Origin of the sequence: Streptomyces crystallinus (assembly GCF_039521265.1) — a bacterium.
Classification (GTDB): domain Bacteria; phylum Actinomycetota; class Actinomycetes; order Streptomycetales; family Streptomycetaceae; genus Streptomyces; species Streptomyces crystallinus.
In genome coordinates this window covers 57,232-154,402 of record NZ_BAAACA010000043.1, presented here as the reverse complement: position 1 = coordinate 154,402, position 97,171 = coordinate 57,232, and the positions used below count along the sequence as shown (strand labels likewise).

86 protein-coding genes (1 of these 86 cut by a window edge) are annotated in these 97,171 nt (G+C 71.2%); 49 read left to right on the top strand and 37 right to left on the bottom strand.

Features of this window, described 5'->3' with window-relative positions; genetic code table 11:
- The first annotated feature begins 87 nt into the window (after positions 1-87).
- The 8 genes from ABD236_RS29700 (at position 88) to ABD236_RS29665 (ending at position 7,157) form a co-directional block, all read left to right on the top strand.
- Entirely contained in the window at positions 88-732 is a 645-nt protein-coding gene (locus ABD236_RS29700) for an HAD family hydrolase (protein ID WP_344078933.1), read from the top strand.
- A gap of 58 nt (positions 733-790) precedes the next feature.
- Positions 791-2,005: an MFS transporter gene (locus ABD236_RS29695; protein WP_344078931.1), complete on the top strand. Its 1,215-nt coding sequence runs from the start codon at positions 791-793 to the stop codon at positions 2,003-2,005.
- Entirely contained in the window at positions 1,974-3,137 is a 1,164-nt protein-coding gene (locus ABD236_RS29690; RefSeq protein ID WP_344078929.1) for an acetoin utilization protein AcuC, read from the top strand. Before ABD236_RS29695 ends, ABD236_RS29690 begins: the two co-directional genes overlap by 32 nt.
- Positions 3,138-3,399: 262 nt before the next feature.
- Positions 3,400-4,215 (top strand): phosphatase, encoded by an 816-nt coding sequence (locus ABD236_RS29685; RefSeq protein WP_344078927.1) that lies wholly within the window; start codon positions 3,400-3,402, stop codon positions 4,213-4,215.
- 128 nt (positions 4,216-4,343) lie between these two features.
- The gene (locus ABD236_RS29680) at positions 4,344-4,553 is read left to right on the top strand and encodes a helix-turn-helix domain-containing protein (RefSeq protein ID WP_344078925.1); all 210 of its coding nucleotides are present in this window, start codon (positions 4,344-4,346) and stop codon (positions 4,551-4,553) included.
- A gap of 109 nt (positions 4,554-4,662) precedes the next feature.
- A complete protein-coding gene (locus tag ABD236_RS29675; RefSeq protein ID WP_003948845.1) occupies positions 4,663-4,761 on the top strand; it encodes a 30S ribosomal protein bS22 in 99 nt (32 codons plus the stop codon).
- Between the two features lie 228 nt (positions 4,762-4,989).
- Complete coding sequence (locus tag ABD236_RS29670; protein WP_344078923.1) at positions 4,990-6,072, top strand: NAD-dependent epimerase/dehydratase family protein; 1,083 nt, start codon at positions 4,990-4,992, stop codon at positions 6,070-6,072.
- Positions 6,073-6,086: 14 nt separating this feature from the next.
- Positions 6,087-7,157 carry a lysophospholipid acyltransferase family protein gene (locus ABD236_RS29665; protein WP_344078921.1) on the top strand — a complete coding sequence of 357 codons (1,071 nt, stop codon included), beginning with the start codon at positions 6,087-6,089 and terminating at the stop codon, positions 7,155-7,157.
- A gap of 77 nt (positions 7,158-7,234) precedes the next feature.
- Here ABD236_RS29665 and ABD236_RS29660 read toward each other — a convergent pair whose 3' ends face one another.
- The 3 genes from ABD236_RS29660 to ABD236_RS29650 all read right to left on the bottom strand — a co-directional run bounded on the left by ABD236_RS29660 (position 7,235) and on the right by ABD236_RS29650 (position 11,066).
- Complete coding sequence (locus tag ABD236_RS29660) at positions 7,235-8,422, bottom strand: DUF5667 domain-containing protein (RefSeq protein WP_344078919.1); 1,188 nt, start codon at positions 8,420-8,422, stop codon at positions 7,235-7,237.
- A 283-nt stretch (positions 8,423-8,705) separates the two neighbouring features.
- On the bottom strand, positions 8,706-9,494 hold the full coding sequence (locus ABD236_RS29655) for an ECF subfamily RNA polymerase sigma factor, BldN family (protein WP_344078917.1): 789 nt from the start codon (positions 9,492-9,494) through the stop codon (positions 8,706-8,708).
- A gap of 594 nt (positions 9,495-10,088) precedes the next feature.
- A complete protein-coding gene (locus ABD236_RS29650) occupies positions 10,089-11,066 on the bottom strand; it encodes an HAD family hydrolase (RefSeq protein ID WP_344078915.1) in 978 nt (325 codons plus the stop codon).
- Between the two features lie 115 nt (positions 11,067-11,181).
- Here ABD236_RS29650 and ABD236_RS29645 point away from each other — a divergent pair, with 115 nt between their 5' ends.
- The 7 genes from ABD236_RS29645 (at position 11,182) to ABD236_RS29615 (ending at position 18,988) form a co-directional block, all read left to right on the top strand.
- Complete coding sequence (locus tag ABD236_RS29645; protein WP_344078913.1) at positions 11,182-11,472, top strand: glutaredoxin family protein; 291 nt, start codon at positions 11,182-11,184, stop codon at positions 11,470-11,472.
- Positions 11,473-11,814: 342 nt separating this feature from the next.
- A complete protein-coding gene (locus tag ABD236_RS29640) occupies positions 11,815-12,597 on the top strand; it encodes a redox-sensing transcriptional repressor Rex (protein ID WP_344078911.1) in 783 nt (260 codons plus the stop codon).
- Positions 12,594-14,186 (top strand): glutamyl-tRNA reductase, encoded by a 1,593-nt coding sequence (locus tag ABD236_RS29635; RefSeq protein ID WP_344078909.1) that lies wholly within the window; start codon positions 12,594-12,596, stop codon positions 14,184-14,186. The genes ABD236_RS29640 and ABD236_RS29635 overlap by 4 nt, the downstream gene beginning before the upstream one ends.
- Positions 14,183-15,157 (top strand): hydroxymethylbilane synthase, encoded by a 975-nt coding sequence (hemC, locus tag ABD236_RS29630; protein WP_344078906.1) that lies wholly within the window; start codon positions 14,183-14,185, stop codon positions 15,155-15,157. The genes ABD236_RS29635 and hemC overlap by 4 nt, the downstream gene beginning before the upstream one ends.
- On the top strand, positions 15,154-16,815 hold the full coding sequence (locus ABD236_RS29625; RefSeq protein WP_344078904.1) for a bifunctional uroporphyrinogen-III C-methyltransferase/uroporphyrinogen-III synthase: 1,662 nt from the start codon (positions 15,154-15,156) through the stop codon (positions 16,813-16,815). Before hemC ends, ABD236_RS29625 begins: the two co-directional genes overlap by 4 nt.
- Positions 16,816-17,010: 195 nt before the next feature.
- Complete coding sequence (hemB, locus tag ABD236_RS29620; RefSeq protein ID WP_344078902.1) at positions 17,011-17,997, top strand: porphobilinogen synthase; 987 nt, start codon at positions 17,011-17,013, stop codon at positions 17,995-17,997.
- A 13-nt stretch (positions 17,998-18,010) separates the two neighbouring features.
- Positions 18,011-18,988, top strand: a complete 978-nt coding sequence (locus tag ABD236_RS29615) for a molybdopterin-dependent oxidoreductase (RefSeq protein WP_344078900.1) — start codon at positions 18,011-18,013, stop codon at positions 18,986-18,988.
- On the opposite strand, the gene ABD236_RS29610 is transcribed toward ABD236_RS29615, so the two are convergent.
- The gene (locus ABD236_RS29610; RefSeq protein WP_344078898.1) at positions 18,957-19,862 is read right to left on the bottom strand and encodes a hypothetical protein; all 906 of its coding nucleotides are present in this window, start codon (positions 19,860-19,862) and stop codon (positions 18,957-18,959) included. The two genes, ABD236_RS29615 and ABD236_RS29610, sit on opposite strands and share 32 nt — an antisense overlap.
- A 162-nt stretch (positions 19,863-20,024) precedes the next feature.
- Between ABD236_RS29610 and ABD236_RS29605 the strand changes: the two genes are divergently transcribed.
- Positions 20,025-21,218 carry an aminotransferase-like domain-containing protein gene (locus ABD236_RS29605; protein WP_344078896.1) on the top strand — a complete coding sequence of 398 codons (1,194 nt, stop codon included), beginning with the start codon at positions 20,025-20,027 and terminating at the stop codon, positions 21,216-21,218.
- Positions 21,219-21,227: 9 nt separating this feature from the next.
- On the opposite strand, the gene ABD236_RS29600 is transcribed toward ABD236_RS29605, so the two are convergent.
- On the bottom strand, positions 21,228-21,995 hold the full coding sequence (locus tag ABD236_RS29600; protein WP_344078894.1) for a DUF4232 domain-containing protein: 768 nt from the start codon (positions 21,993-21,995) through the stop codon (positions 21,228-21,230).
- Between the two features lie 347 nt (positions 21,996-22,342).
- Here ABD236_RS29600 and ABD236_RS29595 point away from each other — a divergent pair, with 347 nt between their 5' ends.
- The gene (locus tag ABD236_RS29595; RefSeq protein ID WP_344078892.1) at positions 22,343-23,755 is read left to right on the top strand and encodes a helix-turn-helix domain-containing protein; all 1,413 of its coding nucleotides are present in this window, start codon (positions 22,343-22,345) and stop codon (positions 23,753-23,755) included.
- A gap of 22 nt (positions 23,756-23,777) precedes the next feature.
- On the opposite strand, the gene argS is transcribed toward ABD236_RS29595, so the two are convergent.
- Positions 23,778-25,538 carry an arginine--tRNA ligase gene (gene argS, locus ABD236_RS29590; protein WP_344078889.1) on the bottom strand — a complete coding sequence of 587 codons (1,761 nt, stop codon included), beginning with the start codon at positions 25,536-25,538 and terminating at the stop codon, positions 23,778-23,780.
- A 179-nt stretch (positions 25,539-25,717) separates the two neighbouring features.
- Here argS and lysS point away from each other — a divergent pair, with 179 nt between their 5' ends.
- Positions 25,718-27,460, top strand: coding sequence for a lysine--tRNA ligase (lysS, locus tag ABD236_RS29585; protein WP_344078887.1), 1,743 nt, complete (start codon positions 25,718-25,720; stop codon positions 27,458-27,460).
- A gap of 258 nt (positions 27,461-27,718) precedes the next feature.
- Here lysS and ABD236_RS29580 read toward each other — a convergent pair whose 3' ends face one another.
- The 3 genes from ABD236_RS29580 to ABD236_RS29570 form a co-directional block, all read right to left on the bottom strand.
- Positions 27,719-28,987 (bottom strand): DUF2637 domain-containing protein, encoded by a 1,269-nt coding sequence (locus ABD236_RS29580; protein WP_344078885.1) that lies wholly within the window; start codon positions 28,985-28,987, stop codon positions 27,719-27,721.
- A gap of 120 nt (positions 28,988-29,107) precedes the next feature.
- Positions 29,108-29,857 carry a DUF3558 family protein gene (locus tag ABD236_RS29575; RefSeq protein ID WP_344078883.1) on the bottom strand — a complete coding sequence of 250 codons (750 nt, stop codon included), beginning with the start codon at positions 29,855-29,857 and terminating at the stop codon, positions 29,108-29,110.
- Between the two features lie 77 nt (positions 29,858-29,934).
- Entirely contained in the window at positions 29,935-30,819 is an 885-nt protein-coding gene (locus ABD236_RS29570) for a DUF3558 domain-containing protein (RefSeq protein ID WP_344078881.1), read from the bottom strand.
- A gap of 245 nt (positions 30,820-31,064) precedes the next feature.
- Here ABD236_RS29570 and ABD236_RS29565 point away from each other — a divergent pair, with 245 nt between their 5' ends.
- Positions 31,065-32,258, top strand: a complete 1,194-nt coding sequence (locus tag ABD236_RS29565; RefSeq protein WP_344078879.1) for an RtcB family protein — start codon at positions 31,065-31,067, stop codon at positions 32,256-32,258.
- 44 nt (positions 32,259-32,302) lie between these two features.
- On the opposite strand, the gene ABD236_RS29560 is transcribed toward ABD236_RS29565, so the two are convergent.
- The 3 genes from ABD236_RS29560 to ABD236_RS29550 form a co-directional block, all read right to left on the bottom strand.
- The gene (locus tag ABD236_RS29560) at positions 32,303-33,112 is read right to left on the bottom strand and encodes a hypothetical protein (RefSeq protein ID WP_344078877.1); all 810 of its coding nucleotides are present in this window, start codon (positions 33,110-33,112) and stop codon (positions 32,303-32,305) included.
- Positions 33,113-33,243: 131 nt separating this feature from the next.
- Positions 33,244-34,008, bottom strand: a complete 765-nt coding sequence (locus ABD236_RS29555; protein ID WP_344078875.1) for an SDR family NAD(P)-dependent oxidoreductase — start codon at positions 34,006-34,008, stop codon at positions 33,244-33,246.
- A 91-nt stretch (positions 34,009-34,099) separates the two neighbouring features.
- Positions 34,100-34,435 carry a YnfA family protein gene (locus ABD236_RS29550; protein ID WP_344078873.1) on the bottom strand — a complete coding sequence of 112 codons (336 nt, stop codon included), beginning with the start codon at positions 34,433-34,435 and terminating at the stop codon, positions 34,100-34,102.
- Between the two features lie 409 nt (positions 34,436-34,844).
- Between ABD236_RS29550 and ABD236_RS29545 the strand changes: the two genes are divergently transcribed.
- Positions 34,845-35,270 (top strand): hypothetical protein, encoded by a 426-nt coding sequence (locus tag ABD236_RS29545; RefSeq protein WP_344078871.1) that lies wholly within the window; start codon positions 34,845-34,847, stop codon positions 35,268-35,270.
- 26 nt (positions 35,271-35,296) lie between these two features.
- On the opposite strand, the gene ABD236_RS29540 is transcribed toward ABD236_RS29545, so the two are convergent.
- Positions 35,297-36,928 carry an FAD-dependent oxidoreductase gene (locus ABD236_RS29540; protein WP_344078869.1) on the bottom strand — a complete coding sequence of 544 codons (1,632 nt, stop codon included), beginning with the start codon at positions 36,926-36,928 and terminating at the stop codon, positions 35,297-35,299.
- Positions 36,929-37,029: 101 nt separating this feature from the next.
- Between ABD236_RS29540 and ABD236_RS29535 the strand changes: the two genes are divergently transcribed.
- Together ABD236_RS29535 and ABD236_RS29530 are read left to right on the top strand one after the other, a co-directional pair.
- Entirely contained in the window at positions 37,030-37,608 is a 579-nt protein-coding gene (locus ABD236_RS29535; RefSeq protein ID WP_344078867.1) for a TetR/AcrR family transcriptional regulator, read from the top strand.
- Between the two features lie 91 nt (positions 37,609-37,699).
- Entirely contained in the window at positions 37,700-38,179 is a 480-nt protein-coding gene (locus tag ABD236_RS29530) for a MarR family winged helix-turn-helix transcriptional regulator (RefSeq protein WP_344078864.1), read from the top strand.
- 54 nt (positions 38,180-38,233) lie between these two features.
- On the opposite strand, the gene ABD236_RS29525 is transcribed toward ABD236_RS29530, so the two are convergent.
- Positions 38,234-38,980, bottom strand: coding sequence for a Mut7-C RNAse domain-containing protein (locus ABD236_RS29525; RefSeq protein ID WP_344078862.1), 747 nt, complete (start codon positions 38,978-38,980; stop codon positions 38,234-38,236).
- A 240-nt stretch (positions 38,981-39,220) separates the two neighbouring features.
- Positions 39,221-40,009, bottom strand: a complete 789-nt coding sequence (locus ABD236_RS29520; protein WP_344078860.1) for a phosphodiesterase — start codon at positions 40,007-40,009, stop codon at positions 39,221-39,223.
- A 235-nt stretch (positions 40,010-40,244) separates the two neighbouring features.
- Here ABD236_RS29520 and ABD236_RS29515 point away from each other — a divergent pair, with 235 nt between their 5' ends.
- On the top strand, positions 40,245-40,676 hold the full coding sequence (locus ABD236_RS29515; RefSeq protein ID WP_344078858.1) for a GNAT family N-acetyltransferase: 432 nt from the start codon (positions 40,245-40,247) through the stop codon (positions 40,674-40,676).
- A gap of 16 nt (positions 40,677-40,692) precedes the next feature.
- Here the strand turns inward: ABD236_RS29515 and ABD236_RS29510 are convergent, their stop codons facing one another.
- From ABD236_RS29510 to ABD236_RS29485, 6 genes are all read right to left on the bottom strand, one after another.
- The gene (locus ABD236_RS29510) at positions 40,693-41,214 is read right to left on the bottom strand and encodes a GNAT family N-acetyltransferase (RefSeq protein WP_344078856.1); all 522 of its coding nucleotides are present in this window, start codon (positions 41,212-41,214) and stop codon (positions 40,693-40,695) included.
- Positions 41,215-41,708: 494 nt separating this feature from the next.
- The gene (gene mgtA, locus ABD236_RS29505; RefSeq protein WP_344078854.1) at positions 41,709-44,465 is read right to left on the bottom strand and encodes a magnesium-translocating P-type ATPase; all 2,757 of its coding nucleotides are present in this window, start codon (positions 44,463-44,465) and stop codon (positions 41,709-41,711) included.
- Positions 44,449-44,832, bottom strand: a complete 384-nt coding sequence (locus ABD236_RS29500) for an ArsR/SmtB family transcription factor (protein WP_425543986.1) — start codon at positions 44,830-44,832, stop codon at positions 44,449-44,451. The genes mgtA and ABD236_RS29500 overlap by 17 nt, the downstream gene beginning before the upstream one ends.
- 253 nt (positions 44,833-45,085) lie before the next feature.
- A complete protein-coding gene (locus ABD236_RS29495; protein WP_344078851.1) occupies positions 45,086-47,119 on the bottom strand; it encodes an ABC transporter permease in 2,034 nt (677 codons plus the stop codon).
- Positions 47,120-47,192: 73 nt separating this feature from the next.
- Complete coding sequence (gene modA / locus ABD236_RS29490; RefSeq protein ID WP_344078849.1) at positions 47,193-47,996, bottom strand: molybdate ABC transporter substrate-binding protein; 804 nt, start codon at positions 47,994-47,996, stop codon at positions 47,193-47,195.
- 180 nt (positions 47,997-48,176) lie between these two features.
- A complete protein-coding gene (locus ABD236_RS29485; protein WP_190093134.1) occupies positions 48,177-48,572 on the bottom strand; it encodes a TOBE domain-containing protein in 396 nt (131 codons plus the stop codon).
- A gap of 275 nt (positions 48,573-48,847) precedes the next feature.
- On the opposite strand from ABD236_RS29485, the gene ABD236_RS29480 reads away from it, so the two are divergent.
- On the top strand, positions 48,848-51,505 hold the full coding sequence (locus ABD236_RS29480; protein WP_344078842.1) for a DNRLRE domain-containing protein: 2,658 nt from the start codon (positions 48,848-48,850) through the stop codon (positions 51,503-51,505).
- Entirely contained in the window at positions 51,502-51,738 is a 237-nt protein-coding gene (locus ABD236_RS29475; protein WP_344078840.1) for a hypothetical protein, read from the top strand. The genes ABD236_RS29480 and ABD236_RS29475 overlap by 4 nt, the downstream gene beginning before the upstream one ends.
- An 81-nt stretch (positions 51,739-51,819) precedes the next feature.
- Here ABD236_RS29475 and ABD236_RS29470 read toward each other — a convergent pair whose 3' ends face one another.
- The 5 genes from ABD236_RS29470 to ABD236_RS29450 form a co-directional block, all read right to left on the bottom strand.
- Positions 51,820-52,323, bottom strand: coding sequence for an NUDIX domain-containing protein (locus ABD236_RS29470; RefSeq protein ID WP_344078838.1), 504 nt, complete (start codon positions 52,321-52,323; stop codon positions 51,820-51,822).
- Positions 52,320-53,582 (bottom strand): helix-turn-helix domain-containing protein, encoded by a 1,263-nt coding sequence (locus ABD236_RS29465; RefSeq protein WP_344078836.1) that lies wholly within the window; start codon positions 53,580-53,582, stop codon positions 52,320-52,322. Before ABD236_RS29465 ends, ABD236_RS29470 begins: the two co-directional genes overlap by 4 nt.
- Before the next feature lie 45 nt (positions 53,583-53,627).
- On the bottom strand, positions 53,628-54,797 hold the full coding sequence (locus tag ABD236_RS29460) for a helix-turn-helix domain-containing protein (RefSeq protein ID WP_344078834.1): 1,170 nt from the start codon (positions 54,795-54,797) through the stop codon (positions 53,628-53,630).
- The gene (locus ABD236_RS29455; protein ID WP_344078832.1) at positions 54,784-55,593 is read right to left on the bottom strand and encodes a hypothetical protein; all 810 of its coding nucleotides are present in this window, start codon (positions 55,591-55,593) and stop codon (positions 54,784-54,786) included. The genes ABD236_RS29460 and ABD236_RS29455 overlap by 14 nt, the downstream gene beginning before the upstream one ends.
- 466 nt (positions 55,594-56,059) lie before the next feature.
- Entirely contained in the window at positions 56,060-56,641 is a 582-nt protein-coding gene (locus tag ABD236_RS29450) for a hypothetical protein (protein WP_079125728.1), read from the bottom strand.
- A gap of 150 nt (positions 56,642-56,791) precedes the next feature.
- Between ABD236_RS29450 and hemL the strand changes: the two genes are divergently transcribed.
- The 8 genes from hemL (at position 56,792) to ABD236_RS29410 (ending at position 65,266) form a co-directional block, all read left to right on the top strand.
- Positions 56,792-58,105 carry a glutamate-1-semialdehyde 2,1-aminomutase gene (gene hemL, locus ABD236_RS29445; protein ID WP_344078830.1) on the top strand — a complete coding sequence of 438 codons (1,314 nt, stop codon included), beginning with the start codon at positions 56,792-56,794 and terminating at the stop codon, positions 58,103-58,105.
- On the top strand, positions 58,102-58,794 hold the full coding sequence (locus tag ABD236_RS29440; protein WP_344078828.1) for a histidine phosphatase family protein: 693 nt from the start codon (positions 58,102-58,104) through the stop codon (positions 58,792-58,794). The genes hemL and ABD236_RS29440 overlap by 4 nt, the downstream gene beginning before the upstream one ends.
- Before the next feature lie 313 nt (positions 58,795-59,107).
- Complete coding sequence (locus ABD236_RS29435; protein WP_344078826.1) at positions 59,108-60,349, top strand: polysaccharide deacetylase family protein; 1,242 nt, start codon at positions 59,108-59,110, stop codon at positions 60,347-60,349.
- Between the two features lie 101 nt (positions 60,350-60,450).
- Positions 60,451-61,059 (top strand): TlpA family protein disulfide reductase, encoded by a 609-nt coding sequence (locus ABD236_RS29430; protein WP_344078824.1) that lies wholly within the window; start codon positions 60,451-60,453, stop codon positions 61,057-61,059.
- 31 nt (positions 61,060-61,090) lie between these two features.
- Positions 61,091-61,864 carry a cytochrome c biogenesis CcdA family protein gene (locus tag ABD236_RS29425; RefSeq protein WP_344078946.1) on the top strand — a complete coding sequence of 258 codons (774 nt, stop codon included), beginning with the start codon at positions 61,091-61,093 and terminating at the stop codon, positions 61,862-61,864.
- A 2-nt stretch (positions 61,865-61,866) separates the two neighbouring features.
- Positions 61,867-63,621 (top strand): cytochrome c biogenesis protein ResB, encoded by a 1,755-nt coding sequence (gene resB / locus ABD236_RS29420; protein WP_344078823.1) that lies wholly within the window; start codon positions 61,867-61,869, stop codon positions 63,619-63,621.
- Positions 63,618-64,709 carry a c-type cytochrome biogenesis protein CcsB gene (gene ccsB, locus ABD236_RS29415; RefSeq protein ID WP_344078821.1) on the top strand — a complete coding sequence of 364 codons (1,092 nt, stop codon included), beginning with the start codon at positions 63,618-63,620 and terminating at the stop codon, positions 64,707-64,709. The genes resB and ccsB overlap by 4 nt, the downstream gene beginning before the upstream one ends.
- Before the next feature lie 56 nt (positions 64,710-64,765).
- Positions 64,766-65,266, top strand: a complete 501-nt coding sequence (locus ABD236_RS29410) for an SRPBCC domain-containing protein (RefSeq protein WP_344078819.1) — start codon at positions 64,766-64,768, stop codon at positions 65,264-65,266.
- A 159-nt stretch (positions 65,267-65,425) separates the two neighbouring features.
- Here ABD236_RS29410 and ABD236_RS29405 read toward each other — a convergent pair whose 3' ends face one another.
- Positions 65,426-65,707, bottom strand: a complete 282-nt coding sequence (locus ABD236_RS29405) for a PLD nuclease N-terminal domain-containing protein (RefSeq protein WP_344078817.1) — start codon at positions 65,705-65,707, stop codon at positions 65,426-65,428.
- Between the two features lie 89 nt (positions 65,708-65,796).
- Here ABD236_RS29405 and ABD236_RS29400 point away from each other — a divergent pair, with 89 nt between their 5' ends.
- Genes ABD236_RS29400 through ABD236_RS29390 form a run of 3 tightly spaced genes read left to right on the top strand, consistent with a single transcriptional unit; the run spans position 65,797 to position 68,905 of the window.
- On the top strand, positions 65,797-67,248 hold the full coding sequence (locus ABD236_RS29400; protein WP_344078815.1) for a menaquinone biosynthesis decarboxylase: 1,452 nt from the start codon (positions 65,797-65,799) through the stop codon (positions 67,246-67,248).
- Positions 67,248-68,150, top strand: a complete 903-nt coding sequence (gene mqnP / locus ABD236_RS29395) for a menaquinone biosynthesis prenyltransferase MqnP (RefSeq protein WP_344078812.1) — start codon at positions 67,248-67,250, stop codon at positions 68,148-68,150. The genes ABD236_RS29400 and mqnP overlap by 1 nt, the downstream gene beginning before the upstream one ends.
- A 47-nt stretch (positions 68,151-68,197) precedes the next feature.
- Positions 68,198-68,905, top strand: a complete 708-nt coding sequence (locus ABD236_RS29390) for a UbiX family flavin prenyltransferase (RefSeq protein ID WP_344078810.1) — start codon at positions 68,198-68,200, stop codon at positions 68,903-68,905.
- Here the strand turns inward: ABD236_RS29390 and ABD236_RS29385 are convergent.
- Positions 68,902-69,027 (bottom strand): hypothetical protein, encoded by a 126-nt coding sequence (locus ABD236_RS29385; protein WP_344078951.1) that lies wholly within the window; start codon positions 69,025-69,027, stop codon positions 68,902-68,904. The two genes, ABD236_RS29390 and ABD236_RS29385, sit on opposite strands and share 4 nt — an antisense overlap.
- Positions 69,028-69,171: 144 nt before the next feature.
- Between ABD236_RS29385 and ABD236_RS29380 the strand changes: the two genes are divergently transcribed.
- The 5 genes from ABD236_RS29380 to ABD236_RS29360 all read left to right on the top strand — a co-directional run bounded on the left by ABD236_RS29380 (position 69,172) and on the right by ABD236_RS29360 (position 72,447).
- Complete coding sequence (locus ABD236_RS29380) at positions 69,172-69,621, top strand: Lrp/AsnC family transcriptional regulator (RefSeq protein WP_067160265.1); 450 nt, start codon at positions 69,172-69,174, stop codon at positions 69,619-69,621.
- Between the two features lie 54 nt (positions 69,622-69,675).
- Positions 69,676-70,854: an aminofutalosine synthase MqnE gene (gene mqnE, locus ABD236_RS29375; protein WP_344078806.1), complete on the top strand. Its 1,179-nt coding sequence runs from the start codon at positions 69,676-69,678 to the stop codon at positions 70,852-70,854.
- 5 nt (positions 70,855-70,859) lie between these two features.
- Complete coding sequence (locus ABD236_RS29370) at positions 70,860-71,384, top strand: GNAT family N-acetyltransferase (protein ID WP_344078804.1); 525 nt, start codon at positions 70,860-70,862, stop codon at positions 71,382-71,384.
- 61 nt (positions 71,385-71,445) lie between these two features.
- A complete protein-coding gene (locus ABD236_RS29365) occupies positions 71,446-71,742 on the top strand; it encodes a DUF4229 domain-containing protein (protein WP_344078802.1) in 297 nt (98 codons plus the stop codon).
- Positions 71,743-71,799: 57 nt separating this feature from the next.
- On the top strand, positions 71,800-72,447 hold the full coding sequence (locus tag ABD236_RS29360) for a TetR/AcrR family transcriptional regulator (RefSeq protein ID WP_344078800.1): 648 nt from the start codon (positions 71,800-71,802) through the stop codon (positions 72,445-72,447).
- Between the two features lie 90 nt (positions 72,448-72,537).
- Here ABD236_RS29360 and ABD236_RS29355 read toward each other — a convergent pair whose 3' ends face one another.
- Entirely contained in the window at positions 72,538-72,726 is a 189-nt protein-coding gene (locus tag ABD236_RS29355; RefSeq protein WP_344078798.1) for a hypothetical protein, read from the bottom strand.
- Positions 72,727-72,739: 13 nt separating this feature from the next.
- Positions 72,740-73,930, bottom strand: a complete 1,191-nt coding sequence (locus ABD236_RS29350; protein WP_344078796.1) for a glycosyltransferase family 2 protein — start codon at positions 73,928-73,930, stop codon at positions 72,740-72,742.
- 395 nt (positions 73,931-74,325) lie between these two features.
- On the opposite strand from ABD236_RS29350, the gene ABD236_RS29345 reads away from it, so the two are divergent.
- Positions 74,326-75,744, top strand: coding sequence for a cellulose binding domain-containing protein (locus ABD236_RS29345; protein ID WP_425543987.1), 1,419 nt, complete (start codon positions 74,326-74,328; stop codon positions 75,742-75,744).
- Between the two features lie 67 nt (positions 75,745-75,811).
- On the opposite strand, the gene ABD236_RS29340 is transcribed toward ABD236_RS29345, so the two are convergent.
- Entirely contained in the window at positions 75,812-79,216 is a 3,405-nt protein-coding gene (locus tag ABD236_RS29340; protein WP_344078791.1) for a ricin-type beta-trefoil lectin domain protein, read from the bottom strand.
- Between the two features lie 480 nt (positions 79,217-79,696).
- Between ABD236_RS29340 and ABD236_RS29335 the strand changes: the two genes are divergently transcribed.
- The 3 genes from ABD236_RS29335 to ABD236_RS29325 all read left to right on the top strand — a co-directional run bounded on the left by ABD236_RS29335 (position 79,697) and on the right by ABD236_RS29325 (position 87,402).
- The gene (locus tag ABD236_RS29335) at positions 79,697-86,290 is read left to right on the top strand and encodes an RHS repeat domain-containing protein (protein WP_344078789.1); all 6,594 of its coding nucleotides are present in this window, start codon (positions 79,697-79,699) and stop codon (positions 86,288-86,290) included.
- Positions 86,287-86,649 (top strand): hypothetical protein, encoded by a 363-nt coding sequence (locus ABD236_RS29330; RefSeq protein WP_344078787.1) that lies wholly within the window; start codon positions 86,287-86,289, stop codon positions 86,647-86,649. The genes ABD236_RS29335 and ABD236_RS29330 overlap by 4 nt, the downstream gene beginning before the upstream one ends.
- Positions 86,650-86,964: 315 nt before the next feature.
- Positions 86,965-87,402 (top strand): RICIN domain-containing protein, encoded by a 438-nt coding sequence (locus ABD236_RS29325; protein ID WP_344078785.1) that lies wholly within the window; start codon positions 86,965-86,967, stop codon positions 87,400-87,402.
- 54 nt (positions 87,403-87,456) lie between these two features.
- Here the strand turns inward: ABD236_RS29325 and ABD236_RS29320 are convergent, their stop codons facing one another.
- Together ABD236_RS29320 and ABD236_RS29315 are read right to left on the bottom strand one after the other, a co-directional pair.
- Complete coding sequence (locus ABD236_RS29320; RefSeq protein ID WP_344078782.1) at positions 87,457-87,684, bottom strand: DUF397 domain-containing protein; 228 nt, start codon at positions 87,682-87,684, stop codon at positions 87,457-87,459.
- Positions 87,681-88,514 carry a helix-turn-helix domain-containing protein gene (locus tag ABD236_RS29315; protein ID WP_344078779.1) on the bottom strand — a complete coding sequence of 278 codons (834 nt, stop codon included), beginning with the start codon at positions 88,512-88,514 and terminating at the stop codon, positions 87,681-87,683. The genes ABD236_RS29320 and ABD236_RS29315 overlap by 4 nt, the downstream gene beginning before the upstream one ends.
- A 122-nt stretch (positions 88,515-88,636) precedes the next feature.
- Between ABD236_RS29315 and ABD236_RS29310 the strand changes: the two genes are divergently transcribed.
- On the top strand, positions 88,637-89,047 hold the full coding sequence (locus ABD236_RS29310; protein WP_344078777.1) for an ATP-binding protein: 411 nt from the start codon (positions 88,637-88,639) through the stop codon (positions 89,045-89,047).
- On the opposite strand, the gene ABD236_RS29305 is transcribed toward ABD236_RS29310, so the two are convergent.
- Both ABD236_RS29305 and ABD236_RS29300 read right to left on the bottom strand, forming a co-directional pair.
- Complete coding sequence (locus ABD236_RS29305) at positions 89,044-90,207, bottom strand: lipase family protein (RefSeq protein WP_344078775.1); 1,164 nt, start codon at positions 90,205-90,207, stop codon at positions 89,044-89,046. The genes ABD236_RS29310 and ABD236_RS29305 overlap by 4 nt on opposite strands.
- A 91-nt stretch (positions 90,208-90,298) precedes the next feature.
- Positions 90,299-91,306, bottom strand: coding sequence for an AraC family transcriptional regulator (locus ABD236_RS29300; protein WP_344078773.1), 1,008 nt, complete (start codon positions 91,304-91,306; stop codon positions 90,299-90,301).
- Between the two features lie 95 nt (positions 91,307-91,401).
- Here ABD236_RS29300 and ABD236_RS29295 point away from each other — a divergent pair, with 95 nt between their 5' ends.
- Complete coding sequence (locus ABD236_RS29295; RefSeq protein WP_344078771.1) at positions 91,402-93,147, top strand: AMP-dependent synthetase/ligase; 1,746 nt, start codon at positions 91,402-91,404, stop codon at positions 93,145-93,147.
- Positions 93,148-93,246: 99 nt separating this feature from the next.
- On the opposite strand, the gene ABD236_RS29290 is transcribed toward ABD236_RS29295, so the two are convergent.
- Positions 93,247-93,450 (bottom strand): cold-shock protein, encoded by a 204-nt coding sequence (locus ABD236_RS29290; protein ID WP_003967102.1) that lies wholly within the window; start codon positions 93,448-93,450, stop codon positions 93,247-93,249.
- Between the two features lie 261 nt (positions 93,451-93,711).
- Between ABD236_RS29290 and ABD236_RS29285 the strand changes: the two genes are divergently transcribed.
- A complete protein-coding gene (locus ABD236_RS29285) occupies positions 93,712-94,560 on the top strand; it encodes a menaquinone biosynthetic enzyme MqnA/MqnD family protein (RefSeq protein WP_344078768.1) in 849 nt (282 codons plus the stop codon).
- Between the two features lie 30 nt (positions 94,561-94,590).
- Here ABD236_RS29285 and ABD236_RS29280 read toward each other — a convergent pair whose 3' ends face one another.
- On the bottom strand, positions 94,591-95,646 hold the full coding sequence (locus tag ABD236_RS29280; protein WP_344078766.1) for an alpha/beta hydrolase: 1,056 nt from the start codon (positions 95,644-95,646) through the stop codon (positions 94,591-94,593).
- Between the two features lie 202 nt (positions 95,647-95,848).
- Between ABD236_RS29280 and ABD236_RS29275 the strand changes: the two genes are divergently transcribed.
- A protein-coding gene (locus tag ABD236_RS29275) for a serine/threonine-protein kinase (protein WP_344078764.1) crosses the window boundary here: on the top strand, positions 95,849-97,171 show its 5' portion. Its footprint extends 423 nt past the window's final position; the window shows 1,323 of its 1,746 coding nt (coding positions 1-1,323); the start codon lies at positions 95,849-95,851; its stop codon lies off the right edge, out of view.

The window sequence follows — 97,171 nt, the reverse complement described above, 5'->3', positions numbered from 1 at the left end:
ACGCCGCCGAACAAATTTTGAGAAAAGCCCCGTACCGGGAAACCGGTACGGGGCTTTTCTGCGTTTACCGACGTTTAGGGTCGATGTATGCGCTATGACCTCATCATCTTCGACAACGACGGTGTGCTCGTCGACAGCGAGCCCCTCTCGAACACCATCCTCGCGGGCTACCTCACCGACCTCGGTTTCCCAACCTCGTACGAGGACTCCATCCGCGACTACATGGGCTCCGCCATGCACCGCATCCACGAGCTGATCGGGGAGCGGACCGGGCAGTCGCTGCCGGCCGACTTCGACGACGTCTTCCACTCCCGTGTCTTCACCGCCTTCGAGCGGGAGCTCCAGCCGGTGCCCGGGGCCGTCGACGTACTCGCGAAGCTGGTGGCGGACGGTGTGCCGTACTGTGTCGCCTCCTCCGGCAGCCATGAGCGGATTCGGGTGGGGCACCGGAAGACCGGGCTGGACGAGTGGTTCGAGGAGGAGTGGGTGTTCTCCTCGCAGGACGTCGGGCGCGGGAAGCCGGCGCCGGATCTCTTCCTGTACGCCGCCGAGCGCATGGGCGTCGCGCCGGAGCGGTGTGCCGTCGTGGAGGACAGCCCGCTCGGGGTGCAGGCCGCGCGGGCCGCGGGGATGGACGTCTACGGCTTCACCGCGATGACGCCCGAGGAGCGGCTCCAGGGCGCCACCGCCCTCTTCTCGGACATGGCACAGCTGCCCGAACTGCTCATGTGATTCATCTACCCAGGAGTAGGGCTCGGCCCTAGGCTGTGCGGCCATGACGGACGCGGCCATGAGTGACCCCCGCCTGCGGCACGGCCGGGCGGCTCTCACCTTCAGTTTCTTCGTGCAAGGCGTGGCCTTCGCGCTCCTGGTGACACGTATCCCGGCGGTCCAGGACCGGTACGGGATATCCGACGGTCTGCTTCCGGCCTTTCTCGCCGGGGTGCCGATCCTGGCAGGTGTCGGGAGCGTGGCCACCGAGCACCTGGTGAAGCGGGTCGCGCCGAGCGTCGCCCTGCGGTGGGTGCAGCCCCTCGTCATGCTGGCGCTGCTCGGGGTCGCCGCAGGGGACCGGCTGGGGCAGGCAGCGGTCTCGTTCGCGATGTTCGGGCTGGCCATCGGCGGGCTCGACGCGTCCATGAACATGCTGGGGGTCAGCCTTCAGCACGCGTACGGCCGCAGCATCATCCTGGGCTTCCACGCCTCCTTCAGCCTCGGCGGGATCGTCGGCTCCTCGCTGGCGTGGTCCGGTGCGCACTGGCATCTGTCGCTGTTGACCCTGTACCTGCCGGTCGTGGTCGTCCTGGTGCCGCTGTGTCTGGTGGGAAGCCGGTGGTACGTGGACGCGCCGCGCGGCGGGCAGCAGGTGCCCACCGAGGCGGCCCTCACGGGTGACGAGCGCCGGCCCGTCGTCTTTCGGCTGCTGCTGCCCCTCTGCCTCGTCATGGCCTTCGCCTACATCGGCGAGTCGACCGTCGCGAACTGGAGCGCGAAGTACCTCCAGGACGTCCTCGGCAGCTCCGAGCAGCTCTCCACGGTCCCGTACAACGTCTATGTGGTCTCGGCGCTGCTCGGGCGGACCGTCGGGGACCGGGTGGTGCGGCGGTTCGGGCCGGTCACGGTGGTGCGGGCCGGCAGCGTCCTGGCGGGCGCCGGGTTCGCGATCCTCGCGGTGGCACCGGGGCCGTGGGTGGGGATGCTCGGGCTGCCGCTGCTCGGGTTCGGGCTGTGTGTGATCGTGCCGCAGACGTTCGCGGCGGCCGGACGGCTCTTCCCGGGCTCCTCCGACGGCGCCATCGCGCGGATCAACATCTTCAACTACGTGGGGTACCTGGTCGGGGCGCCGCTCGTCGGTGGGCTCGGTGAGGCGTGGACCTATCGCGGCGCGATGCTGGTGCCGATGGTGCTGGTTCTGCTGACGCTCCTGTACGCCCCGTCGTTCGGCGCCGAGGGCGCCCGATACGGTGGCGGGCATGAGCGGCCGCACACTGTTGATGTGGGATGACGCCGTCACGGCGTACGACTTCGGACCGAGCCATCCGATGGATCCGGTACGGCTCTCGCTGACCATGGGGTTGGTGCGGGCGTACGGGCTGGACAGGGCGGTCGAGGTGGTCGCCGCGCCGGCGGCGGGGGACTCGACGCTGCGGCTGGTCCACCGCGAGGACTATGTGGCGGCCGTACGCGCCGCCTCGGCGGATCCGGGGGCCGCGGACCAGGCGTACGGCCTGGGGACCGTGGACGATCCCGCGTTCGCCGGGATGCACGAGGCGTCGGCGCTGATCGCGGGGCAGTCCGTGGGGGCGGCCGAGGCGGTGTGGCGCGGGGACGCGGCGCACGCGGTGAACTTCACGGGCGGGCTGCACCACGCGATGCCGGGCGGGGCGGCGGGGTTCTGCGTCTACAACGACGCGGCGCTGGCGATCGCGCGGCTCCTGGAGCTGGGGGCGGAGCGGGTCGCGTACGTGGATGTGGACGTGCACCACGGGGACGGGGTGCAGGCGGCCTTCTGGGACGACCCCCGGGTGCTGACCATCTCGCTCCACGAGCATCCCCGGCTGCTGTTCCCCGGGACGGGGTGGCCGGAGGAGACGGGGGCGGACGGGACGGCCGTGAACGTGGCCCTGCCGGCCGGGACGGGGGACGCGGGGTGGCTGCGGGCCTTCCACTCCGTGGTGCCGGAGCTGCTGGCCGAGTTCCGTCCCCAGGTGCTGGTGTCGCAGCACGGAGCGGACACGCACTTCGAGGATCCGCTGGCGCATCTGGCGGTGTCGCTCGACGCGCAGCGGGCCGTCCAGGAGGCGTGTCATGCGCTGGCGCACGAGCATGTGGCCGGGGGGAAGTGGGTCGCGCTGGGGGGCGGGGGGTACGCGGTGGTGGATGTGGTGCCGCGGTCGTGGACGCATCTGGTGGGGGTGGCGGGGCATGCGCCCGTCGACCCGTCGTCGGTCGTGCCGTCCTCGTGGCGGGATGAAGTCTATGCGCGTACGCGGCAGTTGGGGCCGGGGCGGATGACGGACGGGCGGGAGGTGTCGTGGGCTGACTGGGAGTCGGGTTATGACCCCGCGGACCGGCTGGATCAGGCGGTGTTGGCTACGCGGCGGGCCGTATATCCGTTGCGAGGGCTTTTGCCGTAGGGGTTCCTCCCCGCCCCGCCCCTTCCCGAAAGCTCTCCGGCGAGCGGCCGGTTTTTGTCTGCGGACCGTGCTGGGTTGCTCGCGCAGTTCCCCGCGCCCCCAACTGCCCAGGGGCGCGGGGTCCGCAGCCGAAGCAGTAGGCCGCTCGCCGGAGAGCTTTCGGGAAGGGGCGGGGTGGGGGAGACGGGGCCCGTTACGCCAACTGTGCGGTCTCCGGCCCGATTCCGCCCCCCGGGCCCCCCACTGCGGCAGCATCGACCCCGTGTTGAGCACCGGGGCGCTGCGGGCGCATCTGTTGGCTGCGCGGTTGGCCGGGCCTGTGGCCACCTCGCGGGAGGAGAGTCTGCGCAGCTACCGGCTGTTCGCGGCCCGCGACCCGCGCGTCACGCTCGGGCTCGACCCCGAATGGGGCTGGGGCGAGCGGGACTTGCTGCGGCTGATGGCGGACAAGTGCGGGGTGAGCCCGGACCCGGCGCATGTGTCGGGTCCGGATGTCATCGATCCGGAGCGGACGTTGGCGGGGCTGGACGCGCTGGCCGCGCGCATCCGGGCCGTCGCCGCGCGGCGCGGAGCCGTACTCTTCGGAACCGGACATCCGCACCGGCTGCTCGCCTTCTACGCCGCCCTCGCGGACGCTTTGTCGGCGGCCGGATGTGATGTCCTCACCCCGGCGCAGGGGCGATGTGTCGACATAACGACCCGGTTCGGGGTACGCACGTACAACCTTGACTACGTACGAGGAGTCGCGTTGGTGCGGGAGCCCGGCGCACGGGGTGCCGGGAGTGAGACCGGCGCGCACACCCATTCCCCACTGCCGGTTCGGGTGGCTCTGGGCGCCTGTGCGACCCTTCGCGGGCGGCTGCCGGATCTGGTCGTGGGAGATCACGGATGGGTCTGCGGAGCAGGTCAGCTGGGTATCGAGGCGGTCGGCCTGGCCGATACGGACGATCCCGCGCTGTTCGTCGGAGAGGCCGAGGGGCGCGTGTCCGTAGCCGTTCCGCTTGATGACGCTGTGCGGTCTGATTACTACCGGCCGCTTACTCGCTATGTACTCAATCGAGCGTGTCTGTCACAGTAGGCGGCCGTTCGCAGCTCCTCTTCCCCACTCGCACCACCCGCCCCTAGTCTGGGGAGTGAGCGCACAGCGACGAAGAGTCACCGGAGGGGAAGCCGGTGCGCGTCGGGTGCGGAAGGTACAGGTGGGTCATGGCTGCTGATCAGAGGCCTCTGAACGAGGTCGTGTTCCTGACCGTGGCGGAAGTCGCCGCGGTGATGCGCGTGTCGAAGATGACCGTGTACCGCTTGGTACACAGCGGTCATCTGCCGGCGATCCGGGTGGGAAGGTCCTTCCGGGTCCCCGAGCAGGCGGTGCAGGAGTACCTCCGAGAGTCCTTCGTGGGGGTGGAGACAGCCTGACGGAGCCCTCGGTTACGACCTCTGCGCTCGGGCGGGTAGGCTAGCCCCTCGTAGGTCGTGTGGGCCCAGACGCCCCGCACCGAGTGAAGAGAAGTGAGCGAGGGTAGTCGTGGGCTCTGTTATCAAGAAGCGGCGCAAGCGGATGGCTAAGAAGAAGCACCGCAAGCTGCTCAAGCGCACCCGCGTTCAGCGTCGCAACAAGAAGTAAGCGACAGCTGTACGTGACTCGCAGCCCTTCCGCCGTCCTGGTGGGAGGGCTGCGGTGCGTGTACCGGCCGCATATCCCGTATGCCCTTTCGAGGGCCCGGGAGTGCGGCCGGCACGTTTTTCGGGGCCGTTTTATCGGCCACCGGCGAGGACGCGGTCGCCATCGGTCGGCATTCAGCCGCTACCGTGGCGGCCAGGGTGCAACTCAGGCCAGAGGAAGGCGCTGATCTTGGGGAAGGTCGTGCTCGTCACCGGAGTGGCCCGGCAGCTCGGGGGCCGTCTCGTGCGGCGCATCCAGCGTGACCCGGAGGTGGACCGGGTGATCGGTGTGGACGCCGTGCCGCCGGGCCACCATCTGGGCGGAGCCGATTTCGTACGGGCGGACATACGCCAGCCCGCCATCGCCCGGGTGCTCGCCGAGCACGCCGTGGACACCGTCGTGCACATGGACGTGACGGGTACGCCGCTGGGGGCGGGCGGGCGGACGTCGGTGAAGGAGACCAACGTCATCGGCACCATGCAGCTGCTCGGCGCCTGCCAGAAGTCGCCGTCGGTGCGGCGGCTCGTGGTGAAGTCGAGCACCAGCGTGTACGGGTCGGCGCCGCGCGATCCGGCCGTCTTCACCGAGACGACCCCGCCGAAGTCGCTGCCGAGCGGCGGCTTCGCGAAGGACGCCGTCGAGGTCGAGGGGTATGTGCGCGGCTTCGCACGGCGCCGGCCCGATGTGGCGGTGTGTGTGCTGCGGTTCGCCAACATCCTGGGGCCGGGCGCGGACTCGCCGCTCGCCGAGTACTTCTCGCTGCCGGTGCTGCCGACCGTGTTCGGCTACGACCCCCGGCTCCAGTTCGTCCACGAGGACGACGTCATCGACGTGCTGCGCATCGCCTCGCACGAGCCGAGGCGCGGAACGCTCAACAGCGGCACCTTCAACGTGGCCGGGGAGGGCGTGCTGCTGCTCTCGCAGTGCTCGCGGCGCCTGGGCCGGCCGACCGTGCCGGTGCTGCTGCCCGCCGTGCGGTGGGTGGGTACGGCGTTGCGGTCGGTGGGGGTGAGCGACTTCTCGCCGGAGCAGATCAGGCTGCTCACCCACGGCCGGGTGGTGAGCACCGCGCAGATGCGGGAGACACTGGGCTTCGAGCCGAAGTACTCGACGGCGGAGGCGTTCGCCGACTTCGCGCGCAGCCGGGGCCCCGGTCTGCTGCCGCCGGACGCCCTGGCGAGGGCCGTGGACGGGGTGGCAGCGCTGCCGTTGCGGCCCTTCTCCGGGGCCGCCGCGGCCCCTTCCCCCTTGTCCACTCCCGGCGCGGAATGAGGAGATCGACCACGATGGCGGACGCCAAGGTCATTCCGTTCGACGACGACCGCTCGCGCGGCGGTGCGCAGCGCCCGGCCCGGCGCCGCTCCGGCGGGCGGCGGGGGGCGGCCCCGGAGGCAGCTCCCGCCGCGGTGAGCGCCCTGCCGGGCCAGCAGAGCGGCTCCCCGGACCCGGAGGGCGGCGGGAGCCCGCAGGAGCCCGCTGACGCCGCCGCCGAGCAGCGGGGCGCCCCCGGCGGGGACGGCGGCTGGGACCGCAGGATCGCGGGCGGGCTCGCCTTCCTGCGGCGGCGGCTCACCGGTGACTACGAGGTCGACGAGTTCGGTTACGACGAGGAGCTCACCGACCAGGTCCTGATGTCCCTGCTCCGCCCGTTCTACGAGAAGTACTTCCGGGTGGAGGTGAAGGGCGTCGAGAACATCCCGGCCGAGGGCGGGGCGCTGGTCGTCGCCAACCACTCCGGGACGCTGCCGCTGGACGGGCTGATGATGCAGGTGGCGGTGCACGACCACCATCCGGCGGGGCGGCATCTGCGGCTGCTCGCGGCGGACCTGGTGTTCATGCTGCCGGTCGTCAACGAGCTGGCCCGCAAGGCCGGGCACACGCTGGCCTGCGCCGAGGACGCCCAGGCGCTGCTCGAGCGCGGTGAGGTCGTCGGGGTGATGCCGGAGGGCTTCAAGGGCATCGGCAAGCCGTTCAGCGAGCGGTACAAGCTCCAGCGGTTCGGGCGGGGCGGGTTCGTGTCGACCGCGCTGCGGGCCGGGACGCCGATCGTGCCGTGCTCGATCGTCGGGGCCGAGGAGATCTACCCGATGATCGGCAACTCCAGGACGCTGGCGCGGCTGCTCGGGATCCCCTACTTCCCGATCACGCCCACGTTCCCGTGGCTGGGGCCGGCCGGGCTGGTGCCGCTGCCGACGAAGTGGACGATCCAGTTCGGCGAGCCGATCGCGACCGACGGGTATCCGCCGGAGGCGGCGGAGGACCCGATGCTGATGTTCAACCTGACGGACCAGGTGCGGGAGCAGATCCAGCACACGCTGTACAAGCTGCTGGTGCAGCGGCGGTCGGTGTTCTTCTAGCGGCGGTCCTGCCGCAACGGCTTACGGGTGTGGGGCGCGCCTCTTGCGAGGGCGCCCCACACCTGTGTCCGGCGGAGCTACTTCGCGTCCTCGCCCTCGATGCCGAGGCCCGGGAGCAGGCCCGGCAGCAGCGGGGGCAGGGTGACGTCCGGGACCGGTGGCTTGGCCGGGGTGGTGCTGGAGGCCGGCGGGGCCTCCTTCGACGGCGGGTCGAGGAGGCCGCCGGTGTTGCCGCCGAGCAGGCCCTCGTTCGGCTTGCTGCCCGGGGTGGCGGGCTGCTGCGACTTGGTGCCGCCGCCGCTCGCGGTGCCGTGCGCCGGGGACGAGGGGGTGGCCGGGGCGGGGCGGGCCGTGTGGCTCGTCTCGCTCTGGTGCGATGTCTCCGTACGCCCATGGGTCTTCGTCTTGGGCGCGGGGAGCATCGAGCGCAGCGGCGCGACCTCTTCGTCTATGGCGGCGAAGACGGAGGTGACCTTGTCGCCGACGTCGGAGAGCTGGGCGGGGAGCTTGCCGCGCAGCTTGCTCCAGCTCTCGCGGTGCGCCGAGGCGAACGACGACAGGGCGGCGATGGGGCCGAGGGAGCCGTCCTTGGCATAGGCGGCGTGCAGCAGGCGGTGGCCTTCGGTCACGTCGTGCTGCATCCCGCTGAGCGCGCGGCGGACCTCGCTCAGCTGCTCGTGGTCGAGGTCGCCGGCGCGGCCCCGCTCCATCAGCCGACGGGCCTCGCTGAGCCGGGTGGAGGCCTGGTCGAGGTAGATCCGGCCGCGGTCGGCGTCGTCGTCCGCCAGGTTGAGCTTGAGGTCCTCCATCCCGCGCTTCAGCCCGTAGAGCGAGTCACCGGGGAGGGCGTCGGAGCTGGCAGCGGCCACGCCGCTGAACGCGCCCGCGGCCACACCGATGCTGAGGCCGCCCGCGGCGATGCCCTTCGACCAGCGGGAGCGGGGGCGCAATTTCCGGAGCGGGGCCGCCCGGTGGGCGCCCTTGCCGGTCCGCTGCTCGGGCATCCGAGGGTCGGTGGCGTCACCCGAAGCGAACATCTGCTCCATGGCGGCGACGAGCAGCGCCCGCTGCTCCACCTTCACCTGCGGGTCCAGCTCCGGTTTCGGCAGCTCGCCGAGGACGGTCGCCAGGGTCAACAGGTCGGCTTCCGCCGCCGGTTCGGCCCGGGCGGCCGGGGTGGCAGGTGGCTGCTGGGCCGCCGAGGCTTCTTCCAGGGCCTGGGCGAAGGCGTTCGCCCGCCGGTGCGCCGATACGTTCGCGATCACTGGCGGCACCTCCTCTCGTCATCACGGTCGACTCCCCAAGGGGCCTGGAAGGTTGCACGCCTTGAGCACTTCCACACGATCGAGTGAGCGGTCGTGAACATGGCGTGACCACAGGGAGCCTGCATCCGGCACAACGACGGACGCGGCACTTGGGTTACGGACGAAGGATGATCGGACCACAGCGTGATCAGGGCACCACTGAGCGCTCACCGTAGGTGAGTTGAGAGCCCGGCGCGCGGGCGGCCGCGCCCCGCGTGCGCGGGGAGCGGCCCGGGGGACGCCGTCAGCGGGCGTCTTCGGGCAGGAGTCGGGCGAGGGTGCGTACGGCGCGGTACTGGAGGGTCTTGATGGCGCCCTCGTTCTTGCCCATGACCCGGGCGGTCTCGGCGACCGAGAGGCCCTGGAGGAAGCGCAGGGTGACGCACTCCTGCTGCTGCGGGTTGAGTTTCCGTACGGCTTCGAGGAGGGCCGCGTTGGAGAGGGACTCCAGGACGGAGTCCTCGGGCGAGCGCTCCACCTCGTTGGCGTCGAGCATTTCGCCGGTGGTCACTTCCAGTCGGAAACGGCTCGACTTGAAGTGGTCGGCGACCAGGTTGCGCGCGATCGTGACCAGCCAGGCGCCGAAGTCGCGGCCCTGCCAGGTGAAGGTGGAGATCCTGCGCAGCGCGCGCAGAAAGGTCTCGCTGGTGAGGTCCTCGGCGGTGGCCTTGCCGCCGACGCGGTAGTAGATGTACCGGTACACGGTGTCGCTGTACTGGTCGTACAGCCGCCCGAAGGCCTCGGCCTCGCCCGCCTGGGCGCGCTCGACGAGGTCCATCATGCGGGCGCTGTCGCTGTCCGCGCTGGGGCGGCGGGCGGTCGGCGTCGCGGACGTGCCCGTGCTGCGGCCGCCGCTCCGTCTGCCGACCGCGGCACCGCCGTCTGCCAGCGCGTAGCAGGCACCGAGGGGTGAGGCGGTGGCGAAGGCGGGGGCGGTGGCGTACGCGGTGGGGACGAAGACGCGCAGACGGTCGACGACCGCTGCGCGCAGCGTAGCCAGGCCCGAGGCGTCAACCCCGACGTGTGGGTACACGGGACTCCCAGAGGCAGAGCTTCCATCACGTGCAGTGCGGGACCGTTCACCCGCCGTGGCGATGTGTGGGTTCCGGTATGCGTCTGAGGAGAATAACGCTTCGTGCAGGGAGCGCTACACCCAGTTGCTCAAATCGTCGATTCCGTCGCTTCTGTTACGTCTATGGGGCGGATTGGGTTGCGGAGTGTGAGCGGGGTGTGGCGTTGTGGTGATCGATGTTGATCGGTTGGGGGGTGGGATGTGGCCGAGTGGGGGGTGGGGGACTGGTGGGGGTTTCCTGCGGGTATGTGGTCCCGGATTGGGCCCCTCCCCGCCCCTTCCCTAAACCCTCCGGGGGTGGGGCCGCGTCCCGAGCGCTCTCGGCTGCCGCCGGGTGTCCTTTCGGCTGCGGCCCGGTGGCCGCTTCTCGCGCAGTTCCCCGCGCCCCTAAAAGCCTGTGGCTGAGCTGAGTTCTCCGGCTGCGGCCAACCCCCTAGGGGCGCGGGGAACTGCGCGAGCAACCGGCCACGGTCTGCGGACGAAGGCGGGTTTAGGGGCGCGGGGAACTGCGCGGGCAACCCACCACCGGGCCGCAGGTGAAGGCAGGTTCGGGCGTTAGCGGCGGCGGCGGTGCAGGGCCACTGCCGCTGCCGTGCCGCCGGCCAGCGCGCCTACGCCCGCCGCCGCCGGGATCCCCACCTTCGCCGCCTTGCGGCCCGTGCGGTAGTCGCGCAGGCGCCACTCCCTCGCCCGGGCGTGCTTGCGCAGCTTCGCGTCGGGGTTGATGGCGTAGGGGTGGCCCACCAGGGACAGCATGGGGATGTCGTTGTGCGAGTCGCTGTACGCCGCGCAGCGCGTGAGGTCCAGGCCCTCCGCCGCCGCCAGCGCGCGTACCGCCTCCGCCTTGGCGGGGCCGTGCAGCGGCTCGCCCACCAGGCGGCCGGTGTACACGCCGTTCACCGACTCCGCGACCGTGCCCAGCGCGCCCGTCAGGCCCAGCCGGCGCGCGATGATCGTCGCGGTCTCCACCGGCGCGGCCGTCACCAGCCACACCTTCTGGCCCGCGTCCAAGTGCGCCTGGGCCAGCGCGCGTGTGCCGGGCCAGATGCGGTCCGCCATGTACTCGTCGTAGATCTCCTCGCCGATGGACATCAGCTCGGAGACGCGGTGGCCCTTGACGATGGACAGGGCGCTCTCGCGCGCGTCCTGCATGTGCTCGGGGTCCTCGACCCCGGCGAGCCGGAACCACGCCTGCTGCCAGGCGAACCGCGCCAGGTCGCGGCGCTGGAAGAACTTCCGCTTGTACAGGCCCCGCCCGAAGTGGAAGATCGCCGCGCCCTGCATCACGGTGTTGTCGAGGTCGAAGAAGGCCGCCGCCAGATGGTCGCCGGCCACCGGGAACTCCGGTTCGGCGGGGGCGGACCCCGATGCGGAATCTGCTTCTGCCTTCCTTCTGGCTTCCGCTTCCGCCTCGGCCAGTTCCGCGAGCTCCTGCTCCGACTTGCGGGCGGCCTCGGCTGCGGCCTCGCCGGCCAGCACACTGCGGGCTGTCGCCGAGCGCCTACGAGGGGTGAGCCATCCCAGTACGGCCATGTCGTGAGCATAGCCAGTCTGTTCGGTACGGCCCGACACGCCGGGATGCGACGGGGTGAACTCCTCGTGGCGCGAGGGGGCGCCCGGCCGTCCGCGCGAGGCGGAGAATGGACGTATGAGTCCTCTCTTCCGGCGCGGGAAGTCCCCGCAGAACCCCGGCCCCTCCGCCCCGCCGCTCGTCACGCTCATCGGCAAGCCGGGGTGCCATCTGTGCGACGACGCCCGGGCCGTGATCGAGCGTGTCTGCGCCGAGACGGGTGCGGAGTGGGAGGAGAAGGACATCACTCAGGACGAGGCGCTGCACCGCGAGTACTGGGAGCAGATCCCGGTCGTCCTCGTCGACGGCGCGCAGCACACCTTCTGGCGCGTGGACCCCGCGCGGCTCAGGAGTGCGCTGGGCGCCTGAGGCGGGTGGGGCGCCGGTGCCCGCCCGTGAACCCCTGGTGGTCCGCCGCCCGGTGATCGAATGGGTGATCAGCGGTAGTTGCGGTTACCATCGAGGTCGTTTTGTCGCGTTCGGGGGTGTCATCGTGGAGAGGTGTGTACGGTTTTGCCCCCTTCGGGATCCCAACGGACCGAGTTCGGCTTCGGTTCCCGGAAATCGGCGCCGGTTCGCGTGAGCCCGGTCACTTTGCTCGGACAAAGCGGACACCATCTTTGTGCACGCGTTCACAAAGACATAGCCTGCATTCGACGGGGCGGTCCTGGGACACATGGCCGCCTGCCTCGCTCATCCCGCAGGAGCACCGTGGCAACTGGCCGAACTCACCGACCGGCGACCCGTAGCCGAGGAATCCCCGAGGCCACCGTCGCCAGGCTTCCGCTGTATCTGCGTGCGCTGACCGGACTGTCGGAGCGCTCCGTGCCCACGGTCTCCTCCGAGGAGCTGGCCGCGGCGGCGGGGGTCAACTCCGCCAAGCTGCGCAAGGACTTCTCGTACCTCGGCTCCTACGGGACCAGGGGCGTGGGCTACGACGTCGAGTACCTCGTCTACCAGATCTCCCGCGAGCTCGGCCTCACCCAGGACTGGCCGGTCGTCATCGTCGGCATCGGAAACCTGGGCGCCGCCCTCGCCAACTACGGCGGGTTCGCCTCCCGCGGCTTCCGGGTCGCGGCGCTGATCGACGCGGACCCCGCGATGGCGGGCAAGCCCGTCGCCGGGATCCCGGTGCAGCACTCCGACGACCTGGAGAAGATCATCAGCGAGAACGGTGTCTCCATCGGCGTCATCGCGACGCCGGCGGGCGCCGCGCAGCCGGTCTGCGACCGCCTGGTCGCCGCCGGGGTCACCTCCATCCTGAACTTCGCGCCGACGGTCCTGTCGGTGCCCGAGGGCGTCGACGTGCGCAAGGTCGACCTCTCCATCGAGCTCCAGATCCTCGCCTTCCACGAGCAGCGCAAGGCCGGTGAGGACGCCGCCGCGGGCGAGGCCGGCGGTGTCTCCGAGGTAGTGGCGCCCGTGGTGCGCGGCGGCGCGGCCGTGGACCGGAAGGGACCCGACGGGGACATGCCCGCCGTGATGCCGGCATGAGCCTCCTGGTCGTCGGCCTCAGCCACCGCAGCGCCCCCGTCAGCATCCTGGAGCGGGCCTCGCTGTCGGCGGACACGCAGGTCAAGCTGCTTCAGGACACCCTCGCCGCGGAGCCCGCGGCCGAGGCGGCGGTCCTGGCCACCTGCAACCGCATCGAGCTGTACGCGGACGTGGACAAGTTCCACGCGGGCGTCGCCGAGCTCTCCACGCTGCTCGCCCAGCACAGCGGCGTCGGCCTGGAGGAGCTCACTCCGTATCTCTATGTGCACTACGAGGACCGGGCCGTCCACCACCTCTTCTCGGTGGCGTGCGGTCTTGACTCGATGGTCGTGGGCGAGGGCCAGATCCTCGGCCAGATCAAGGACACCCTGGCGCTGGGGCAGGAGCTGCACACCGCCGGGCGGCTGCTCAACGACCTGTTCCAGCAGGCCCTGCGGGTCGGCAAGCGCGCCCACAGCGAGACCGGCATCGACCGGGCCGGGCAGTCCCTGGTCACCTTCGGCCTGGAGCAGCTGGCCGTCGGCGTACCGGTGGAGACCTGGGCGAAGGACAAGCGCGCCCTGGTGATCGGCGCGGGCTCGATGTCCTCGCTGGCCGCGGCGACGCTGGCGCGCGCCGGGGTGCGCGAGGTGATCGTCGCCAACCGCACGCCCGCCCGCGCCGAGCGCCTGGTGGAGATCCTCACCGAGTCGGGCACGGCCGCCCGTACGGTGGCGATGGCCGATGTCGCACGCGAGCTGACACGAGTCGACGTGGCCGTCTCCTGTACCGGCGCGACCGGTCTGGTGCTGACCGCGCAGGCCGTCGGCGAGGCGGTCGGGGCCCCGGCCGTCGCCCCCGCCGCTCACCCGGCCCCCGAGGGCTGTCCCGCCGACTTCGCCGCGACGGCCGCCGCCGGTGCCTCGCTCGCCGCGTACACCGCGGTCGCCGAGGCCGAGGCGGTACGCGAACAGGGCGAGCCGGTCGACGCCGACTCGCTCGAGCTGCACGGCAGTTGGGCCGACAACGCCACCGGCACCCGGCCCGCCGCCCGCACCCGCATCCCCGCGCAGACCGGCCCGGTCCGGCTGGCGCTGCTCGACCTCGCCATGCCGCGCGACATCGACGCCGCCGTCCACCGCATCCCCGGGGTGCGCCTGGTCGACATCGAGTCGCTCGCCGAGGCCTCGGCCGACGCGCCGATGGCCGCCGACGTCGACCAGGTCCGCGCGATCGTCTCCGACGAGGTCGCGGCCTTCGGCGCCGCCCAGCGCGCCGCGCACATCACGCCGACCGTGGTCGCGCTGCGCGCGATGGCCGCCGACGTGGTCGCCGGCGAGGTGGCCCGGCTCGAAGGCCGGCTGCCCGACCTGGACGACCGCCAGCGCGCCGAGGTCACCCAGACCGTGCGCCGCGTCGTCGACAAGCTCCTGCACGCGCCGACCGTGCGGATCAAGCAGCTGGCGGCCGAACCCGGCGGCGCCGGGTACGCGGACGCGCTGCGCACTCTCTTCGACCTCGACCCGGAGACGGTCGCCGCCGTGTCGCGGGCCGATCTGAACGACGTCGACGTCAAGAGCCGAGACGCGAAGAACCGAGGGCGGTCATGACCCAGAAAGCACTGAGGCTGGGGACCAGGCGCAGCATGCTCGCCATGGCCCAGTCCGGCCAGGTGGCCGACGCCGTACGGCAGCTGACCGGGCGTCCGGTCGAGCTGGTGGAGATCACCACGTACGGCGACACCTCGCGCGAGCACCTGGCGCAGATCGGCGGCACGGGCGTCTTCGTGACCGCGCTGCGCGACGCGCTGCTGCGCGGCGACGTCGACTTCGCGGTGCACTCCCTCAAGGACCTGCCCACCGCCCAGCCCGACGACCTCGTGCTCGCCGCCGTGCCGGTCCGCGAGGACCCGCGCGACGTGCTGGTGGCGCGCGACGGGCTGACCCTGACCGAGCTGGCCGCCTCCGCCGAGGGCCGCCCGGTCCGCATAGGCACCGGCTCGCCGCGGCGCATGGCCCAGCTGAACGCGTACGCGCGCAGCCACGGCTTGGCCGTCGAGACCGTGCCGATCCGGGGGAACATCGACACCCGGATCGGATTCGCGCACAGCGGGGAGCTCGACGCGGTGGTACTCGCCGCCGCCGGGCTCAACCGCATCGGCAGGATCGGTGAGGTGACCGACTTCCTGCCGGTCGACACCATGCTGCCCGCCCCCGGCCAGGGGGCACTGGCGATCGAGTGCACGGCAGCCGATGCCGCTCTCGCCGCCGCGCTCGCCGAGCTCGACGACCCGTACACCCGGGTCGCCGTGACCGCCGAGCGATCCCTGCTCGCCGCCCTGGAGGCCGGCTGTTCCGCACCCGTGGGTGCGTACGCCGACCTTCTGGCCGACGGACAGGTTGTTCATGAGATGCGCCTGCGCGGCGTCGTCGGTACCACCGACGGCTCGACGCTGGTGCAGCTGTCCATCACCGGTCCCGTACCTGCGTCGCACGACGAAGCCGTGGCGCTCGGTCGCGAACTCGCGGTCGAGATGCTTGCCAAGGGTGCGGCCGGTCTTATGGGGGAGCGAGCACTTTGAGCCCCACCACGTCCTCGAACCTTCCCGCCGTCTCCGCGCACGGGTGCGTCACCTTCCTCGGTGCCGGCCCTGGGGACCCGGGACTGCTGACGCTGCGCGCCGTGGAAGCGCTGGCGTCGGCCGATGTCCTGATCGCCGAGCCGGCTGTGCTCGACGTGGTTCGCGCGCATGCGCGGGCAGGTGTGGACACGCCTCAGCTGACCGTCGTTGACGAGGCGTCAGCGACCGCTGGAGTCCCCGTGTTGCGGGACGCCGCCAATCTTGTCATGGAGGCCGCGCGCTCCGGCAGGCGGGTCGTCCGTGCCGTCTTCGGCGACCCCGGCCTCGACGGCAGCGCGGGCGAGGAGATGCTCGCCTGCGCCGCCGAGGGCATCACCTTCGAGGTCGTGCCCGGTGTCGCGACGGCGGTGGGCGTACCCGCGTACGCCGGTGTCCCGCTCAGCGACACCAAGGGCGCCGACGTCCGCTTCGTCGACGCGCGCAGCGCGGGCGAGCGCTGCTGGACCGAGGTCGGCGCGAGCGACGGCACGGTCGTCGTCTCCGCGACCCTGGAGACGGTGGCGGCCGCGGCCGGTGAACTGGTCGCGGCGGGCCGCAAGCCCGACACCCCGATGACGGTCACCGTCGCCGGTACGACGACCCGTCAGCGCACCTGGAACGCGACGCTCGGCTCGGTCGCCCAGGTCCTCAAGCAGGCCAAGGTGCTGCCCTCGCCGGACGGGCACCAGCCGGTGATAGCCGTGGTCGGCGAGCGCACCGCCGCCGCCCAGCGCGACCAGCTGTCGTGGTTCGAGTCCAAGCCGCTGTTCGGCTGGCGGGTGCTCGTACCGCGTACGAAGGAGCAGGCGGCGTCGCTCTCCGACCAGCTGCGTTCGTACGGCGCGGTGCCGCACGAGGTGCCGACGATCGCCGTCGAGCCGCCGCGCACCCCGCAGCAGATGGAGCGGGCGGTCAAGGGCCTGGTGACGGGCCGCTACGAGTGGATCGCGTTCACCTCCGTCAACGCGGTGAAGGCGGTGCGCGAGAAGTTCGAGGAGTACGGGCTCGACGCGCGGGCGTTCGCCGGGATCAAGGTCGCGGCGGTGGGCGAGCAGACGGCCGCCGCGCTGGTGGAGTTCGGCGTCAAGCCGGACCTGGTGCCGAGCGGTGAGCAGTCGGCGGCGGGCCTCCTCGAGGACTGGCCCCCGTACGACCCGGTCTTCGACCCGATCGACCGCGTGTTCCTCCCCCGCGCCGACATCGCCACCGAGACGCTGGTGGCGGGCCTGATCGAGCTGGGCTGGGAGGTGGACGACGTCACGGCCTACCGGACCGTACGGGCGTCGCCGCCGCCGGCCGACACGCGCGAGGCGATCAAGGGCGGCGGGTTCGACGCGGTGCTCTTCACCTCGTCCTCGACGGTCCGCAACCTCGTAGGCATCGCCGGCAAGCCGCACAACGTGACCGTGATCGCGTGTATCGGCCCGGCGACGGCCAAGACGGCGGAGGAGCACGGCCTGCGGGTCGATGTCATGGCTCCCGAGCCGTCGGTGCTGAAGCTGGCGGAGGCGTTGGCGGAGTTCGGGGCGGCGCGGCGTGACGCGGCGGTGGAGGCGGGGGAGCACGTGACCCGCCCGAGCGAGCGGCGCCCCGGCGCGCGGCGGCGCCGCACGACCTGACGGTCGGGTGGAGTTCTCCGTCTGCGGGTCGTGGCCTCTTCTCGCGCAGTTCCCCGCGCCCCTAGGGACAGGCGCTTTTAGGGGCGCGGGGAACTGCGCGACCAGCCACCCACTCAGCCGCAGACAAAGGCCGGGCCCCAAAAGGGGGCGGAGCCCCGGGGACAAAGGGGGATTGGGCGGGCGTAGCGTAGGGACATGACCTACGGATCCTTCCCCGGCGCCCGCCCCCGGCGGCTCCGCACCACCCCCGCCATCCGCCGCATGGTCGCCGAGACCCGGCTGCACCCCGCCGACCTGATCCTCCCCGCCTTCGTACGGGAGGGCATCACGGAACCCGTGCCGATCCAGGCCATGCCCGGTGTCGTCCAGCACACCATGGACACGCTGCGCAAGGCCGCCGTGGAGGCCGTGGAGGCCGGGGTCGCCGGGATCATGCTCTTCGGGGTGCCGGTGGACGAGAAGAAGGACGCCAACGGCACCGCGGGGACCGACCCCGACGGGATCCTCCAGGTCGCCATCCGCGCCGTACGCGAGGAGGTCGGCGACGACCTGGTCATCATGTCCGACCTCTGCCTCGACGAGTACACCGACCACGGCCACTGCGGCGTCCTGGACGCCGACGGCCGCGTCGACAACGACGCCACCCTGGAGCGGTACGCCGAGATGGCCCAGGTCCAGGCCGACGCCGGCGTCCACGCGGTCGGCCCCAGCGGCATGATGGACGGTCAGGTCGGCGTCGTCCGCGACGCGTTGGACCAGACCGGCCACGAGGACGTCTCCATCCTCGCCTACACCGCGAAGTACTCCTCCGCCTTCTACGGGCCCTTCAGGGAAGCCGTGGGCTCCTCCCTGCGCGGGGACCGCAAGACCTACCAGCAGGACCCCGCCAACGTCCGCGAGTCCCTGCGCGAGCTCGCCCTCGACCTCGAAGAGGGCGCGGACATGGTCATGGTGAAGCCCGCGGGCCCCTACCTCGACGTCCTCGCCAAGGTCGCCGAGTCCGTCGACGTGCCGGTCGCCGCCTACCAGATCAGCGGTGAGTACGCGATGGTCGAGGCCGCCGCCGAGAAGGGCTGGATCGACCGCGACCGGGCCATCCTGGAGACTCTGACGGGAATCAAGCGGGCCGGTGCCAACATGATCCTGACGTACTGGGCGACGGAGGTCGCCCGAGGGCTCTAGAACGGGGCGGGCGATGGGTGAACAGGCGCTGGACGTACGCGACTTCGACGACGTCACGGACTTCCTCACACCCGTCGACCACGTCTTCGTACGCGCCCACCTCGGCGTCCCCGACGTCGACGCCGACTCCTGGACGCTGTCGGTGGAGGGGCTCGTCGAGCGGCCCCTGCTGCTGCGGCTCGACGACGTGCTCGCCCTGCCCGCCCGCCGCTTCACCGCGTTCCACGAGTGCTTCGGCAACCCGTTCCGGCCCGACGTGCCGACCCGGGCCGTCGCCAACCTGCGGTGGACCGGGTTCGACCTGTCCGTCCTCCTCGACCGTGCCGGGCCGCTCGCCGCCGCGCGGCACGTCCTGTTCGAGGGGGCGGACACCGGGTCCTTCGACGGCGAGGACGGGCTGAGTTATGTGAAGGACCTGCCGCTGGAGACCGCCCGGCGGGACGTCTTCCTCGCGTACGAGATGAACGGCGAGCCGCTCACCGCCCGGCACGGGCACCCGCTGCGGGCCGTGGTGCCCCGGATGTTCGGCACCAACTCGGTGAAGTGGCTGACCCGGATCGTCCTGGCCGAGGAGCGGCCGGACCACATGTTCACCACGCGCTTCTACACCCGGGTCCACCCGGGCGAGCAGGTCCGGCGCCCGGTGCGTGCCGTGGACGTCGGCAGCAAGATCCTCAGCCCGCGGGACGGGGATCAACTGGCGGACGGGATCGTCGAGTTGGTCGGGCGTGCCTGGAGCGTCGGCGAGGTCGTCTCGGTCGAGGTGAGCGTGGACGACGGGGACTGGCGGCCCGCCTCCCTCGACCCCCTCGGCGACGAGCCCGCCTGGCAGCCCTTCACCCTCTCCCTGCGCCTTCCGCCCGGCCCGCACCGCATCCGCGCCCGCGCCACCGACCGCGACGGCCGCGTCCAGCCGCCGCCGGGGCTGCGCAACTCCGTGCACGAGATCACGGTCACCGTCACGCCCGGCGGCGCGGCAGCGGAAGCGTGACCGGGCGCCCCGAGGGCCGGCCGGTCAGCGTGTTCAGCTCCGTCACCGCGAGCGTGATCGCGGTGGCCGCGTAGAGATAGGTGCCGCGCGGGTGCACCGCGACCCCGGTGCACCCGGGCACCGTGAAGCCCGGCAGCTGCTCGGGGTCGGTGTCCTGGTCGAGGAGTCCGCCGGGGGCCAGGGCGGCCCGGTGCAGGGTGCCCGTCTCGCGGTCCGCGAAGTAGAGGCACTCGCCCGCCGGGTGCACGGCCAGCGGGCCCGGCGCGGGCGGCACCCGGTGGGTCAGCGACGGGCCGTCGGAGTCGGCCCGGCCGTCGGCGCGCAGCGCGAAGACGTTCAGGGTGCGCCCGGCGGGGTCGCTGACGTAGAGGTGGGTGCCCGCGGGGTGGACGGCCAGGCCCTTGTGGAAGGGGGCGGTGCCGCGTACCCACAGCGTCGTCGTGCCGTCGTCGCCGGGCCGGTGGTCGGCGCCCAGGGGCAGACAGGAGACGGCCGTCTTCTCGTCGCGGTCGGCGACATAGAGGAGCGGGAGCGAGGGGTGGGCCACCACCGTGCCGGCCGGGCCCGCGCCCGGCGGGGTGTACACCTGCCAGCCGACGCCCCGCGCGGGTCGGCCCGCCGCGTCCAGCACATGCCACAGCAGCCGCTCGCCCGCCGGGTCGGTGACGTACAGACAGGTGCCGGTGCCGTCCGCCGCCACCCCGTACGGCCGGATGCCCGGGGTCCACTCGGCCGGGGCCTCCGGGCGGCCGTCCTGGCCCAGCGGGACGCGCAGGATGCCGTGCGGCTCGCCCACGTACAGCCACGTGCCCTCGGGGTGCACGGTGAGCTCCGACCGGACGGGTCCGTCCCGCTGTTCCTCGTCCCGGCTCAATGGCCCTCCCGGCGTCGTCGCGCTCCTGTGTCGTCACCGGGGTAACGAGCGGGGCGGGGCCTCGGCGGGCGCCCAAAAGACGGACAGGCATATGTAGGCAGCACGGAAGTGCGTACGCTGCCGGGCTGGTTGGATGTCCTACTAAACGACTGGGGGCCGCTCATGAACGCCACTGCCGCACCACCCGAACTCGCCGCGCGCGCCGTCTTCGTGGGCTCCTCGCCCGTACGGGAGATCCTGGCGCTCACCGCGCGGCCCGAGGTCATCTCGTTCGCGGGCGGGCTGCCCGCGCCGGAGCTGTTCGACGTGGCGGGCATGCGCGAGGCGTTCGACGCCGTCCTCGCGGGCGAGGGCCGCGCGGCGCTCCAGTACTCGACGACCGAGGGCGACCCGGGGCTGCGCGCGGCCACCGCCGCCCGGCTCACCGCGCGCGGACTGCCCACCGGGGCCGGGCAGCTGCTGGTCACCACCGGCTCGCAGCAGGGCCTGACGCTGCTGGCGGCCGCGCTGGTCGAGCCCGGCGACACCGTCCTCGTCGAGGACCCCTGCTACCTCGCGGCCCTCCAGGTCTTCGGGTTCGCCGGAGCCCGGGTCGTGGCCGTGCCCTCGGACGCGGACGGGCCCGACCCCGCCGCCCTGGACGAACTCGTCGCCCGGGAGCGCCCCAAGCTCTTCTACTCGGTGCCCACCTTCCAGAATCCGACCGGGCGCACCATGACCGCCGAGCGGCGCCGCGCCGTCGCCGAGGTCGCCGCCCGGCGCGGGCTGTGGGTGGTCGAGGACGACCCGTACGGCGAGCTGCGCTACGAGGGCGAGAGCGTGCCGTGGATCTCCTCGTACGAGGAGGCCGCCGACCGGACCGTACTGCTCGGCAGCTACTCGAAGATCATGGCGCCGGGGCTGCGGCTCGGCTGGCTGCGGGCGCCCGAGGCGCTGCTGCGGGCCTGCGGCGTCGCCAAGCAGGCCGCCGATCTGCACACCCCGACCGTCAACCAGCTGGCCGCCGCCCGCTATCTGGCCGACCGGGACCTGGACGCCCATACGGCCCGGGTGCGCGCCGCCTACGGCGAGCGCCGCGACGCCATGCTCGCCGGGCTCGCGGACGCGCTGCCCGAGGGCGCCTCGTGGAACCGGCCCGAGGGCGGCATGTTCCTGTGGGCCACGCTGCCGCCGGGAAGCGACGCGACCGCCTCCCTGAAGGAGGCGGTCGCTCATGACGTGGCGTACGTGCCCGGCGCGCCCTTCTTCGCGGGGACGCCCGATCCGGCCGCGCTGCGGCTGTGCTTCGTCACCTCGGCGCCGCAGGAGATCGCGGAGGGGCTGCGGCGGCTGGGGCGGGCGCTGCGACGGGGGTGACCGTGCCGGTCACCAGGCGCTGATCGGGTCCACGTTCGACTGCCAGTAGGTGGCCATGGCCTGGGCGTCGACGACACCGACCGGCTTGGACAGCGAGGCGTAGGCGGAGCGGCCCACGGACTCCATGCCGGCGGCGCCGGAGAAGTACACGACGACCTGGCTGGTCATGTACGGGTCGGTGCCGTCGGGCTCGCCCTGGGTGCGCACCATCGCGTACGCCGACCTGCCCGGGGCGAGCGAGACCACCGCCTGCGGGATGGTGTCCTTGTCGACCGCGATCGGCGACTGGGCGTTGGAGAACTTGACCGCCGGGGCGTTGTAGGCGTCGCAGGTGGTCTTGCCGGTGTTGGTGGCCGTCAGCAGGATGTGGTTGATCGGGCGGGAGACCGGGGTCGCGGTCAGCTTGATGTTCGAGCCGGTGCAGGTGACGCGCTTGCCGGAACCGGAACCCGAACCGGAACCCGAACCGGACTGGCCGCCCGGGTGCTTGCCGGTGGACTTGGCGGGCTTGGCGGTGCCCTGGCCGCCGGTGGACGAGCCGGACCCGCCGGTGGCGCCCGAGGTGCCGCCCGTACCGCCCGTCGTCCCCGCCGTGTCACCGCCGGTCGTGGCGCCCCGGGCGGTGCCGTCCGGGCCGGTGGTGGCCGGCGCCGTGGCGGCCGGCGTCGACGGCTTGTCCGCGGCCTTCGAACCGGAGTCGCTGCCGCAGGCGCTCAGGGACAGCGCGGCGACGAGGGCGGTGGTCGCGGCGGCGGTGATGCGGAGGTTGGTGCGCATGGTGGATCGGCTCCCCGTTGATTCGGTGCGTAGGTCTGTGGGTCGTACGTGCTGAGCGGGTCAGGCGTGAAGACTGAGGATCAGCGCGATCAAGGTGGCCACCGAAGCGGCCAGCATCGCGGCGGCCATCGAGTCCGCCAGGTTGACCCGGATGCGCAATCGCATGGACTGCTCCCCCGTGGTGCCGGTCTGGCTGGTTGATGCACTCACCTTGCTGGCCGGTCTGCGGCGACCGCAACCGGCAGGGGACAATGGGGGAAGCTGGAACGCCGGAACACGCCTTGACCTGGGGAAACACCCTTCCCCTGGAACGCGGTTCCGGGACGCACAGGGGAGGGGAACGGCTCGTGGCTACGGCTGAGTCCGAGGATTTCGCGGCGCTGCTCAGGGAGTTGAAGGACCGTTCCGGACGGAGTTACGGCGTCCTCGCGGGCAAGCTCCATGTGAGCACGTCGACGCTCCACCGGTACTGCAACGGTGACGCCGTGCCCAACGAGTTCGCCCCCGTGGACCGGCTGGCCCGGCTCTGCGGCGCCACCCGGGAGGAGTCCGTCGAGCTCCACCGCCGCTGGATCCTGGCGGACGAGGCCCGGCGCCGGGCGCGTGGCACGGCAGCGGCGGAGGCGGCCCGCCCGGCCGCGTCGACGGCTGCGGAGGCGCCCCGACCGGAATCGAAAGCGGAACCGGAGTCAGAGATTCCGAACGGGTCCGCCAAGGCCGCACCCGCACCCGCACCCGCCCCCGCGCCCGCGCCCGAGGCGGGCGACTCCGGGGCCGGTTCCGACGAGTCCCCCGTCGTCCGCACGGTCACCGGCGCGGCCACCGCCCCGCCGCCCCGCAAGCGGCTGAGCAAGCGCACCCGGCTCGTGCTCATCGGGGCCGCCGCCGTCACGGCTCTGGCCGTCCCGGCCGTCGCCGTCGCGAGCCTGTCCGGCGGGTCCGGGGACGACAAGGACGCCAAGAGCTCGACCGTCGCCGACGCGCGGGAGACCGGGAGCACCGCGCCGAGGATCACGCCCCCCAAGTCCACCTCCCCGAGCCCGAAGGCCTCCTCGCCGAGCCCGTCCGCCAGCGCCGGCCGCTCCAGCAGCCCCACCCCCTCGGCGCCGGCCGTCCGCAAGCCGGTACCGGCCGCCCAGGCCCCGGTCGGCGTCGGCATCAGCTCGTACCAGTGGGACGGGCCGTGCGGGAAGTTCTATCTGATGGACCAGAAGCCCAACGCGGTGCCGAAGCCGCCCGACCCGTACGAGAGCCGCCCCTGGGCCTCGGTGCTCGGCGGGGTCGACGGCGGGCATCTCACCCTCCAGCTCACCGCGACCGGCAAGACCCGTGAGTCGGTCGTCATCAACGCCGTGAACGTGAAGGTCGTGGAGCGCGACGCGCCGCTCGACTGGACCGCGTACTCGATGGGTTCGGGCTGCGGCGGCGGGGTCACCCCGGGCTTCTTCGATATCGACCTGGACAAGGCGCAGCCGCGCACCAAGCCGGTCGGCGGGACGCAGGGTGACGCCCATGTGCCGGCCACCGACTTCCCGTACAAGGTGTCCACGACGGACCCGCAGGTGCTCAACCTCGATGTGCACACCGACGCGCACGAGGTGACCTGGTACCTGGAGGTGGAGTGGAGCAGCGGCGACCGCTTCGGGAAGATCCCGGTCTACGACGAGAGCGGCAAGCCGTTCCACAGCAGCGCCGTCAAGGGCCGCCCGGCGTACGAGTACCGGGGCGACACCAACGTGTGGGAGCGGCTCACCACGTGAGCCGCTCCCCGCACGGGGCCGGTCAGAGGCGCTCGGGCGTCCGGATGCCGAGCAGGGCCATGCCCTGGTGGAGCGTCCGGGCGGTCAGGTCGCACAGGAACAGGCGGTTCTCCACCAGCTCCGCCGACTCGGCCTTCAGGACCGGGCACTGGTCGTAGAACGTCGTGTACAGCGACGCCAGCTGGTACAGGTACGCGGCCAGCTTGTGCGGCGCGTACTCGGCGGTCGCCTCCGCGAGCAGCTCGCCGAAGGCGTCCAGGTGCAGACCGAGGGCCCGCTCGGCCGGGGCGAGTGCCAGCTCCGGGTGGGCGGCGGGCTTCCTGTCGTCGGCCTTGCGCAGGATCGACCTGATCCGGGCGTACGCGTACTGGAGGTACACGGACGTGTCGCCGTTGAGCGACACCATCTGGTCCAGGTCGAACTTGTAGTCGCGGTTGGCCGAGGTCGACAGGTCCGCGTACTTCACGGCGCCGATGCCGACGTACCGGCCGTTCTCGACGATCTCCTCCTCGCTCAGGCCCACCCGCTCGGCCTTCTCGCGCACCACCGCGGTGGCCCGCTCGGCGGCCTCGTCGAGCAGGTCCTCCAGCTTGACCGTCTCGCCCTCACGGGTCTTGAACGGCTTGCCGTCCGCGCCGAGGACCGTGCCGTAGCCCATGTTGTGGGCGGTGACGTCGTCGGTCAGCCAGCCCGCGCGGCGCGCCGCCTCGAAGACCATCTTGAAGTGCAGCGACTGGCGCACGTCCACCACGTAGATCAGCGAGGTGGCGTGCAGGTCCTGGACGCGGTTGCGGATCGCCGTCAGGTCGGAGGCCGCGTAACCGAAGCCGCCGTCGGCCTTCTGCACGATCAGCGGGACGGGCTGGTCGTCCTTGCCGCGGATGTCGTCGAAGAACACCACCAGCGCGCCCTCGGAGCGCACCGCGACGCCCATCTCCTCCAGGAGGCGGGCGGTCTCGGGCATGCCCTCGTTGTACGCGGACTCACCCACGATCTCGTCGTCGCGGATCTCCATGTCCAGCTTCTCGAAGACCGAGTAGAAGTAGACCTTCGACTCGTCGACGAACCGCTGCCACAGCTCCAGCGTCTCCTTGTCGCCGGACTGGAGGGCGACGACCCGCTTGCGGGCGCGCTCCTTGAACTCCTCGTCCGTGTCGAAGACCGCGCGGGAGGCCTTGTAGACCCGGTTCAGGTTCGACATGGCCTGCTCGCCGTCGACCTCGTCGGCCGGGGCCAGGGTGCCCGGGTGCTCGATCAGGTACTGGATGAGCATGCCGAACTGGGTGCCCCAGTCGCCGATGTGGTGGCGGCCGATGGTCTTCTCACCGGTGAAGTCGAGCATGGCGCGCAGCGCGTCGCCGATGACCGCCGAGCGCAGATGGCCGACGTGCATCTCCTTGGCCACGTTCGGCTGGGCGTAGTCGACGACCGTGATGCCCGGGTTCTCCTTCAGCGGCACGCCGAGCCGGTCGTCGGCGGCGCGCGCGGCCAGCGTGCTGGTGATCGCCGCGTCGGTGAGCGTGATGTTGAGGAAGCCGGGGCCCGAGACCTCGACGTCCTTCAGCAGGTCACCGGAGTCGAGCACACCGGTGACCTTGGCCGCCAGCTCGCGCGGATTGCCCTTGAGCTTCTTCGCGAGCGCCAGGATGCCGTTGGCCTGGAAGTCGGCCCGGTCGCTTCGTCGCAGCAGCGGGTCGGTGGAGCCGGCCTCCGGCAGAGCTGCCGAGAGGGCGTCCGCCAGGCGCTGCTGGACAGTGGAAGCGAGGGAAGGGACCGAAGCCATGGGTTCCGTTTCCTGTCGGTCGGCCGTCCGCAAAGGGTTTGCGGACAGGATGCGTACAGGGGGATTCTCCCACGGGGGCGTCTCCCGGTTCTCCGGGAATACACGCAACCCCGGAGGGGGTGGTTCCGTCTGGGACAATGGGCGGGCCAGCCTCTTCAAGGCGTAACTGAAAGAAGGACGTGCCGACCGTGGCTCAGAGCAGCACCGAGACCGACTGGGTCTCCCGTTTCGCGGACGAGGTCATCGCCGACTCGGAGCGTCGTGCGCCTGGCAAACCGGTCGTCGTCGCGTCCGGACTCTCCCCGTCCGGCCCGATCCACCTGGGCAACCTCCGCGAGGTCATGACCCCGCACCTGGTCGCGGACGAGATCCGCCGCCGGGGGTACGAGGTGCGCCACCTGATCTCCTGGGACGACTACGACCGGTACCGCAAGGTGCCGAACGGCGTCCCCGGCATCGACGAGTCCTGGGCCGAGCACATCGGCCGCCCGCTCACCTCGGTCCCGGCCCCGGCGGGCTCGGCGCACCCGAACTGGGCCGAGCACTTCAAGGCCGCGATGACCGAGGCCCTGGCCGAGCTCGGCGTCGAGTACGACGGGATCAGCCAGACGAAGCAGTACACCTCCGGCGTCTACCGCGAGCAGATCCTGCACGCGATGAAGCACCGCGGCGACATCGACGCGATCCTGGAGCAGTACCGCACCAAGAAGGCCCCCGCCAAGAAGCAGCAGGGCCAGAAGCCCGTCGACGAGGCCGAGCTGGAGGCCGCCGAGGGCTCCGGCGCGGCCGCCGAGGACGACGGCACCGGCTCGGCGGGCTACTTCCCGTACAAGCCGTACTGCGGCGGCTGCGACAAGGACTTCACGGTCGTCTCCGCGTACGACGACGAGAGCACGGAGCTGACCTACACCTGCTCCGCGTGCGGCTTCGCCGAGACCGTCCGGCTCAGCGAGTTCAACCGCGGCAAGCTGGTCTGGAAGGTCGACTGGCCGATGCGCTGGGCGTACGAGGGCGTGATCTTCGAGCCCTCGGGCGTCGACCACTCCTCGCCCGGCTCCTCGTTCCAGGTCGGCGGCCAGATCGTGTCGATCTTCGGCGGCGAGCAGCCGATCGGCCCGATGTACGCGTTCGTCGGCATCAGCGGCATGGCCAAGATGTCCTCCTCCAAGGGCGGCGTGCCGACCCCCGGCGACGCGCTGAAGATCATGGAGCCGCAGCTGCTGCGCTGGCTGTACGCGCGGCGCCGCCCCAACCAGTCCTTCAAGATCGCCTTCGACCAGGAGATCCAGCGGCTGTACGACGAGTGGGACAAGCTGGAGGCCAAGGTCGCCGACGGCAGCGCGCTGCCCGCCGACGCCGCCGCCCACGCGCGGGCCGCCCGCACGGCCGCCGGTGAGCTGCCGCGCACGCCGCGCCCCATGCCGTACCGCACGCTCGCCTCGGTCGTCGACATCACCGCCGGCCACGACGAGCAGACCGTCCGGATCCTCAGCGACCTGGACCCGGCGAACCCGCTGTCCTCCCTGGACGAGGTCCGCCCGCGGCTCGACAAGGCCGAGGCCTGGATCAACACGCAGGTCCCCGCCGATCAGCGGACCGTGGTGCGCGAGACGCCCGACACGGAGCTGCTCGGCACGCTGGACGAGGCGGCCCGCGAGTCGCTGCGCCTCCTGGTGGACGGCCTCGACGACCACTGGTCGCTCGACGGTCTGACGCACCTGGTGTACGGCGTGCCGAAGGTCCAGGCCGGGTTCTCGGCCGACGCCACGCCGAAGGAGCTCCCGCCGGAGATCAAGACGGCGCAGCGGACGTTCTTCGCGCTCCTGTACCACTTGCTGGTGGGCCGGGACACGGGGCCGCGGCTGCCTACGCTGCTGCTTGCCGTGGGCGCGGACCGGGTGCGAAAGCTGCTGGCGGCGTAGTCCGTCTGCGGGTGGTCTGTGGCTTGTCGCGCAGTTCCCCGCGCCCCTGGGTAGTCCGGGGCGCGGGGCTGTGAGGTGTCCGCGGGCCGTGGCGGGCTGGTCGCGCAGTTCCCCGCGCCCCTAAAAACGGCTGTGGCTGAGCTGAGTTCCCGGCTGCCGGGGACTACCTAAGGGGCGCGGGGAACTGCGCGATCAGCCCACCACTCAGCCGCAGACGAAGGCCGGGCCAAAACGGGGGTCGCAGACGAAGGCCGGGCACTATGCGATGTGCTCCGCTTCCAGCTCCGCGTGGTAGCGCTGCTTGAACTCCGGCATCAGCCGCCGCAGCAGCGCCGCACCGCGCGGATGCGTCACCCCCTGGCCGTCCGCCAGGTGTATCTCCAGCGCCTCCACCGTCGGATAGTCGCTGAGCTCGTTCACGTACTCGACGAACACCTTGTACGCCAGGTCCGCGAACGCCACATCCTCCGGCGCCGCCTCCTCCGCGTACACCGGCGGCTGCGCCGCCTGCGGCTCCGGTGCGTTGCCCAGCGGGCGGGTACGGCCCGGCCCGGACGGGACCATCACCGGGGTCGGCTCCAGACCCTCGACGTACTGAGGGTCGTACGTGCCCTCGTACGCCTCCTGGGACAGCTGCTGCGCCGCGAACCAGGGGCTCTCGGCCGGCCCCTCCTCCTGCGGCGGCTGCTGGACGTACTCCTGCTGAGCAGCGGGCGCGGGAGCGGGAGCGGGCGCGGGCGCTGGCTCCGCAACCGGCACGGGGGAGGCCGGCAGCTCGACCGGCTGCGGCGTCGCACTCACCACCGGCGTCACCGGCGGAGCCGTCGGCAGCAGCGTCGGCTCGATCCCGGCGGCGGCGAGCCCCGCGGGGCCCGTCTCCGCGAGCGGCACCCCGAAGCGGGCCAGGCGCAGCGGCATCAGCGATTCGACGGGCGCCTTGCGGCGCCAGGCGCGCCCGTAGCGGGCCTGGAGGCGGGCGCGGTAGACGAGCCGGTCCTGCTCCAGCTTGATGACCTGCTCGTAGGAGCGCAGTTCCCACAGCTTCATCCGGCGCCACAGCCGGAACGTGGGAACGGGCGAGAGCAGCCAGCGGGTGAGGCGGACGCCCTCCATGTGCTTGTCGGCGGTGATGTCCGCGATGCGCCCGACCGCGTGGCGCGCGGCCTCGACGGCGACGACGAACAGCACCGGGATCACCGCGTGCATGCCCACGCCCAGCGGGTCGGGCCAGGCGGCCGCGCCGTTGAAGGCGATCGTGGCGGCGGTCAGCAGCCACGCCGTCTGCCGCAGCAGCGGGAACGGGATACGGATCCACGTCAGCAGCAGGTCGAGCGCCAGAAGCACACAGATACCCGCGTCGATACCGATCGGGAAGACGAGGGAGAAGTTCCCGAAACCTTTCTTCTCCGCGAGCGCGCGCACCGCCGCGTAGGAACCCGCGAACCCGATCCCGGCAATGATCACCGCACCCGCGACCACCACCCCGATGAGTATGCGATGCGTGCGCGTCAGCTGCGTCGCGGCCACCCGCGATCCCCCTCCGTTGTCGACAACCGGCGCGCAAAGCCTGGCACATGAATACGGAGTCCCGCCCACAGGGGAGGGCAGGACTCCGTATCGAACCCGGCTCGTTACCGGCTGCTGTCGCTACTGCTTGGCCCCGTTGGCCGTCGCGACCGAGGCCACCGCCTCCTTGGCGGCGCTCTGCGCGTCCTTCATCAGATCCCCGGCGTCCGGCGCGTCCGCGCCCTGGTAGCCCGCCCCGTTGTAGTCGAGCAGGACCACCGCGTTCGCCGTACGGGCCACGATCACCGCGTACTTGAAGTCCTCGTCGGTCTTGTTCAGGTCGTAGCTGATCGCGGTCGCCTCGTCACCGATGCCGCTGACCGCCGTCGCCTTCACGTTCTTGGCGCCGTCCGCCGCCTTCGACGCGGTCACCAGCCGGGCGTACTCCTTGCCCGCGCGCTGGTCGCCGCTGCCGATCGCCGCGTCCGAGCCGTACCGCTTGAACGACACGTCCAGCCAGCGGTACTGCGAGCCCTTCACACCCTTGTCGTCCAGGCCGTTCCACGAGCAGGTGCCCTGCGAGGACACATCCGTCGACTTGCCCGCCGTACCCGACTTCGACTTCGCCTTCGGCACCAGATCCTCGATCGTCTTCTGGGCCAGCGCCTTGCACGGGTCGGGCAGCTTGGCGTACTTGGCCGGGGCCACCGACGGCGACGAGGACTGCTTGCCGCTCGGCGTGGCCGCCGAGGACGAGGCCCCCGAGTCCTGCTTCTTCCCGTCGTCGGAGTCCGAGCAGCCGACGGCGACCAGCATCACGGGGACGGCGGCGCAGGCGAGCACACGGGCGAGCCGCGTGCGCGGGGCGGTGGCGGGGGCGGGTCGGTGCATGGTTCTCTGCGTTCCTTCGCTGTCGCTGCTTGCTGTTCGCATTCGCATGTCGGGGTCGCTCGGGCGGCCCGGCGGGCTCACTCGCCGAAGAGCTCGGCGAGCTTGGCCGCCAGGGCCTGGGTCTTCTCCTGGAGTTCCTGGCTGTCGGGGGCGGAGGCGTTCGTGGCGGTGGGCTGTTCCGCGTACTCGACGGTCACGATCACATTGGACGTACGGAAGACGACGGTGACGGTACGGCGCTGGACGGCCGACCCGCTCGCGGTGAGCACGTCGTCCAGATACGCCGCGTCGCCGAGCCCGGAGAGGATACGCGGCTGGAGGCCCTCGGGGGCGCCGCCGGGGGCTCCGGCGGGCGGCGCGGAGGACGCCGGCGGGGTGGGGGAGGCCGCCCGGGTCTGGACGTGCAGCCCGGCGGAGGAGTTCGCGGACGGCTTGGCGGACGGGGTTCCCGGCTTGCCGGTGCCACCGCCCGCGGCCCCCGCGCCGCCGCCCGGGCGGGTCGCGTCCTTGCCGCCGTCCTTCGGCGTGGGCAGCTTGGCGGCCGACTCCTTCTTCCCGTACACGTTCTTCGCCCGGTCGTCGTCGCTGACGGCCGGGTCGTACGAGACGACCCGCTCGAAGTCGACGTACAGCCGGCGCACCCCGTCCGGGGCCTCGTCCTTCCAGCGGCAGCCCACGCGGCGGTCCGTGTCGTAGGTGAGCTCGGCGGCCCCCGCGTACGCCTTCGTCCGCTGCTCGTCCGGGAGCTCGGCGGCGCCCGGCAGCATGTCCTTGAGGACGCCCTTGTTCACGGCCCGGCACGGCTCGGGCAGCGTGCGGTACCGGCCGGGCGGCGCGGCGGCCGCCTTGGGTACGCCCGCCTTGGAGTCCGTGGCGGTGCCGTCGGTGCCGGAGCCCGAGGAGCAGCCCGCGACCAGCGCCACGAGGAGCGCCACACCGGGCACGTACGCCTTTCGCTGCACGGTTCCCAGGCTCCTTTCGGGAGAAAAGCGGTTGCCGCCGCAGTGCGGCGGCTGGACACAATGTCTATCGCACGCGCTGCCGTGAACGCCGGTCCACTGTCCTGTTTGTGGGCTTTGGTGACGGTTTTTGCGCACCAGGCGCATGATGGCGCAAAGGGATGTTTCGGGAAATCCGGTCCAATCACCCACAACGGGTGACTGTGGAGACGCGGGAGACACGGGAGACTCGGGGGAGACGAGGAATCATGTCGTACGTAGAGGTACCGGGCGCACAGGTCCCGATCCGGATGTGGGCGGACCCGACGACGGTCGAGGGCGGCGCGATGCAGCAGCTGCGCAACGTCGCCACCCTGCCGTGGATCAAGGGCCTGGCCGTCATGCCGGACGTCCACTACGGCAAGGGCGCCACGGTCGGTTCGGTCATCGCGATGCACGGAGCGGTCTGCCCGGCGGCGGTCGGCGTCGACATCGGCTGCGGAATGTCCGCGGTCAAGACGTCCCTGACCGCGAACGACCTCCCCGGCGACCTCTCCCGCCTCCGCTCCAAGATCGAGGAGGCGATCCCGGTCGGCCGCGGGATGCACGACGCCCCGGTGGACCCGACCCGCTTCCACGGCTTCGCCACGGGGGGCTGGGACGACTTCTGGGGGCGGTTCGGGGGGATCGCGGATGCGGTGAAGTTCCGTCGTGAGCGGGCCATGAAGCAAATGGGAACACTCGGAGCGGGCAACCACTTTTGGGAGTTTTGCCTCGATTCGAACAATTCGGTCTGGATCATGCTGCACTCCGGGTCCCGGAACATCGGCAAGGAGCTCGCCGACTTCCACATCGGGGAGGCGCAGAAGCTGCCGCACAACCAGGGCCTGGTCGACCGCGACCTCGCCGTCTTCATCGCTGAGACCCCGCAGATGGCGGCGTACCGGAACGACCTCTTCTGGGCGCAGGAGTACGCGAAGTACAACCGCGCGATCATGATGGCGCTCTCGCAGGAGGTGGTACGCCGGGAGTTCAAGAAAGCCAAGGTGACCTTCGGTGAGGTCATCTCCTGCCACCACAACTACGTGGCGGAGGAGCGGTACGACGGCATGGACCTGCTGGTCACCCGAAAGGGCGCGATCCGCGCCGGCTCGGGGGACTACGGGATCATCCCGGGCTCGATGGGCACCGGCTCGTACATCGTGAAGGGCCTCGGGAACGCGGCGTCCTTCAACTCCGCCTCGCACGGCGCCGGCCGCAAGATGAGCCGGAACGCCGCGAAGCGGAAGTTCACGACGCGGGACCTGGAGGAGCAGACGCGGGGCGTGGAGTGCCGCAAGGACTCCGGTGTGGTGGACGAGATCCCCGGCGCGTACAAGCCGATCGAGAAGGTCATCGACCAGCAGCGGGACCTGGTGGAGGTCGTCGCCAAGCTGAAGCAGGTCGTGTGTGTGAAGGGCTGAACCCTGCAAGGCCGGAGCCGCGCTGGGCGGCTCCGGCCTTCTGGCTACCTGGGGTTCGGCATGGGGGCTTTTCCGGTGCGCAGGCGCCATAGGCGGAGCGAGCAGCTCATCTCGGTCCGCCCGAGTTCCTCTGAGGCCGCAGTGCTGTCGTTGAGCTCCAGCAGCTTCCGGTCCTCCCACTCCTTCCAGCGGCGCCGCGTGTGAGGCGCTCGCATTCCGGGCGGGCGGGCCCATGCGCTGAGCGAGTCGGCTGTGGCTCGCTTGCGCTCTAAAGAAAGGCAACCCGGGTAGTACAGGTGTGCAGCCAGGGCCTGAGCCGGTTCCATGGTGTAGAAGACGTTGTAGATGCCGTCGCGGGCGTTGCGCGCGATGAGGCGTTCGGTGCCGGTGACCTTCTTCGCGTAGTGGCAGAGGTAGGCGCCGATGGCTGTACTGGCCGTGGTGAGTGAGATGAACGGGAAGCCCTTGCCCGTGAAGCCGACGGAGCCGTCCGCATCGATGACGCCGCGTAGGTAGTCGGGGCGTGAGAAGGCTGTTCTCGGCGGTTTGATGCGGGTCGATTTGCGCCCGTACGGGAGCCCGGCCTCAACGAGTGTCGTGCGGGCTTCGAGCGAGCAGAGCGTCCAGATCGCGGAGCGGTGGGACTCGGAGAAGTTCGTGGTCCGCGTACGTTCCCGGATCGTGTTGCTGTACGGCGTGAGCCGCTGGAACTCCTCCAGGATGCCGATGTCGCGGTGGCTGATCTCGACCGTGAGGCGGCCCTTCTGGCCTGTGCCTTGGGCGAGGTGGCCGTCAGCCTGGAGGAAGCCGAACATGTAGGCGTAACGCGGGTCTTCGAGGTCCATGAAGGTCATGGGGAGATGCTCGAACGCCCTGCCGGATGGCTGCATGGAAACGGTCGGCCGTCACTCGAACTGGCGAGCGTGAGCCTTCTCGGTGTGCGCCGTCGGCCCGTCCTGAGGGGCCGACGGCGAAACGCTGCGGGCTACAGCTCCCGGTGCACCTTCGTGTTGGAGGCCTGGGCGCGGGGGCGGACCACCAGGAGGTCGATGTTGACGTGGGGTGGGCGGGTGACGGCCCAGGTGATCGTCTCCGCTACGTCGTCGGCCGTCAGGGGGGCCGCCACGCCCGCGTAGACCTTCGCCGCCTTCTCGTTGTCGCCGCGGAAGCGGGTCGTGGCGAACTCCTCCGTCTTGACCATGCCGGGGGCGATCTCGATCACGCGGACCGGGCGGCCGACGATCTCCAGGCGCAGGGTCTCGGCGATGACGCGGGCGCCGTTCTTCGCGGCGACATAGCCCGCGCCGCCCTCGTACGTGGCGTGGCCCGCCGTCGAGGAGAGGATCACGACCGTGCCGTCGCCGGAGGCGTCGAGGGCGGGGAGCAGGGCCTGGGTGACGTTGAGGGTGCCGATGACGTTCGTCTCGTACATCTGGCGCCAGTCGGCCGGGTCGCCGGTGGCGACGGGGTCGGCGCCGAGCGCGCCGCCCGCGTTGTTGACGAGGACGCCGACCGTGCGGAAGGCGCCGGCGAAGGCGTCGACCGCCGCGCGGTCGGTGACGTCCAGGGCGTACGCCGTGGCCTGGTGACCCGCCTCGTTGATCTCGGCGGCCAGCGCCTCGATGCGGTCCTTGCGGCGCGCGGTGAGCACCACGCGGTAGCCGGCGGCGGCCAGTTGCCGCGCGGTGGCGGCGCCGATACCGCTGCTCGCGCCCGTGACGACGGCGATGGGGGTCCCGGTGGCGGTCATGGCGTACTCCTCGCGCGAATGATCGGAATGCGGCCAGGATAGGCCGGGCGGGGTGCGGGCCGGGGTGCCGGGGGCGGCCGTCGCGCCGTGCTCAGCGGCCGCGCGGCGCGTACATGATCACGGCCATTCCGGCCAGGCAGATCAGCGCGCCGGTGACGTCCCAGCGGTCCGGGCGGTAGCCGTCGGCGACCGCGCCCCAGGCCAGCGAGCCCGCGACGAACACCCCGCCGTACGCGGCCAGCACCCGCCCGAACTCGGCGTCCGGCTGAAGGGTCGCCACGAACCCGTACACACCGAGTGCGATGACCCCGGCGCCGATCCAGAGCCAGCCCCGGTGATCCTTGACGCCCTGCCAGACGAGCCAGGCCCCGCCGATCTCGAGCACGGCCGCGAGGAGGAACAGGAGGACGGAGCGGGCGACGAGCATGCGGACAGACTCGCACGCTTCGGGGTGGCAACCCAGGAATATAAGACGTTAAAGGTACCTTTCGGGCATGTTCGGGATGCATAGTGGGTTGCGTGGCGGGATGCGTAGTGGGTTGCGTGCGGGGTTCGGGCGGTTCGGGCGGTTCGGGGGGCTGTCGGTGGGAGCTGTCGCCGCCGTGCTGGTGACGGTGTGCGGGCTGTCGCTCTCGGCGGGCGTGGCCCATGGTGGCGCCGCCCATGGGGGAGTGGGTGACCCCGTGGGACGTATGGGTGGACGTGTCGGTGTCGCGCCGGTGGCTGGTGCTGTGCGGCAGGCCGGGGTGGCTTCGGGGCCGAGTTCCGTCGGCCCGGAGGCCGTCGCTCCGGCGGCCCCCGGTGCAGTGGCTTCCGGCGCGGTGGCTTCCGGCGCGGTGGCTTCCGGTCCGAACGCCCTCGCGCCCGTCGCCCCCGGCGCCGAGGCCGATATCGCCTACCACGGGCACATCTCCCTGTGGGCCGGGCGCGTCGGGGTCTGGGTCGAGCCGTCGAACCACGGGCCCACCGCCGTCCCGGACGCCACCCTGCGGCTGCGGTTCTCCAGTCCGCTGACCGGTGTCGAGCCGCTGCCGCCGGGGTGCCTGCGGGGCAGCCCGGAGACCGTGCTGTGCTCCACGGGCGCGATGCGGCCCGCCGGGGCGGGGCGGCCGATCGCGCTGGATCTTAGTGTGGCGGGCAACCCGGCCGAGGTCGTCGTGAACATCAGCACCTCCTGGAGCGGTGGGGCGGGTGACCACAACCCGGCCAACAACACCCACCGGGTCCTGGCGCCCGCCACCGGGGACAAGTACGCGTACTGAGCGGGGGCGCGGGTGGAGCGGGGTCCTTACCCCCGCCGCGCGGCCACCCCTTCCCGCTCGCCCGTCCAGCGGCGCAGGGCCTCGTCGAGCGCGGCGGTGTCCGGGGTCTCGCTCGCCCACGCCACATAGCCGTCGGGGCGGACCAGGAGCGTCGTGCGGCGGGCGCCGCTCCAGTGCGCCCGTATGACCCGCCGGGCGGCCGCCGGGGCCGTGGGGGTTGTGGCCGTGGCCGTGAGCGGGGTCGGCGGCCGCCCGTCCTCCGGGGTCACCAGGACGAACTCGCCCTCGCGCAGCAGCTCGTACAGCCGTCCCTCCGGCAGTGCCAGGTCAGGGGCGCGCTTCCCCGTGAGGCGGTGGGCGCCGCGCCCCGCCGGGTAGGCGATCCCGATCCCACTGATCCGGCCCATCGCCTTGTCCCGCGCGGGGCGCACCCCGTTGAGGAGACGGGTCACGAGTGAACGGGCCAGGTGCTGTACGGGGTTGTGTGCCATGGCGAGCCGGACGATCGCGCCGCTGGTGCGCAGCACCGCCGCGCCCACCGGGTGGCGCTCCTCGTGGTAGCTGTCGAGCAGCGTCTCCGGCTCTCGGGTGTCGCCCCGCAGTACGGCGGCGAGCTTCCAGGAGAGGTTGGCGGCGTCCTGGATGCCGGTGTTGAGGCCCTGGCCGCCCGCCGGGGAGTGGACGTGCGCGGCGTCGCCCGCGAGGAAGACGCGGCCCGTCCGGTACCGGGGGACCTGGCGCTCGTCGCTGTGGAAGCGCGAGAGCCAGCGGGCGTCGTGCATGCCGAGGTCCGTGCCCAGGGCCTGGCGGGCGATGTCGCGGACGTCGTCGAGGTCGATCGGGGCGCTGTCGGGGACCTGGTGCTTCCTGTTCCACCCCATCACCCGGTAATAGCCGTCACCGAAGGGGACGACGAAGGCGAAGGCCTCGTCCGAGCCCGCCACGCTGAGCGAATCCCCGGGCTTCTCGGCGAGCTTCACGTCGGCCAGCACGATGGAGCGGATCACCGAGGTGCCGGGAAAGGGCAGGCCCAGGGCGTGGCGCACGGCGCTGCGGACGCCGTCGGCGCCGACGAGGTAGCGGGCGCGGAGTGTGGAGTCCGCACCCTCCCCGCGAGCCTCGCGCTCGGCCGCCCCGGCCCCGGCTGCCCTGACCCCGGTCCCGGCCGGCTCGGCCTCGGCCTCAACCCCGGGCCCGGCCGAGCCGGCCCCGGTCGTCCTGACCTCTGCCGTGACCCCGTCCTCGTCCTGCAGCAGGCCCCGCAGCTCTGTCTCGTAGCGGAACTCCACCCCCGCCTCCCGCGCCCGGCGTTCCAGCAGGTGCTCCACCTCGTACTGCGGTGTCACCAGGAGGTACGGGAAGCGCGAGCGCAGGCGGTTCAGGTCGAGGGAGAGGTGGCGGAACAGGCTCATCCGGTCGACCGTGGTGCCGGTGGCGACCAGGTCGTCCGCCAGACCCCGGGCGTCGAGCAGCTCCAGCGTGCGGGCGTGGACGCCGAAGGCCCGGGTCATCGTGCTCGTGCCGCGCGGGCGGCGCTCTATGAGTGTGACGCTCAGGCCCGCCGACGCGAGGTCACCGGCGAGCAGCAGCCCGGTCGGACCGGCGCCCACGACGAGCACATCGGCGGTGCGGGCAGGGGTGGTGCTGGTGCCGTGCATGACGACCTCCGGGGTGCCAACGCTTGTTGGTCAACGCTTGTTGGCAAATATAGAGCCGCCGGATCTGGCGTGTCAACACTTGTTGGCCTACAGTTGTTGGCATGAAGACCGACGCCCCCACCGCCGGGCCCCGCCGCTCCGACGCCACCAAGGCCGCGATCCTCGAAGCCGCCCGCGAGCGCTTCGCGGCCGACGGGTACGAGCGGGCGACCATCCGCGCCATAGCCCGTGACGCGGGCATCGACCCGTCGATGGTGATGCGCTACTACGGGAACAAGGAGGGCCTGTTCGCCGCCGCCTCCGAACTGGACCTGCGCTTCCCCGACCTGGGCGCGCTGCCGGACAAGCACATCGGGGCCGTCCTCGTCGGGCACTTCCTCGACCGCTGGGAGGGCGACGACGTGCTGACCGCGATGCTGCGCGTCGGCGTCACCAACGCGGCCGGGGCCGAGCGGCTGCGGTCCGTCCTCGGCGAGCAGCTGGGGCCGGTCGTGGCCGGGATGTGCCCCGACCCCGCCGACGCGCCGCGCCGGGCCGCCCTGGCCGCCTCGCAGATGCTCGGGATGGCGCTCGCGCGCTATGTGCTGGAGTTCCCGCCCGCCGTGGAGATGACCCGCGAGGAGGTGATTGCCTGGCTCGCGCCGACCGTGCAGCGCTATCTGACGGCGGAGGCGCCGTGACGTCGACAAAGGCGCCGTGACGTCAACGAAGGCGCCGTGACGCCGACGGAGGCGTCGTGACGCCCTGGCCCCTGCGCCGTACAATCTCTGCATGCCGCAGAAGAAGGACGGCCGGGTCCGCCTCATGACGGAGCTCGGCGTCGCGTCACGCCGCTACATGGCCTCGTACGCCCTGTTCAACCAGGCGCTCGCGGACCATCTGAGCCTGCACCCGACCGACCTCCAGTGCCTCAACCTGCTGGGACTGGAACCCGGGCCGGTCACCACGGGGCGGATCGCGGAGCTGACCGGGCTCACGACCGGCTCGGCGACCCGGCTCGTCGACCGGCTGGAGAAGGCCGGATACGTCACGCGCCGCCGCGACACCGAGGACCGGCGCAAGGTGCTGGTCGAGGCGGTGCCCGAGCGGATGGCCGAGTTCGGCGCGGTGTGGGGGAAGCTGAACGGGGCGTGGTTCGAGATGTTCGACGCGTACGACGACGGCGAGATCGAGCTGCTCATCGCCCATATGCGACGGACGGTGGATCTCTCCGGCGCGCAGATCGAGCGGCTCAGGAGCGGTCGCCTCTGAAGGCGGCCGGACCGAGGGCCTCAGCCTCGGCCTGCCGTCGCGCCTGACCCGTCGTCAGGGCCCGCCGGTGGCCGCCGCCCCGCCGAACTCCGCCATGGCGTTCTCGACGATCGCCTCCAGGCGGGCGTGGTGGGCGCCGCGCCAGTACACGCGCTCGCACGCCGTGCACTGGGCGAAGGCGTCGTACGCGCTGCGCGTCCCGTGCTCCAGGAGCTCGCGCACGGAGTCCTTGTCGGCCTCCCGCAGCGGCGCGTTGCACGCGGTGCAGCGGGTCCAGGGCGCGAGGACGGGTGCGAACCGCTCCAGTACGTCGCGCAGTTGGTCCTCGGGGCGGTGGCTGTAGACGTACGCGCCCGCCCAGAGCTCACGGCGCCGCAGCAGCCCCCGGTCCCGGGAGAGCAGCACCCGCTGTTCGGTCGCGGAGAGGGTGGCGAGCGCGGGGTCGCCGATGTCCTCGCTCTCGTACGCCGCGTCGACACCGAGCAGCCGCAACCGGCGTGCCAGCGTGCCGAGATGGACGTCGAGGAGGAAGCGGAGCGGGGCGCCCGGCACCTGTTGGGGGCGCTCGACGGCGCACACCTCGACGCTCTCGCCGGCGCGCGGGATGTGGGAGACGGGCACCTGGTGGCCGTCGACGAGCAGCCGCCCCACCTCGGTCAGCGGGACGCCGAGCGACTCGACGACATGGCCGAGCGTGGACGAGCCGTCCGTGGCCACGGCCGTACGTCCCGCGCGGCGCTCCGCCGGGACGAACAGGTGCAGCTCGGGGGCGAATCGACAGTGGATCTCCGGTCCGTTCACGGGGCCAGGATGCCATTGGGGGGCGGACGGGAGCCACGTATTGGGAGGGGCTCTGGAGGGAGGCTTCGGGGGGCTTCGGGGGGCTTTGGAGGGGGCGCGCTCCGGGCCCGGGCGGCTGCGGGTAGGGGCAGCAGGGTGGCAGGGTGGCGTCGATGGCCCACCGGTCAAGGGGTTCCGGTGGGCCCTTCCTTGCGGGGCGGAGTTGCCGGGACGAGGTGGAGTTACCGGGACGGGGTGGAGTTACCGGGCGGCGTGCTCCTCGGGGCGTTCGACGACCCGGAAGTGCGTTGTGATCCGCCGGTCCTCGTCGAGCACGTGGAACGCGACGCCGGGCGGCGAAACGATGTCGACCAGGCCTTCTCCGGCCTCCCACGGCATCCGCAGGGTCGAGGTCACACCCGGTGCGATCAGCAAAGGCAGCCCGGCGAAGGTGGTCGCGGCGGAGGTGTGGGCGTGGCCGACGAGCAGGGCGGGCACGTGGGCGCGCCCCGCGAGGAGCCCGGCCAGCCGGTCGGCGTCGTCGAGGTTGATCGAGTCCAGGTACTCGTGGTGGATCACGGTCGGCGGGTGGTGGAAGGCGATCAGCGCCGGGGTGTCGCCGAGCGAGTCGAGCGTACGGCCCAGCCACTCCAGGGTGGCGTCGTCCAGGGCGCCGCCGTCCTCGCCGGGGATCGTCGAGTCGCACATCAGGATCGCGTAATCGCCCACTTGGTGCAGGCGGTTGATCGGTGCGTACGGGTCCGGGTCCGCCCCGCCCGGCTCGCCCGGCAGATCGAGCAGGCCCTTGCGGTACGCGGCTCGGTCGTCGTGGTTGCCGGGGCAGGTCAGGACGGGCGCCTCGATACGGGCGAGCAGTTCGGCGGCCTCGGCGTACTCGGCCGGAGTGCCGTGGTCCGCGATGTCGCCGGTGACGAGGACGGCGTCCGGGCGGCGGTGCATGGCGTTGATGTACGTGACGACCCGCGCGACGCGTTCCGCGGCTCGCGCGCCCCCGTCGACATGCAGATCGCTGATGTGGGCAAGCAGCACGGGTCCCCCTGGGAGCTGATGGAGAGTGAGGCGTTGGGCCAACGGCGTTGGGCTGGCGAGGTTGGGCTAACGGCGTGGGGCTAATGGTTAGAGCGGCCATGTCCATTAGGACGTAAGGACTCTAGGGGGTGCCCGGGGGTGCGGACAAGGGCCGATCGCGGGTCGGTGGCCTGGTCCGGGGCGGGGTCCGGGGCGGGGCTGGCCACGTGGGGCGCGGCGTGCCTACAGTGCTTCGATGAAGATCATCGACCTTGAGCCGGGCGACCCGCGCCTGGTGGACGACCTGCTGCCGGTCCTTCGCGAGCTGCGCCCGCACCTCACGGAGAGCCTGTTCGGCGAGATCTACGCCGAGGGGTACGGGCAGGGGCTGCGCTTCTCCGCCGCGTACGGCGAGGACGGGGTGTGCGTCGGCGCGGCCGGGTGGCGGATCGTCGCCACCACGGTCGCGGTGCGGAAGCTGTACGTGGACGACCTGGTGACGGCCGAGACGGCGCGCTCGCAGGGGGTCGGCCACGCGCTGCTCGCCCATGTCGAGAAGATCGCGCGCGCCGCCGGGTGCACGTCGCTGAACCTGGACTCGGGGACGCACCGGACGGACGCGCACCGGTTCTACTTCCGGGAGCGGATGGCGGTCACGGCGTTCAACTTCGACAAGAAGCTGGACTGAGTCGCGGCGGGCTGGGTCAGGTGGTCTGGGCCTCCAGGTCCAGGCACCAGTCGTTGGATGTGAGCAGATGGCCCGGCGGGTACTCGAACTCGACCACGCCGAGGAGGCGGAAGCCGGCTTTGCGCAGCACGGCGTTCGAGGCGGGGTTGTCGACGGACGGGTAGGCGTGCAGCTCCCTCGGGCCGCCTGCCTCCTGGGCTGCCTTGGCGACGGCCACGAGGGCGGCGACGGCGAGCCCGCGCCCCTGGAACTCGGGGAGGATCCCGTACCCCGTCTCGTACACCGGCCTGCCCTGCCACTCGCGGGGCCAGTACCCCACGGACCCGACGGCCTCGCCGGTCTCGGTGAGCGAGATCCGGAACATCCTGCCCTCGGTGGGGTCGCGGTGGCTCAGCGCGACGTATCGCTGCTGGCGGGCCGTCAGCTTCTCCTCGTCTTCCGGGCCGCCGGTGTGGGCGGTCATGGCGGGGGAGTTGGAGTGGTGGAGGAGGGGGAGGTCGTCGGGGGACCAGGGGGTGAGGGTGAGGGGGATGTCCATGGGGCGACTGTAGGTGGCGGCTGTGACATTGGCTCCACGGTGGTATTGGCCCCACCCCGCCCCTTCCCTAAACCCTCCGGGGGCGGGTGGCGGGTTGAGGCGACTTTTCGCGGGCTGCGCCCCGGCTGTTGTGCGTCTGCGGGCCGGTGGCGGGCTGGTCGCGCAGTTCCCCGCGCCCCTAAAAGCCGGGTGGCTGAGCTGGGTTCTCCGGCCGACCCGCGCCCTAAAAGCCTGGTGGCTGAGCTTAGTTCTCTGGCCGGCCCGCGCCTTGACGGCCTGGTGGCTGAGCTGGGTTCTCCGGCTGCGGCCGGCCCCCTAGGGGCGCGGGGAACTGCGCGATCAGCCCGCCACCGGCCCGCAGGCAAACGCGAAACGGGGTGCGTAGGGCCGCAGGCCCGCGAAACGGGGTGCAGGGGGCGTAGCCCCCGCCCGGGGTCCGGGGGGCGTCGTAGACCCGGGAGAGGTGGCTTCGTCCCCGCCTGCCCCCGGAGGGTTTAGGGAAGGGGCGGGGTGGGGGCAAACCCCCGGTGGAGGCGGCCGCCCCAGGCCAGCGCCCCCGCGTACAACACCAACACCACCCCCACCAGCCCGTAATAAACCCCCGGCAGCCCCCCCATCCCCAGCACCGCCCCCACCCCCGTAAGCGGCAGCAGCAGGCCCGCCCCCGCCAGGGCGGTCGCCGCCCAGGAGACCGGGCCGCGTGGCCGGCCGGGATGGAGCAGGAGCATCACCAGGGCCTGGGTCAGCAGGTTCTCCGTGAACCAGCCGGCGTGGAAGCCCGCCTGGGTGTGGCCCCCGACCGTCCACGCCAGCACCGCGAACGTCGCCAGGTCCGCCGCCGCGTTCAGCAGCCCGAATCCCACCACGAACCGCAGGACCTCGCGCGGCCGCAGCCGCAGCGGACGACGGGCCGCGTCCTGCCGGTCGTACGCGTACGCCAGCTGCGCCCCGTCGAAGCACAGGTTCTGCACCAGGACCTGCGCGGGGAGCATGGGCAGGAACGGCAGCAGCAGCCCGGCCGTCAGCATGGCTATGACGTTGCCGAAGTTGGACGAGAGCGTGATGCGGAGGTAGCGCGCGATCGTGCCCCCGGCCCGGCGGCCCGCCGCGATGGCGTGGTCCAGGGACGTGAGGTCCTTCGCCGCGAGCACCACGTCCGCCGACTCGCGCGCCACGTCCACCGCGTCGCGCGGGCAGATCCCGACGTCCGAGGCGCGCAGCGCGGGGAGGTCGTTGACGCCGTCGCCGAGGAAGCCGACGACGTGGTCGCGCTCGCGCAGCACCCGTACGATCCGGGCCTTGTGCTCGGGCGTGCAGCGCGCGAACACCGTGCTGCGGGCCGCCAGTTCGGCCAGGTCGGCGTCGCCGAGGGCGTCGGCCCGGTCGGCCGTGACCACCTGCCCGGGCGCCAGGCCCAGCTCGCGGCACGCGCGCGCGGCCGTACCGGGGTGGTCGCCGGTGAGGACCTTGACCTCGACGCCGCTGCGGGCCAGCGCGGTCAGGGCGGCCGCCGCCGTCTCGGCGGTCGCGTCGCGCAGCCCCACCAGGCCGACGAAGGTGAGCCCGCGCTCGTCGGCCGTCGTGTACGCGCGCGTCCGCGCGGGCCGTTCGGCGCGGGCCACGGCCAGCACCCGCAGCCCGTCCTCGGCGCGGGCGGCGGCCAGCGCGCCGATACGGGAGCGCTCCCCGGCGCCGAGCGCGCACCGCTCCAGGACCTCCTCGACCGCTCCCTTGACGATGAGGGTGTGGCTGCCGAGGCGGTCCGGGGTGCGCACGACGGCGGTGGACAGGCGGCGCACGGGGTCGAAGGGGAGGGCCGCGACCGGGTCGTGCTCCAGCGCGTCGAGCCCGCCCGGCAGCCGCAGCTCGGCGGCGTCGAGGAGGGCCTCGTCGAGGGCGTCGGCGGCGGGCAGCTCGGCGAGCTGGAGTGTCCACAGGCTGTTGGCGGCCGCCCAGCGCAGCACGTCCGGGTCCTCGGCGCCCGTCGCGTCCAAGGCGCAGTCCAGGACCGGGCGGTCCTGGGTGAGGGTGCCGGTCTTGTCGACGCAGACGACGTCGACGGCGCCCAGGTCGTGCAGCGCGGGCAGCCGCTTGACGATCACCTCGTGCGTACGGGCCAGGGTGGCCGCGCCCCTGGCCAGCGCCGTGGTGACGATCACTGGCAGCATCTCGGGGGTCAGCCCGACGGCCACCGCCACGGCGAACGGCAGGGTCTCCAGGCCGCGCCCGCGCAGCGCCGCGTTCACCATCAGGACGAGCGGCGGCGTGAGCAGCATGAATCTGATCAGGATCCAGGAGATGCCGTACACGGAACGGTCGAAGGCGGTCGTACGGCGATCACCTCCGAGCACCGCCCCCTTGCTCCGGCCCTTGCCCCGTCCCCGGCCGCCGTCGCCCGCCCCGCCGCGCCCACCGCGCCCGCCGTGGGCCGCCGCGAACCGGGTGTCCGCGCCGGTCGCGACGACCACTCCCGTACCGCTGCCGGAGGCCACGCTGCTGCCCTGGAAGCACAGCTCGGGGCGGTCGAAGCCGGTGCCGGGCGGAGGCGGAGGCGGGGGCGGGGCAGCGGGCTCGTGCTCGCGTGCCGGAGAGGACTCGTCGGCCTGTCGCACGCGTACGGCATACGGCCCGTCGACCGGCTGCCTCCGTAGAGGATGCGGCTCGGCAGCCCGGCCCCCGCGCACCGGATACGGCTCGTCCACCGGATGTTTGCGTACCGGCGCCGACTCGCCCGTCAGCGCTGCCTGGTGCATCGTCAGGCCCGTCGCCCGCAGCAGCCGCAGATCCGCCGGGACCAGGTCGCCCGGCCCCAGCCGGACCACATCGCCCACCACCACCTGGTCCACCGGGACCTCGCGCGGCACCGGGTCCTCGTCGGGGCCCGCCCGGCGCAGCACGGTCGCCGTGGTCGCCACCAGCTCGCGCAGCCCGGCCGCCGAGCGGTCCGCCCGGTACTCGCCCGCCGCCCGCAGGGCGCAGCTCACCGCCACCAGCACCGCGATCACGGCGGCCGTGCCCCACGCGGCGACCAGCGCCGAGACCACGGCGAGTGAGGCGAGCACCGCCGTGAACGGGTCGCGCAGACTGCGGACCAGCCGGAGCGGCCAGGAGGGGGGGCGCCGGGTGGGCAGGACGTTCTCGCCGTCGCGCGCGAGGCGGGCGTCGGCCTCGGAGTCCAGCAGTCCGCGCGGCCCGGAGTCGAGTGCGCGCAACACCTGTAGCGGGGTCCGCCGCTCAGGCGCCCAGGTCACGGACCAGTCCCTGGGGAGCTTCGGCCCCCAGCCGGTCGCCCATGCGCGCCACGAGCCAGCGCACCAGCTCGGCCGCCTCCGGGTCGTCCACCAGATAGACCACCCGGCGGCCCTCGCGGCGGGAGCGGACCAGACCGGCGAGCTTCAGCTTCGCCAGGTGCTGGCTGACGGCGGGCAGCGCCCCGCCGACGCGCTCGGCGAGCCCGGTCACGTCCGACTCGCCGTGGCTGAGCGCCCAGACGATGTGCAGCCGCGCGGGCGAGGCGAGCAGCCCGAAGACCCCGGCGGCCTCGCCGAGCAGCTCGGCGGACGGGTCGGCGGACGGGTCGGCGGGCACGTCGCCCGACGCGCTGCCCAGCTTCTTCACCGGCGCCTCCTGCCCGTGTCCGTACGCGAATGAGGTCAGGCGGACCAGTCTAGGGGCGGCCACTGACACCGCCGCAGACGTGCGTGCCGGCCCCGGCGACCAGGCGAGATCCGAGAGACAGGCGTGCGGCGCGTACTCGGCGGTCGCCTCCGCGAGCTGCCGTGCAGCCGTGCAGCCGTGCAGCCAAGGTGCCGAGCCGCTGAGCCGCCGAGCCACCAAGCGGCCATGCCGCCGTGCGGGCCGTGCCGCCGCCCTACAGCGCCACTAGCGTGACCTCAGTCGCTTTCACGCTCGACCAGACCGCCACGCCCTCCGCCAGGCCCAGCTCCGCCGCCGCCTCCGGAGTGATCTCCGCGACCAGGTCCGGGACGCCCGGCGAGCCGATCAGGACACGCAGCCGGCTGCCGGTCGCGGTGATCTCGCGGACCGTGCCGGGCCAGGTGTTGCGGGGGCTGCCGCCGGGCCGCTCGCGGTGGACCGAGACCGACTCCGGCGCGACGATCGCCAGCGCCCGGCTCCCGGCGGGCAGCTGCTCGGCCGCGACGATCCGGCCGCCGCCGGGCAGTGCGAGGCCGTCCGCACGGGCCTCGCCCGGCCAGGCGTTGCGGCCGAGCATCCGGGCCACCCAGGGCGAGCGCGGATGGCGGGTGACCTCGGCGGGCGGTGCGTCCTGGAGGGCGCGTCCGCCGTCCAGGACGAGCACGCGGTCCGCCAGCGACACCGCCTCGACCGGGTCGTGGGTGACGATCAGACAGACTCCGCCGAAGCCCTCGAGATGGGTGCGCAGGGTGTGCCGGACGTGCGCGCGGGTCGTCTGGTCGAGGGCCGCGAGCGGCTCGTCGAGCAGCAGCAGCCGGGGCCGGGCCGCGAGCGCCCGGGCCAGCGCGACCCGCTGGGCCTGGCCGCCGGAGAGCTGGCCGGGCCTGCGGTGGGCGAGGCGGCCCACGCCGAGCCGGTCCAGCCACGCCTGCGCCTCGCGCCGGGCCTCGGCGCGCGCGACGCCCTGGGCGCGCAGCCCGTACGCCGTGTTGGCGAGCGCCGTCAGATGCGGGAACAGGGCGCCGTCCTGCGGCACCCAGGCGACCCCGCGCCGGTGCGGCGCGAGGCCGGTGACGTCCTGGTCGCCCAGGCGCAGGTGGGCACGCGCGCGTGGAGTGAGTCCGAGCAGGGCGCGCAGGAGCGTGGTCTTGCCCGCGCCGTTCTCGCCGACGACGGCGATGGTGGTGCCTGGCTCGGCGTCCAGCGTGAGTTCGGTGAACCCGCTGACCTCGGCGTGCAGCGCCCACTTCGCGGAGGCGGCGGGCGGCGCGGTGGCGGTGGGCCGGCCAGCCTCGTCCTCATACGCGGGGCTCTCCTCCGTAGACGAGGCGGCTCCGGAGCTTACGGAGGCGGAGCGTGCGGAGGCGGAGCGTACGGCTCCGGAACGTGCGGATACGGAACGTGCGGATGCGGAATGCGTCCCGCCGCCCGTCCAGCGCCCGCGCAGCGCGACCAGTACCGCCATCGCGATCGCGAGCAGCAGCAGGGAGACGGAGGTGGCGGCCTCGGGGGAGTTCTGGAGGAGCAGATAGACCTGGAGGGGGAGGGTCTGGGTGGTGCCCGGGAGGTTGCCCGCGAAGGTGATCGTGGCGCCGAACTCGCCCAGCGCGCGCGCCCAGGTCAGCGCGGCCCCGGCGGCCAGACCGGGCGCGACCATCGGCAGCGTGACGGTGAGGAACACCCGGAACGGGGAGGCGCCGAGCGAGGCCGCCGTCTCCTCGTAGCGGGGGCGCAGGCCGCCGAGCGCGCCCTCCAGGCTGATGACCAGGAACGGCATGGCCACGAAGGTGGCGGCGACCACCGCGCCGGAGGTGTGGAAGGGCAGTGTGATGCCGAACGTGTCCTCCAGCCACGGCCCGAGCAGCCCGCGCCGCCCGAAGCCGAGCAGCAGCGCCACACCGCCGACGGTCGGCGGCAGCACCATCGGCAGCAGGACGAGCGAGCGCACCAGCGCCTTGCCGGGGAAGTCCACGCGCGCGAGGAGCCACGCCAGCGGCACCCCGAGCAGCAGGGACAGACCGAGCGCCCAGAACGAGACGACCAGCGACAGCCGCAGCGCCTCGGTCACGCCCGGGCTGCTCAGATGCGTACCGAGGTCGCTCCAGGAGGTGCGGGCCAGGATGCCGACGAGCGGCATCAGCAGGAACGCCACGGCGAGCAGCGCGGGCACCAGGAGCGTGAGGGGGGCGCGCAGTTGGCCGGAGCGGGCGCCCCTGTTCCAGCGGTACGAGCGGGTGCTGTTCTTCATCGTGGAGTCCTGGGAGTGGTGCGGGGCCGCCCGTCGCGCCCCCCGTGCGCAACGGGCGACCCCGGCAGGGGGGTCACGGCTTCTGGAAGCCCGCGTCCTGGAGGATCTTCTGCGCCTCGGGGCTGCTGAGCCACTGTACGAACGCGGCGGCCGCGTCGGCGTTCTTGGAGGCCTTCAGGGTGGCGGCCGGGTACTGGGCCACCGCGTTCTGGGCGTCCGGGATCTCCACGGCGTCGACCTTGCCGTCGGCGGAGGCGGCGTCCGTCTTGTAGACGATGCCCGCGTCGGCCTCGCCGAGCTCGACCTTGGTCAGCACGGCCCGTACGTTCGGCTCCTGCGAGACCGGCCTGACCGTGATCTTCTGCGCGTCCAGCACCTTCTTGCTGTAGCGGCCGACCGGCACCTCGGGCGCGGCGAGCACGACCTTCAGCTTGGTGTCGGCCAGGTCCGCCAGCGCGCCGACCTTCTTCGGGTTGCCCTTGCCGGTCGCGATGACGAGCCGGTTCCGGGCGATGACGGTGGCGGCGCCGGTGTCCGCCTTCAGCCCGTCCATGGTCTTGGTGTCGGCGGTGACCAGGGCGTCGGCCGGGGCGCCCTGCTTGACCTGCGCGGCGAGCTCCTGCGAACCGGCGAAGGAGAACGTCACCCTGGTGCCCGGGTGCGCCTTCTCGTACGCGGCGCGGGCCGTCTTGAACACGTCGGTGAGCGAGGCGGCGGCGAGGACGGTGAGTTTCGCGGACGGCGCGCCGCCGGAACTCTTCGCGGTGGCCGGGTCGTTCTTCTTGTCGTCGTCCTTGGAGCAGGCGGCGAGGGGGACGAGCAGGGCGGCGGTGACGACGGCGGCCGCGGCGCGGCGCCGGGTGAGGAAGGGGGCCATGGGGACGGATCTCCTTGGGTGCTGAGCCGCGCCGGTGACGGCGACGCCGCGGGGAACGTGGACGTGGATGGACCACGGGGACGTACCGGGACGTACAGGGACGCCCCTGAGCGGGTGGGTCCTGAGCAGGTGGGTCCTGGGCAGGTGGGTCCTGGGCGGTGTGTTCTTGTGCGGTGTCCCTCAAGCGCGGTCGATGTGCACGCTGGTCGACTTCACGCGGGCGGTGGCCTGCATGCCGACCTCCAGCCCCAGCTCCTCGACGGCTTCGCGGGTGAGCAGCGAGACCAGCCGGTGCGGACCGGCCTGGATCTCGACCTGGGCGGCCACGTCGCCGAGCTTCACGGCGGTGACGATGCCCGGGAAGGCGTTGCGGGCCGAGGTGTACGAGACGTCGTCCTCGCCGGTGCCGTTCTGGGCGACCTCGACGGAGAACGCGGCCAGGTCACGGCCGTCGATGAGACGGCGACCGCTGTCGTCGCGGTGGGTGGCGACGCGCCCCGCGTCCGCCCAGCGGCGGGCGGTGTCGGGACTGACTCCGAGCAGGCGGGCGGCCTGGCCGATCGTGTAGGACTGCATGTGCGACAAGGTAGGCCAGTTCGGGTCGCAAATACAGATGCTTTGGGCGTATGCACATCGCAGATGCGGCGCCCGATGGAGGAACCTCCAGGGGGACGCGACCGGGGACGACCGGCCCTGTGGGAGGGGACTTTAGTCCCTATTTACCATTGCTTTACTTGCGCTTGGATCTTGCTCGGTAGTTGAAACTGGATCTTGTCCTGCTGTCTCCCGTCCGTGCGCCTTCGGCGGCCGACGGGCGCTCAGGGGGCGGATCGTGATCACGAGGACCGTGCATGTCGCTACGCCGCAGGCGTTCCAGATCCGTCGCCGCGGGTGGGATCTCCGCGCTCACCGCACTCGCCCTGCTCGGGGCGGCCGCCCCGGCCGTCGCCGACGAGGGCGGGGTGGAGGGCGCCGCCACACCGGCCGAACTGCTCGATGCCGTGCGGGCGAAGAACCCCGTCGGACCCCCGGTGAAGGAAGCCGTCACGGCCGAGTCGGCGCTGCTCGCCGCGCGGGTGTACGGCCACCGGGTGGAGGTCCTGGACCGCAGGAGCGAGACGTCCACGACCTGGGCGAACCCTCAGGGCACGCTCACCACCACGCTGAGCGGCGGGCCCGTGCGGCTGCTGCGGGACGGCAAGTGGGTCGACGTGGACGCCACGCTGAACCGGCGCTCGGACGGCGCGGTGGAGGCCGAGGCGCACCCCGGTGAGCTGCGGCTGGCCGGTCCCGGCGGGGCCAGGGCCCGGTCGGCGAAGGCCGCGGCCCAGGCCCCGGCCTCGGCCGCGCGCGATCTGATCACCCTGGGCGCCGGCAACCGGAAGATCGGCGTCCAGTGGAAGGGCGGGCTGCCCGCGCCAGTCCTGGACGGCCCCCGGGCCACCTACCCCGACGCCGTGCCCGGCGCCGACCTGGTCGTCGACGCCACCCGTACCGGCTTCGAGCAGTATCTGAACCTCAAGGAGCGGCCCGCCGACGGCGCCGCACCGATGACGCTGCCGTTGCGCATCCCGGGCCTGACGGCCGCTCAGCAGGCGGACGGATCCGTGGCGTTCACCGACCGCGCGAGCGGCGAGCAGGTCGCCACGATGCCCGCGCCGGTGATGTGGGACGCGCGGGTCGACGAGCGCTCCGGCGAACGCGTCCGTACGCAGCGGGTTCCGATGACGGTCGCGCAGGACGGCGACACGGTCGAGCTGCGGCTCACCCCGGACGCCGGGTTCCTCGCCGACCCGGCGACGAAGTACCCGGTGACGATCGACCCGGCCACCGACACGCTCTCCGTCCTCTTCGACACGTTCGTGCAGGGCGGCGACACCACCGACCAGTCAGCCTCCACCGACCTCAAGCTGGGCTGGCCCGGCGACCACGCGGGCACCACCAAACGCACCGCGCGCTCCTTCCTCACCTGGGAGACCGGCCAGTTCGCCGACGCCCTGGTCACCGACGCCGAGCTGGCGCTGTACAACTACCACTCCTGGTCGTGCGAGAAGCGCGGCTGGGAGGTGTGGGCGGCCGACCCGGCCGACACGGGCAGCCGCTGGACCAGGCAGCCCGCGCTCAAGCAGAAGGTGGCGACCTCGACGGAGACCCGCAGCGCCGCGTGCGGCAACGCGGGCCGGGTGAGCGCGGACGTCACCGAGCTCGCCAGGACCTGGGCGAGCGCGAAGGCGGCGACGGGTTCGGTGGCGCTCAAGGCGGCGGACGAGTCGGACACGTACGCCTGGAAGCGCTTCTACTCCTCGGAGGCCACCGAGGACAAGATCCCGCAGCTCACGGTCACCTTCAACTACCGCCCGAAGCCGGGCACCCACCTCCAGGCGGGTACGCCCTTCTTCAGCGAGGGCGGCGTCTACAAGGTCAACAGCCTGACCCCGACGCTGCGGTTCACGACGCAGGACGTGAACGAGGACGACGAGGTCCAGGGCACCTTCGAGGTGACGGACAAGGCGACGGGCGAGGTGGTGGCCCTCTTCAACTCCCCGTTCGTACGCTCCGGTTCGACCGCGTCGGCGAAGGTCCCGGCGGGCAAGCTGGCCACCGGCCGCGCGTACACCTTCCGTACGACGACCTATGACCGCCGGCACTACGCCAACGGGTGGTCGGACCCGGTGACGTTCACCGTGGACACGGCGTGGCAGCCGGGGGCGGCGATCGACGCCTACGGCGCGGCGAACGCGGCGCTGGAGGCGGCGGACGTGGCTCCGGCGACGACGAGCACCTCCGCCTTCGCCGCCGTCGCGGAGACGGCGACGGGCACGGTCACCGTCCCCTGGGACGCGAACGGCAGGATCGAGGTGAAGCCCGACGACATCGCGGCGGTGGGCATCGGCTCGGGCGCCCCCCTGGTGCGGCGCGGTGTGAACGTCAACGGCAGCGTGGTGCACGCCGACCCGGCGTCCCCGGTCGACACGGTCGTCCAGCCCACCCTGGAGGGCGGCAGCCGTACGCTCCAGATCATCAAGAACGCCCGGGCGCCCCACGAGTACCGCGTCCCGGTGGAGCTCCCGGCGGGCGCCAAGCTCCGCCAGGAGCCGGACGGCTCGGTGGTGATCGTCCCGGCGAACCCGGACGAGCCGGTGGCCCCGATCAACGCGCCGTGGGCGAAGGACGCGACGGGCAGGCCGGTCCCGACGTCGTACCGGGTGGAGGGCGACACGCTGGTCCAGGCGGTCTCCTTCGACGCGACGACGGCGTTCCCGGTCGTGGCCGACCCCTGGTGGAACCCGTTCAGCTGGAACTGGAAGCGGATCGGCAAGAAGGTCAAGAGCGCGGCGAAGAAGTGCGGCGTGGGAGCCCTGGCCGCGTACGTCCCGGTCCAGTCCCACCACGTCTCGGTCAACATCCAGCGCGCGAGGGCGGGCCTGCGGATGGTCAAGTTCGCGGGCGGCCCATGGGGCTATGTCTCGGTGGCGGTGGCGGGTTGCCTGATGGGCCAGCTGTCATGAGCCGGGGACGATCGCTCCTGGGCTGGTCGGGCGAGCCGGGAAACCGCCGGGCGGCGGCGGTCGACCTGACCCTCCTCCTGACGACCCTGACCGGCGCGGCCCTGCTCTGCATCGCGCTGGGGGCACCGACGTGGCTGTCCCTGCTGCTCGGCGGCACGATCGGGGCGGCGAGCACACGGCTGCGGGCGGGGGAGCGGATCACCGGGGCGGCGACCCGGAGGAAGGGGGGTTGAGGGGCGCGGGGGCGGGGGGGCGGGGGCCGCGTGAAGGGGGGGCGCTACCGGGAGCCGGTGGCGCCCCTCCGGCCACACCGGTCAGCCGCCGTCGTGCAGATATCGGGGCCTGCCGTCGACAAGCGCAGCCATCGCGGCCTCGAACCGACGGCTGAGCCGGTCGCGCAACCAGGCACTGGCTTGACGCGGGGGGACAAAGGCCAGCTCGGAGAGTTCTCCATCATGGGGGCGGAGCGCTGTGGCGAGATCACGGTCCATGGCGCCAGCATCGAAGACGAACGCGATCTGGTCGTCCCAGGGACCGTGGGGCGGTACCCAGTCGACGACGAGCAGCCCTTGGAGGGGCAGGTCGAGGCCGAGTTCCTCCTTGAGCTCGCGGCGGGCCGCGTCGTCGGGGGCTTCGTTGTCCTCGGCCATGCCGCCGGGGAGGTCCCAACCGGGTTTGTACGTGGGTTTGACCAGGAGGACGTTGCCGTCGGGGTCACGCAGGACGACGTCGGCGGCGACGCGTTTGCGAGCCTGGGTGGCGTTGCCCTCGGCGAGGTAGGCGTTCCAGGCTTCGGGGTCGGCGGGGGTGGGCCTCATGGTGCGGTACCTTCCCTTGGCGGCGGGACGATGTCGGCGAGCAACAGCATTCTGGCCCGTCGTACGTCGGCGAAGCGCGCCAGGAAGTCCCGTACGGGCGGGTATCCGCGATGCGTGACCAACAGGTCTTTCAGCGTGTCGAGTTGGTGGATGACCCGGACCGAGCCCAGGGCCGGGTCGGCAGTGAGCAGGTCATGGCCCACACGCAGGGCGGCATCCAGCTCGTGCCGGTGTACATGGATGCCCACCAAAGTAATCCGGCTGAAGGCGAGGGAGCGGGCGCGGCCGGTCTCCCGCAGGGCGATGGCCTGTTCGGCATGCTCCAGGGCCGTGTCGTACTCGTGCAGGTCCCGGTGGACGAGAGCTGATTCGCTGGCGAGAGCGGCGGCGTCGAACGGGCTGAGCCAGGGGTGTTCGGCCTCGGCGGCCGTCGCCAGGATCTGGTGGGCTTGGTCGAGTGCCCAAACGGCTGGAGCGGCTTGGGAGGCGGCAGCCAGGGCCCTGGCCTTCATGGTGTGCAGACGGGCGGTGAGCGGGGGGATTCGGGTCCCTTGACCGAGGATGTCGAGGCCCGTGCCCGCCCAGTGGGCGGCGGCTGCGGGGTCGCCGGTCTGGAGGGCGAGGTGGCTGCTGCTGGCAGCGATGTTGGCGGCCAGCGCGTGGTCACCGGAGGTGCGGGCCAGAGGCAGCGCGCGGGTGAAGTGGCGTTCGGCGAGGTCGTCGCGGCCGGAGTCGTGGGCCATCCAGCCCGCCATCTCGGTCAGTGCGGCGGCAGCCGCGAAGACCTGCGGATTGCTGTCGGCGTCGACCAGGCGCGGGGCGATATTGCTGGTCAGGTGCCGTACGACGGCGCCGTACAGGCGGGTGCCGCCGGTCTGGCGATCGGCATTACGGAAGGCGTCCATCGCCGCCACATCGTCGCCATCCACAGACACCGGAGTCGGATGCTCGGGGGCGGGCATGGCAGTGGGTTCCCAAGAGCGGGGGGCGAGGCCGAGGAGACGGCCCGGGATGTGGAAGGCGTCCGCGATCTGTTCGAAGATGATGAGCTTCTCGACCCGGCTCTTGCCGTTCATGTAGTCGTAGAGCCGCCCTTGGCTGATGTCGACGGCGCTCGCGATGCGGCGGGTGCTGATGCCTCGGCGGTTGAGCAGCCGGAACAGGGCGCCCATGTCGCGCTGGGCACAGGCGGCGAGGAACCGCTCGTCGCCGAGCAGGCCGGCCACGACGTCGCTCGGATCTCGCTGTGCGCGGTCCATGGGTCGAATACTGCGCTTACCTTGGCGGTGGGCAATCTGATGTTGCTACTGCACGAGGCGTAGCACGGGACGCTGCTCTTGGACTCCGAGCAGTTCGCGAACTCTGCTGGTGGTCCAGGCCAGCTCGTGTGCGAGCGCAGGTACAGACAGATCGGTCTCCTTGGCAGCCAGCTCGAAAGCCTGTCGTAGCAGGGATGGCTGTTCTCCGGGGAAGTTCGATACGGACTCGCCGGTGAAGCCGGGCTGCCCCTCCAGGGCACGGAGCCGCTGGTAGGTCCGGCTCGCGGTGGCGTCGGAGACCAGACCCAGCTCGCGGCACCGGTAGACGAGCGAGTGGATGGAGACGCCCCAGGTCCGCCGGAGTTCGGCCAGTCGGGGCAGATCCATCCGCTTGGGCAGGAGCGGCAGGACGCTGGTGCGGGGCGTCAGAAACTCTGCGGCAAAGGCATCTGCCTCCTTCTCCTGGCGACTGTCGCCGGTGGCGTCGCCGTGGAGTACGAGATGGCCGAGTTCATGGGCTGCGGTGAAGCGGTGTCGGTACACATCGTCGGCTCGGTTCGCCGTAAGGATCACGAGCGGCCGGGCCGCTCGGGTGGAAAACGCGTCCACGGTCGCGGCGGAGGGGTCGGACGCCGACGGCATCACCACGACGATGCCGTGGGACTCCATACGCCGTACCAGGTGGGTTACGGGGCCGTCCCCCAACCCCCATCGCCGGCGCAACTCGTATGCCGCGTCGACGGGGTCAGTGGGTAGCTCCGCTCCAGGGTGCACCTCGCCACCAGCGAAGCCGGGCAGGTCCACGAGGGGGAGCTGGATACGCTGCTCCAGTGCGTATGTGAGTTCCCAGACCTGCTCGGCGAAAGCAAGGGCGCGTTCCCGCTGGGCTTTCGGCGTGCTCCGGAGGCTACGGAAGTGGGCCATGGAAGCGTCGAGCCGGTTCGTCGGTCGGCCGAGCAGGAAGAAGGTGGCAGGCACTCCAAGAGTTTCCGCGAGGCGAGGAATCAGATCGGGGCGAGGGCGGGAGACTCCGGTTTCGTACTGACCCACAGCCGCCGGGGTCACCCCGAGTCCTGCCGCGACGTCCTTCTTCGTCATCTCGGCCAGCCGTCGAGCTTGCGTCAGCCGAGCGGGATCGAAGCCGTCGGAAATGGCGCGCGGCGTGGTGCCCCGCTCCTCCAGGCCTGGGATGAGGTCTTGCTTAGTCGGTCGCATCGTCTTCGCTGGTCTGGTCCTCAACTGGTTCTGCTTCGGTCAGCGCCGGAATATCCCGCTGCCGGTCCACGTCCGCGCGCGACGTCAGCGTAAGCGCAGGCTGAGCGCCACCGTCGAAGCTTGTGTGCTCTCGTTCGGGCGATGCGGGCTGCACGGGCACACTGGTCAGGCGTCGGCTGTGGGAGGTGACCGTCCGAGGCAGAGCGAGCGGCTCAGGCCCGGTCTCCCACATGAGGTGGCGGTCCTCGCCCAAGGCCGCGACCCCCCAGTGCGCCTCCAGAAGCTCGGACGCGTTGCATGCGAAAGGCACCAGGACCAGGCGCGTGTTAGGCGGGACGGTCGCCAGACCGCCTCGCGGCTCTACCGCCTCCATGCTTTCGCCGAACCCCTCGAGGTCGAAGACGGCCTGGACGTGGGGCGGCTCGGGTGCGAACGTGAAGATCTCCTTCACCAACCGGGACTCGCTCGGGATCCGAGCGGTGCGGACGTCTGACGTCGTCTTGGCGTAGAGGAACGGGTAGATCAGGCCACGTCCGACGAGCATGAGCTCGAACGGGAACCCGAAGGGCTTGACCGGCAGGGCTCCCGGCAGGTCTTTCAGCTCCTCGTGCACCCGCTCGAACTGCCCCTGCCAACGCGCCGAGCCATAGGTGTGGTTGGTGCGGGAGTCCGTCTGTTCCTGTGCTGCTTGGGCGTTGGCTTGCATGTTCCTGAGCGCCTGCCCCAGGGATGTCTGGACTACCAGGGCCTGCTTGCCGAACACGTCGGTCGCCCAGGGTGAAATGGACACACTCATGCGGACGACTCCTTGGGTCGGACTTCGCATTGGAGCACTTCACTGCGCGCAGCACTTTACTTGATGTCTGAATTCTTTCACAACTGCTTGTCTGGAACCCGTCACTCCCTCGTTAGCTCTCGCTTCCTGGGGTGCCCCGTAGCGGCGGGCTGGGTCCGGCGCTGATCGTCACCGTTGCTCGCGGGCAGTCCAGGCTGCTTACCCACCGAGATCTGCGAGGCTGTCGGCTGGTGGCTCGTCGCCTGCCTAGTCACCACGCTCAAGGTCCTCTGCATCGCCGTTGCTCACGCTGAACGACCAGCAGGGCCGTGTTCTTCCAGTGCCTGCGCCGAAGGGGGCGACGCCCGCCAGCTCTGCCCACTCGCGCTTTCACACGCCTTCAAAGACCCCGGCTGTCTGACGGTCCCTCCCGGCACGTGGCGAGTTCACAGCCGGAACCCGCCCAAAATCCGCAGGAAACCCCAGATCAGGGCCACACAAGGCAATAAGGCTGATGCCCCGCCTCATGCAACCGCACAGAGAAGTCCTGCCACTCATGCAGCAGCTGGTAGACATTGAACGCGTCGCGCGGCCCGCCGCGGTCCGGGACCGTGGACCAGATGAAGGCCGCCGCGCCCACGGTCTCCTCGCCCACGCCCCGTAGCGGGTCCACCACCGTCATGGGGAGCTTGACCACCGCGTAGTCGGGGTGGAGGACCACCAGCTCCAGCGGGGGGACCTTGTGGAGCGGTATGCCCTGGATGCCGGTGAGGACCATCGCGGCCACCGTCTCCGGCTTGATCTTGGTGAACATGCCGCCCATGCCGAGCTCGTCGCCGCCGAGCTCCTCGGGGCGCATCGAGATCGGCACCCGGGCCGCGGTGGCGCCGTCGGGCGCGCCGAAGTACTTGTAGGTCACCCCCACTCGGCCACTCCCGTTTCCCGGACCCGTGACGCGGTCGATCCGTTCGATGCGTTCCTCCGCGTCGCGCCGGTGCCGTCCCCGCCGACGGGCGCGCTCGGGACCCCGGTCATCGGTCCCCTCGCCCAGTCCGCCACCGCGATGCATATCTTTCACCCGATTGCTTGTAGCCCGACTGCTTTGTAGACGGCGCGACCCCCGCCGCGCAACCCGATCATCGTGTCAGTGACCTCCCCCACCGGGGTGCGGTGAAACACCTGTCCGCAAGAACGTCCGGGCCTCTGCCACCATGGCTGTGTGAGCTATCCGTACGAATACGACGCCCCAGTTTCGCAGACGCTATTCGACCGCGCGTCCCTCGTGACGCCCGGCGGCGTGAACTCCCCCGTCCGTGCCTTCCGCGCCGTGGGCGGTACGCCCCGGTTCATGGTGTCGGGTACGGGGCCCTATCTGACCGACGCCGACGGGCGCGACTACGTCGACCTGGTGTGTTCCTGGGGTCCGATGATCCTCGGGCACGCGCACCCGGACGTGGTCGCCGCCGTCCAGGAGGCCGTCGCGCGCGGCACCTCCTTCGGTACGCCCGGTGAGGGCGAGGTCGCGCTCGCCGAGGAGATCGTCGCCCGGATCGAGCCGGTCGAGCAGGTCCGGCTGGTGTCCTCCGGCACCGAGGCGACCATGTCCGCGATCCGGCTGGCCCGTGGCTTCACCGGCCGCGCCAAGGTGATCAAGTTCGCCGGTTGCTACCACGGTCATGTGGACGCGCTGCTCGCCGCCGCCGGTTCCGGTCTGGCCACCTTCGCGCTGCCGGACACCCCGGGCGTCACCGGCGCCCAGGCCGGCGACACGATCGTGCTCCCGTACAACGACCTGGACGCCGTGCACGCCGCGTTCCACGCCCACCCCGGCGAGATCGCCTGTGTGATCACCGAGGCCTCGCCCGGCAACATGGGCGTCGTGCCGCCCGCCGACGGCTTCAACGCGGGGCTCAAGGCCGCCTGCGCCAAGAACGGCGCCCTGTACATCTCCGACGAGGTCATGACCGGCTTCCGCACCAGCAAGGCGGGCTGGTACGGCGTCGACGGCGTCAAGCCCGACCTGATGACCTTCGGCAAGGTCATGGGCGGCGGCTTCCCGGCCGCGGCCTTCGGCGGCCGTGCCGACGTGATGGCCCACCTCGCCCCGGCCGGCCCCGTCTACCAGGCGGGCACCCTCTCCGGGAACCCGGTCGCCACCGCCGCGGGCCTCGCCCAGCTGCGGCTGCTCGACGACGCCGCGTACGAGAAGGTCGACGCGGTGTCGAAGGAGATCCAGGCACTCGTCACCGCCGCGCTCGCCAAGGAGGGCGTCGCCCACCGGCTCCAGACGGCGAGCAACATGTTCTCCGTCTTCTTCACCCCCGACGAGGTGCGCGACTACGAGGGCGCGAAGAAGCAGGAGTCCTTCCGCTTCACCGCCTTCTTCCACGCGATGCTCGCGAACGGCGTCTACCTGCCGCCGTCCGCCTTCGAGTCCTGGTTCGTCTCGACCGCCCACGACGAGCGCGCCATCGAGCGCGTCGCGGCCGCGCTGCCCGCCGCCGCCCGCGCCGCCGCGGAGGCCACCGCATGAGCGAGAACACGTACGACAGCGAGCTCACCGTCGTTCATCTGATGCGCCACGGCGAGGTCCACAACCCCGACGGCGTGCTCTACGGGCGCCGCTCCGGCTACCACCTCTCCGAGCTCGGCCGGCAGATGGCCGACCGGGTCGCCGAGCACCTGGCGGGCCGTGACATCACACACGTGGTGGCGTCCCCGCTGGAGCGCGCCCAGGAGACGGCCACGCCGATCGCCAAGGCGCACGGGCTCGACCTCGGCACCGACGCCCGGCTGATCGAGGCGGGCAACGTCTTCGAGGGCAAGACGTTCGGCGTCGGCGACGGCGCCCTGCGCAAGCCCGCCAACTGGAAGCACCTCACCAACCCCTTCCGCCCCTCCTGGGGCGAGCCGTACGTCGAGCAGGTCGTCCGGATGATGGGCGCCCTGGACGCGGCGCGCGACGCGGCCCGCGGGCACGAGGCGGTGCTGGTCAGCCACCAGCTGCCGATCTGGACCGTGCGCTCGTTCGTGGAGCGGCGGCGGCTGTGGCACGACCCGCGCAAGCGGCAGTGCACGCTCGCCTCGCTGACCTCGTTCACCTACCGGGGCGACAAGATCGTGTCGGTGGGCTACAGCGAGCCCGCGCGGGATCTGGTTCCCGCGCATCTGCTGGCCGGTGCGAAGCCGGTTCAGGGGAAGTCGAAGGCCTTCGGGGCGTAGGGCTTCGCCCCGGGGGGCGGTTCTTTGTCTGCGGGCCGGGGGCCGCTTCTCGCGCCCACGCGGCGGAGCCGCAAATGTCACAGCCCCGCGCCCCTTAGGTAACTGGGGGCGCGGGCACCTGCGATGGACGGCCCCCCTCACCGTCCCCGCCCCCCTCGTCGCCCTGCGTACAACTCGACTGACGAACCGTACGATTTGCGAAGTTTTGTGCGACTGTGTGGAACCATCGCGGGCACATAGACATCTCATCTGATGTCCACAGGCTGAGGCCGGTGTGGACGCCGGGGACGACGATGCGATGGGGACGAACGGTATGCGTGGGATCAGTCGAAGGGGAATGCTCGGGCTGGGACTGGGGGCCGCGGCCGCGGTCGGTGTGGCCGGTTGCGGTGGCGGTGACGACTCGGGGAGCGGCAAGGCCGGCTCCGGGAACGGCGACGGCAAGGGCGCCCAGGGCTCCGGCAAGAAGGCGGACGCCAAGCTCATCGGGGACGGCTCCACCGCCGACACCGGCAAGCAGCCGCACCAGCCCGCCAAGCCCGTCCCCCTCGAACCCGGTCAGACCCCGCCGCAGTTCGTCGTCTTCTCCTGGGACGGCGCCGGCGAGGTCGGCAACGGCCTCTTCCCGCGCTTCCTCGACCTCGCCAAGGACCACGGCGCGTCGATGACCTTCTTCCTGTCCGGGCTGTATCTGCTGCCCGAGTCGAAGAAGCGGCTCTACCACCCGCCGAACAGCCAGGTCGGCGCCTCCGACATCGGCTACCTCAGCGACGACCACATCAAGGCGACCCTGACCAATGTGCGCCGGGCCTGGAACGAGGGCCACGAGATAGGCACCCACTTCAACGGCCACTTCTGCTCCGGCCGCGGCGACGTCGCCAAGTGGACCCCGGCCCAGTGGCAGAGCGAGATCGACCAGGCCATGTCGTTCGTCACCAACTGGAAGACGAACACCGGCTGGACCGACGAGGACCCGCTGCCCTTCGACTACAAGCGCGAGCTGGTCGGCGGCCGCACCCCCTGTCTGCGCGGCCAGGACAACCTGCTGCCGACCGCCCAGAAGCTCGGCTGGCGCTACGACGCCTCCTCGCCCGGCGGCACCCAGGTCTGGCCGGTCAAGCGGAAGGGCCTGTGGGACCTGCCGCTCCAGGCGATCCCGTTCCCCGGGCACTCCTTCGAGGTCCTCTCGATGGACTACAACATCCTCGCCAACCAGTCGAAGAATTCGACGAAGGCGCCGCCGGCCAACTACCCGGGCTGGCGCAAGCAGGCCACCGAGGCGTATCTCAAGGGATTCCACCGCGCCTACGAGACGAATCGCGCGCCCTTCTACATAGGCAACCACTTCGAGCAGTGGAACGGCGGCATCTATATGGACGCCGTCGAGGAGGCGCTCAAGGGGATGGCCGGCAAGAAGGACGTACGGCTGGTCTCCTTCCGGCAGTACTGCGACTGGCTCGACGTCCAGGACCCGAAGGTGCTCGCCAAGCTGCGTACGCTCGGGGTCGGGCAGAAGCCCGCGGGTGGCTGGAACACGTTCCTCCGGCAGGCGTGAGTGCTCGGCGGCGCGGCCCTTTAGGCAGCCTTGACAAGGGTCTTTACGGGCACTCAGGGGGGTGCCCAAGATCCCCCAAACGGTCATGCGAAACTTTTCACATGTCCGTGAGTCCTGCCCTTCCACGCCGCCGCGCCTTCCTGCTGGTCACGGCAGTCGCGGCCGCCGGTGCGCTGACCCTCACCTCGTGCGGCTCCGGCGGTACGTCCGGCGGCTCGGGCGACACCAAGTTCGTCACCGGCACCGGCGGTATCGCCACCGTCGCCAAGAGCGGCCGGCACGCCGCGCCCAAGCTCTCCGGCGAGACCGTCGACGGCAAGCAGCTCGACGTCGCCGACCTCAAGGGCAAGGTCGTCGTGCTGAACGTCTGGGGCTCGTGGTGCGCGCCCTGCCGGGCCGAGGCGCCCTATCTCAGCAAGGTCGCCAAGGAGACCCGGGCGAAGGGCGTCGAGTTCGTCGGGATAAACACCCGCGACACCGACAAGGGCCCGGCCGTCGCGTTCGAGAAGCAATTCGAGGCGGACTACCCGAGCCTGTACGACCCGATCGGCAAACTCATTCTCCGCTTCCCCAAGGGAAGCCTGAATCCGCAGGCCATTCCGTCCACGATCGTGCTGGACAGGGACGGGAAGATCGCGGCGCGGGCGCTGATGGCGCTCGACGACAAGAAGCTCCACCAGATGATCGACCCGCTGATCGCGGAGAAGTGATTTCGTGGACGCGTCCCTGACCGTAACCGCCGTGCACTCGGCGCTCGCCGCCCAGTCGGCGCCCGGTGTGAACGACACGGTCCTCAGCGGGGCCCTGCTCGTCGCGCTGCCGCTGGCCGTGCTCGGCGGGCTGATCTCGTTCTTCTCGCCCTGCGTCCTGCCGCTGGTGCCCGGCTACCTCAGTTACGTGACCGGGGTCACCGGTACCGACCTGGCGGAGGCCAAGCGCGGCCGGATGGTCGCCGGGGCGAGCCTGTTCGTCCTCGGGTTCACCGCCGTCTTCGTCTCCGGCGGGGCCCTGTTCGGCTTCTTCGGCCAGACGCTCCAGGACCACAACGACACGCTCTCCAAGATCCTGGGCGTGCTGATGATCCTGATGGGCGTCTTCTTCATGGGGCTGATGCCCTGGCTCACCCAGCGCGAGTTCCGCTTCCACAAGCGGCCGGTGACCGGGCTCGCGGGAGCGCCGATACTGGGCGCCCTCTTCGGCGTCGGCTGGACGCCGTGCCTGGGGCCGACGCTCACCTCGGTGAACGTGCTGGCGATGGACCAGGCGAGCGCCGGCCGCGGAGCCATACTGACCGTCGCGTACTGCCTCGGTCTCGGACTGCCGTTCGTGCTGGCGGCGGTCGCCTTCCGCAAGGCCCTCGGCGCCTTCGGCTGGGTGAAGCGGCACTACGCGTGGGTGATGCGCACCGGGGGCGTGATGATGATCGCGACCGGTCTGCTGCTGCTCACCGGGGCCTGGGCGGAGCTCATCCAGCAGGTGCAGGTGTGGTCCAACGGCTTCCAGGTGGGTGTCTGAACATGAGCAAGACCGAAGCGGCCCCCGAAGAGGCGCCGCGGACGGTGGCGGAGGCGAAAGCCGCCGAGCAGGACCTGGGGGAGGCCGGGTCGCAGCTCTCCACGGCCCCGGCCGAGGACCTGTCGAGCGGCCCGGTCGGCATCGGTGTGCTCGGCTGGGCGCGCTGGTTCTGGCGCCAGCTGACCTCGATGCGGGTCGCCCTCGTCCTGCTGCTGCTGCTCTCCCTCGGCTCGATCCCCGGCTCGCTGATCCCGCAGACCAATGTGGACGAGCTGAAGGTCGCCGACTTCCAGAAGCGGCACGACACGATCTCGCCGATCTACGAGAAGCTCGGCATGTTCCACGTCTACAGCTCGGTGTGGTTCTCCGCGATCTACATCCTGCTGTTCGTCTCGCTGATCGGCTGCATCGTCCCGCGCACCTGGCAGTTCGTCGGCCAGCTGCGCGGCCGCCCGCCGGGCGCGCCCCGGATGCTGACCCGGCTGCCCGCGTACACCACGTGGCGCACCGAGGCCGAGCCCGAGCAGGTGCGCGAGGCCGCGGCCGCGATGCTGAAGAAGCGCCGCTTCCGTACGCATGTGGTGGGCGACGCGGTCGCCGCGGAGAAGGGCTATCTCCGCGAGGCCGGGAACCTGATCTTCCATGTCTCGCTGATCCTGATCCTGGTGGCGTTCGCCGTCGGCCAGCTCTTCAAGTCCGAGGGCGGCAAGCTGATCGTCCAGGGCGACGGGTTCTCCAACACCCTCACCCAGTACGACGACTTCAAGTCGGGCTCGCTGTTCAAGACGGACGACCTCGCGCCGTTCAGCTTCACGCTGGACCGCTTCGACGCCACGTACGAGCGCAGCGGGCCCAACCGCGGCACCGCCCGCGAGTTCGTGGCGCACGTCACCTACTCCGAGGGCGCCGACGGCAAGCCCCAGAAGAAGGCCATCGAGGTCAACAAGCCGCTGGTGGTGGACGGCTCCAAGGTCTATCTGCTGGCCCACGGCTACGCGCCGAGCGTCACCGTCAAGGACGGCCGGGGCAAGGTCGTCTTCCATGGCGCGGTGCCGCTGCTGCCGATCGACAACAACATCTCCTCCAGTGGCGCGATCAAGGTGTACGACGGCTACACCGACGCCAAGGGCAAGTGGGACCAGCTGGGCTTCGCCGCGTTCTTCGTGCCGACCTACGGCGGCAAGGGCAACGGGACGATGTTCTCCCAGTTCCCCGCGCTGGACTTCCCCGTCCTCAACGTCGGCGCGTACCACGGCAGTCTCGGGGTCAACTCCGGGCTGCCGCAGAACGTGTACCAGCTCGACACCGACAAGATGAAGCCGTTCAAGGACGACCAGGGCAAGGTCCTGAAGAAGACCCTGCTGCCCGGTGAGACGCTGGACCTCCCCGAGGGCGCCGGGTCGATCACCTTCGACAAGGACATCAAGCAGTGGGCGAGCTTCCAGATCTCCCAGCAGCCGGGCAACAACCTCGCCCTGACCGGCTCGGTCCTGGCGATCGCGGGCCTGGCCGGGTCGCTGTTCATCCAGCGGCGCCGGGTGTGGGTCCGCGCCGTGACCGGTAAGGACGGCGTCACCGTCGTCGAGATGGCGGGGCTTGGGCGGAGCGAGTCCGCGAAGCTCCCCGAGGAGCTGGCCGATCTCGCGGTCACGCTCATTCCACAGGCGCCGACCGCGCCCGATCCCGCACCTGAGCCCGCCAAGGACCAGGTCGCCGATTCCGCCGCACCTGCCGAAGCTGAAGGGGCCGAGAAGTGAATCTCGCCGCTACGACCAACGAGAGTCTGGCGCACACCAGCAACTACCTGATCTATTCGGCCATGGCGGTCTATCTGCTGGCCTTCTTCGCGCACATGGCGGAGTGGATCCTCGGCAGCCGCAGCAAGGTCGCCCGCACGGCGGCCGCCCTCACCGCCGACGCCGCGGGGCAGGACGGCGCGGGCACGGTGAAGGTGCAGGTCGCCAAGAAGGGCGGCGGCACCGCCGTCCTGGAACGGCCCAAGGTCGTCACCCGCTCCTCCTCCGGCAACCGTGACGTGCCGGACGGGCCGGGCGCGGCGGGCGGCGATGTGAAGGGCGACCTCTACGGCCGTATCGCCGTGTCCTTCACCGTCCTCGCGTTCCTCGTCGAGGCCTCCGGGGTGGTCACCCGCGCGCTGTCCGTGCAGCGGGCGCCGTGGGGCAACATGTACGAGTTCAACCTCACCTTCTCCTCGGTCGCCGTGGGGGTGTACGTCACGCTCCTCGCGCTGAAGAAGAACGTGCGCTGGCTGGGCCTTCCGCTGGTCACCTCGGTCCTCCTCGACCTCGGCCTCGCTGTCACTGTCTTGTACACCGCCAGCGACCAGTTGGTTCCCGCCCTGCACTCGTACTGGCTGTGGATCCACGTCTCCACCGCGATCTTCTGCGGCGCGGTCTTCTACGTCGGCGCCGTCGCCACGCTGCTCTACCTCTTCCGCGACCGCTACGAGGCGAAGCTCGCGGCGGGCGGCAAGCCCGGCAACTTCGCCACCTCGGTCCTGGAGCGGCTGCCCGCGGCGGCCTCGCTGGACAAGTTCGCCTACCGGGTCAACGCGGCGGTCTTCCCGCTGTGGACGTTCACGATCATCGCGGGCGCGATCTGGGCCGGCGACGCGTGGGGCCGCTACTGGGGCTGGGACCCCAAGGAGGTCTGGTCCTTCATCACCTGGGTCGCGTACGCCTGCTATCTGCACGCGCGCGCCACGGCGGGCTGGAAGGGCCGCAAGGCCGCGACGCTGGCGCTGCTGGCCTTCGGCTGCTGGCTCTTCAACTACTACGGCGTCAACATCTTCGTGAACGGCAAGCACTCGTACGCGGGCGTGTAGCCCGGGTCCGCCGCGCGCGCCGCGCGCCGCGCGCCCGTTCGGGTGACACTGGTGCCATGACGGATGTGATCCCTCATGGCACCAGTGAGCCCCACGACGGCGCCTGGCTCCTCCACTACGAGCTCCGTCTTTCCCACCCGCAGGAGCGGGTCTGGGCGGCCGTGGCCACCCCCGACGGGCTGTACGGGTGGCTCTGCGCGGCCGATGTGCTGGAACCGCGGCTCGGCGGCGCGGTGACGCTGCGCTGGCTGAACGCGGGGCCCGAGGGGGTGCACTCCGGGCACGTCACGGCGTGGGACGTCTTGCGGGTGGCGGAGTACACGGTGGATCTGCACGGGCGGATCCGCTTCCATCTGGAGCCCGCCGGGCCCTCTGCCACGGTGCTGCGCTTCACCAACGAGTTCCCCGGCGACGACGCGCTCCGCCTGGACTGCCTGGCGGGCTGGCACGACCACTTCACGTACCTCGTGGAGGCGCTGTCGGGCCGCCCGAAGGACTGGTCGACGTGGTCGTCGGGGCGGTGGCAGTCGCTGCGCGACGAGTACGCGGGGTTGTAGGCCCGGTCTTTGTCCGCGGGTGAGTGGGGGGCTGGTCGCGCAGTTCCCCGCGCCCCTTAGGTAGTCCGCCGTCGCCGGAGAACCCAGCTCAGGCAGAGGCTTTTAGGGGCGCGGGGAACTGCGCGAGCAACCCAGCACGGTCCGCAGGTGAAGGCCGGGCTACTCCTTGGGGTCGTCCTTCGGGCGGTTCAGGCCCGCCAGGAACTCCGGGTTGTCGTCCGGCGCCGTCCAGCCGCCCCGGCCGCCCGTGGGCACCCGGCGCGGGCGGCCCGCGAAGAACCAGGCGACCGGGCCCAGCAGGACCTCGCCGAAGAGCAGGATGACGATGACCCACACCACCTTGGGGAGGCCGCGGACCTCCTCCTCGGGCGTGTTCAGACAGTCGATGAACGCGTAGATCCACAGCGCCAGGACCAGCAGGAACGGCAGATACCTGAGCATGTTCGGGTGGTCCCCCCAGGGAACGGCGGCGGGGCGTGGGGTGGCCCCGGTGACGGGCCCAGGGTAACCGGTGCCCGATACTTGACCCCATGGCTTACGACGATCTTCGCTCGCTCCTGAGGGCGCTGGAGCGCGACGGCGACCTCATCCGCATCAAGGCCGAAGTCGACCCGTACCTGGAGGTCGGGGAGATCGTCGACCGCGTCAACAAGGCCGGCGGGCCGGCCCTCCTCTTCGAGAACGTCAAGGGCGCGGCCATGCCGCTCGCCATGAACGTCTACGGCACGGACCGCCGCCTGCTGAAGGCGCTCGGCCTCACGTCGTACGAGGAGATCAGCGAGAAGATCGGCGGTCTGCTCAAGCCCGAGCTGCCGCACGGCTTCGTCGGGGTGCGCGAGGCCTTCGGCAAGCTCGGCTCGATGGTCCACGTACCGCCGAAGAAAGTGAAGGACGCCCCGGTCCAGGAGGTCGTCCTCACCGGCGACGACGTCGACCTCGACCAGCTGCCCGCGCTGTTCACCTGGCCCGAGGACGGCGGCTCCTTCTTCAACCTGGGCCTCACCCACACCAAGCACCCCGAGACCGGCGTGCGCAACCTGGGGCTCTACCGCCTCCAGCGCCACGACAAGCGCACCATCGGGATGCACTGGCAGATCCACAAGGACAGCCGCAACCACTACGCGGTGGCCGCCAGGCGCGGCGAGCGCCTGCCCGTCGCCATCGCCTTCGGCTGCCCGCCCGCCGTCACCTACGCCTCCACCGCGCCGCTGCCCGGCGACATGGACGAGTACATGCTCGCCGGGTTCATCCAGGGCAAGCGCGTCGAGATGGTCGACTGCAAGACCGTGCCGCTCCAGGTCCCGGCCAACGCCGAGGTCGTCATCGAGGGCTGGCTGGAGCCCGGCGAGATGCTCCCCGAGGGGCCGTTCGGCGACCACACCGGCTTCTACACGCCGCAGGAGCCGTTCCCGGCGCTCACCATCGACTGTGTGACCATGCGCCGGCGCCCGCTGCTCCAGTCCATCGTGGTGGGCCGCCCGCCCACCGAGGACGGGCCGCTGGGCCGCGCCACCGAGCGGTTCTTCCTGCCGCTGCTCAAGGTGATCGTGCCGGACATCGTCGACTACCACCTGCCGGAGTCCGGCGGCTTCCACAACTGCGCGATCGTCTCGATCGAGAAGAAGTACCCCAAGCACGCGCAGAAGGTGATGCACGCGATCTGGGGGGCACACATGATGTCGCTCACCAAGCTGATCGTCGTCGTGGACGCCGACTGCGACGTCCACGATCTGCACGACGTGTCCTGGCGGGCGCTCGGCAACACCGACTACGCCCGTGACCTCACCGTCGTCGAGGGGCCGGTCGACCACCTCGACCACGCCTCGTACCAGCAGTTCTGGGGCGGCAAGGCGGGGATCGACGCGACGGCGAAGTGGCCCGAGGAGGGCTACACCCGGGACGGCGGCTGGCCGCACATGGTCGAGTCGGACCCGGACACGGCGGCGAAGGTCGACCGCCGTTGGAAGGAGTACGGGCTCTAGTGAGTGCCTCTGCCGCAGCCGTTCCGCAGCCCGGCCGGACCAGGGCGTTCCTGCGCCTGGTCATGATCGAGCACTCGGTCTTCGCGCTGCCCTTCGCCTATATCGCCGCCCTCACCGCGATGTTCCGGCTGGACGAGGAGATCCACTGGGGCAAGCTGCTCCTGGTGACCGTCGCCATGGTGGGCCTGCGCACCTTCGCGATGGCCTGCAACCGGATCATCGACCGCGAGCTCGACGCCCGCAATCCGCGCACGGCCCACCGCGAACTGGTCACCGGCGCCGTCTCCGTGCGCTCGGCCTGGACCGGCGCGCTGATCGCGCTGGTGGTCTTCCTGGGCGCCGCCGGGCTGCTCAACCCGCTCTGTCTGGCCCTCGCCCCCATCGCGGTGATCCCGATGGTGGTCTATCCGTACGGCAAGAGGTTCACCAACTTCCCGCAGGCCATCCTGGGGCTCGCCCAGGCGATGGGGCCGGTGGGCGGCTGGCTGGCGATCACCGGTGAGTGGTCCTGGCACGCGGTGGTCCTGGGTCTGGCGGTCGGCGTCTGGATCGGCGGCTTCGATCTGATCTACGCCTGCCAGGACGCCGAGTCCGACCGCGAGACCGGCGTCCTGTCGGTGCCGGCCCGGTTCGGCGTGCCCAACGCGATCCGCGGCGCCCGCGCCTGTCACGCCGTCACCACCGCGCTCCTGGTCTGGTACGCGCTGGCCACCGGCGCCGGGGCGTTCTTCTGGGTCGGGCTGGTGATCGTGGCGGGGGCGTTCGTCTACGAGCACACGATCGTCAAGCCGCACGACCTGTCCCGCCTCAACCGGGCGTTCTTCACCACGAACGGGTTCATCGGGATCTCGCTCTTCGTCTGCGCGCTCCTCGACCTGCTGGTGCGCGGGCTCTCGGTGTGAAGGTTCCCGCCCCTTGCGCCCCCGGGTGGCCGGATAGGCTCGGACACGTGGAGCAGGTGAACGTACACAGTCAGCGAGAGGCGCGGCCGGGGCGCACGCCCTGGGTCGTCGGGGTCTCCGGCGCGTCCGGGACGCCGTACGCGGCGGCTGTGCTGCGCGGGTTGCTGGCGGCCGGGGAGAGCGTCGACCTGGTGGTCTCGCGGGCCTCGCGGCTCACCCTGCTCGACGAGACGGGGATCGCCTTCCGTGACGCGCACTGGCGCGACGATCTCGCGAAGTGGCTGGCGCGGGGGGCGGACGGCAAGCCCGGGTCCTTCGACGTGGACGGGGCGGCGCTGGAGCGCGTACGGCACTGGAGCGCCGGGGACCTCGGCGCCGGGCCGTCGTCCGGCTCGTATCCGGTCAAGGGGATGCTGATCGTGCCCGCCAGTACGGCCTGTGTGGCCGGGGTGGCGCTGGGGCTCTCCAAGGACCTGTTGCAGCGGGCCGCGAGCGTGACGCTCAAGGAGCGGCGCCGGCTGGTGGTCGCGGTGCGGGAGACGCCGCTGAACGGGCAGACGCTCCGGCACCTGGTGACGCTGGACGAGGCGGGCGCGGTGGTGCTGCCCGCCTCTCCGGCGTTCTACGCGGGGGCGACGCACATCCAGGATCTGGTGGACTTCGTCGCCGGGCGGGTGCTGGACGCGGCGGGTGTGCCGCACGGCCTGTACCGCCGTTGGGAGGGAGAGCTCGGCGGAGGCTCTCGTCCCGGTTAGCGCTTCTTGGCGGCGCGCTTCAGGGCGCGGCGCCTCGTCGCGGTGGGCTGGTGGGCACGCGAGCGGTTGGCCAGGTCCTGAAGCTCGCGCATACGGGCGTAGGCCATCTCGATCGTGTACACGGTGTCGACACTCCTGAAAGATCGTCTTTGATCTGCTGGAAAATGATGCAAACAGCTGGATGATTCGCAGGGCCTCGACCCTGTGTACCTTAGATTCTACACCTAAACTCGCGGTATTGCTGAACAATGGAAGGCTTCAGGCATATGGACGCCGTGGACAGGCAGCTCATCCAGGCCCTGCGGGAGAACGGCAGGGCCTCGTACGCCGAGCTCGGCCGGCTCGTCGGTCTCTCCGGGCCCAGCGTCACCGACCGCATCAACCGTCTTGAGGCGGCCGGCGTCATCACCGGCTACCGCGCCACCGTCAACGCCGCCTCCCTCGGCCTCGGGGTGACCGCCCTCATCGGCATCTCGCTCTCCGACGCCGCCGACCACGAGGACGTCGCCCGCCGGCTGCGCGACCTGGAGGAGATCGAGGACTGCTGGTTCATCGCGGGCGACGACTCGTACATGCTCAAGATCCGCGCCTCGGACGTGGACGGGCTGGAGAAGACCATCCGGCGCCTCGGTTCCACCAAGGGCGTCTCGCGCACCCGGACGACCATCGTGCTCTCCACCAAGTGGGAGAACCGGGTCGGCGAACTGCCCGAGTAGTCGGGGGCGTACCGTGGTGGGCGCTGTGTACGGAGATATTTGGGAGGCCGCCGCATGACCGCGTCGATCACGGATGTGGGCTTCAAGCGAGAGCTGGAGGCCAAGGTCAGGGCCGGTGAGCGGCTGTCCCGCGAGGACGGCGTCGCGCTCTACGAGTCGGACGACCTGGCCTGGCTCGGCGGCCTGGCGCACGAGGTGCGCACCCGCAAGAACGGTGACGTCGTCCACTTCAACGTCAACCGGCACCTCAACATGACGAACGTGTGCACCGCGTCCTGCGCGTACTGCTCGTTCCAGCGCAAGCCGGGCGAGAAGGACGCGTACACGATGCGCATCGAGGAGGCCGTCCGCCTCGCCAAGGCGATGGAGAACGAGAACCTCACCGAGCTGCACATCGTCAACGGGCTGCACCCGACGCTGCCCTGGCGCTACTACCCGCGCTCGCTCAAGGCCCTCAAGGAGGCGCTGCCGAACGTCGGTCTGAAGGCGTTCACGGCCACCGAGATCCACCACTTCGAGACCATCTCGGGGCTGACCGCCTCCGAGATCCTCGACGAGCTGATCGACGCCGGTCTCGAATCGCTGACCGGCGGCGGCGCGGAGATCTTCGACTGGGAGGTCCGCCAGCACATCGTGGACCACCAGACGCACTGGGAGGACTGGTCGCGTATCCACCGGCTCGCCCACGAGAAGGGTCTCAAGACCCCGGCGACGATGCTGTACGGGCACATCGAGGAGCCCCGGCACCGGGTCGACCACGTGCTGCGGCTGCGTGAGCTCCAGGACGAGACCGGCGGCTTCCAGGTCTTCATCCCGCTGCGCTACCAGCACGACTTCGTGGACATGCAGGACGGCAAGGTCCGCAACAAGCTCCAGGCGCGCACCACGATGGCGACCGGCGCCGAGGCGCTGAAGACCTTCGCGGTCTCGCGGCTGCTGTTCGACAACGTGCCGCACGTGAAGTGCTTCTGGGTGATGCACGGCCTGTCGACCACCCAGCTCGCGCTCCAGTTCGGCGCCGACGACATGGACGGCTCGGTCGTCGAGTACAAGATCACGCATGACGCGGACAACTACGGCACGCCCAACAAGCTGACCCGTGACGACCTGCTCGACCTGATCCGCGAGGCCGGGTTCCGGCCGGTGGAGCGCAACACCCGGTACGAGATCATCCGCGAGTACGAGGGCCCGGACCCGGCGCTGCGCGAGTCCCCGCAGGCCATGCGGTTCTGAGTCCCGTGGCCCTGACGTTCCGGCTCGACCCGCCCCTCACCCGTGAGCTGCGCGACCAGCTCCTCGGCCTGTGGACGGAGGTGTCCGAGGCCGGGGGCGCGGTCGGGTTCGTACCGCCGGTGGACGTCGAGGACGTACGGGCCGAGCTGGTGCGGCACCTGGTCGGCATGGCCGAGGGCCGCGTCCGCCTCCTCGTCGGGCTCGACGAGGAGGGCGCCGTCGCCGCGAGCGCGTTCCTCCACCTCAACACGCACCGGCTGATGCGGCACTGGATCTGGGCGTACACGGTCATGGTGCACCCCGCCCACCAGGGCAAGGGGTACGGCCGCGACCTCATGGCGGCGCTGGCCGACGCCGCCCGGTCCCTGGAGGGGATCGAGGCGGTCCGGCTGACCTGCCGGGGCGGCATGGGCCTGGAGCGGTTCTACGCCTCCTGCGGATACAAGGAGGCCGGACGGGTGCCGGGCGCGATCCGGGTCGCGGACGGGGACGACCGCGACGACATCACGATGCTGCTCCCGCTGAATTGATCGAATAAGGGGCGTGCTTCACTAGTCGGGCAGGATCGCCGTACGAGAGAGAAGGTCAGCCGTGAACGTCGCCAAGCCGAGCGCAACCGTCCGGTACACCGCGATGCGCGTCGCCGTCTTCGTCGGCTGCCTGGTCTTCGTGGCCCTGCTCGTCCACTTCAAGATCGTGCCCGCCGGCCTCGGCGACGCCAACGCGATCTGGGTCGTGCTGCTCGCCCTGGTGCTGTCCGCGCCGCTCAGCTTCGTACTGCTGCGCAAGCAGCGCGACGAGATGTCCGCGCAGATCGTCACCAAGGTCGAGTCGGCCAAGGCCCGCCTGGAGGCCAACCGCAGCCAGGAGGACGGCGCGGCGGGGTAGCCCCGCCGCACGTACCCTTGCCCGGAGCGGATCGGCTGCCCGGGAGGATGCGGACTGATGGGTGCGGGGGCCGGGAAGACCCGGCGGATGCCGCGGGCCGTGCGCGAGCGGCAGATGCTGGACGCGGCCGTGCGGACCTTCGCGCGGCTCGGTTACCGGGCCGCCTCCATGGACGGCATAGCCGAGCTGGCCGGTGTCTCCAAGCCGCTCGTCTACCTCTATCTCCATTCCAAGGAAGACCTCTTCACCGCCGTGATCCGGCGGGAGGCCCGCGCGCTGGTGGACGCGGTACGGGCCGGGGTCGAGCCGTCCCTGCCCGCCGACGCCCAGCTGTGGGCCGGGCTGCGGGCCTTCTTCACCCACACCGCCGAACACCCCGACGGCTGGGCGGTCCTGCACCACCAGGCCCGCACCCACGGCGAGCCGTTCGCGGCCGAGGTCGCCGCGATGCGCGAGGAGATCGTGGCGTTCGTGACGGCCCTGATAGGCGCGGCGGCCCGGGAGGCCCACGGCACCCCCGACCTCCCCGCCCGCGACGTGGCGGGCCTGGCCCAGGCCCTGGTGGGCGCGGCGGAGTCGCTGGCGGGCTGGGCCAACGAGACGGAAGGCGTCTCGGCGAAGGAGGCGGCGGCGACGCTGATGAACTTCGCGTGGGCGGGGCTGGGGAACCTGATGCGGGGGGAGCGGTGGGCCGCGGGTCGGTGAGCCCGTGGTCCACGGGCGGACAGAAAGAAGCCCGGGCACCCGACTCCTGGTCGGATGCCCGGGCTTCCTCGCCTTTTCGCAGCCCTGCCGCTATTCGCCCGCGGCTATGCGCTGGTCGTGCCGACGGCGGCGGGTGGAGGCCGCGTAGGTGAAAAGCGACACCGAGATGACCACGACGGTGAACGCCAGCAGCAGCTGGTCCACATCGGCCACCTGCGTCAGTGTGTACGCGAGGGCGGCGAGCAGGGCGCAGATGCCCAGCCCCTTGAGGGAATTCATTTCTCTCCTCGACTCATTTCCACGCGGATACGCGGGTCACATACGACTTCACGATGGATGAGACAAGCCAGTAGGTCCGCACCACGGTGAACACCAACTCGGGGATGAGCGCGGCCTCGACGAGCATCGCCTTCCAGCCCAGATTCCGTACCCGGAGCGCCGGATAGACGATCCAGAAGGCAAAGAGCAGCAAAAAGACGAGCGGCATGTCGGCGAAGCCGTGTTTCAGGGCCATCACCAAGTGGGTGGTGCCCCAGCCCAGCACGTAGACGGAGCCCAGGATTCCGAGAATCAGGGTGGTGAGGGAATGCCAGGTGAACTTGGTCCAGCCGCGCCGGCGCAGGGTGTCCACGGTTCCCCGGCTCCACCGCTCGCGCTGCTGGATCAGCTCGCGCAGCGTCGGCATGAGGTCGGTGTACGCGATGCAGAGCTGGTTGGCCGTGACCTTCCAGCCGGACTCCTTGAGCGCCAGCGTGGTCTCGTAGTCCTCGACCAGGTTGCGGTGGTCCTCCCAGAAGACCTGGCCGCGCCAGTCGAGCAGGCTCTGCAGGGCCTCGCTCCGGTAGAAGGAGCCGGCCCCGGACATGGTGTGGATGTCCTTGCGGTAGCGGGCGTTCGCGGCCCGGCCGTACTCGATGATCTGCATCCCGAGCAGATAGCGCTGCCACGGGTTGCGCCACAGGTCGGTGCGGCCGAGGCAGGCGGCGCTCACCCCGCCGATCGCCGGGTCGGAGGCGATGACGTTACGGGCGCGCTCGATGAACTTCGGGTGCAGCTCGGTGTCCGCGTCCATCACCAGGACGTGCCGGACGTTGCTGGTCAGCCGCCCCCCGACGGCCTGCCTGAGCCACTCCAGGCCGTAGTTGAGGGCGCCCGCCTTCTTGTGCGGGTTGTCGTCCAGGTTCAGCACGACCGTCGGCGGCGTCTGCGGGTCGTCCGCGAACTGGTTCGCGTACTCCTCGGTGCGGTCCGTCGAGTTGTTGACCACCACGACGATGAGGTCGGGGCGGCGGGTCTGGGCGGCCAGCGACCTCAGCGACGTGAAGACGCCGACCTCCTCGTTCCGGGCCGGAACGAGGATCACGGTGTCGTAGAGCGCGTGCCCGTGGACATGGGGGGTGGAGACCCGGCCCCGGCGGTGCCGGCTGCGCGAAGCGCCCGGGTCCGCAGAGCGCGCGCGACGGCGCGCGGTAGTGCCCGACAAGGTCTCCCCCACTCAGAAACGAAGTCACAGGATCCGGTTGGTCTGGACCTGTGAAAGCTCAACGAGAAGGTACATCACGTCCGCGGACCCTCCCGATCAAGTTCGGCCACGTCGGCGGTTGTTCATCGTTCCGTAATTCGAAGGCTCGGAGTAGCGGTCCGGCAAAACCGGACAAGTGGGGCGAGCTGTGGGCTTACCGCAGGTAAAGCGGTGACCGAGACCACTTGGGGAAGAGGCCATTCCGTGATGTTGGGCGGCTGGTAATCGAGGGACGCCCTCTCGGAAGCCGTGGTTACGATGGTGCGGAATACGATCGGCTTTGAATCGGAGCATCAGTGAACAGTCCCCGCCGCACTCCCCGTCGTGGGTGGACCGTGCTGAAATTGGTGCTCGTCATGGCCCTGGTCGCCGCAGGTGGCACCGCGGCCTATTACCAGTGGGGCCGTGGAGACGGAGATTCCCCCTCCGGATCTTCCTCGGCTTCTGCGGAACTCACCGTTCGTTACCGGAATGACGCGCCCGCCACCGGCCCGACGGCCAAGCCTTGGCTGGAAGTCATCAACAATTCCAAGAAGTCCGTGCCGTTGACGGAAGTCACCGTGCGGTACTACTTCAGCGCGGACGACTCCGTCGCGTTCGGCGCCAACTGCGTTCAGACCAGCCTGCGCTGTTCCCACGTCACCCAGAAGATAGGCGCGCTCGCGGGCTCGGCCCCCAAGGCCGACCACTACCTCCAGATCGGCTTCACCGAGGGCGCGGGCGCGCTGAAGCCGGGCGGCACCACCGAGGCGATCGGGCTCCAGCTCTACCGCCTCGACCACAAGCCGCTGGACCAGTCGGACGACCGCTCCTTCGCCCCCGAGCTCACCCACTACGCGCCCGCCAAGCTGGTCACCGCGTATCTGCGCGGCGCGCTCGCCTGGGGCGAGGAGCCGGCCGGCGCCGCCACCGGCCGGAACGCGGCCGCACCGGGCCCGGCCGCGGCCGCCCCCGAGGGCGTCCTCTTCGACGACTTCCACTACAGCGGCCCCGGGGACCCCGCGCTCGCCTCCAACGGCTGGCGCGTGCGCACCGACGGCGGCGGCCCCGGTATCCGCGGCACCTGGTCGGCGAACAACGTCAGCTTCCCGGCCGTGCCGGGCGGCAAGCGCGACGGCGGGGCGGCCGAGGGGGACGCGGCCGGGCAGGCGCTCCAGCTGCGGGTCACCAGCGACGGCACCAAGGGTGGCACCCGGCAGGCCGAACTCCAGCGCGCCGAGCCCGACTTCTTCACCGGGACCGTCGCCGCCCGCGTCTACTTCAGCGACAAGCCCACCAGCGGCCGGGGCGGCGACCACATCAACGAGTCCTTCTTCACCATCTCCTCCATCGGCAAGGCGGAGAAGCAGAGCTACAGCGAGCTCGACTACGAGTACATGCCGAACGGCGGCTGGGGCGCGCCGGGCCCCCGGCTCGACACCACCAGCTGGCGCAGCGGCAAGCAGGGCGACCGCACCACCCGTACCCAGAAGCTCAGCCTGCGGGGCTGGCACACCATGGTGATCACCGCGGTGAACGGCACCGTCACGTACTCGGTCGACGGCCGCAAGCTGTTCAGCCACGGCGGCACGTACTTCCCGCGCGAGCGCATGGGCATCCACTTCAGCGCCTGGCTCGTCGACCTCCCCTTCAAGGGGAAGCGGACCTGGGACATGAAGGTGGACTGGCTGTACGTGAAGGCCGGGCAGGCCGTCTCGGGGGCCGAGGCCGTGAAGGCCGCGGCGGACTACTCCGCGGCGGGGTCCTCGTACGTGAACACCCTCCCCAAGTCCTGACCCCCTGAACGCGCGTGCGCCCGCCCCCACACCATCGGGGACGGGCGCATCGGCGTTCTCGGCAGGGCTAGAAGAGTCCCACCAGGTCCTGGACCAGGGTCGTGTCGCCCACGATCGTGGACGTGCCGTGGACCGTCGGGGTGCCGGGGTAGAAGCGCAGGCCGCCGGGGGCCGCCTTGAAGACCGCCCACAGGTCGGGGGTCTCCTGGCCCGTGGTGGGCACGAACTTCAGATACGTGCCGGCGTCGACGACCTGGCCCTGGGCGTTGCCCGTGCTGGCGAAGAGCGGGATGTTCGTCGACTGCCAGGCGCTGGAGCCGTAGACGGTCCGCGTGCCGATGCCGTACGTCGAGTTGCCCGAGGAGTCCAGCGTGCGGGTGCCCGGGTACAGGTACAGCTTGCCGTAGTCGGCGCTCGCCGGGTCCGTGGTGACATGGCGCCCGATCAGGTCGGGGATGCCGTCGCCGCTGACGTCACCGGGGGAGGTGAAGTCGAAGCGGTCCCAGGAGGAGACGCCGAACTGCTTGGCGGGCAGCAGCTTGTACGAGCCGGGCTCGGCCGCGAGCGGGCCCTCGGCGGTGCCGGTGTACAGCCACATCCCCTCGCCCTCCTGGACGATGAGGTCGGCGCCGGGCATGCCGTCCGCGTCGCGCGGGGTGAGGATCTGGCCGGTGCCCGCCCAGGTGCCGGGGACGACCCAGTCCTGGGTGGCGTCGCCGTCGCAGTTCAGGACCTGCACCGGGGTGCTCTTGACGATGGCGCCGCCCACCGTGTCCAGGCAGCGGCCGGAGCCCTGGTTGAGCAGCGAGCCGTCGCCGCGGTCGAGCCACTGCTGGGCCGGGCTGCCGTCGCAGTCGGCCAGCTGGACCGGCGAGGCGAGGTCGGCGCCCACGGCCGCCGCGCACTTGCCGAGCACCTTCAGGGCGCCGCCGGTGAGCTGGAAGTCCTGCGCGCCGGTGGCGTTGCAGGTGTAGATCTGGAGCGGGGTGCCGTTGGCGGTGCCCGAGGACTTCACGTCGAGGCAGAGTCCGCCGGGGCCGGTCAGCGGGCCGTTGTCCTTGCCGGTGGGCCGCAGCAGCTCCTTGCGCTGGGTGGTGAGCGGCATCCCGTTGCCGTCGCCCGGGTACAGATAGACCTTGTTGCCGATCTTGACGAAGTAGTCCTCGTACCCATCCATCGTCTGGCCGTCGGTGGCGGCGATGAAGTCGCCCCGGTGCGCCAGGCGGGCGCCGTTCCAGCCGCCGGAGGCGATGGTGCGCGGCGCCTTCAGGGTGCCGTCGCCCTTGCCGCCGAGCAGCCGCAGGGTGCCGTCGGTGGCGGTGGCCAGCAGGTCGACCTGCCCGTCGCCGTCGAGGTCGCCCGGCAGGTCGCCGTGGACCCGCCCGGCCGAGTCGTGCACGTACACGGGCCGGTCGGTGGCGATCAGGGTGGAGTCGGTCGGGCCCGAACCGCCGTCGTAGGCGGAGGTGTTGCCCGCCTTGTCGTACGCCTCCACGTGCAGCCGGTTGCTGGGCCACAGGCTGGGCTTCACGGTCACCGTGGCGGTGCCGTCGGCGCCCGCCTTCACATACGTACCGCTGGGGCACTTGAGGTTGGAGACCGACAGCGGCTGGTTGAGCGCGTAGCAGAAGCCGTCGACGCCGCCCGCGTCGGAGGAGGCGAACCTCACCGTACGGTCGGAGCGCGCGGGCACCTCCGCCACGTCCAGCGGGTGGCCGTCGGTGGCGGTCACGGTGGGCTGGGCGGGCGCCGTCTTGTCCACGCCGAAGCCGCACGCCGTGGTCCACGCCGAGGTGTCCAGGCCGTCACGGGACTGGACGGTCCAGGTGTAGCGCTTGCCGGTGGCCAGCAGTGAGCCGTCGATCCGGGCCTGGGCGGTGCCGCCCGCGGTCACGGTCGAGGTGGGCGAGGCGACGACCGCGCCCGTGTCGTAGTCCTTCAGCTGGAAGGCGCCGGTGATCTGGCCGCCCTCCGGGTCGGAGATCTTCGCGGTGAGGGTGAGGCCGTTGTTGCCGACGACCGGGAACGCGGCCGGGTCGGTGGCGCAGGCGACCTGGACCAGACCGGCGGCGCCGGGCGCCCAGGAGCCCTGGTAGGCGGCCGAGGAGTCGACCTTCGGCGCCGTGTTGTACGTGATCTCCAGGCTCGGGTCGTTCTGGAACTTCTTCCAGCTCTGCTCGTTGCCCTCGAAGTCGGCGCGCGAGCGCAGGCCCAGCGTCATGTCGTTGTCGCCGGCGTCCGCGACGGCCTGCACCGCGGTCTTGATGCTGTCGGCGTCGAAGTCCTCACCGGCGGCCGAGCACGAGGTCGCGGACCAGCCGTGCGCGAAGGTCTTCTCCTGGAGGGTCTGCTTCCAGGCGGGCTGGTTGTTCCAGGTGGTGGAGGTGGAGATCGGGCCGGTCAGACCCAGCTCCACCGGGGTCTTGGTGCACGACCACGAGTAGCTGTTGAAGACGTTGAACTTGGCCGAGATGATCTTCGCCCCGGCCAGGCCCTTGGTGTTCAGCTGGAAGTACGAGCGGGCGGTGCCGTTGGTCGACGTCTCGTGGCCGAGGCGGGCCAGCTTGTCGCTGAAGGTGCCGCCGTTCCAGTACGCGGTGTTGGCGATCGAGGAGTTGCCCGACTGCTTGTACGCCATCGCCCAGTTGTTGCGGCCGCCGCCGGAGAAGATCGGGTCGATGACGACCGGGAAGACCGTCTTCGGGTCCTTGAGCAGCGCCGCGTCCGGGGTGATCCGCAGCCGGTCGGCGGTGACCTCGGTGGCCATGGTGTGCAACCGCGGCGGCGCGGTCTCGGCGGCCGGGCGGGCGCTGCGGGCCAGCTGGGCCGCCGCCTGCTTCGGCAGGTGCGAGGAGTCCCACATGGCGGGCGCGGGGGCGGTGAAGAGCCGGGCGCCGGAGCGGGCGTCGGTGGCCGTCAGATTGCCCTTGGCGTCGGCCTTCAGGCTGGTCCCGGCGGTGTGCAGGGCGAGCGAGAGCTCGGCCAGGCGCGGGTTGGCCGCCGCCTCGCGGGTCTTGACGACCAGGTGCTGGGCGAAGCCGTCGACGTCGGCCCGCAGGGTGAGGTCGACGCCGGGCAGCACCTCGGGGTAGACGGCCGTGTCGCCCTCGACGCGGGGCCGCGGCAGCGCGTCCGGCCAGGAGAGGGAGAGGGCCTTGCCGTCCTTGGTCAGCGTGGCCAGCGGGCCGGTGCCGCCGCCGGAGAAGGAGATGCCGAAGGTGGCGGCGGCCGGGGCGAGCCGGCCGTCGGCGCCCTGCTTCAGCGTGGCGTCGGGCGTCCGCCAGGCGCCGCCGACCCGGGCGAAGGCGGGGCGTACGTACTGGCGCACGGTGAGCGAGCCGTCCGGGTTCGCCAGCACCTGCGCCATCTCGTCGCGGCGCTCCATGATCTCGACCTGGCGGCCGGTGCGCTTGGCCTCGATGAGCGCGCGCGTCTCGGCCGCGCTGTCCTTCGCTGTTCCGGAACTGTTCATTCCGGAGGTGTGGGTCCCGGCCGCGGAATTCTTGGTTCCGTGAGCGCTTGTCCCGTTCTGCGTACCGCTGTTGGCCGTTTCGCCCGCAAACGCCGGGTGCGCCGACGCCAGTTGAGCGAGGCCCCCCGCGCCGAGCGCGGCTGCCATCAGCGCGGCCGGCAGCCGTCTGCCCCGGCGCATGTGATGTCCCCTCACCAGTCCCCACCCTCGTATCAGTTAATGCTGCTTGCAGAGCGGGAGCGTAACGCCGGAATAACGTCCGAACTGGCCTGTTCGCACCCTTGGCGGCGCCTTTGAGTGCGTATGTTTCGGCGATCGTTCTCGTCTCGTTATCTCCCCCTCCAACTGCGGTGTTCGCACTCCGAATTGTTCTTCCGCCCGTAAATTCCTTGGTGTTAAGTTCCCCCAGGCGCCCCTGACTTGGGGCGCCTTTTGAGCTGAATGCGGAGAGTTGGAGAGTTCTACGTGAGTCGTTCAAGGGTGGGGACACCGAGATACGAAGAGGACTCGGGGGGTGGCAGACGCGGGCGCGCCACGGCGGCGCTCGGCGCGCTCACGGCGAGCGCGCTGCTGGTCACGCTGCTGCCGAGCGTCGCGGCGGCGGCCGGGAAGGTCGACTTCTCGTTGCGTTCCACGCAGCGGACTCCGTCGGTTTCCGGCTCTGAGCTGGGCAAGGGCGGTGCCACCGCGAAGAGTGAGACCGGGCGGCGGCCCTGGAAGGCGCCGAAGGTGACCTGGCCCGCGGCCGGGGACTCCGAGGTCGACCTCGGCAAGGTCGCGGCCGATGCGTTGGCAAAGAGCGTGGCGGGGCGGAGCGTGGCCGGATCGCGCCATGCGGCTGCGTCGGGCAGTCCCGTCGGGATCGCGCCACTTGCCTCTCGGGCGGGGAAGTCGCTCAAGGCGGAGGGGGCGCCGGCGAAGGTTCGGGTGCGGATGGGTGATCGCAAGCTCGCCGACCGGCTCGGGCTTGACGGGGTCGTGCTCGGGGTTGCGCGTGACGACCAGTCGTCCGCGGCCGGGCGGGCCTCTGTGCAGCTCGACTACAGCGCCTTCCGGGGCGCGTACGGGGCGGACTGGGCCAGTCGGTTGCGGCTGGTGCAGTTGCCTGCTTGTGCGCTGACTACGCCGGAGAAGGCGGAGTGCCGGGGCGTGACGCCGCTGGCCTCGCAGAACGACTCCAAGTCCGGGAAGCTTACGGCGGAGGTCGCGCTGGCGCCGGACGCCGCGGTGGCTGGGGCGGGGGAAGCGGCTGCACGCCGTGGGTCCGCTGTGCCCACCCGTTCCGCCCCAGCGGAACGAATGCCCACAGCGGACGCGGGGACGCAGAGCTCGGCCGCAACGGCTACCGCGGACGCGGGGACGCGGAGCGCGGCCGCAGCGGGCTCCGGGGCCAAGGGTCTCACTGCCTCGCCCTCCTTTACCGTTCTTGCCGTCACCGCCGCCCCCGACGGGGCCAACGGGGACTTCAAGGCGACCTCGCTCGCTCCCTCCGGGAGTTGGGCCGCCGGGGGGAACGAGGGTGGGTTCTCGTGGGAGTATCCGCTCTCCGTGCCGCCCGTGCCGGGGGATCTGACCCCGAAGCTCGCCCTCGGGTACTCCTCCTCCGGCATCGACGGCCGGACCGCCTCCACCAACAACCAGCCCTCCGCCATCGGCGAGGGATGGCAGATGGAGATGGGGTTCATCGAGCGGCAGTACATGGCCTGCAAGGACGACAACGGGACCGGCACCAACGCGCCCTCCAAGTCCGGCGACCTGTGCTGGCGGTCGGACAACGCCGTGATGTCGCTGAACGGCTCCTCCACCGCGCTGGTCAAGACCGGCACCGGTGACGTGTGGCGCCCCGCCGACGACGACGGCAGCCGCATCGAGCGCGTCAAGGGCACCGCCACCGACACCAACAACGGCGACGACGACAACGAGTACTGGAAGGTGACCACGCTCGACGGCACCCAGTACTGGTTCGGCAAGAACCGCCTCCCGGGCTGGGCCACCGGCAAGACCGAGACCGGCTCGACCTACACCGTCCCGGTCTACGGCAACCACACCGGCGAGCCCGGCCACGCCACCGCCTTCACGGACTCCGTGCGCAACCAGGCCTGGCGCTGGAACCTCGACTACGTGGTCGACCCGCACGGCAACGCCATGGCGCTCTTCTACACCCAGGAGAAGAACGCGTACGCCAAGAACTCCGGCGGCTCGACGACCACCAAGCCCAAGGCCGACGCCAGTTACACGCGCGGCGGGTACCTCGACCACATCGAGTATGGGCACCGGGCCGGGGCCGTCTACACCGCCCAGCCCGCCGGCAAGGTCAACTTCGCCATGGCCGACCGCTGCCTGGGCACCGCCACCGACTGCGCCTTCGACAAGGCGCACGCCTCGAACTGGCCGGACACCCCGGTCGACGAGGTCTGCACGGTCGGCGCGGACTGCCTCAACGGCTCGCCGGCCTTCTACTCGAAGAAGCGGCTGACCTCGGTCACCACCCAGGTGCTCAAGGGCACCACCTACTCCGACATCGACACCTGGACCCTCGGGCAGAGCTTCCCCGGCACCGGTGACACCGGCGGCAACGGCCTGTGGCTCGACTCGATCACGCACACCGGCAAGGCGGGCGCCACCGCCCTGACCAACCCGCCGGTGACGTTCGGCGGCACCCTGATGCCCAACCGCGTGGACGCCTCCGAGGGCCGCCCGCCGCTGAACAAGTACCGCCTCACCCGGATCAGCTCGGAGTACGGCGCCGACACCCTGGTCGAGTACTCGCCCACCGAGTGCGCCTACGCCAGCCCGCCCGCCGAGGCCACCAACACCAAGCGCTGCTTCCCGAACTGGTGGACCCCCGAGGGCGGCAGCACGCCGGTCAAGGACTGGTTCCACAAGTACGTGGTGAACAAGGTGACCGAGGACGACAAGGTCGCGGGCACCGACTCGGAGGTGACCGAGTACGAGTACCTGGGCGGCATCGCCTGGGCCAAGGACACCAGCGAGTTCACCCTCGACAAGCACCGCACGTACAGCGACTACCGGGGCTACGGCAAGGTCCGCACCCGCACCGGCACGACCAACAAGACGCTGTCGGAGACGACGTATCTGCGGGGCATCGACGGCGCCCAGGTGGCCGACTCGTTCGGCAACCTGGTCACCGACGCCGAGCAGTACAACGGCCTGGAGCTGGAGAGCGCCACCTACGACAAGGACGGCGGCAAGATCGTCGAGTCCTCGGTGGACAAGCCGTGGTCGAAGCTGACCGCGACCCAGACCCGTCCGGGCACCACCGATCTGCACGCCTACCAGGCGGACACCGAGACCACCACGACCCGGTCGCTGATGGACGACGGGAGCTGGCAGACCACCCGTTCCTCCGACACCTTCGACGCCTACGGTCAGACCCTGACCACCTCGGACGAGGGCGACATCGCTGTCAGCGGTGACGAGCAGTGCACCCGCACCACCTACGTCACCCCGGACACCACCAACTACCTGATCTCCTACATCGCCGACGAGCAGAAGAGCTCCACCACCTGCGGCACCGCCGCCTCGGCGAGCACCGTCACGGGCGAGACCCGCACCACGTACGACACCAGCGCGTACGGCGCCGCGCCCGTCGCGGGCAAGGCGATGCCCTCCAAGATCGAGGAGCTGGACCACTACACGGCCGGCCTGCCGGTCTACGTCACCACCTCCACCGCGCTCTACGACGTGTACGGGCGCATGACCCAGACCACGGACGCGGCGCAGGCGAAGACCCTGACCACCTACACCCCGGCCACCGGTGCCCAGCCCACCACGGTGAAGACCACCGACAACAAGGGCTTCGTCACCAGCGTCGACCTCGACGGGCTGCGTGGGCTCACGCTGAAGGCGACCGACGCCAACGGCCGGGTCACCAGCCAGGAGTACGACGCGCTCGGGCAGCTCACCGCCGCCTGGAAGCCGGGCCGGGTCAAGCCCGCCTCGGCGGACGTCACCTTCTCCTACCAGGTGCGCAACGACGGCCCCACCGCCGTCACCTCCAACACGCTCCTGGAGAGCGGCAAGTACCGCAAGGCGGTGACGCTCTACGACGGTCTGCTGCGCAAGCGCCAGATCCAGACCGAGGCGTACGGCGGCACCGGCCGGCTGATCACGGACAGCTTCTTCGACAGCCAGGGCCGCACCTACAAGGACAACGCCGAGTACTACAACGACCAGCCGGTCGCGGCGACGCTGTTCTCGGTGGCCGACAGCCAGGTCCCGGCGCAGACCGTGACCGAGTTCGACGGCATGGGCCGCACCACCGCCTCCATCGCGCTCACCAAGGGCACCGAGCGGTGGCGCACCACCACCACCTACGGCGGCAACTGGACGGCGACCGTCCCGCCGAGCGGGGCCACCGCCACACTGGTGATCAACAACGCTCACGACAAGCCGGTCGAGCTGCGCCAGTACAAGGACGGCAACCCGGTCATCGGCGCGAGCGCCGACAAGTACGAGGCGCTGAAGTACACCTACGACACCGCCGACCGGCTCACCAAGCTGGTCGACGCGGCGGGCAACACCTGGTCGGCCGGTTTCGACCTGCGTGGCCGCCAGACCAGCTCGTCCGACCCGGACAAGGGCGCGGTCTCCACGACGTTCACCCCGGACGGCAAGACGGAGACCACCAAGGACGCCCGGGGCACCGTGCTCGCGTACACCTACGACGAGATCGGCCGTCCCACCAGTCTGCGCAAGGACAGCACCACCGGCCCCAAGCTCGCCGAGTGGACGTACGACACGCTGGCCGGCGGCAAGAAGATGCTGAGCTCGTCGACCCGCTGGGACAACGGCAACGCCTACACCACGGCCGTCAAGGGCTATGACACGGCGGGCCGGGCCACCGGTTCGGTGATCACGGTCCCGGCGGCCGAGGGCAAGCTCCAGGGCACCTACGAGTTCGCGTCGACCTACACGCCGACCACCGGGCTCGCCAACACCACCACCTTCCCGGCCGGTGGCGGGCTGCCCGCCGAGACCGTCCGGCAGGGCTACACGGACTACGGCCTGGCGACCACGGTCGGCAACGGCACGGACGTCTACTCGCTGGGCAACCAGTACTCGCCGTCCGGCGACATCCTCCAGACCGTGCTCGGCTCGGTCGGCGCCCGCACGGTCCAGACGTACACCTACGAGGAGGACACCCACCGGCTCAGCACCGTGGTCAACGACCGCGAGTCGCAGGGCCCGCAGACCATCGACAGCAAGGTCTACAGCTACGACGCGGCCGGCAACATCACCCGCATCCGCAACGACCGCGACGACAAGACGGTCACCGACACGCAGTGCTTCACGTACGACTTCGCGGCGCGGCTCGCGCACGCGTGGACGGGTACGGACGACTGCGCGCTGAAGCCGTCGACGGACGTGCGCCCCAAGGTGGGCGGTCCCGACCCGTACTGGTTCTCGTACACCTACGACAAGGTCGGCAACCGGGCCTCCGAGGTCCGGCACGACGTCGCCGGGGACACCAGCAAGGACGTCAAGCGCGGTTACGCCTACCCGCAGCCCGGCGAGACCCGGCCGCACGGCATGGACACCGTCGACGTCACCGGCCCCGGGGCGCGCACCGACTCCTTCGAGTACGACGCGTCCGGCAACACCACCCGCCGGGTGACCGCCGCCGGCGACCAGCAGCTGACCTGGGACGCCGAGGGCAACCTCGCCTCCTCCACGATCGGCGGCCAGACCTCCACGTTCCTCTACGACGCGGACGGCTCCCGGCTGCTGCGCCGGGACCCGGGCGCGGTGACCCTGTACCTGGGCGCCGAGGAGCTGACGCTGACCAAGGCCAGTGACACGGTGAGCGGCGTGCGCTACTACACCGCGGGCAACACCACCGTCGCCCGTGGCTCGGACGGCTCGGTCACCTACCTGCTCAGCGACCACCAGGGCACCGACGACGTGGCGGTCGACTCGGTGACCCTCTCGGTCACCCGGCGCGCCTCCGGCCCGTTCGGCACCCCGCGCGGCACCCAGCCGCAGACGGGCTGGCCGGGCGACCGGGGCTATGTGGGCGGCACCACCGACAAGTCCACGGGCCTGACGCACATGGGCGCCCGGGAGTACGACGCGGAGAACGGCCGGTTCGCCTCGGTGGACCCGGTCATGGACCTCTCCGACCCGCAGCAGATCAACGGGTACGCGTACGCCAACAACTCGCCGGTCACCGACAGCGACCCGAGCGGCGAGTTCCACATCGGCCATGTGTTCAAGAAGATCAAGCACGCGGTGAAGAAGGTCATCCACCGGATCAAGAAGATCGTCCGGCACATCGTGCACAAGGTCGTCCACCGCATCAAGTCGGCCTACGCACGCGCCAAGCGGGCCATGTGGTCGCACGGCGAGAAGGGCACCCAGTTCGGCCACTTCAACGTGGGCAAGGGGCCCGACCGGGGCATCATCATGATGCGGTTCTTCATCCACACCAAGGACGCGATGAAGATCCCGGGGCTGGGCTACCAGCTGCTCGGCGACGACCGCGAGTACACCACCGATCCGGACGCGGCCTACCGCATGGTCCTGTTCTGGGACACCGCCACGGGTGACGTGACCTTCAAGGTCTCGCCGTCCCACACCAAGCCGTCCACCAAGCATGTCTCGTCGTACCTGTTGAGCCAGGCGGGCGGCGGTTCCGGCTACGACATCGAGTCGCCGTCGAGGATGATCCCGGCGTTCCCGCTGTCGCTCAACGAGTACCCCTCGGAGAGCGTCACCGGACGGAACATCGTGAACTACAGCTTCCACGGCCAGTACCACTCGAACTCGTCGAAGCTGGATCTCGGCATAGCCGGAGTGAACAGTCTGATGTCCCTGTTCTCGGTCGACACTCATGTGACGATCGCCGCCAACAAGGGCTCGGTGACGGTCACCAGGAAGGGGGACCACTACCCCGACATGGAGGTCGTCCAGTACCGTCGGGCGCAGAAGCCGCTGGTCGTGGCCCACGACCGGATGGACAACGTGTCCGGTCTGGACTCGATGCCCTGGTACGGCAACAAGGACATGCGGTACTGGAACTCCGCCCAATGCCTGAAGGATCCGCCGAAGTGACCCACGCACCCTGGTTCCCGCGCTGCGCGGCGAGGTACGTACCGGTCTGCGTGATCGGCTGGTTCCTGGCCATGGCGCTGACCCCGCGCGGCGCGCTCTCCTTCGGGGAGCAGCTGGCGGACGGCGTGAACCTCATGCTGTTCGTCGCGGCGGTCTCGCTGTTCCTGCTCCTCCTCCTGGGCCTGCTCAAGAGGTACGGCACGCCGGGCGGCTTCCGCACGGCGGCGGTGTTCCTGCTGCTCATGCCGGTGCTGCCACTGGCGCTGGGCGGCGGGGGGGCGCTGTTCGGGATCATGCTCCTCACCCAGGTGGTCTTCGCGACGGCGCTCATGCCGAAGCCGGAGCTGCTGGCGGTGTGAGGTAAGTGGTGGAGGGGCCCGGCGCCGTTTTTCGGCGCCGGGCCCCTCGTCGTTTCGGCAAACGCCGTACGGCCGAAGAGGTTCCGGCGCGGGACAGGTTCCACTCAGCCCCTTGACGGGGCCGAGCTCGCGGTTGTGACGAAAGGGAAGAAACAGCCCGGCCGGCGGGGCGGAAACGCGGTGCTGGGGGGTGTATGGCCCCGGCCATCCTGAATCGCGCGGTACGACGCGAAGTGCCCGTTACGGAACGGGCGGATGCGCCTAGGTTGGGCGTCGCTCGATCAAAGCCGTCCCCTTGTTCATCCAGGAGGAGCCATGGCAGCCGAGTTCCTGACCCACGGTACGTACGCCATCAAGAACGCCGCGTACCAGGACCGGGTGATCGACGTGCGGGACAACCGCACCGAGCCGAGCACGCCGATCATCGGCTACAGCTACCACAAGGGCGAGAACCAGCAGTGGGAGGTTGAGCTGTTCCCCGGCAACGTCTACCAGCTCAAGAGCAAGCTCACCGCCGGGGGCAGCCAGATCTTCTTCGCGCTGAGCAATCTGCGCGTCTACCCGCCGCTGATCGCCACGCAGCCGTACGGCCAGCAGTGGTCGATCGAGCCGGTCGGTGACAGCCTCTACCGCATCCACTTCCCGTACATGGACGGCGTCGCGACGCTGCCCGACGAGAAGGAGAAGACCCAGCTCATCATCGAGCCCTGGGAGGGCCGCGAGAACCAGAAGTGGCGCTTCGAGAACGTCTGACGGGTGAGATGTGCGGCTACGCCGACCCTGGGTCGGCGTAGCCGGTTTTTTTGTCTAACGGGCGGCGTACGAGACGAAGGCCGCCCAGGCGGCCGGGGGAACGGTGATCTCCGGGCCCTGGGTGACTTTGGAGTCACGGACGTGGATGGCGGAGGGGTGGGTGGCGACCTCGACGCACGCGCCGCCCTCGCCGTCGCTGTAGCTCGACTTGCGCCAGGCGTAGGCGACTTCGATGCAGGCGCCGCCCTCGCCGCCGCTGTAGCTGCTCTTGAACCAGTTCATGCGTCTCCCAGCATCTTCTCGATCAGGGACAGAGACTCCCGTGGGGTGAGAGCCTGCGCCCGGATGATCCCATAGCGGTCAGCGAAGACGCGGACTTCGTTGTGATCGGTGATCAATCGGGGGTGCCCGTAGATCTCCGTGTACGCAGCCTGTTGCTTTCCCTTGGGCGTCAGCAGGATGAACGGCCCACCGAGCCCGGCGTGGTCTTCGCGATCCGTCGGCATCACTTGAAGCTCAACTGTTCGAAGGCTACCCAGGTGCAGCAGGCGCTGAAGCTGGTTCATTTGGACAGTCCGGCCCCCAACTGGGCGCGACAGCACGGACTCCTCCAGTACAAAGCTGAACGTTGGCGCGGGCCAACGTTCGAAGATCTGCTGCCGGGCCAGGCGATCTGCCACTCGCTTCTCGACGGTCCTCTCGTCGAGGAGGGGGCGACGCTGCGTGAACACGGCTCGGGCGTACTTTTCTGTCTGTAGCAACCCTGGCAGGGCGTGCGTGCTGTAGTCGTGCAGTGAGACGGCTTCCGCCTCCACGTTTGCGTAATCCCGAAACCACCCCGGATGGCGCGTCCGCGCCTTCGCCTGGGCACGCTCGATCGCCTTCCGCGCAGCCCTCAGCACACCCCCCGCGTTCAGGATGTCGTCGGCCTTGTCCAGGAAGTCCGGCTGGGTGATCCGGACACCCCGCTCCATCGCGGAAATCTGGCTCTCCGTGTAACCGACCAGGCGGCCGAACTCCTTCTGGGTCAGCCCGGCCCGGACCCGCAGCACCTTCAACTGCTCGCCCACGGCGATGAACAGCTCCGAGGTGAGGCCCTCGTCCTCCTCCATGCACGCCCTCCAGGGGTCACGGGCGACGACTCGTACAGGGCGCGAGCCGTACCCGTACAGAAAGGCCGGTGTCGCGCGGACGCCCCTGTTCAGCGTACGCACATCCCGTCACGCTCGGTGACATGAATCCCCAAATCACCACCCCCACGGTCGAGTTCGCGCGGCGGTTCAGCAGTACGCGCCGGGGCGCCAGCAGTGCGCGGAAGCTGGCGCTGGGGCAGTTGGACGCGTGGGGCATCCCGCACGGGAGCGAGCGCTCCGACACCGCCGCGCTGATCGTCGCGGAGCTTGCGGCGAACGCGGTGCTGCACGCCCACGTACCGGGCCACGAGTTCGAACTCCGGCTCCTGGTCGGCACGGTACTCCGCATCGAGGTGACCGACACCAGGGCCTGGCGCAGGCCACTCCGCCCGGAGCCGGCGGGGTACGCCGAGTCCGGGCGGGGGCTGTTGCTGGTGGAGGCGCTGTCGAAGGCGTGGGGCGTGGAAGAGCAGCCGCTGGGGAAGACGGTGTGGGCGGAACTGGGCTGCTAGCAGTTGCTGTCGGCCGCCCGGCCCGCGAACCGGTCAGCCAGCCAGTCGGCGGCGGGCAGCGCGCCCGCCGTCACTCCGCCGATGTGGCCGAGGAGCGGCAGCGGGTGCCAGGAGACGTCGGCGCCCCGGTCGCACCAGTCGGTCCGCAGGCCCTGGCCCACCTGGTACGGAATGAGCTCGTCGACGGTGCCGTGGTACAGGTACACCGGCGCGTCGGGGGCGTGCGTGCCCAGCCGGGAGGCGTTCAGCGCGGCCTGCCAGTCGGGCTGTTCCAGGGGGTTCTTGACCGTCAGGTCGGTGATCTTCTTGAACGAGCCCGCGACCGAGTCGATGGCGACGCAGTTCGTCTTGAAGTAGTCGACGAGCGCCTTCCCGGCGGCGTTGAGGTAGGAGTTCAGCTTCAGCTCCGGGAAGGCCGCGTCCTGGCCCGCCGCCGCCATGAAGATCAGGCCGGAGCCGAGGCCGCCGTCGTTGGAGTGGGCGACCTTCATCAGGTCGGCCGGGACGCCGCCGGTCGCCGTGCCCTTGACCTTGAGCTCGGGGGCGTACGAGTCGTGCAGCTCGGCGGCCCAGCTGCTGGCCTGGCCGCCCTGGGAGTAGCCCATGATCCCGACGGGGGAGTCGGTGGAGACGCCGGGGATGCCCAGGCGCTGGGCGGCGCGGGCCGCGTCCAGCATGGCGGTGCCCTCGGCGCGGCCGACGGTGTAGGTGTGGTCCCCGGGCGTGCCCAGGCCCTCGTAGTCGGTGACCGCGACGGCCCAGCCGCGCTGCACGATCTGGTTGATGAGCGTGGCCTCGACGGCCGTCCCGTACGGGAAGTTGGCACTCGGGGCGCAGGAGTCGCCCAGGCCCACGGTGCCCACCGCGTAGGTGACCAGCGGGCGGGGGCCGGTGCGGCCGTCGTTGGGCACGATCACCGTGCCGGACACGACGTTGGGGCCGCCCCTGGCGGTGGTGGAGCGGTAGGTGATGTGCCAGGCCTTGGTGTTGGTCCACTGGCCGGGCAGCGGGTGGAAGGCGGTGGGGGCGGAGCTGACGACATCGCCGGGCCGGGCGGCGGCGGGGGCGTCGTCGTCGGCCGCCGCGAAGGCGGTGGGGGTGGCTGCGCAGAGGAGGAGCCCGGCGGTGAGCGCACCGGCGACTCTGGTTCGAAGGGGCATTGCGGCTCTCCCGACGTCCTGGGGGGTGGGGGCAGTTGGGGAGACCGTAGTGACTGACCGGTAGGTACGGCGCTGACCGTACCGCTCAGCTTCACTGACCCAGGCGATACGCCCCCGGCGTCGTGCCCGTCCAGCGGCGGAACGCCCGGTGGAAGGAGGTGTCCTCGGAGAAGCCGAGCCGGGCCGCGAGCTCGGCGATCGGCTCGTGCCCCTCGGCCAGCCCCGCGATCGCGGCGTCCCGCCGTACCGCGTCCTTGAGCTGCTGGAACGAGGTCCCGTCCTGCTGGAGGCGGCGCCGCAGGGTGGCGGGGGAGAGGGCGAGCCGGGCGGCTGTCTCGTCGAGGGACGGCAGCCGGGGCGAGGCGAGCAGCGCACGGGCGAGGTCGCGGTGCACCTGCTCGGCCACCGTCGTCCCGTACGCCCGGCGGCTCAGCAGTTCGAAGGGTGAGCGCCGCAGCATCTGCTCGAGCGCCGCCTCGTCCCGTACGAGCGGCGCGGTCAGCCAGCGCGCGTCGAACACCGCTTCCGTATGCCCGTCCCCGAACCGGACCGGGCAGCCGAACAGCGACGGGTACTCGTCCTTGTGCGGGGGCGGCGGATAGCCGAACGACGCCCGCAGCAGCGGGATGCGGCGGCCCACCAGCCAGCTGCACAGCCGGTGCGAGATGATCAGCAGGCACTCGGTGAGGAAGTGGTCGTCGTCCCGCCCGCCGAGATCGCCCCGGACGGCGAAGACGGCCTCCCCCTCGCCGGTGGTGAGCGTCAGCCTCGGGCCGCCCGGGAACAGCCCGTAGAACGTGATCCCGCGCCGCATCGCCCCGCCCAGATCCCGGCAGGCCAGCGCCGCGCAGCACATCATGGCGAAGGTGCCGGGACGGCTCGGGGCCGTGCCGAGGCCGAGGAACTCGTCGCCCGTGGCCCGGTACAGCGCCCGGAACAGCAGGGCGAACTGGGCGGGCGTGACCCGCGCCCGGTCGTCGCCGAGCAGCAGCGGCGGGATGCCGGCGGACTGGAGGAGCGGCACGGTGTCGATGCCCCGCCGCTCGGCACCGCGCAGCACGGCGCGTACATGGTGCACGGTGATCGTCCCCTTGCCCATGGCCAACGACCGTAGCGGGATTGAGCGGTGCGGTCAGCGGGGGTGACGTTTCCCGTCATCCCCGGTGGCCGACGGGCGTCCCTACCGTCGGGTATATGACGGAACCGAGCGCACGACGCCCCAGGACGCTGGCCCTGTTCGCGGAGTGGACGGCCGAGCGGTACGCGTCCCACCCGGCCCTGCGCTTCCGCGCGCCGGACGGCGGCTGGACGTCCACCACCTACACCGAACTGCGCGACTCGGTCCGCCGGGCGGGCCGCGCCCTGCTGTCCCTGGGCGTCCGCCCCGGAGACCGGGTGGCGATCCTCTCCGAGACCCGCCCCGAATGGACCCACGCCCACCTGGCCTGCCTGGCCACGGGCGCGGTGGTGGTCCCGGTCTACCCGACGGCGGGAGCGGAGGAACTGGAGTGGGTCCTGAAGGACTCGGGGGCGGTACTGGCGCTGTGCGAGAACGGGGACCAGGCGGAGAGGGCGGCCGCCCTGCGCCCCCGCCTGCCGGCCCTGGCCGAGGTCCTTGTGCTGTGCGGCGAAGGTTCCCCCACAGCCCCCTGGGGGACAGGGGCCGCAGGCCCCGTTCCTTCAGGGGCGCGGGGAACTGCGCGACCAGCCCACGACGGCCCGCAGTCGAGGGAACAGCCCTCGCCCGGCTGGGCGCTCTTGGGGGACGGGGCCGAGGCACCCGTCGAGGACCTGCTGGCCCGCCAGAACGCCGTCCGCCCAGAGGACCCCGCCACCATCATGTACACATCCGGCACCACCGGCCCCCCCAAGGGCTGCCGCCTCACCCACGCCAACCTCGGCGCGATCCAGGACGCCACCCTCCCCCTCACCGAGGGCGGCCCGGGCGACCGCACGTACCTCTACCTCCCCCTCGCCCACCTCCTCGCCCAGCTCATCCAGTTCTCGACCCTCCTCTACGGGGGCGAGCTCTGCTACTTCGGCGGCCGCATCGAGGACGTCGTCAAGGAACTCTCCGAGGCCCGGCCCACCCACCTCCCCTCCGTCCCGAGGCTGTTCGAGAAGGTGCACCAGGGCGTGCTCCAGCTCGCCGAGCAGCTGGGCATCACCGACGAGAAGGAACTGGCCGACCTGGTGAAGGCCGCGTTCGGCGGGCGCCTTCGCTGGGCCCTGACCGGCGGCGCCCCCATCGACCCCGCCACCCTCGACTTCCTGCGCTCCGCCGGCATCGCCGCGTACGAGGGGTACGGCATGACCGAGTCGGCCGGAGTGATCACCCTCAACCACCCCGGGGCGGTCCGCCCCGGCACGGTCGGGCAGCCCATCGAGGGCTGCGAGGTGCGGATCGCCGAGGACGGCGAGGTGCTGGCGCGCGGGGCGAACGTCTTCACCGGGTACCACGCCGACCCCGCCGGCACGGCCGAGGCGCTGGACGGCGACGGCTGGCTGCACACCGGCGACCTCGGCAGACTGGACGAGGACGGCTTCCTCGTCCTCACCGGCCGCAAGAAGGACCTGATCATCACGTCCGCCGGGAAGAACCTCAGCCCGTCCGAGGTGGAGCTGGCCATCGAGCGCTCGCCGTACGTCTCGCACGCGGTGATGGTGGGCGACCGCCGCCCGTACCCCGTCGCTCTGGTCACCGTGGATCCGGCCGAGGTCGCGGGGATGGACGAGAAGGCGGTACGGGCGGCCGTCCAGGAGGCCGTGGACGCGGCCAACGCCCGTGTCTCGCGCCCCGCCCGTATCCGCGCGTTCGCCGTTCTCGGGGAGGAATTCACGATCCAGAGCGGGGTGCTCACCCCGACCCTCAAGGTCCGCCGCAAGGCGGTGGCCGAGCGCTACGCACAAGAAATAGAACGGTTGTACGGGGAAAGCTAGTCGAACCGGGCCGCAAAAGGCAGGAGCCCTTTTCCGCACGTCGCCGTACGGGAAAGGGCTCCTTGGGTACTGCTAGTCAGCGATCGCCGACCCGGGCAACTAGGCCGGGGTGACGTTCTCCGCCTGCGGGCCCTTCGGACCCTGCGTGACGTCGAAGTTCACGACCTGGTTCTCCTCGAGGGAGCGGAAGCCAGACGCGTTGATCGCGGAGTAGTGGACGAAGACATCCGGGCCGCCGCCGTCCTGGGCGATGAAGCCGAAGCCCTTTTCAGCGTTGAACCACTTGACGGTTCCGGTAGCCATAAGCCCTCCTTGGGCCAAAGGGTTGCCCTGCTCCAGAACCTGCAAACAAGTCTGAAAACTACAAAAGCCTGCGGGTTACATGCTCCGCAGGCTCTGTACTGCAAGGGAAACCAAACTGCAACTTGCGAGGAGCGTAGCACGCAGGATCGGGGGTGCGGTAGAGGGAAAGATCACGTCACTCGGACGTTTGACGAGCCCTTTCGGAGGGTGACGGTGACACCCGCCGTAGCTGGACAAACCGGACAGGTCTAGTCTCGCGATGTGGACCAAACAACCACCCGGCCACGGGTCGGGCACATCCAGTTCCTCAACTGTCTGCCGCTCTACTGGGGCCTCGCCCGCACGGGCACCCTGCTCGATCTGGAGCTGACCAAGGACAGCCCCGAGAAGCTGAGCGAACAGCTCGTCAGGGGAGACCTGGACATCGCGCCGGTCACCCTCGTGGAGTTCCTGCGCAACGCGGACGACCTGGTCGCCTTTCCCGACCTCGCGGTCGGCTGCGACGGGCCGGTCATGTCCTGCGTGATCGTCTCCCAGCGGCCGCTGGAGGAGCTCGACGGCGCCCGGGTGGCGCTCGGTTCCACCTCGCGCACCTCCGTACGCCTGGCGCAGCTGCTGCTCGCCGAGCGGTACGGCGTCGCCCCCGACTACTACTCGTGCCCGCCCGACCTCGGGCTGATGATGCAGGAGGCGGACGCGGCCGTCCTGATCGGGGACGCGGCCCTGCGCGCCTCGCTGCACGAGGCCCCGCGCCTGGGGCTCCAGGTCCACGACCTGGGGGCCATGTGGAAGGAGTGGACGGGCCTGCCGTTCGTCTTCGCCGTGTGGGCGACCCGAAAGGACTACCTGGCCCGCGAGCCCGAGGTGGTGCGCGAGGTCCACGAGGCGTTCCTGGCCTCCCGCGACCTCTCCCTGGAGGAGGTCACCAAGGTCGCCGAGCAGGCCGCCCGCTGGGAGGTCTTCGACGCGGAGCTCCTGGAGCGCTACTTCACGACGCTGGACTTCCGCTTCGGCCCCGACCAGCTCGCGGGCGTACGCGAGTTCGCCCGCCGGACCGGTCCGACCACCGGGTTCCCGGCGGACGTGGCGGTCGCGCTGCTGGGCGCCTAGGGGTCCGCGGGAGCCCTTCGCCGAGGGGTGTCAGGACGACGGGATCGGGGCCTGGAGCTTGCTGCTGATCCACTGCATGGTCCCGTCGGCCATCCCCTTGATGTAGGTGTGGGCGTTGTGCTTGCCGCCCTGGATCACCTGGAGACGGGTCTTGACGGGGCCCTTGCCGTACTTGGCTATGAAGCCGTTCAGGTTCGCCATGCCGCCTTCCTTGGTGCCGATCTGGAAGGCGAGGTCGACCTCGGGGCCCTTGGTGTCGATCAGGTTCTGGGCGAGCTTCTCGGGGTTGTTCGCCTGCTTCTCGGCCTCGTGGCCGGCCCACAGCGGGGAGTCCGGCACGGTGTCGGGGCCGGAGGCGATCACGGCCTTGAACTGGTCGGGGCGCTTGAGCACCGACTTCAGACCGACGAAGCCGCCGGAGGAGGAGCCCATGAACGCCCAGCCGTCGCGCGACTTGAAGGTGCGGAAGTTCGCCTTCACGAAGTCCGGCACGTCCTCGGTCATCCAGGTGCCCATCTTGGGCTGCCCCGGTATGTCGCTGCCGTCGTAGTAGTACTTCGCGTCCGGGTTGAGGACCGGCATCACCACCACGAAGGGGACGCTCTTGCCCTGCTTGGACCACTCGGTGATGCTGCTCTGGAGCTTGAGGTCGGTGCCCATCCAGTAGTTCTTGGGGTAGCCGTTGCCGCCGGGCAGGGCTATGAGCACCGGGAAGCCGCTCTGCGCGTACTTGGGGTCGAAGTACTGCTTGGGCGCCCAGACCCACACCTTGCCCGTGAAGCCCGACTTCTTGCCGTGCAGCGTGGTCACGCCGATCTTGGTGCCGTCCTCCAGCGTGTTCTGCGTGGTGAACTGCGCCTTGGGGCCGGTCGGCAGCAGCGTCTTGGCGACGGCCTCGGAGACCTTCTGCCCGCCCGCCTTGTCCTGCCCGCCGGCCGGACCGCCGCCGCTCTTGGGCGCGGAAGCCTTCGTGGAGGGGGCCGGGCTGTCGAAGCTCACCGGATCGCCCTCGTCGGAGCAGCCGGAGACCAGCGCGACCGAGCCGAGGACGGCGGCGGCTATGAGTGCGGTGGTACGGCGATTCATACGATGCTCCGAGACGGTTTGGTGCGTTTGGTTGCCAAGTATGCGGTTTTTCCGTGCGCGCTCCGCAGTGAGAGACGACCGGATGTTCGCATCGGTTCGTCTCGGTACGGTCCTGATCGGCTCCGGCCGAGTGATCCGCCGCACGTCACGCTCTACCCTGCTGTGCGACCGTACTTGACGGCATGGGGGAAGGCAGATCGCGATGCAGCCGCTAGAAGCCGGCGAACCGCGCACCATCGGCGCCTACCGGCTGCTCGGCCGGCTCGGCGCGGGCGGCATGGGCCGGGTCTACCTGGGACGCAGCACGGGCGGCCGCACGGTCGCGGTGAAGGTGGTCCACCCGCACTTCGCCCTCGACGAACAGTTCCGGGCCCGGTTCCGCCACGAGGTGGAGGCGGCCCGCCGGGTGGGCGGCGCCTGGACCGCCCCGGTCCTGGACGCCGACCCGGAGGCGGCGGTGCCCTGGGTCGCCACCGGTTATGTGGCGGGTCCCTCGCTCGCCCAGGCGGTCGCCGCGCACGGCCCGCTGCCCGAGCGCGCGGTACGGGCCCTGGGCGCAGGCCTCGCCGAGGCGCTGGCGGCGGTGCACGCGCTCGGCCTCGTCCACCGCGATGTGAAGCCCTCCAACGTGCTGCTCACCCTCGACGGCCCCCGGCTGATCGACTTCGGCATCGCCCGCGCCACCGACGGCACCGCCTCGCTCACCGCCTCGGGCGTCTCCATCGGCTCCCCGGGCTATATGTCGCCCGAGCAGATCCTCGGCAAGGGGATCACCGGCGCCGCCGACGTCTTCTCGCTGGGCGCGGTGCTGGCGTACGCGGCGACCGGCGCGCCCCCCTTCCCGGGCGACTCCTCGGCCGCGCTGCTCTACAAGGTGGTGCACGAGGAGCCGGAGCTGGCCGGGCCGCTGGACGGGGAGCTGCGGGCGGCCGTGGACGCGTGCCTGGCCAAGACGGCCGGGGCCCGCCCCGCCCCCGCCGACCTGGCCCGGCGGCTCGCCCCGGACGGCGCGGCGGCGCTGGTCGCGGGCGGCTGGCTGCCCGGGCCGCTGGTGGAGGAGGTCAGCCGGTCGGCGGTGCGGCTGCTCGACCTGGAGCCGAAGGCACCTCAGGCCCCGGACTCGGGCCCGGTGGCGTTCACCAGCCCGGCGGTGGGGGTCTTCGGGCCGCCGGACGCGTCGTACGGGACGGCGACCTCGTACGGCTCCGCGCCCGGCTCGTACGCGTACGGGAACGGCACGGGCGGCGGCACGGGTGGCGGTACGGACACGGGGTCCGTCGCCGACGCGGTGCCCGGGCCACGCGCCCCCGAGCCGCCCACCGCCCCGCCCCGCGTCTCGCTCTCCGTGGGCACCGCCGTCGAGCCGGGCGAGCGGGGCCGGGGGCGGCGGATGAGCTGCACGGTCGCGCTGGCCGTCGCGGGGGCGGTGGCGGCCGCGACCGTCGGGGCCGCGTTCCTCTTCGACCTGATGCCGGGCGGCGGCAGCGACAAGCACGACTCCGCGGCGACCCCGGGGAGGTCGAGC

What these genes read in the sequence shown, in the direction of transcription:
- ABD236_RS29530 (WP_344078864.1), top strand. Translation starts at nt 37,700, where the DNA reads ATGCCGCAGAAGAAGGACGGCCGGGTCCGCCTCATGACGGAGCTCGGC.
- mqnE (WP_344078806.1), top strand. Translation starts at nt 69,676, where the DNA reads ATGACCGCGTCGATCACGGATGTGGGCTTCAAGCGAGAGCTGGAGGCC.
- ABD236_RS29700 (WP_344078933.1), top strand. Translation starts at nt 88, where the DNA reads ATGCGCTATGACCTCATCATCTTCGACAACGACGGTGTGCTCGTCGAC.
- ABD236_RS29400 (WP_344078815.1), top strand. Translation starts at nt 65,797, where the DNA reads ATGGCTTACGACGATCTTCGCTCGCTCCTGAGGGCGCTGGAGCGCGAC.
- ABD236_RS29310 (WP_344078777.1), top strand. Translation starts at nt 88,637, where the DNA reads ATGAATCCCCAAATCACCACCCCCACGGTCGAGTTCGCGCGGCGGTTC.
- ABD236_RS29460 (WP_344078834.1), bottom strand. Translation starts at nt 54,797, where the DNA reads ATGCGACCGACTAAGCAAGACCTCATCCCAGGCCTGGAGGAGCGGGGC.
- ABD236_RS29575 (WP_344078883.1), bottom strand. Translation starts at nt 29,857, where the DNA reads ATGCACCGACCCGCCCCCGCCACCGCCCCGCGCACGCGGCTCGCCCGT.
- ABD236_RS29450 (WP_079125728.1), bottom strand. Translation starts at nt 56,641, where the DNA reads ATGCATCGCGGTGGCGGACTGGGCGAGGGGACCGATGACCGGGGTCCC.
- ABD236_RS29380 (WP_067160265.1), top strand. Translation starts at nt 69,172, where the DNA reads ATGGACGCCGTGGACAGGCAGCTCATCCAGGCCCTGCGGGAGAACGGC.
- ABD236_RS29550 (WP_344078873.1), bottom strand. Translation starts at nt 34,435, where the DNA reads ATGCTCGTCGCCCGCTCCGTCCTCCTGTTCCTCCTCGCGGCCGTGCTC.
- ABD236_RS29325 (WP_344078785.1), top strand. Translation starts at nt 86,965, where the DNA reads ATGGCAGCCGAGTTCCTGACCCACGGTACGTACGCCATCAAGAACGCC.
- ABD236_RS29295 (WP_344078771.1), top strand. Translation starts at nt 91,402, where the DNA reads ATGACGGAACCGAGCGCACGACGCCCCAGGACGCTGGCCCTGTTCGCG.
- ABD236_RS29690 (WP_344078929.1), top strand. Translation starts at nt 1,974, where the DNA reads ATGAGCGGCCGCACACTGTTGATGTGGGATGACGCCGTCACGGCGTAC.
- ABD236_RS29305 (WP_344078775.1), bottom strand. Translation starts at nt 90,207, where the DNA reads ATGCCCCTTCGAACCAGAGTCGCCGGTGCGCTCACCGCCGGGCTCCTC.
- ABD236_RS29615 (WP_344078900.1), top strand. Translation starts at nt 18,011, where the DNA reads ATGGGTGAACAGGCGCTGGACGTACGCGACTTCGACGACGTCACGGAC.
- ABD236_RS29320 (WP_344078782.1), bottom strand. Translation starts at nt 87,684, where the DNA reads ATGAACTGGTTCAAGAGCAGCTACAGCGGCGGCGAGGGCGGCGCCTGC.
- resB (WP_344078823.1), top strand. Translation starts at nt 61,867, where the DNA reads ATGAGCAAGACCGAAGCGGCCCCCGAAGAGGCGCCGCGGACGGTGGCG.
- hemC (WP_344078906.1), top strand. Translation starts at nt 14,183, where the DNA reads ATGACCCAGAAAGCACTGAGGCTGGGGACCAGGCGCAGCATGCTCGCC.
- ABD236_RS29540 (WP_344078869.1), bottom strand. Translation starts at nt 36,928, where the DNA reads ATGCACGGCACCAGCACCACCCCTGCCCGCACCGCCGATGTGCTCGTC.
- ABD236_RS29340 (WP_344078791.1), bottom strand. Translation starts at nt 79,216, where the DNA reads ATGAACAGTTCCGGAACAGCGAAGGACAGCGCGGCCGAGACGCGCGCG.
- ABD236_RS29600 (WP_344078894.1), bottom strand. Translation starts at nt 21,995, where the DNA reads ATGCGCACCAACCTCCGCATCACCGCCGCCGCGACCACCGCCCTCGTC.
- ABD236_RS29470 (WP_344078838.1), bottom strand. Translation starts at nt 52,323, where the DNA reads ATGAGGCCCACCCCCGCCGACCCCGAAGCCTGGAACGCCTACCTCGCC.
- ABD236_RS29605 (WP_344078896.1), top strand. Translation starts at nt 20,025, where the DNA reads ATGAACGCCACTGCCGCACCACCCGAACTCGCCGCGCGCGCCGTCTTC.
- ABD236_RS29435 (WP_344078826.1), top strand. Translation starts at nt 59,108, where the DNA reads ATGCGTGGGATCAGTCGAAGGGGAATGCTCGGGCTGGGACTGGGGGCC.
- ABD236_RS29510 (WP_344078856.1), bottom strand. Translation starts at nt 41,214, where the DNA reads ATGGACATCCCCCTCACCCTCACCCCCTGGTCCCCCGACGACCTCCCC.
- ABD236_RS29645 (WP_344078913.1), top strand. Translation starts at nt 11,182, where the DNA reads ATGAGTCCTCTCTTCCGGCGCGGGAAGTCCCCGCAGAACCCCGGCCCC.
- ABD236_RS29555 (WP_344078875.1), bottom strand. Translation starts at nt 34,008, where the DNA reads ATGACCGCCACCGGGACCCCCATCGCCGTCGTCACGGGCGCGAGCAGC.
- ABD236_RS29695 (WP_344078931.1), top strand. Translation starts at nt 791, where the DNA reads ATGAGTGACCCCCGCCTGCGGCACGGCCGGGCGGCTCTCACCTTCAGT.
- ABD236_RS29565 (WP_344078879.1), top strand. Translation starts at nt 31,065, where the DNA reads ATGTCGTACGTAGAGGTACCGGGCGCACAGGTCCCGATCCGGATGTGG.
- ABD236_RS29635 (WP_344078909.1), top strand. Translation starts at nt 12,594, where the DNA reads ATGAGCCTCCTGGTCGTCGGCCTCAGCCACCGCAGCGCCCCCGTCAGC.
- ABD236_RS29430 (WP_344078824.1), top strand. Translation starts at nt 60,451, where the DNA reads ATGTCCGTGAGTCCTGCCCTTCCACGCCGCCGCGCCTTCCTGCTGGTC.
- ABD236_RS29455 (WP_344078832.1), bottom strand. Translation starts at nt 55,593, where the DNA reads ATGAGTGTGTCCATTTCACCCTGGGCGACCGACGTGTTCGGCAAGCAG.
- ABD236_RS29680 (WP_344078925.1), top strand. Translation starts at nt 4,344, where the DNA reads ATGGCTGCTGATCAGAGGCCTCTGAACGAGGTCGTGTTCCTGACCGTG.
- ABD236_RS29345 (WP_425543987.1), top strand. Translation starts at nt 74,326, where the DNA reads ATGGCCCTGGTCGCCGCAGGTGGCACCGCGGCCTATTACCAGTGGGGC.
- hemB (WP_344078902.1), top strand. Translation starts at nt 17,011, where the DNA reads ATGACCTACGGATCCTTCCCCGGCGCCCGCCCCCGGCGGCTCCGCACC.
- ABD236_RS29495 (WP_344078851.1), bottom strand. Translation starts at nt 47,119, where the DNA reads ATGAAGAACAGCACCCGCTCGTACCGCTGGAACAGGGGCGCCCGCTCC.
- ABD236_RS29535 (WP_344078867.1), top strand. Translation starts at nt 37,030, where the DNA reads ATGAAGACCGACGCCCCCACCGCCGGGCCCCGCCGCTCCGACGCCACC.
- ABD236_RS29560 (WP_344078877.1), bottom strand. Translation starts at nt 33,112, where the DNA reads ATGACCTTCATGGACCTCGAAGACCCGCGTTACGCCTACATGTTCGGC.
- argS (WP_344078889.1), bottom strand. Translation starts at nt 25,538, where the DNA reads ATGGCTTCGGTCCCTTCCCTCGCTTCCACTGTCCAGCAGCGCCTGGCG.
- ABD236_RS29355 (WP_344078798.1), bottom strand. Translation starts at nt 72,726, where the DNA reads ATGAATTCCCTCAAGGGGCTGGGCATCTGCGCCCTGCTCGCCGCCCTC.
- ABD236_RS29405 (WP_344078817.1), bottom strand. Translation starts at nt 65,707, where the DNA reads ATGCTCAGGTATCTGCCGTTCCTGCTGGTCCTGGCGCTGTGGATCTAC.
- ABD236_RS29650 (WP_344078915.1), bottom strand. Translation starts at nt 11,066, where the DNA reads ATGGCCGTACTGGGATGGCTCACCCCTCGTAGGCGCTCGGCGACAGCC.
- ABD236_RS29290 (WP_003967102.1), bottom strand. Translation starts at nt 93,450, where the DNA reads ATGGCTACCGGAACCGTCAAGTGGTTCAACGCTGAAAAGGGCTTCGGC.
- ABD236_RS29485 (WP_190093134.1), bottom strand. Translation starts at nt 48,572, where the DNA reads ATGCAGTCCTACACGATCGGCCAGGCCGCCCGCCTGCTCGGAGTCAGT.
- ABD236_RS29410 (WP_344078819.1), top strand. Translation starts at nt 64,766, where the DNA reads ATGACGGATGTGATCCCTCATGGCACCAGTGAGCCCCACGACGGCGCC.
- ABD236_RS29665 (WP_344078921.1), top strand. Translation starts at nt 6,087, where the DNA reads ATGGCGGACGCCAAGGTCATTCCGTTCGACGACGACCGCTCGCGCGGC.
- ABD236_RS29480 (WP_344078842.1), top strand. Translation starts at nt 48,848, where the DNA reads ATGTCGCTACGCCGCAGGCGTTCCAGATCCGTCGCCGCGGGTGGGATC.
- ABD236_RS29465 (WP_344078836.1), bottom strand. Translation starts at nt 53,582, where the DNA reads ATGGACCGCGCACAGCGAGATCCGAGCGACGTCGTGGCCGGCCTGCTC.
- ABD236_RS29280 (WP_344078766.1), bottom strand. Translation starts at nt 95,646, where the DNA reads ATGAATCGCCGTACCACCGCACTCATAGCCGCCGCCGTCCTCGGCTCG.
- ABD236_RS29300 (WP_344078773.1), bottom strand. Translation starts at nt 91,306, where the DNA reads ATGGGCAAGGGGACGATCACCGTGCACCATGTACGCGCCGTGCTGCGC.
- ABD236_RS29360 (WP_344078800.1), top strand. Translation starts at nt 71,800, where the DNA reads ATGGGTGCGGGGGCCGGGAAGACCCGGCGGATGCCGCGGGCCGTGCGC.
- ABD236_RS29315 (WP_344078779.1), bottom strand. Translation starts at nt 88,514, where the DNA reads ATGGAGGAGGACGAGGGCCTCACCTCGGAGCTGTTCATCGCCGTGGGC.
- ABD236_RS29475 (WP_344078840.1), top strand. Translation starts at nt 51,502, where the DNA reads ATGAGCCGGGGACGATCGCTCCTGGGCTGGTCGGGCGAGCCGGGAAAC.
- ABD236_RS29440 (WP_344078828.1), top strand. Translation starts at nt 58,102, where the DNA reads ATGAGCGAGAACACGTACGACAGCGAGCTCACCGTCGTTCATCTGATG.
- ABD236_RS29515 (WP_344078858.1), top strand. Translation starts at nt 40,245, where the DNA reads ATGAAGATCATCGACCTTGAGCCGGGCGACCCGCGCCTGGTGGACGAC.
- modA (WP_344078849.1), bottom strand. Translation starts at nt 47,996, where the DNA reads ATGGCCCCCTTCCTCACCCGGCGCCGCGCCGCGGCCGCCGTCGTCACC.